The organism is Mycobacterium sp. 1164966.3 (genome assembly GCF_001665395.1).
GTDB lineage: Bacteria > Actinomycetota > Actinomycetes > Mycobacteriales > Mycobacteriaceae > Mycobacterium.
Window position 1 is genome coordinate 115,344 of record NZ_LZSG01000062.1, and the last position, 115,343, is coordinate 230,686.

94 protein-coding genes and 3 pseudogenes (2 of these 97 cut by a window edge) are annotated in these 115,343 nt (G+C 65.7%); 53 read left to right on the plus strand and 44 right to left on the minus strand.

What is annotated here, in order from left to right; all coding sequences use genetic code 11:
- Positions 1-258 carry the 3' end of a DUF3060 domain-containing protein gene (locus tag A9W99_RS21755; protein ID WP_067383070.1) on the plus strand. It extends 354 nt beyond the left edge of the window, so 258 of the gene's 612 nt are visible here — the last part of the coding sequence; its start codon lies beyond the left edge, outside the window; the stop codon is at positions 256-258.
- Between the two features lie 241 nt (positions 259-499).
- Here A9W99_RS21755 and A9W99_RS21760 read toward each other — a convergent pair whose 3' ends face one another.
- Positions 500-1,843 carry a dipeptidase gene (locus tag A9W99_RS21760; RefSeq protein WP_067383072.1) on the minus strand — a complete coding sequence of 448 codons (1,344 nt, stop codon included), beginning with the start codon at positions 1,841-1,843 and terminating at the stop codon, positions 500-502.
- Between the two features lie 26 nt (positions 1,844-1,869).
- On the opposite strand from A9W99_RS21760, the gene macS reads away from it, so the two are divergent.
- A complete protein-coding gene (gene macS, locus A9W99_RS21765) occupies positions 1,870-3,024 on the plus strand; it encodes a MacS family sensor histidine kinase (RefSeq protein ID WP_067383075.1) in 1,155 nt (384 codons plus the stop codon).
- Positions 3,017-3,673 carry a response regulator transcription factor gene (locus A9W99_RS21770; RefSeq protein ID WP_067383078.1) on the plus strand — a complete coding sequence of 219 codons (657 nt, stop codon included), beginning with the start codon at positions 3,017-3,019 and terminating at the stop codon, positions 3,671-3,673. Before macS ends, A9W99_RS21770 begins: the two co-directional genes overlap by 8 nt.
- Positions 3,674-3,742: 69 nt before the next feature.
- Here the strand turns inward: A9W99_RS21770 and A9W99_RS21775 are convergent, their stop codons facing one another.
- The 5 genes from A9W99_RS21775 to A9W99_RS21795 all read right to left on the minus strand — a co-directional run bounded on the left by A9W99_RS21775 (position 3,743) and on the right by A9W99_RS21795 (position 17,116).
- Positions 3,743-5,338, minus strand: a complete 1,596-nt coding sequence (locus A9W99_RS21775) for a cytochrome bc complex cytochrome b subunit (RefSeq protein ID WP_067383705.1) — start codon at positions 5,336-5,338, stop codon at positions 3,743-3,745.
- A 174-nt stretch (positions 5,339-5,512) separates the two neighbouring features.
- A complete protein-coding gene (locus A9W99_RS21780) occupies positions 5,513-5,905 on the minus strand; it encodes a holo-ACP synthase (protein ID WP_067383081.1) in 393 nt (130 codons plus the stop codon).
- 28 nt (positions 5,906-5,933) lie between these two features.
- Positions 5,934-15,164, minus strand: coding sequence for a type I polyketide synthase (locus tag A9W99_RS21785; protein ID WP_067383085.1), 9,231 nt, complete (start codon positions 15,162-15,164; stop codon positions 5,934-5,936).
- A gap of 602 nt (positions 15,165-15,766) precedes the next feature.
- Positions 15,767-16,489 carry a DUF1906 domain-containing protein gene (locus A9W99_RS21790; protein WP_067383088.1) on the minus strand — a complete coding sequence of 241 codons (723 nt, stop codon included), beginning with the start codon at positions 16,487-16,489 and terminating at the stop codon, positions 15,767-15,769.
- Positions 16,490-16,690: 201 nt separating this feature from the next.
- On the minus strand, positions 16,691-17,116 hold the full coding sequence (locus A9W99_RS21795; RefSeq protein WP_067383091.1) for a hypothetical protein: 426 nt from the start codon (positions 17,114-17,116) through the stop codon (positions 16,691-16,693).
- An 86-nt stretch (positions 17,117-17,202) separates the two neighbouring features.
- Between A9W99_RS21795 and A9W99_RS21800 the strand changes: the two genes are divergently transcribed.
- Together A9W99_RS21800 and A9W99_RS21805 are read left to right on the plus strand one after the other, a co-directional pair.
- A complete protein-coding gene (locus A9W99_RS21800) occupies positions 17,203-18,057 on the plus strand; it encodes a helix-turn-helix domain-containing protein (RefSeq protein WP_082930149.1) in 855 nt (284 codons plus the stop codon).
- Between the two features lie 96 nt (positions 18,058-18,153).
- Complete coding sequence (locus tag A9W99_RS21805) at positions 18,154-19,290, plus strand: SRPBCC family protein (protein ID WP_067383094.1); 1,137 nt, start codon at positions 18,154-18,156, stop codon at positions 19,288-19,290.
- A gap of 243 nt (positions 19,291-19,533) precedes the next feature.
- Here A9W99_RS21805 and A9W99_RS21810 read toward each other — a convergent pair whose 3' ends face one another.
- From A9W99_RS21810 to A9W99_RS21835, 6 genes are all read right to left on the minus strand, one after another.
- Positions 19,534-20,898 (minus strand): secreted hydrolase, encoded by a 1,365-nt coding sequence (locus A9W99_RS21810; protein ID WP_067383098.1) that lies wholly within the window; start codon positions 20,896-20,898, stop codon positions 19,534-19,536.
- Entirely contained in the window at positions 20,895-21,359 is a 465-nt protein-coding gene (locus A9W99_RS21815) for a MaoC family dehydratase (RefSeq protein ID WP_067383102.1), read from the minus strand. The genes A9W99_RS21810 and A9W99_RS21815 overlap by 4 nt, the downstream gene beginning before the upstream one ends.
- Entirely contained in the window at positions 21,356-21,829 is a 474-nt protein-coding gene (locus A9W99_RS21820) for a MaoC family dehydratase N-terminal domain-containing protein (RefSeq protein ID WP_067383709.1), read from the minus strand. The genes A9W99_RS21815 and A9W99_RS21820 overlap by 4 nt, the downstream gene beginning before the upstream one ends.
- 77 nt (positions 21,830-21,906) lie before the next feature.
- The gene (locus tag A9W99_RS21825) at positions 21,907-22,332 is read right to left on the minus strand and encodes a nuclear transport factor 2 family protein (protein ID WP_067383106.1); all 426 of its coding nucleotides are present in this window, start codon (positions 22,330-22,332) and stop codon (positions 21,907-21,909) included.
- A gap of 26 nt (positions 22,333-22,358) precedes the next feature.
- Complete coding sequence (locus A9W99_RS21830) at positions 22,359-23,936, minus strand: AMP-binding protein (protein ID WP_067383109.1); 1,578 nt, start codon at positions 23,934-23,936, stop codon at positions 22,359-22,361.
- A 3-nt stretch (positions 23,937-23,939) separates the two neighbouring features.
- Positions 23,940-25,067, minus strand: coding sequence for a Rieske 2Fe-2S domain-containing protein (locus tag A9W99_RS21835; RefSeq protein WP_172828927.1), 1,128 nt, complete (start codon positions 25,065-25,067; stop codon positions 23,940-23,942).
- Positions 25,068-25,146: 79 nt separating this feature from the next.
- On the opposite strand from A9W99_RS21835, the gene A9W99_RS21840 reads away from it, so the two are divergent.
- Positions 25,147-26,445, plus strand: a complete 1,299-nt coding sequence (locus tag A9W99_RS21840; protein WP_253870215.1) for a cytochrome P450 — start codon at positions 25,147-25,149, stop codon at positions 26,443-26,445.
- A 49-nt stretch (positions 26,446-26,494) separates the two neighbouring features.
- Here the strand turns inward: A9W99_RS21840 and A9W99_RS21845 are convergent, their stop codons facing one another.
- Positions 26,495-26,686 carry a ferredoxin gene (locus A9W99_RS21845; RefSeq protein ID WP_067383716.1) on the minus strand — a complete coding sequence of 64 codons (192 nt, stop codon included), beginning with the start codon at positions 26,684-26,686 and terminating at the stop codon, positions 26,495-26,497.
- 174 nt (positions 26,687-26,860) lie between these two features.
- The gene (locus tag A9W99_RS21850) at positions 26,861-29,239 is read right to left on the minus strand and encodes a CaiB/BaiF CoA-transferase family protein (protein WP_067383118.1); all 2,379 of its coding nucleotides are present in this window, start codon (positions 29,237-29,239) and stop codon (positions 26,861-26,863) included.
- 122 nt (positions 29,240-29,361) lie between these two features.
- On the opposite strand from A9W99_RS21850, the gene A9W99_RS21855 reads away from it, so the two are divergent.
- Positions 29,362-30,195, plus strand: a complete 834-nt coding sequence (locus tag A9W99_RS21855; protein ID WP_067383120.1) for a FadR/GntR family transcriptional regulator — start codon at positions 29,362-29,364, stop codon at positions 30,193-30,195.
- 10 nt (positions 30,196-30,205) lie between these two features.
- Positions 30,206-30,910: pseudogene (locus tag A9W99_RS21860) on the plus strand (SDR family oxidoreductase); the annotation flags it as partial.
- A 5-nt stretch (positions 30,911-30,915) separates the two neighbouring features.
- Here the strand turns inward: A9W99_RS21860 and A9W99_RS21865 are convergent.
- The gene (locus A9W99_RS21865) at positions 30,916-31,779 is read right to left on the minus strand and encodes an LLM class flavin-dependent oxidoreductase (protein WP_067383126.1); all 864 of its coding nucleotides are present in this window, start codon (positions 31,777-31,779) and stop codon (positions 30,916-30,918) included.
- 75 nt (positions 31,780-31,854) lie between these two features.
- Between A9W99_RS21865 and A9W99_RS21870 the strand changes: the two genes are divergently transcribed.
- From A9W99_RS21870 to A9W99_RS21890, 5 genes are read left to right on the plus strand one after another with little or no spacing between them, the layout of a single operon-like run.
- On the plus strand, positions 31,855-32,922 hold the full coding sequence (locus A9W99_RS21870) for an acyl-CoA dehydrogenase family protein (RefSeq protein WP_067383129.1): 1,068 nt from the start codon (positions 31,855-31,857) through the stop codon (positions 32,920-32,922).
- Positions 32,919-34,028, plus strand: coding sequence for an acyl-CoA dehydrogenase family protein (locus tag A9W99_RS21875; RefSeq protein ID WP_067383132.1), 1,110 nt, complete (start codon positions 32,919-32,921; stop codon positions 34,026-34,028). Before A9W99_RS21870 ends, A9W99_RS21875 begins: the two co-directional genes overlap by 4 nt.
- 5 nt (positions 34,029-34,033) lie before the next feature.
- Entirely contained in the window at positions 34,034-35,191 is a 1,158-nt protein-coding gene (locus A9W99_RS21880) for an acyl-CoA dehydrogenase family protein (protein WP_067383722.1), read from the plus strand.
- Positions 35,188-36,123, plus strand: coding sequence for an acyl-CoA dehydrogenase family protein (locus A9W99_RS21885; RefSeq protein WP_067383135.1), 936 nt, complete (start codon positions 35,188-35,190; stop codon positions 36,121-36,123). The genes A9W99_RS21880 and A9W99_RS21885 overlap by 4 nt, the downstream gene beginning before the upstream one ends.
- Positions 36,120-37,622: a class I adenylate-forming enzyme family protein gene (locus A9W99_RS21890; RefSeq protein WP_067383138.1), complete on the plus strand. Its 1,503-nt coding sequence runs from the start codon at positions 36,120-36,122 to the stop codon at positions 37,620-37,622. The genes A9W99_RS21885 and A9W99_RS21890 overlap by 4 nt, the downstream gene beginning before the upstream one ends.
- A 104-nt stretch (positions 37,623-37,726) precedes the next feature.
- Here the strand turns inward: A9W99_RS21890 and A9W99_RS21895 are convergent, their stop codons facing one another.
- A complete protein-coding gene (locus tag A9W99_RS21895; protein WP_067383140.1) occupies positions 37,727-39,247 on the minus strand; it encodes an AAA family ATPase in 1,521 nt (506 codons plus the stop codon).
- Complete coding sequence (gene eccA / locus A9W99_RS21900) at positions 39,247-41,082, minus strand: type VII secretion AAA-ATPase EccA (RefSeq protein ID WP_067383142.1); 1,836 nt, start codon at positions 41,080-41,082, stop codon at positions 39,247-39,249. Before eccA ends, A9W99_RS21895 begins: the two co-directional genes overlap by 1 nt.
- A 241-nt stretch (positions 41,083-41,323) precedes the next feature.
- On the opposite strand from eccA, the gene A9W99_RS21905 reads away from it, so the two are divergent.
- The 12 genes from A9W99_RS21905 (at position 41,324) to A9W99_RS21960 (ending at position 49,539) form a co-directional block, all read left to right on the plus strand.
- Positions 41,324-41,662: a hypothetical protein gene (locus A9W99_RS21905; RefSeq protein WP_067383724.1), complete on the plus strand. Its 339-nt coding sequence runs from the start codon at positions 41,324-41,326 to the stop codon at positions 41,660-41,662.
- On the plus strand, positions 41,659-42,045 hold the full coding sequence (locus tag A9W99_RS21910; RefSeq protein WP_067383727.1) for a YbaB/EbfC family nucleoid-associated protein: 387 nt from the start codon (positions 41,659-41,661) through the stop codon (positions 42,043-42,045). Before A9W99_RS21905 ends, A9W99_RS21910 begins: the two co-directional genes overlap by 4 nt.
- 118 nt (positions 42,046-42,163) lie before the next feature.
- Positions 42,164-42,454 (plus strand): hypothetical protein, encoded by a 291-nt coding sequence (locus A9W99_RS21915; protein WP_156623229.1) that lies wholly within the window; start codon positions 42,164-42,166, stop codon positions 42,452-42,454.
- Between the two features lie 11 nt (positions 42,455-42,465).
- Complete coding sequence (locus A9W99_RS21920; protein WP_253870218.1) at positions 42,466-43,854, plus strand: hypothetical protein; 1,389 nt, start codon at positions 42,466-42,468, stop codon at positions 43,852-43,854.
- Between the two features lie 10 nt (positions 43,855-43,864).
- On the plus strand, positions 43,865-44,155 hold the full coding sequence (locus A9W99_RS21925) for a PE family protein (protein WP_067383148.1): 291 nt from the start codon (positions 43,865-43,867) through the stop codon (positions 44,153-44,155).
- A 64-nt stretch (positions 44,156-44,219) separates the two neighbouring features.
- Positions 44,220-45,302 (plus strand): PPE domain-containing protein, encoded by a 1,083-nt coding sequence (locus A9W99_RS21930; RefSeq protein ID WP_067383151.1) that lies wholly within the window; start codon positions 44,220-44,222, stop codon positions 45,300-45,302.
- Positions 45,299-46,117 (plus strand): ESX secretion-associated protein EspG, encoded by an 819-nt coding sequence (locus A9W99_RS21935; RefSeq protein ID WP_067383154.1) that lies wholly within the window; start codon positions 45,299-45,301, stop codon positions 46,115-46,117. The genes A9W99_RS21930 and A9W99_RS21935 overlap by 4 nt, the downstream gene beginning before the upstream one ends.
- A gap of 66 nt (positions 46,118-46,183) precedes the next feature.
- Complete coding sequence (locus A9W99_RS21940; RefSeq protein ID WP_067383157.1) at positions 46,184-46,456, plus strand: WXG100 family type VII secretion target; 273 nt, start codon at positions 46,184-46,186, stop codon at positions 46,454-46,456.
- Positions 46,457-46,475: 19 nt separating this feature from the next.
- Positions 46,476-46,772: a hypothetical protein gene (locus A9W99_RS21945; RefSeq protein ID WP_067383161.1), complete on the plus strand. Its 297-nt coding sequence runs from the start codon at positions 46,476-46,478 to the stop codon at positions 46,770-46,772.
- A 122-nt stretch (positions 46,773-46,894) separates the two neighbouring features.
- Positions 46,895-47,230 (plus strand): hypothetical protein, encoded by a 336-nt coding sequence (locus tag A9W99_RS21950; protein WP_067383164.1) that lies wholly within the window; start codon positions 46,895-46,897, stop codon positions 47,228-47,230.
- A gap of 35 nt (positions 47,231-47,265) precedes the next feature.
- Positions 47,266-48,753 carry a hypothetical protein gene (locus tag A9W99_RS21955; RefSeq protein WP_156623230.1) on the plus strand — a complete coding sequence of 496 codons (1,488 nt, stop codon included), beginning with the start codon at positions 47,266-47,268 and terminating at the stop codon, positions 48,751-48,753.
- A 12-nt stretch (positions 48,754-48,765) separates the two neighbouring features.
- Positions 48,766-49,539, plus strand: coding sequence for a hypothetical protein (locus tag A9W99_RS21960; RefSeq protein ID WP_067383170.1), 774 nt, complete (start codon positions 48,766-48,768; stop codon positions 49,537-49,539).
- Positions 49,540-49,548: 9 nt separating this feature from the next.
- Here the strand turns inward: A9W99_RS21960 and A9W99_RS21965 are convergent, their stop codons facing one another.
- The 8 genes from A9W99_RS21965 to eccCa form a co-directional block, all read right to left on the minus strand.
- A complete protein-coding gene (locus A9W99_RS21965; RefSeq protein WP_156623231.1) occupies positions 49,549-51,087 on the minus strand; it encodes a hypothetical protein in 1,539 nt (512 codons plus the stop codon).
- A 35-nt stretch (positions 51,088-51,122) separates the two neighbouring features.
- Complete coding sequence (locus A9W99_RS21970; protein ID WP_067383176.1) at positions 51,123-51,407, minus strand: hypothetical protein; 285 nt, start codon at positions 51,405-51,407, stop codon at positions 51,123-51,125.
- A gap of 18 nt (positions 51,408-51,425) precedes the next feature.
- Positions 51,426-53,372, minus strand: coding sequence for a serine/threonine-protein kinase (locus tag A9W99_RS27630; protein WP_156623232.1), 1,947 nt, complete (start codon positions 53,370-53,372; stop codon positions 51,426-51,428).
- Between the two features lie 32 nt (positions 53,373-53,404).
- A complete protein-coding gene (locus tag A9W99_RS21980) occupies positions 53,405-54,175 on the minus strand; it encodes a class I SAM-dependent methyltransferase (RefSeq protein WP_067383735.1) in 771 nt (256 codons plus the stop codon).
- A 65-nt stretch (positions 54,176-54,240) separates the two neighbouring features.
- Positions 54,241-57,069 (minus strand): AAA family ATPase, encoded by a 2,829-nt coding sequence (locus tag A9W99_RS21985; protein WP_067383182.1) that lies wholly within the window; start codon positions 57,067-57,069, stop codon positions 54,241-54,243.
- Between the two features lie 137 nt (positions 57,070-57,206).
- A complete protein-coding gene (gene mycP, locus A9W99_RS21990) occupies positions 57,207-58,619 on the minus strand; it encodes a type VII secretion-associated serine protease mycosin (RefSeq protein WP_067383738.1) in 1,413 nt (470 codons plus the stop codon).
- 10 nt (positions 58,620-58,629) lie between these two features.
- Entirely contained in the window at positions 58,630-60,120 is a 1,491-nt protein-coding gene (eccD, locus tag A9W99_RS21995) for a type VII secretion integral membrane protein EccD (protein ID WP_253870221.1), read from the minus strand.
- The gene (gene eccCa, locus A9W99_RS22000; RefSeq protein ID WP_067383188.1) at positions 60,117-64,151 is read right to left on the minus strand and encodes a type VII secretion protein EccCa; all 4,035 of its coding nucleotides are present in this window, start codon (positions 64,149-64,151) and stop codon (positions 60,117-60,119) included. Before eccCa ends, eccD (A9W99_RS21995) begins: the two co-directional genes overlap by 4 nt.
- Before the next feature lie 88 nt (positions 64,152-64,239).
- On the opposite strand from eccCa, the gene eccD (A9W99_RS22005) reads away from it, so the two are divergent.
- Positions 64,240-65,751 carry a type VII secretion integral membrane protein EccD gene (gene eccD / locus A9W99_RS22005; protein ID WP_253870224.1) on the plus strand — a complete coding sequence of 504 codons (1,512 nt, stop codon included), beginning with the start codon at positions 64,240-64,242 and terminating at the stop codon, positions 65,749-65,751.
- Positions 65,752-65,755: 4 nt separating this feature from the next.
- Here the strand turns inward: eccD (A9W99_RS22005) and eccB are convergent, their stop codons facing one another.
- Complete coding sequence (eccB, locus tag A9W99_RS22010) at positions 65,756-67,258, minus strand: type VII secretion protein EccB (RefSeq protein ID WP_067383191.1); 1,503 nt, start codon at positions 67,256-67,258, stop codon at positions 65,756-65,758.
- 109 nt (positions 67,259-67,367) lie between these two features.
- Here eccB and eccE point away from each other — a divergent pair, with 109 nt between their 5' ends.
- From eccE to A9W99_RS22055, 9 genes are all read left to right on the plus strand, one after another.
- Positions 67,368-69,098: a type VII secretion protein EccE gene (gene eccE, locus A9W99_RS22015; protein WP_253870227.1), complete on the plus strand. Its 1,731-nt coding sequence runs from the start codon at positions 67,368-67,370 to the stop codon at positions 69,096-69,098.
- A gap of 16 nt (positions 69,099-69,114) precedes the next feature.
- On the plus strand, positions 69,115-69,897 hold the full coding sequence (locus tag A9W99_RS22020) for a DUF5336 domain-containing protein (RefSeq protein ID WP_067383195.1): 783 nt from the start codon (positions 69,115-69,117) through the stop codon (positions 69,895-69,897).
- Positions 69,898-70,231: 334 nt separating this feature from the next.
- Entirely contained in the window at positions 70,232-70,549 is a 318-nt protein-coding gene (locus A9W99_RS22025; RefSeq protein ID WP_067383198.1) for a WhiB family transcriptional regulator, read from the plus strand.
- Positions 70,550-70,648: 99 nt separating this feature from the next.
- A complete protein-coding gene (locus A9W99_RS22030) occupies positions 70,649-71,131 on the plus strand; it encodes a YbaB/EbfC family nucleoid-associated protein (RefSeq protein WP_067383201.1) in 483 nt (160 codons plus the stop codon).
- 46 nt (positions 71,132-71,177) lie between these two features.
- The gene (locus A9W99_RS22035; RefSeq protein WP_156623233.1) at positions 71,178-71,471 is read left to right on the plus strand and encodes a hypothetical protein; all 294 of its coding nucleotides are present in this window, start codon (positions 71,178-71,180) and stop codon (positions 71,469-71,471) included.
- Between the two features lie 82 nt (positions 71,472-71,553).
- The gene (locus A9W99_RS22040; protein WP_067383207.1) at positions 71,554-76,944 is read left to right on the plus strand and encodes a glycohydrolase toxin TNT-related protein; all 5,391 of its coding nucleotides are present in this window, start codon (positions 71,554-71,556) and stop codon (positions 76,942-76,944) included.
- The gene (locus A9W99_RS22045; RefSeq protein WP_067383210.1) at positions 76,941-77,207 is read left to right on the plus strand and encodes a hypothetical protein; all 267 of its coding nucleotides are present in this window, start codon (positions 76,941-76,943) and stop codon (positions 77,205-77,207) included. Before A9W99_RS22040 ends, A9W99_RS22045 begins: the two co-directional genes overlap by 4 nt.
- 7 nt (positions 77,208-77,214) lie before the next feature.
- Positions 77,215-78,708 (plus strand): hypothetical protein, encoded by a 1,494-nt coding sequence (locus A9W99_RS27445; protein ID WP_067383213.1) that lies wholly within the window; start codon positions 77,215-77,217, stop codon positions 78,706-78,708.
- A complete protein-coding gene (locus A9W99_RS22055) occupies positions 78,705-79,355 on the plus strand; it encodes a hypothetical protein (protein WP_067383216.1) in 651 nt (216 codons plus the stop codon). The genes A9W99_RS27445 and A9W99_RS22055 overlap by 4 nt, the downstream gene beginning before the upstream one ends.
- A gap of 34 nt (positions 79,356-79,389) precedes the next feature.
- Here A9W99_RS22055 and A9W99_RS22060 read toward each other — a convergent pair whose 3' ends face one another.
- Both A9W99_RS22060 and A9W99_RS22065 read right to left on the minus strand, forming a co-directional pair.
- The gene (locus A9W99_RS22060) at positions 79,390-79,875 is read right to left on the minus strand and encodes a hypothetical protein (RefSeq protein WP_067383219.1); all 486 of its coding nucleotides are present in this window, start codon (positions 79,873-79,875) and stop codon (positions 79,390-79,392) included.
- Complete coding sequence (locus A9W99_RS22065; protein WP_067383222.1) at positions 79,875-80,099, minus strand: hypothetical protein; 225 nt, start codon at positions 80,097-80,099, stop codon at positions 79,875-79,877. The genes A9W99_RS22060 and A9W99_RS22065 overlap by 1 nt, the downstream gene beginning before the upstream one ends.
- A gap of 131 nt (positions 80,100-80,230) precedes the next feature.
- Here A9W99_RS22065 and A9W99_RS22070 point away from each other — a divergent pair, with 131 nt between their 5' ends.
- The 4 genes and pseudogenes from A9W99_RS22070 (at position 80,231) to A9W99_RS22085 (ending at position 85,146) form a co-directional block, all read left to right on the plus strand.
- Entirely contained in the window at positions 80,231-81,253 is a 1,023-nt protein-coding gene (locus A9W99_RS22070) for a hotdog fold thioesterase (protein WP_067383225.1), read from the plus strand.
- A 71-nt stretch (positions 81,254-81,324) separates the two neighbouring features.
- Complete coding sequence (locus A9W99_RS22075) at positions 81,325-82,518, plus strand: amidohydrolase family protein (protein WP_067383228.1); 1,194 nt, start codon at positions 81,325-81,327, stop codon at positions 82,516-82,518.
- Between the two features lie 127 nt (positions 82,519-82,645).
- A complete protein-coding gene (locus tag A9W99_RS22080; RefSeq protein WP_067383748.1) occupies positions 82,646-83,038 on the plus strand; it encodes an anti-sigma factor antagonist in 393 nt (130 codons plus the stop codon).
- Between the two features lie 143 nt (positions 83,039-83,181).
- A pseudogene (locus A9W99_RS22085) lies at positions 83,182-85,146 on the plus strand (SpoIIE family protein phosphatase).
- Positions 85,147-85,152: 6 nt separating this feature from the next.
- On the opposite strand, the gene A9W99_RS22090 reads toward A9W99_RS22085, so the two are convergent.
- The 3 genes from A9W99_RS22090 to A9W99_RS22100 all read right to left on the minus strand — a co-directional run bounded on the left by A9W99_RS22090 (position 85,153) and on the right by A9W99_RS22100 (position 88,826).
- Positions 85,153-86,379: an acyl-CoA dehydrogenase family protein gene (locus tag A9W99_RS22090; RefSeq protein WP_067383232.1), complete on the minus strand. Its 1,227-nt coding sequence runs from the start codon at positions 86,377-86,379 to the stop codon at positions 85,153-85,155.
- Positions 86,376-87,518, minus strand: a complete 1,143-nt coding sequence (locus tag A9W99_RS22095; protein WP_067383233.1) for an acyl-CoA dehydrogenase family protein — start codon at positions 87,516-87,518, stop codon at positions 86,376-86,378. Before A9W99_RS22095 ends, A9W99_RS22090 begins: the two co-directional genes overlap by 4 nt.
- 348 nt (positions 87,519-87,866) lie before the next feature.
- On the minus strand, positions 87,867-88,826 hold the full coding sequence (locus A9W99_RS22100; RefSeq protein ID WP_067383236.1) for an alpha/beta hydrolase: 960 nt from the start codon (positions 88,824-88,826) through the stop codon (positions 87,867-87,869).
- A 224-nt stretch (positions 88,827-89,050) separates the two neighbouring features.
- Between A9W99_RS22100 and A9W99_RS22105 the strand changes: the two genes are divergently transcribed.
- Positions 89,051-90,277: a cytochrome P450 gene (locus tag A9W99_RS22105; protein WP_067383239.1), complete on the plus strand. Its 1,227-nt coding sequence runs from the start codon at positions 89,051-89,053 to the stop codon at positions 90,275-90,277.
- Entirely contained in the window at positions 90,274-91,431 is a 1,158-nt protein-coding gene (locus A9W99_RS22110; protein WP_067383241.1) for a Zn-dependent alcohol dehydrogenase, read from the plus strand. The genes A9W99_RS22105 and A9W99_RS22110 overlap by 4 nt, the downstream gene beginning before the upstream one ends.
- A gap of 86 nt (positions 91,432-91,517) precedes the next feature.
- On the opposite strand, the gene A9W99_RS22115 is transcribed toward A9W99_RS22110, so the two are convergent.
- On the minus strand, positions 91,518-92,342 hold the full coding sequence (locus A9W99_RS22115) for an SDR family NAD(P)-dependent oxidoreductase (protein WP_067383244.1): 825 nt from the start codon (positions 92,340-92,342) through the stop codon (positions 91,518-91,520).
- Positions 92,343-92,460: 118 nt separating this feature from the next.
- Here A9W99_RS22115 and A9W99_RS22120 point away from each other — a divergent pair, with 118 nt between their 5' ends.
- Positions 92,461-92,877 carry a nuclear transport factor 2 family protein gene (locus A9W99_RS22120; protein WP_067383247.1) on the plus strand — a complete coding sequence of 139 codons (417 nt, stop codon included), beginning with the start codon at positions 92,461-92,463 and terminating at the stop codon, positions 92,875-92,877.
- A 10-nt stretch (positions 92,878-92,887) separates the two neighbouring features.
- On the opposite strand, the gene A9W99_RS22125 is transcribed toward A9W99_RS22120, so the two are convergent.
- Entirely contained in the window at positions 92,888-94,108 is a 1,221-nt protein-coding gene (locus A9W99_RS22125; protein ID WP_067383750.1) for a cytochrome P450, read from the minus strand.
- 11 nt (positions 94,109-94,119) lie between these two features.
- Positions 94,120-95,142: an LLM class F420-dependent oxidoreductase gene (locus tag A9W99_RS22130; protein WP_067383251.1), complete on the minus strand. Its 1,023-nt coding sequence runs from the start codon at positions 95,140-95,142 to the stop codon at positions 94,120-94,122.
- Positions 95,143-95,540: 398 nt separating this feature from the next.
- On the opposite strand from A9W99_RS22130, the gene A9W99_RS22135 reads away from it, so the two are divergent.
- The gene (locus tag A9W99_RS22135; protein WP_067383254.1) at positions 95,541-97,049 is read left to right on the plus strand and encodes an acyl-CoA carboxylase subunit beta; all 1,509 of its coding nucleotides are present in this window, start codon (positions 95,541-95,543) and stop codon (positions 97,047-97,049) included.
- 24 nt (positions 97,050-97,073) lie between these two features.
- Here A9W99_RS22135 and A9W99_RS22140 read toward each other — a convergent pair.
- From A9W99_RS22140 to A9W99_RS22155, 4 genes and pseudogenes are all read right to left on the minus strand, one after another.
- A pseudogene (locus tag A9W99_RS22140) lies at positions 97,074-97,909 on the minus strand (SDR family oxidoreductase).
- 191 nt (positions 97,910-98,100) lie between these two features.
- The gene (locus A9W99_RS22145; protein ID WP_067383258.1) at positions 98,101-98,964 is read right to left on the minus strand and encodes an SDR family NAD(P)-dependent oxidoreductase; all 864 of its coding nucleotides are present in this window, start codon (positions 98,962-98,964) and stop codon (positions 98,101-98,103) included.
- Between the two features lie 16 nt (positions 98,965-98,980).
- Complete coding sequence (locus A9W99_RS22150) at positions 98,981-99,727, minus strand: SDR family NAD(P)-dependent oxidoreductase (protein ID WP_067383260.1); 747 nt, start codon at positions 99,725-99,727, stop codon at positions 98,981-98,983.
- Between the two features lie 118 nt (positions 99,728-99,845).
- The gene (locus A9W99_RS22155; protein WP_067383264.1) at positions 99,846-100,484 is read right to left on the minus strand and encodes a TetR/AcrR family transcriptional regulator; all 639 of its coding nucleotides are present in this window, start codon (positions 100,482-100,484) and stop codon (positions 99,846-99,848) included.
- A gap of 126 nt (positions 100,485-100,610) precedes the next feature.
- Between A9W99_RS22155 and A9W99_RS22160 the strand changes: the two genes are divergently transcribed.
- Positions 100,611-101,174 carry a nuclear transport factor 2 family protein gene (locus tag A9W99_RS22160; RefSeq protein ID WP_067383267.1) on the plus strand — a complete coding sequence of 188 codons (564 nt, stop codon included), beginning with the start codon at positions 100,611-100,613 and terminating at the stop codon, positions 101,172-101,174.
- Between the two features lie 27 nt (positions 101,175-101,201).
- Here A9W99_RS22160 and A9W99_RS22165 read toward each other — a convergent pair whose 3' ends face one another.
- Positions 101,202-101,972 carry an SDR family NAD(P)-dependent oxidoreductase gene (locus A9W99_RS22165; RefSeq protein WP_067383271.1) on the minus strand — a complete coding sequence of 257 codons (771 nt, stop codon included), beginning with the start codon at positions 101,970-101,972 and terminating at the stop codon, positions 101,202-101,204.
- Positions 101,973-102,054: 82 nt separating this feature from the next.
- Here A9W99_RS22165 and A9W99_RS22170 point away from each other — a divergent pair, with 82 nt between their 5' ends.
- The gene (locus A9W99_RS22170) at positions 102,055-103,251 is read left to right on the plus strand and encodes a cytochrome P450 (RefSeq protein WP_253870233.1); all 1,197 of its coding nucleotides are present in this window, start codon (positions 102,055-102,057) and stop codon (positions 103,249-103,251) included.
- A 105-nt stretch (positions 103,252-103,356) separates the two neighbouring features.
- Here the strand turns inward: A9W99_RS22170 and A9W99_RS22175 are convergent, their stop codons facing one another.
- From A9W99_RS22175 to A9W99_RS22185, 3 genes are read right to left on the minus strand one after another with little or no spacing between them, the layout of a single operon-like run.
- Entirely contained in the window at positions 103,357-104,400 is a 1,044-nt protein-coding gene (locus A9W99_RS22175; protein WP_067383276.1) for a TIGR03857 family LLM class F420-dependent oxidoreductase, read from the minus strand.
- Complete coding sequence (locus A9W99_RS22180) at positions 104,397-104,777, minus strand: nuclear transport factor 2 family protein (RefSeq protein ID WP_067383280.1); 381 nt, start codon at positions 104,775-104,777, stop codon at positions 104,397-104,399. Before A9W99_RS22180 ends, A9W99_RS22175 begins: the two co-directional genes overlap by 4 nt.
- On the minus strand, positions 104,774-105,907 hold the full coding sequence (locus A9W99_RS22185; protein WP_067383283.1) for a PHB depolymerase family esterase: 1,134 nt from the start codon (positions 105,905-105,907) through the stop codon (positions 104,774-104,776). Before A9W99_RS22185 ends, A9W99_RS22180 begins: the two co-directional genes overlap by 4 nt.
- Positions 105,908-106,103: 196 nt before the next feature.
- On the opposite strand from A9W99_RS22185, the gene A9W99_RS22190 reads away from it, so the two are divergent.
- The 7 genes from A9W99_RS22190 (at position 106,104) to A9W99_RS22220 (ending at position 113,777) form a co-directional block, all read left to right on the plus strand.
- The gene (locus tag A9W99_RS22190; RefSeq protein ID WP_067383286.1) at positions 106,104-107,111 is read left to right on the plus strand and encodes a Rieske 2Fe-2S domain-containing protein; all 1,008 of its coding nucleotides are present in this window, start codon (positions 106,104-106,106) and stop codon (positions 107,109-107,111) included.
- A complete protein-coding gene (locus tag A9W99_RS22195) occupies positions 107,108-107,725 on the plus strand; it encodes an isochorismatase family protein (RefSeq protein WP_067383288.1) in 618 nt (205 codons plus the stop codon). The genes A9W99_RS22190 and A9W99_RS22195 overlap by 4 nt, the downstream gene beginning before the upstream one ends.
- On the plus strand, positions 107,722-108,342 hold the full coding sequence (locus tag A9W99_RS22200; protein WP_067383291.1) for a PaaI family thioesterase: 621 nt from the start codon (positions 107,722-107,724) through the stop codon (positions 108,340-108,342). The genes A9W99_RS22195 and A9W99_RS22200 overlap by 4 nt, the downstream gene beginning before the upstream one ends.
- 78 nt (positions 108,343-108,420) lie before the next feature.
- Positions 108,421-110,067 (plus strand): acyl-CoA synthetase, encoded by a 1,647-nt coding sequence (locus A9W99_RS22205; RefSeq protein ID WP_067383301.1) that lies wholly within the window; start codon positions 108,421-108,423, stop codon positions 110,065-110,067.
- A 117-nt stretch (positions 110,068-110,184) separates the two neighbouring features.
- Entirely contained in the window at positions 110,185-111,393 is a 1,209-nt protein-coding gene (locus tag A9W99_RS22210; protein WP_067383304.1) for a cytochrome P450, read from the plus strand.
- A 27-nt stretch (positions 111,394-111,420) separates the two neighbouring features.
- Complete coding sequence (locus tag A9W99_RS22215; RefSeq protein WP_082930156.1) at positions 111,421-112,635, plus strand: CaiB/BaiF CoA-transferase family protein; 1,215 nt, start codon at positions 111,421-111,423, stop codon at positions 112,633-112,635.
- Positions 112,632-113,777 (plus strand): thiolase family protein, encoded by a 1,146-nt coding sequence (locus tag A9W99_RS22220; RefSeq protein WP_067383309.1) that lies wholly within the window; start codon positions 112,632-112,634, stop codon positions 113,775-113,777. The genes A9W99_RS22215 and A9W99_RS22220 overlap by 4 nt, the downstream gene beginning before the upstream one ends.
- Positions 113,778-113,783: 6 nt before the next feature.
- On the opposite strand, the gene A9W99_RS22225 is transcribed toward A9W99_RS22220, so the two are convergent.
- On the minus strand, positions 113,784-114,392 hold the full coding sequence (locus tag A9W99_RS22225) for a TetR/AcrR family transcriptional regulator (protein WP_156623249.1): 609 nt from the start codon (positions 114,390-114,392) through the stop codon (positions 113,784-113,786).
- 84 nt (positions 114,393-114,476) lie between these two features.
- On the opposite strand from A9W99_RS22225, the gene A9W99_RS22230 reads away from it, so the two are divergent.
- A complete protein-coding gene (locus A9W99_RS22230; RefSeq protein WP_067383316.1) occupies positions 114,477-115,319 on the plus strand; it encodes an alpha/beta fold hydrolase in 843 nt (280 codons plus the stop codon).
- Here A9W99_RS22230 and A9W99_RS22235 read toward each other — a convergent pair.
- On the minus strand, positions 115,296-115,343 hold the end of the coding sequence (locus tag A9W99_RS22235; protein ID WP_172828928.1) for an enoyl-CoA hydratase/isomerase family protein. Its footprint extends 807 nt past the window's final position; 48 of the gene's 855 nt are visible here — the last part of the coding sequence; its start codon lies off the right edge, out of view; it ends in the stop codon at positions 115,296-115,298. The genes A9W99_RS22230 and A9W99_RS22235 overlap by 24 nt on opposite strands.

Below are 115,343 nucleotides of genomic sequence, written 5' to 3' on the forward strand. Positions count from 1 at the left end.
ATCAACAGCGGCGCGAAAGACACGATCGACTGCAACAACGGCAACGTGAAGCTCGACGGCGACAACAACACGTACACCATCACCGGCCACTGCCGGCGGCTAGAAGTGTTCGGTAGCGCAAATCATGTCACGGTCGACAGCGCCGACACCATCAGCGTTTTCGGCGACGACAACGTGATGATCTACCACTCCGGTTCGCCGACGATCAACAAGACTGGAAACAACAACACGGTCTCTCAGCGCCCGAACCGTCGTTGAATAGAGCGATCGGTGAGTCGCGCGTCATCATAAGTCCCACGGGTCACAAGAAGTCGGGCTGTGTATTCTTGCCCGGTTAGAAGCGACAACCGTTGCACGCCAAGCAATTTGTCGCTTCGAGGCGGGCAAAGAGGCACATCCTCCCTTGCGGCAAGCGGTGTGACAGGCGGGACGGGCGCTGACTTCGACGGGCGAGAAACGCCTGCCGCACGCTTCTGATGCGGGTAGGTCTCGCCGCGCTTTAGGCAAGGTTGGCCAGGTTTGCCAGCAGTAGTGCCTCGGCGATGGCGGCCCGCTCCAGCACACCCAAGTGCAGGCTCTCGTTGACGCTATGCGCCTGTGTCGCAGGGTCTTCCACGCCGGTGACCAGGATCTTGGCTTGCGGGAAGGCGGCGGCGAATTCGGCGATGAACGGGATCGAACCGCCCATTCCCATATCGATCGGCTCCGCACCCCACGCCTGCCGGAACGCGGCTCGCGCGGCGTCATAGGCCGCGCCGCTGGCCTCGATGGCGTACGGCTGGCCCTTCTCGCCCGGTGTGACGGCGACCTGCGCGCCCCACGGGGCATTGCGCTGTAAATGGTCGGTCAGCGCGTCAAGGTGCGCCTCGGCGTCACCGCCGGGTGCCACCCGCATGCTGATCTTGGCCCGGGCCCGTGGGATCAGCGTGTTCGATGCCGCCGCAACAGATGTGGTGTCGATGCCAATCACCGTGATCGCCGGTTTGGCCCAAAGCCGCTGCGGCACCGTGCCCGATCCGATTTCCGATACCCCGTCCAGTAGGCCGGAATCCTGCCGTAGCCGCTCTGCAGAGAAGTCGGGGTAATTCAGGGCGCTGGTGTCAGTTTCGTGCAAGCCGGCCACCGCGACGTTGCCGTCGTCGTCGTGCAGGCTCGCTAGCAGTCGTACCAGGACACTCAGCGCATCGGGAACCGCCCCGCCCCACAAGCCCGAGTGCAGCCCATGGTCCAGGGTGGCAACCTCGACCACACAGTCGACCAACCCGCGAAGCGAAACCGTCAGCGCGGGAGTGTCGGTGCCCCAGTTGTCCGAGTCGGCGATGACGATGACGTCAGCGGCCAGCTCATTGCGGTGGGCGGCAAGCAATTGGGCCAGTGACGGCGACCCGGATTCTTCTTCCCCTTCGACGAACACCGTGACGCCCACCGGCGGCCGGCCGCCGTGTGCTCGAAAAGCCGCCAAATGCGTTGCGATGCCCGCCTTGTCGTCGGCGCTGCCGCGACCGTACAGTCGTCCGTCGCGTTCGGTCGGCTGGAAAGGCGGCGATGACCACTGAGCCGGATCGCCTTCAGGCTGCACATCGTGATGGGCGTAGAGCAGCACGGTCGGGGCGCCTTCGGGTGCCGGATACTGCGCGATGACCGCCGGGGCACCGCCTGCGCTGACGATGCGGACGTCGTCAAACCCTGCCTGTGACAACAGATCTGAGACGGCTTGCGCGCTGCGGTGCACCTCGTCGCGGCGGGCAGGGTCGGCCCACACCGATTCGATGCGCACCAGGTCTTCGAGATCGCGGCGCACCGACGGCAACACCTCGCGGACGCGCTCAACCAGATCAGTCATGCTTTCGAGGCTACTAAGCTGTCCGTGTGACGACTCAGGGTCCGGACCCGACCACGCCGTTGTGGCGGGCGGCGCAGGTATTCCGGCTGCTGAGTTGCCTTTACGCGCTGGGTTTCCACGTCGCGATCAATTCCGATCTTCGTCACCCGCTGACGGGTTGGCTGCTGTTTTGCGTGCTGATCGGCTGGAGTGGCGCCTGCGCTGTCGCCTACCTGCGTGGTTTCGGTCGCCGGCCGACGTGGGTGATCTCGGAAATCATCGTCGTGGTGTTGCTCATGGGGTCCAACCGGATCGTCGCCTCCCCGCAGTGGGCCGCCGACAACCAGACCTGGCCCACCACGTTGTGGGCCAGCAACCCCACGATCTCCGCCGCCCTACAGTTCGGGCCGGCCGGCGGAATGCTGACCGGCCTGATAGTGATGGCCACGAACTTCGCGGTCAAGAACTACCTCACCCTCAACCTCGGTCACAACGCGACGATCATCATCGAGCTGTCGATCGGGTTGGCGATAGGAATGGCCGCCCGGACCGCGCGCCGCGCCCACGACGAATTGCAGCGAGCCGCTCAGCTCTCAGCCGCACTGGAGGAGCGCGAACGGTTGTCGCGCCAAGTCCATGACGGCGTCATCCAAGTGCTGGCGCTGGTTGCCAAGCGGGGTCACGAGATCGGCGGCGCCACATCCGAATTAGCCGACCTCGCCAGCGAGCAGGAACGCGCCCTGCGACGATGGATAACCTCGACCGCCATCGAGCAAGACGGCGACAGTCAGACCGTCGACCTGCGGGCGCTGCTGCGCCGCAGAGAGAGCGATCGGGTATCGATGGTCTTGCCGGGAACCCCCGTGCCGCTTGCACGGCAGATGGCCGCTGAACTGGATGCCGCGGTGGGCAACGCCCTCGACAACGTGCGACTGCATGCGGGACCCGACGCCCGAGCTTTCGTGCTGCTGGAAGATTTGGGCGATTCGGTCGCAGTGACTATTCGCGACGACGGAGTCGGCATCGCCGCCGGACGACTGAGGGAAGCGGAGGGCCAGGGACGCCTCGGTATCTCGAAATCCATTGTGGGACGGATGATATCGCTGGGCGGCAGCGCAGAGCTTCACACCGGGATGGGCGAAGGCACCGAGTGGGAGCTGCGCCTGCCGCGTCCGGGCGCGGGAAAGGCGGGCCATGAGTGACGACACGGTACCTACTGTGATGGTCGTCGACGACCATCCGATCTGGCGCGACGCGGTGGCTCGCGATCTTGCCGAGGAGGGGTTCAACGTGGTGGCCACCGCCGATGGCGTGGCCGCGGCGAAACGGCGGGCGGCTGTGGTCAAACCCGATGTGGTGCTGATGGACATGCAGCTTGCCGACGGTACCGGGGTGCAGGCGACGACGGAGGTGCTCACGGTTTCGCCGTCGTCGCGGGTGCTGGTGCTGTCCGCCTCGGATGAACGCGACGACGTGCTGGAAGCCGTCAAAGCGGGGGCAACCGGTTATCTGGTCAAGAGTGCCTCGAAGTCTGAGCTCAGCGACGCAGTACGGGCCACCGCCGCGGGGCGCGCCGTGTTCACCCCGAGCCTGGCGGGGCTGGTCCTGGGCGAATACCGGCGCATCGCACAGAGCCCGGACCCGGGGCCGGCGCGCCCGAGCCTCACCGAGCGAGAGACCGAGGTGTTGCGCTATGTCGCAAAAGGGTTGTCCGCCAAGCAGATTGCCGAGAAGCTGTCGCTGAGTCACCGAACTGTTGAGAACCATGTGCAGGCGACGTTTCGGAAGCTACAGGTCGCCAATCGGGTGGAGCTGACCCGCTACGCGATCGAGCACGGCCTCGACGAGTAATGCTGGCGAGCAGACGCAAAATCCCCTATTTCGGCACGAAATTGGGTGATTTTGCGTCTGCTTGCGCCCTCAACTGTCGCGCAGGGCGGTGAGGGCACGACGCTCGGCGGTGTGCTTGGCCTGCGAGAGTGCCGCGTCCTCCGGGGCGGGGTCCGGGAAGAACAAGCCCGAACCGGGTCTCCCGCCGGCACCGAGCTTGTTCATGCGCTTGGGGACGGGTGCGCCCTGGTATTCCAGCGGCAGTGGGTGGCCGTGCTCGTCGACGGGGCCCAGCGGTTGGTGCAATTCGATGTAGGCGCCGTGCGGGAGTCGCTTGATGATGCCGGTCTCCACGCCGTGCTCGAGCACCGCGCGGTCGCTGCGCTGCAGCCCGATGCACCAGCGATAGGCGATGAAGTAGACCAACGGCGGCAAGATCACCATGCCGACGCGCCCGATCCACGTCGTCGCGTTCAGCGAGATGTGGAACTTGAACGCGATGATGTCGTTCATCGCCGCCAGCGTGAGCACCAGGTAGAAGCTGATCGCCATGGCCCCCACTGCTGTGCGCACCGGCACGTCGCGCGGGCGCTGCAGCAGATTGTGATGCGCATAATCGCCGGTGAACCGCTTCTCCAAGAACGGATAAACGATCAGCAGAATAAACACCAGACCCATGATCAGCGCGACGGCGACGGTCGCCGGCACGGTGTGGTGGCCGATGTAAAGCTCCCAAGCCGGCCACAGCCGCTGTAAGCCGTCCGGCCACATCATGTAGAAGTCGGGCTGGGAGCCCGCCGAGACCTGAGATGGCTGGTAGGGGCCCAGGTTCCAGATCGGGTTGATCTGCAGCAGGCCGCCCATCAGGCCCAGCACACCGACGATGGTGGCGGAAAAGGCGCCGGATTTGACCGCGAACACCGGCATCACCCGCACGCCGACGACGTTGTGTTCGGTGCGGCCGGGGCCGGGGAACTGAGTGTGCTTCTGGAACCACACCAACGCCAGATGCAATCCGATCAGTCCAAAAATGATCGCCGGCAACACCAGAACATGCAATGCATAGAGGCGCGGAATCAACGTGGTGCCAGGGAAATCACCGCCGAACAACGCCCAATGCAGCCATGTCCCAATCACGGGCAGGCCCAAGGTGATCGAGGACAGCGCGGCACGCAAACCGATGCCGGAGAGCAGGTCGTCGGGCAACGAGTAGCCGAAGTAGCCCTCGAACATGGCCAGGATCAGCAGCAGTGATCCGACGACCCAGGTGGCCTCGCGGGGTCGCCGGAACGCCCCGGTGAAGAAAACTCGGGCCAGGTGCACCATGATCGCCGCCGCGAACATCAACGCCGCCCAGTGATGGATCTGGCGCACGAACAACCCGCCGCGGACTTCGAAGGAAATGTTCAGCGCCGACTCATAGGCGCGCGACATCTCCACCCCGCGCAACGGGCCGTACACGCCGTGATAGGTGACCTCGGTCATCGACGGGTCGAAGAACAGCGTCAAATACAAACCGGTGATGAGCAACACGATGAAGCTGTACAGCGCGATCTCGCCCAGCAGGAACGACCAGTGGGTCGGGAAGACCTTGTTCAGCTGCCTACGCAGTGCAGCCGACGGGTGATATCGGGTGTCGATCTCCTGCGCCTGCCGGGCTGCGGTATCCGCCAGGTTGAGGCTCATGGCGATCATCCCCTCGAGACCGAATCCGCTCCGATGCGGCCGGCTATCTACTATCCTCTGTAGTACCACAGTGTGTAGTAATACGCCAGCCCCGACGCGAGCAGATGCGCAACCGCGCGAGCAGACGCAAAATCCCCCGAAAGGGGCTTTCGGGGGATTTTGCGTTTGCTCGGCCTAGGGAGTCTCCAAAATGGCTACGGCGGCCGCGGTGTCACCTTCATGCGTCAGCGACACGTGAATGGTGACGTCGGCCAGATGCTTGGCGATCGCCCCGGTCAACCGCACCCGCGGCCGGCCCCACATGTCGGTGACGACTTCGATATCGCGGTGGATGTCCTCCGGCAGCACCGGGCGCTGCGCAAACCGCGACCCGGACCAAGCCTTGATCACCGCTTCCTTCGCGGCCCACCGGGCCGCCAAATGGCGCGCCGCCGAGGAACTCTTGTCCGAGGCGTCGCGGCGCTCACCGGGGGTGAACGTCGCCGAAAACACCGTTCCCGGCTGGTCGACCTGCTCGGCGAAATCGGGAATGGAGACGAGGTCGATCCCCACTCCGACAATGCCCATGGGTCGCCAGGTTAGTGGATGCCCGACCCTATCCAGAGACCTGGTAGGCGTCGTCGTCACCCAGCCGGGCAGCCGAGTTCAGCAGCATCGCGGCTTCCTGCCGCTTCTCCGGCGCGCCGTGATCGAAGCGACGGTCCGGGGGCCGCTCATACATCGGCTCACCGCCGGCGATGGCCGAAGCCAACCGGCGCTGGCCGGCCAACAGCCGGGCCTCCGCACGGCGCTGGTAGTCCGCGCGTTGATCCGCATTCAGCGCGGCGATGAAGGCCTGCGGGTGCACCAGCGCGACCAGGCCGGACACGTGGCCGAACCCGAGACTGGTCAGCATGCCGGCCTTCAGCGGGAACTTCCCGCCAAGCCGCAGCGTGTCACGCACCCACACGAAGTGCCTGGAGCCGGCCAGCTCGTCGTCGACGCAGTCCAGGCTGCGGTTGGGCGGAATCACGCCGTCCCGCAACATCTGGCACAAACCCATCGTCTGGAAGACGGCCGCACCACCCTTGGCGTGTCCGGTCAGGCTCTTCTGCGACACCACGAACAACGGCGCTCCCGCGGATCGGCCCATCGAGTCGGCCAGCCGCTCGTGCAGCTCGGTCTCGTTGGGATCGTTTGCCAGCGTCGACGTGTCGTGCTTGGAGATCACCGCGATGTCATCAGGTCCGACACCGAGTTTGGCCAGTGAGCGGGTCAGCGGAGACTCCTTGCCGCCTCGGCCGGCTCCCAGCGCCCCCAGCCCGGGGGCGGGGATCGAGGTGTGCACCCCGTCGCCGAACGACTGTGCAAATGCCACCACGGCGAGCACCGGCAACCCCATCTTCAGCGCCAGGTCGCCCCGCGCCAGCAGGATGGTGCCGCCGCCTTGGGCTTCCACGAAGCCCAGCCGCCGCCGGTCGTTGGGACGGGAGAACTTCGAGTCGGTGATGCCGCGACCACGCATCATGCCGGTGTCGGCGGTGGCGGCCATGTCACCGAAGCCGATGATGCCTTCCAGCGTCAGGTCGTCGATGCCGCCGGTCACGACCATCTCGGCCTTGCCTAACCGGATCTTGTCGACGCCCTCCTCGATGGAAACCGCGGCCGTCGCGCACGCGGCGACCGGGTGGATCATCGCGCCGTAGCTGCCGATGTAGGACTGAACCACATGCGCGGCAACGATATTCGGCAACACTTCCTGGAAGATGTCGTTCGGCTTGTTACGGCCCAGCAGGTTGCCGTGGTACATCGTCTGCATCGAGGTACCGCCACCCATGCCGGTGCCCATGGTGTTGGCCACCAGACTCGGGTGCACATACCGCATCACCTCGGCCGGGCTGAACCCTGCCGTCAGGAACGCGTCAACGGTCGCAACGATGTTCCAAACGGCGAGCCGGTCAATGGAACTCGCCATGTCCGGGCTGATGCCCCACACCGTGGGGTCGAAACCGGTCGGGACCTGGGCACCGACCAGCCGCGACAGCTTGTTCTTGCGCGGCACCCGAATCTCGGTGCCGGCCTTGCGGATAACCTGCCAGTCGCCGGAGTCGGGAACCGGCCGTATCACGGTGTGCTCCGGATCGAACTCGGCGAAGGCGCGGGCATCGGCCTCCGACGAGACGACGAAGGTGAAGTCCTTTTCGAGGAACACCGAAACCAGCAGCGGGGAACCGTCGTTGGGGTTGATCGCCCCGTCGTCGACGAACTCGCGAATGCCGACTCTTTCGACGACGACGTCGTGATAGCGCTCGACCAGTTCGGCCTCGTCGACGAGTTCACCGGATTGTGTGTCGTACCAACCCGGTTGGGGATCGTCTTCCCACCGGATCAGCCCGGTGGTCCAGGCCAGCTCGAGCACGCCGGCGGCGGAGAGTTCGTTGTCGACCTCCATCTCGAACCGGGTGCGCGACGACCCGTACGGGCCGATTTCGGCGCCACCGACGATCACCACCAGATCCGCCGGGTCGACGTCGAGGTCGTCCCATTCCGGAGCCGGTGCGGGTGCGAATCCCCGCGGCGGCGACGGCAGCGCGGCAATCGTGCCGTCGGCCGGCGCGTTCTCCGCGGCAGATTCCGACGACATGTCCTCGCGCGCCTTGGCGGCCAGTTCGGCCATGTCGATGTCGGCGTCGCCCAAGCCGCCGGTCAGGTCGGCCTTGATCGGCGAGTTGGCAGCGGCGACCTTGGATTCCACGTCGCACAGGGCCAGCAGCATGGCGGCCATTTCGTCGGTGGAGTACGTGGTGACACCGGCCTCTTCGACGGCGGAGACGATGGCGTCGTTCTGGCCCATCAGTCCCGTGCCGCGGGTCCAGCCGATCAGCGCGTGCGCCAGACTTACCCTTGCCGCCCAGGAGGATTCGGCGTGCCAGCGGCTCACCAAGGCGTCCAGTGCCGACTTGGCTTCGCCGTACGCGCCGTCACCGCCGAACATTCCGCGGTTGGGCGAGCCGGGCAGCACTACGTGCAACCGGGACGCGATGTCACGCTCGGCGCCGATCTTCGACAATCCGCCGATCAACCGCTGCACCGCCCACAACAAAACCTTCATCTCCATCTCGGAGCGCGAACCGGCCTCGGAGAGGTCACCGACGACGCGCGGCGCCGCAAACGGGAACAGCAGCGTCGGAGTCTGCGCGTCTTTGACGTGAATGGATTGCGGCCCAAGGCTTTCGGTCTGCTCGTTGCCGACCCACTCGACCAGGGCGTCGATGTCGGAGTAGGAAGCCATGTTGGCCGCCACCACCCACAAGGCCGCGCCGTAACGAGCGTGGTCGCGATACAGCGTGCGGTAGAACGACAAGCGCTCGTCGTCGAGCTTCGAGGTGGTTGCGACCACGGTGGCACCGCCGTCGAGTAGTCGTGCGACAACCGATGCGGCGATCGAACCCTTGGAAGCGCCGGTCACCACAGCGACTTCCTTGCTGTAGGGACCGGGGTCCGGGTTTTCGGCGCCGGCGGCAATCCGGCCGTACAGCGACCCGTGAATCTGCCGCCCCGCGGCCAGCGACTTGCCCTGCCACCAGGTGGCCTGGATGGCGACGACGTGGCCGGCGCCCTCGAACCGTTCGGACAGCCGCACCCAGTCGGCGTCGATGTCGCCCTCGTCGGTCAGCCACAGCTTGACCAGGTCTTCGCGAGCGCTGGCCCACCGGTCGTCGAATACGACAGCCTTCTTGCCGTCGAACACGGGTGCCACCAAACGTGGCCAGTCCGCGCCCAATTCGGCCGTGACGAGGTCGATGAGCTCGGCGTCGGTGGCCGCCGGTGGCGCACTGACCGGGTCGTCCAAACCCAGCTGGCCCAGCACCAGGCGGGCCGCCGAGGCGAGCACTCCGTCGCGGCCGGTGATCTGATCGGTGAACTCCGACAGCGCAGCCGCGTCCACGGTCGCGCCGCCGCCACCACCCGCCGACGGCAACGCCACCGCGATGCCGCGGCGCGCCGCAACCGAAGTCACCGCGGCGTCAATGACTTTGTCGACGGCGGCGGCGTCGGCCAGCGCGCCGTCGTGCAGGTGCCCGAGGCCACCGCCACGAACGCTGGTGCCTTCGCGGGTGCCGAGCGCGACCTCGATAGTGACGTGCTTGGCCCAGCCGTCGCCCAGCTCCCAGGCCTTGCTGACCCGCTCGGCGATGGCGCCGGGCCGCTTGCCCGAGGGTCCCAGCACGGTCCGCAGCTGATCGTTGATCGCGTCGGAAAGCACTGGCCCATAAGGCTTGTAGGTGCGCGCCAGCTTGGTAACCTGCGAGCGCAGCCCGGCCAGGTCGGACTCAGCCGCGCCGTCGATGGCACCCAGGTTCAACTCGGAGCCCAGGTCCACCAAGAGCTGGTTGCGCCGCGACGAGGCACCGTCGGTGATGGACTCGATGGAGTCCAGCTCCTCGATCTGGTCGATGCGCATCTTGGCCGACAGCGCGATGAGCGCCAGTGTCGCGTCGGCCGCATCGAACGAAATGTCCTCGGGCCGAGCGGCGCCCGACGGAGCTGTCGGTGCCGGCGCCGCGACAGCCGCCGCCGGTGCCGCCTCAGCTGCCGATTCGGCGACCGGCTCTTCCCCGTCGAGCTCGTCCATGGGCTCCGGCTCGGGGTCGGTATCGGTGGCGAACAGCACCGTCGCATCGCGCTCGGCGTTGAGCACTTCCACTGTGCTGTGGGCGTATTCGGGAAGTTTGAGGGTGTTGGTCGCCAATCCGGCCACCGTCGGCGCCGACTTCACGCCGATCTCGACGAAGCGCTCTACACCCAGGCCACCGGCGGCCTCCTCGATGAACAGCAGATCCTGCGTCTCGATCCAGCGGACCGGGCTGGCGAACTGCCAGGCCAGCAGCTCGATCAAGACCACCCGCGCCATCTCCGCCGGCCGCTCGCGGCGCCAGGTGTCGTAGTCGGCGAGGATTTCGTCAAGAGGCTCGGCGGGAACGAGATCCCGTATCTCCTGGATGAAGTCGCGATCCAGGGTGAAGGGCCGCGGCACCAGGTTGGGGATGTAGCGCCCGATGATCAGTTCGGGATCTTTGTCGCGCGGCATCACCCGGTCCAGCGAGCGGCGGAATTCGGCCACACCGACCCGCAACACCCGGGAGTGGAACGGCACGTCGATGCCCGGCACCAGGATGAACGAACGCTTGCCACCGGTCAGCTCGCGGCGCCTCTGCACCTCTTCCTCGAGCGCTTCCAATCCGCGGACCGTACCGGCGATCGCGTACTGCGAGCCGCGCAGGTTGAAGTTCACGATCTCCAAGAATTCACCGGTGCGCTCGGCGATTTCGGCAACGAAGGCAGTGACCTCGGCATCGGGCAGGTCGATCTGCGACGGCCGGATCGCGGCCAGCCGGTAGTTGGAGCGGCCCAGTTCGTCGCGCGGCACGATGTCGTGCATCTTCGACCCGCGGTGAAACACGGTCTCCAGCAAGGCTTCCAGCTCGTAGATCCCCGTCACACAGGCCAGCGCGGTGTACTCGCCGACCGAGTGACCGCATGCGATGGCTCCTTCGACGAAGGCGCCCTGCTCGCGCATCTCGGCTACCTGTGCGGCCGCCACCGTCGCCATCGCGACCTGGGTGAACTGCGTCAGGTAGAGCACGCCGTCGGGGTGGTGATAGTGCACACCGCTGGCGATGATGCTGGTCGGGTTGTCACGCACCACGTGCAGCACCGAGAAGCCGAGCGTGTCGCGGGTGAACTTGTCCGCCTTGTCCCATACCTTGCGGGCCGCCTTGGACCGGGCCCGGACCTCCATGCCCATGCCCTTGTGCTGAATGCCCTGACCGGGGAACGCGTAGACCGTCTTGGGAGCGGCAAGGCGTGCCGTCGCCGACATCACCAGGTCCGAGCCGATTCTGGCGGCCACCTCCAAAACCTCTGCGCCCTGGTCGATTCCGACACGATCGACCCGGAAGTCCACGTCGTCGCCCGGGCGGACCATGCCCAGGAAGCGCGCCGTCCAGCCGACCAGCCGGGCCGGTGGGCGGGCTTGTCCGTCGGTGGCGGTCACCGCGTGCTGCGCGGCGGCCGACAGCCACATGCCGTGCACGATCGGCGATTCCAGGCCGGCCAGCAGCGCAGCCGCCCGGTCGGTGTGAATCGGGTTGTGGTCGCCGGAGACAACCGCGAACGGGCGCATGTCGGCCGGCGCGGTAAGCCTGACGTCACGGCGACGACGGCGCGGGGTGTCGGTCGCGTTCTCCGACACCGCCCCGCCGGCCCGGACCGGGTCACTCAGTTCGGCCGAACCGGTGCGGCCCAGGATCGCGAACCGCTCGTCGAGGGTGGCGATCAGGGTGCCGTTGCTATCGGTAACGGTCACCGAGACCGGCACCACGCGACCCATGTCGGTGTCGATGGCGTTGGAAGCTGTTGCGCTGACGGTCAATTGAGCCGGAACGGTGGACAACTGCCCGACCATGTGGGCGGCATGGTCCAGGTGCACCAGGCTCAGCAGGCCCTCCACCACCGGTATCCCGGTGTCGGTGGCGGCCGAACCGATCGCCGCGAAAACCGCCGGCCAGCAATGGCCGACGAGCGCGTCGGGGACCGTGGTGAGGCCAGGAGCCAGCGGCTCGCCGAAGGTGGCGGTGACCCCGGTGTGGTCGGCGACCCGCTCGGGATCCCAATCCACCGTCACGGTGGCCGTCGCGTCGTCGACCGACGGGAGAAATTCCGGACCATCCACACCGGCGGCGATGGCCAGTACCGAGCGCATGGCGGTGCTGGCATCCTCGATGCAAACCACCGGGACGCCGCCGTCAACGGTATTGGCGGGCAACCTGAACGGGATGTCGATCCAGGTGCCTGACACCGGAACGCTGAGCACCACTTCGTCATCCGAGTTGACCTGCAGCCGCGCGCCGGTGGAAGAGTGTGTGGCCCTTGGGTTTCCGGGGTCGTCGTGCACCTGCCACTCGCTCGGCTCGGCGATGCGATGGGCCGGGTTGGTCGCGAGGCGACCGGCCCAGAGCACGTCGGGCGCATCCAGCACGACGGCCAGCGGCCCGCTCACGTCGGGGCGGCCCAGGCGGCGCGATGTGACGTCGTGCGGTTGTCCGTCCGCGGCGAGCACCTCGTCGATGGCGGCCTGCTCGAAGCGGTCGAGCAATTCGCCTACGGGTTCGTCCATCCGGGTGATACCGGCCACCGCCGCGGTGCCGGGAATGATGCATACCTGGTCGGCGTCGTACCGCGCGTCGTGGGCCTGCCACAGCGAGTCACTGCGCCACCAACGGCGGACGTCCTTATCGATGACCGGCACGAAGTTCACCGGCTTACCCAGCGTCTTGCACAGCGTGACGAAGAACGGCACATCGGCCGGGTGCAGCTGCACGGTTTCGGCGTCCGGATAGTGCTGCAGCAGTACGTCAATGGCCTGCTCGGGATTCTCCAGCAGCGCCGCATCGCGGAAGACCGTTTCGATCGGGCCGAAATCCTTTGGATGCAAACGAGCTTCGGCGCGTTGCAGCATCTGCTCGAAGCGGTCACGCCAGGTGTCGGCCAGCCAGGGGCTGCCCGGGGACGCGGTGTCTGCGGTCGAATTGCCCTCGCCGATGGTCAGTTCGACGTAACGCCGCAGCCACTGCAGGTAGGTCATCTGTGCGACATCGCCGAAGTAGGGCTTGGCGGTGTTGGCCATTGCCGCGATGATCTCGTCGCGCCGTTCGGCGACCGCCTCCGCGTCACCGGCGACCTCGTCGAGCAGGCGGCCGCAACGCGACGCGGTGTTGTCGATCTCGTGGATGTCGGCGCCGAGCTGACTACGGCTGGAAGCCATGCCGCCCTGGGCTTTTCCGGCGCTGATCCATTGGTCGGTGCCTTTGGTCTCGACCAGCATCCGCTTGACCGACGGCGACGTGGTGGATTCGAGGGTGGCCATGGCGGCGGTGCCGACGAGGATGCCGTCGATGGGCATCAGCGGGAAGCCGTGCGCCTGTGCCCAGCGTCCGGACAGGTATTCGGCGGCTCGCTCCGGGGTGCCGATGCCGCCGCCGACGCAGACCGTGATGTTGGGCCGCGACCGCAACTCCGAGTAGGTGGCGAGCAGCAGGTCGTCGAGGTCTTCCCAGGAGTGGTGGCCGCCCGCGCGCCCGCCCTCGACGTGCATGATCACCGGCTTGGTGGGCACCTCGGTGGCGATGCGGATGACCGAGCGGATTTGTTCGATGGTGCCGGGCTTGAAGACGACGTGGCTGATGCCGACGTCGTTGAGCTCGTCGATCAGCTCGACGGCTTCCTCCAGGTCCGGGATTCCGGCGCTGATCACCAGGCCGTCGATCGCCGCGCCGGACTGGCGCGCCTTCTGCACCAGACGCTTACCGCCCACCTGCAGCTTCCACAGGTACGGGTCGAGGAACAGCGCGTTGAACTGATAGGTGCGGCCGGCCTCGAGCAGCTCGGACATCTGCTTGATGCGGTCCGCGAAGATTTCCTCGGTGACCTGGCCGCCGCCGGCCAGTTCGGCCCAGTGCCCGGCGTTGGCCGCGGCAGCGACGATCTTGGCGTCGACGGTGGTCGGCGTCATGCCCGCCAGCAGGATCGGCGAGCGACCGGTCAAACGGGTGAACTTGGTCGAGAGCTTGACGCGGCCGTCGGGCAGGCGCACCACGGACGGGGCATAGCTCGACCAGGCGCGAGCCACCTCGGGGGTGGCCCCGACGGTGAAGAGGTTGCGCTGGCCGCCGCGGGTCGCCGCGGGGACGATACCGACACCGATGCCGCGGATCACCGGCGCGGTCAGCCGGGTCAGGATGTCGCCGGGTCCGAGGTCGAGGATCCAGCGCGCGCCCGCGTCATGCACGCGGGTGATCTCGTCGACCCAGTCGACCTTCTTCACCAGAATGGACTCGGCCAATTCCCGGGCGAAGGCGGCCTCCAGACCGACTTTTTCGGCCCAGCGCCCGACGATGTCGATACCGTCGGCCAGCCGCGGGGTGTGGAAGCCCACTTCCACCTGCACCGGATCGAAGACGGGTGCGAAGACGTCGCCACCGCGAATCTTGTTCTTGCGCTCGGCCTCTTCCTTCTCCGAGATATGGCGGCAGTAGAGCTCGAAGCGGGAGAGCTGCTCGGGGGTGCCGGTGATGACGACCGAACGCCGGCCGTTGCGGATGGACAACACCGGCGGCAGCACCGTGCGAACGTCTTGGGCGAACTCGTCGAGCAGCCGCTGGATGCGCGCCGGATCGGCGTTGGTGACCGAGACCATCGGTGGGCGATCGCCGAGGATCGAGATTCCGCGGCGGCGCGCCACCAGCGTTCCCGCTGCGCCCAGCAGTTGAGCCAGGGCCAACAGCTCCACGTCGCGCGCTCCGCCCGCTTTGAGCGCCTCGACGGCGAGTACACCCTGCGAATGGCCGGCCAGGGCGACCGGAGGGGTGGCGATGAGGTCCATGCCCTGGCGAGCAAGGGCGCGGATGGCGGCGATCTGGGTCAGCAGCACGCCGGGCAACGACACCGCGGCCGAGGTCAGGTGCTTGCCGGACGGCACCGATTCTTCGGCCGCGAGCGCGCGTACCCACTGCAGTGGCTCGAAGCCGACCGGACGCACCACGACCAGCTCTTTGGCGACCGGCTCGAGCAGCAGGTCCGCCTCACCGACCAGCGTGGCCAACTCGGATTCGATGCCGGCCGAGGAAACCAGCTCTTCCAGGGTTTCCAGCCAGGCACTGCCCTGGCCACCGAACGCGACAGCGTACGGCTCCCCAGCGGCTAGACGGTCGACCAGAGCATGGGTGCTATGCGGACCGGTCCCATCGCGGTCAGCGGAAACCTGCTCGTGCTCGTGAATCGTCACGCCTACATCTCCCCTGTCACGTCTAAAAGTTTTCTTGAAGTTTTCTTGGCGTCTTGTCGCGGCCCGGTCGGTGCCGGCGGGCTGGCATCGTCGATTCGGCGTTGAATCGGCGCCAAAGATCGGCTGACCGTTTGTGTCGTCGGCGGGCTCGCCGATCGGGTCGGGCGGCGGCACGGCAGACGGCTCCGGCTCACATAAGGGTGTCATAAGAATTTCCGACTCCAGGCCATGGTGATCGGTTACTGGTGAGTTCTACGCGCGGGTAACCGTGTCGTGGGTAACACCCGGCTCGGCGGCGGGCGCGGACGTCGCCGACAAACCTCCTGCATGTAGGTGGTTACGGTCGAGTAGCTACAACTGCGCAGATCAAGGCAGTATTGTTATGTAATCGTTATGTAAAAAATTTCGGCTCGAGAAGGGGCTTTCGGCGCGACCGCCGGCGTCCGCCCGACCTCTGCGGCGGCTGCGGCAACGGGATTTGGGCGAACGAGTGTTTGCTGGAAGCTCCGGGTCACGTTGTGGGTGTGGCCGCCGTGACGAGCCCTGGACCGCCGCAGGAGTCCAGACAGCACCGATTCAGGCCGGGGCTGTGCCGGCCCGCCCTACGCCCACTGCCCGAATTGCGGCTTGAGGATTTCGTTGATGTCAACTCCGACACCGCCGACCGACCGCTTGTCGATCTCGACCTGGTGCAGGTGCGCGGCCGGGTGGGCGTATCCCTTCGGCGAGCCCCAGTTGTGCTGCCAGAAGTAGGAGCCCACGCCGTCATGGACCGCCCACTCGATTGTTTTCGAGTTCGCGTATACACCCGTGCGCTGGTGGCCGATCACCGACTCCCAGGCCCGCAGGTACGGCAACACTTGCCGTCTGTACTGGTCATAGGTCGGGTCGTCGTCTATCGAGGCGTAAATGGGGGCGCTGGCGGGACCCCCGGCGGCAGCGTGCAACTGTATTCCGCGCTGGGCGTGCTGGGTACCGGCGGCGGCACCGCCCAGCCAATCGGAGGTAGTGCCCTTGCCGTACTGATAGCACGAGACGATCTTCAGCCCGCTACCACTCAGATCGCGCGCCTCGGTGGCCTGGATCGGCTTGCCGAGCATCCAGTTGCCGCCGGGCCGCCGATCGGATACGTAGCGAATCGCCCCTACCGCGCCGGCAGCCCTGATCTGTTGGGCGGGGATGACACCGGCCGCGTAGTCCAGCAACGTTCCGAGTGAGCCGGCCGAAGCCGGTGCCGCGCACACCGACGCCCCCGCGAAGCCCAGAGCTAGTAAACCCGGCGTCGCGGCCGCGAGTTTGAGGACGTCACGCCGCGACACCGACACATGCCACAGGGTACGACAGGTACATCAGATGACACACTGATCACAGCAGTCACATCTGCATCACAGTGCTGAAACGAGGCCCTCGCGCCGGCGTTGGCAGTGAAACGTCGGCGTTGATTGTGACGCCTGGGCGTTGAACTGGGCTGCAACCCCGCCCTGCGTTCACCCGCAAAGCCCAGGTTTCACACCCAAAGCCGAGAATCACACCCGTCGCCCGGCCAGTCGGGATTGCAGCTCACCCAATGCGCCGAGCACGGCATAGGGACCGGTCACCGCGATCAGGCTGAGGAGCGCGCGAACCCGGCTGTCAGCGCGGTCGAGCTTCCTCAACTCCATGACCGCGTTGAGATTGTCCAGCGTGTCGACCACCAGACCGATACGTTGCCAGCGCCGGCGGTTGATCTCGTCGCTGCCGAGATAGCCGAGACCTAGGCCCAGGGCACGGGCGCCGAAGATGCGGATCAGGTATCTCGTCTCGGTGAAAAGCATGCTGTCCGGCACGCCGTTCATCCGGGTTTGCGACCGCGGAGATACAAATGCCGCCGCGCCCAGCGCGATTCGGCCGATGGCCGCCGCCGCGAACGCACGACGCAAGATGGTGGGCTGCCGTGGTGATGTTGTGCTCATGAAAGCAGTCTTGGCCCGCCGAGGTAGCTTTGTCGATTACCTACGAGGTAGTGGTTGTGGCTCCCTTATGGGGATAGGTTCAGAACGTGTCTGCGGGTATCGGGGTGCGCGAGTGGCGCACTCGCCGGCGGATGAGCCAGATGGAGCTGGCGCACCAGATCGGCGTCTCGCCTCGCCATCTCAGCTTCGTCGAAACGGGTCGGTCCAACGCCAGTCGGGCGTTGCTCCTGCGCATCGGCGAGTCGCTCGATCTCCCGTTGACCGCACGCAATCGGCTGCTGCTCGCCGGCGGCTACGCACCCGCGTACGGCGAGCACGCGCTGGACGGCGAGAAGATGCGGCCGGTGAAGGCGGCCGTCGACTCGGTGCTGGCCGGCCATTCTCCGTACCCCGCCGTCGTCACCGATGCGTGCTGGAACCTCATCGCGGCAAACGTGGGATGCCTCGTCCTGGTGGAGGGATTGGACGAGGGGGCGGCTGCGGAGCTGCTTTGTCCGCCTATCAACGTGATGCGGTTGTGCCTACATCCGCGAGGAGTGTCTCAGCGCCTGCTCAACTTTGCCGAAGTGCACTCCAGCATCCTGCGCCGGGTGCGCCGAACCGCCAGCGCCACCGCGTCATCCGAAATACAGCGGCTCTACGACGAGCTGTCCGGTTATCCCGTGCCCCGGCCGGCCGAGTCGAGCCAACCCATCGGCGAGCTATACGTACCGTTCCGGATCGTCACCATCGACGGTGCCGAACTGAACTTCGTCAACACCATCGCGACGTTCGGCAGTCCGCTGGACGTCGGTGTGGAGAACCTGGCGATGGAGTCGTTCTTTCCCGCCGACACCACGACCGCGGATTACCTGCGCCAGCTGGACGACAACCGTCTGAGCGCATTGGCCGATCGACACCCGCAGCTGCTCGGCTACATCAGTACGCCGCAACGCGATTGATCGTGGCGAGCGCGTCTTGGCTGCGTTTTGCTAACACTATAAAGTTAATAAAGTTAGAGCCGGCGCTGCTGGAATGGACTGCACGAGGGACTTCCGATGGATCACGACCAACTCATCGACTTGACCCGACGGGCCTTGAAGCTGGCACGCGACAAAACCACCGATCTGGCGCCCGCGCAACATGCCGTCGAAGCGCGCGAGTACACCTCACTCGAGCGGCATGAGCGCGACCGGGCCATGCTGCTGGCAAGCCCGCAACTGGTCGGATACGTCTCGGAGCTGCCTGGCCCGGGCAGCTACTGCACCAAGGCGGTCATGGGCCGGTCCGTCCTGCTGACCAGGACAGCGGACGGAACGGTCAAGGCGTTCGACAATGTCTGTCTGCATCGTCAGTCGCAGGTGGTCACCGGGTGCGGCACAGCGAAGCGGTTCAGCTGCCCCTACCACGCGTGGACCTACGACAACACCGGGCGGCTGGTCGGGCTGCCGGGTCGCGAGGGCTTCCCTGATGTGACGCTGAAGTCCGACGGCCTGACCGAGCTGCCCGCTGTCGAGTTCGCCGGATTCCTTTGGGTGGCACTGGATCCCGGTGCGACGCTGGATATCGCCGCGCACCTGGGCCCGCTGGCCGACGAGCTGGACTCGTGGGGCATCGGACGGTGGTCACCGCTGGGCGAGAAGGTGCTGGACTGCCCCATCAACTGGAAGTTGGCGATTGACACCTTCGCGGAGAACTACCACTTCGCCACCGTGCACCGGCAGACCTTTGCCACCATCGCCCGCAGCAACTGCACCGTCTTCGACTCATTCGGCCCCCATCATCGCTTGATCTTTCCGCTCAACGGCATCCTCGAACTGGACAACGTCCCCGAAGAGCAGTGGGAGCCGTTCAAAAGCATGGTGGTGATCTACGCGCTGTTCCCCAACATTGTGCTGTCGGTGACGATCGCCAACGGCGAGCTGTTCCGGGTCTACCCCGCCGACCGACCCGGTCGGTCGATCACCGTTCACCAGAACTCCACGCCGCTCGACCTGTCCGACGAATCCGTGGCAGCCGGCGCTGCGGCAGTCTTCGAGTACGCGCACTCCACCGTGCGCGATGAGGACTACCGGCTGGTCGAATCGCTGCAGGCCAACCTCGAGTCGGGAGCTCGAGACCGACTGGTGTTCGGCCGGAACGAGCCTGGTCTGCAGCATCGTCACATCACCTGGCAGCAGGCGATTGCGCCGTGACCAAATCGTCGAGATTGGTTGCCAGCAAGGCGATTTGAGACTACGGGACGTCCACAACGTCGCGATAACGGGACGCTATGGAGTCACAGCTGTCACTCGGGCACCCAAAGCGAAGTCATGTTGCGATCTGCAAAACGATATCGCCGGGGACATCGCGTTGCGCATTCACTGAGCGAAGCCCCGACGGGGACGGAAGTGGCTGATGTGACTACTGGCGTCCTCTGGCCGGTCTACGCCGCTGAACTAAGCACCGCCGCCAGGGCCGGTCGCAATCTCGTTTGCGGGAGCCTCCGCCAGCGCGGTGTTGAGATCCTCCAGAATCGTTGCCAGCGCGGCGTTCTGGGGACTCGTCTTGCTCAACAGCGCAGCAGCCTCGTCACGCCGTCCGGCTGCCACCAACGGCACTAGCTGATCCACCAGGGACTGTAGCCCCGGGGCGGGTGGATCGAGATTCATCACGGTCGTGGCCAGCACCTCGACCAACTCCCAATCCCGGTACAGCGCCAGCGAGCGTTCGTTGAACGCGAAGCCGCTCACCGACTCACCCCACATGGTGCCGCGGTATCGATAGGGCCCTTCCATATATTCGATCGGGAGAGCGTGTGCCGGCGCGGCCACCAGGGGCTCTCCGACGATATCCAATTCGAGTGTGGGACAGATGATTCGGTGACGATCCGGCAGATACCGGGCTCGCGCCGGCGGACGCAGCAACGGGCGCACCGAATCCGGCCATTTCACGTAGCTGGTCACCACGACGTCGACGTCTTCGGCACACTGCGGCGGTGCCGTGGGGTCTGGTGAGCTCGTGGTAACACCCGTAAACGGTTGCAGTGCATTGCCATTCGTGCGGTCGAACTGCCGCCAGATGCTCAAATCGATGCCGTTGTCGAAATTGATCGTTCGCCATTCGTGCGACCTGGCCCGCGGTACTCCACCCGCGTACTTGGGAAACCATTGTCGGTCGACGTGACCTGCACTGCCAGAAACCTTTTCGGTCACCTCGCCCCAGCTCAGCGTTCCGGCCATGGCCATTCCGGTCTGGAAGTACGAGTACGTGTCTTCTTGTCCGAAGCAGACGATCTTGCCGTTGTACGTCGATGCGCCGACGGGTGTCGGCGCACGCGTCGGCGTCACGGTCAGATCCAGCCGCATCGACTTGCCGGTCTGGTCTGTTCCCGTCAGGCTGACTTGGTAGGTGTAGGGCATCCATTCGTCGTTGCCGTCTCGGCGGGTGGTCCACGACGCGATGCCCGCACCACTTCGGTATTCGAGCTTGAGATAACCCGTCGCCATGGACAGCTTGGGCACGGCTCCCGGTTTCATGTTGGCCGGCGGCATGTCGTAATCCGTGTAAGTACCGTAGTCGCCGGTGTCCAGATCGAACAGGGCCAACGTGTAGAAATCCGCGACTACCGTTCCGCCCGGCCGGTTCTTGTTGAAGATCGTCAGGAACGCAAACGACCGGCCCGTCTCGGTCGCGTCGAGTTGGCCGGCGATGAACCAGGTATCGGACTCTTGATCGGGGTGTTCGCCTTCGGCGGCGGGAAAGTCCAGCAGCGCGTCGCCTGGCACCAGGCTGAATGGGTAGCTGCGCCAATCGTCAGTCATGCCGGCCCCAGTGGGCGGTCGTGTGCGCCCAGCTGCAAGGTGAGCTCGACCGGGCAGCACAGCGCGCCATGCTGATTGGTGACGGTGATCTGGAGGTCGACCAGGCGGCGCGGCGGGTCTACCGAGGTGTCGAGACGCTTGGCCACCGCCCGGCCGCGGCCGATCATGGTGTCGCCGGCGTAAACCGAACCGGCCAACCGCATCGAGCGGCGCACCACGCGGCTGCCGGGCCCGGCCCAGTCGGTCGCGATGCGGTCGGCGAATCCGGCGAGGTGCATGGTGTTGACGTAAATCGTCGGGTTGCCCTGGCTGCGGGCATAATCGGGATCGAAATGGCCTGGGAAATAGTCCCAAGTCGCTCCGGCGTTCTCGACCACCCGCTGGTAGGTGATCTCTTCGACCACCTCCGGGAGCTGGGCCGGAACCTCGACCTCGTTCCAGTCCAGATCCAGGCTCGTCACGACGATGCTTCCGGAGTGAAGCGGAACAACGTGTTTCGGCACTTGGCCACCACGACGCCGTCCTCGCGGCGGTAGGTCTCCAGCGTCTCGACGAAATGTCCGACTCCCAGCCGAGTCCGCTTCTCCGGTGACACCGACACCAACTCCTCGACGACGGTAAGCACGTCACCCTCGACGATGGGCTCCGTGAACTCCACGTCGTTGGCCGCATTGATGAAAGTGGTACCCGGCAGTGGCACTCGCAGCACCAGGGAGGCCACCGGTGGTCGTCCTTCCGGCTCCCAGGGCGGCGGGATCAGCCACCCCATCAACAGAGCCGGCGGGGCCAGCAAACCACCCCAGGTTTGCCGGGCGTACGCGGCGTCCCAATATGAACGGTTGCCGTCGCGGACCATCGCGGCGAACAGCTGAATCCGCGCGCCGCTGACTGCGGCTCGCGCGGTTCGCGGCTCGCTCGCCGCACCGACCATTCGCAGCGCGTCGTCATAGGTGCCGAAGGCGAGCTGATAGCCGCCTTGATCGCGGGAGTCCTGATCCACGTGCCGCTTCACATGACGAGCGGATGCCGGCTGGGCACCGAATCCCAGGCGAGGGCACGCGAGGTGAAATACCACCCGCCACGCTCGTAGATCAGTTCGTCCCGGAACGTCCCGGTGGCCCGCAACGTGGTGTCGCCATATGCCACCGCGAAAAGCACGGCGACACAACGTTGACTGGCGTGCACACCGTCGACCTTGATTTCGTGGTCGACGGTGATCAGGCGCTGCCCGTCCCCGCCGTCGAAGGCCGAGCGTAGATCGTGGAACACCTCACCGTCGCGGGTGTAGCTGGCACCAGAGTGACGGAATGTGGCGATCCAGCGGTCGCGGTCGCCGTCGGAGTAGGCCCGATTGTGCCGGGCGTCCAGATCCAGGATGGCGCCGCGGCCGGTTGCGGCCTGGAGCAGCTGCTGTTCCTGATAGCTCATGGTCATCTTTGCTCTCCAGACCTCAATTCGACCTACCGGCTGACGATATATCCCTGACTTTCCCGATCCCAGACATCCTGCGTTACACCTCGTTTCCGCAATAGATCTTTACGTATCCGCCCGATGCCATTCTTCGGAAGTTCATCAACGATCTCGACGAATCGCGGCACACAGAAGTAGGGCATTCGGGCGGCGCAGAAGTCAAGCAGCTCTGCGTGATTCAGCCCTGCACCGGGGCGCAGCGTCACGACCAGCAGGATGTCGTCCTCGCCCAACTCGCTGGGTACTCCGACCGCTGCCGCTTCGGCCACCGACGGGTGGCGCGTGACGACGGTTTCCACTTCGACCGAGGAAATGTTCTCGCCGCGCCTGCGCAGCGAGTCTTTGACGCGATCGACATACGTCAGGTTCTGGTCGCCGTCCAGCTTGCCCACGTCGCCGGTACGGAACCACTCGTGGTGCGGATCCACGTGCAACCACGGCGTATCACCGGGACTGACGTATCCCTCGCTCATCACGTGCGGGTATCGGGCCCGACAGGCGATCTCCCCGACGGTTCCGGCGGCCTGTGGGTGGCCGTCCGCGTCGACGATGCGCAGTTCGAAGTTCGGGTTGGGGCGACCAGATGTGCCCGGAACTCCCTCGTCGGCAACACTTTTGACGGCGAGGGGAAATGCCTCGGTCATCCCGTACATCGTGACGATGCGACAGCCGTAGCGCTTTTCGATGTCACGATAGGAGTGCGCGTCGATGGGTGCCGCCGAGATGAACCGCAACGGCAGCTGACCGTCGCGCGGATCGGGGGGCAGGTTCTGCAGCATCGAAACCATTGCTCCCGCACCGGCGAAACCGATGGCGCCGCGGGCACGTACGTCGTCCCATACCGCGGCCGGGTGGAAGGCGCCGGCCAGCACCGTGGTCCCGCCTATGAGCATCGGAGCGAGCACGCTGGGCGCCGCGCTGAGATGGAACAGGGGCATTGCGGTCCACAGCACCTCGCCGGGACCGAATTGCCAAGACTCAGCAACGGTCGCGGCCACCGAGAACAAGTAATGCCACGTAGTGGCAACCGCTTTCGACGGTCCGGTGGTGCCCGACGTGAAGAACAGTGCCCCGACTTCACCGATCTCTCCGACGTGGTCGCGCAGGGGGCGGTCGCTGGCGCGGTCCAGGGTTTGGCTAAGCGAATCGTCTTGCACCAGAACATCGGTCACCGTGTCCAGCCGTTCGGCGACCTCGTCGACGCGGGGGCGCCGATCGGTATCGGTGAGGATCACCTTGGCCTTGGACAATCGCAGGGTGTGCAGCAGGAAGTCACCTTTGTTGGCGGCGTTCACCGCCGCGCTCACGGCGCCGATGCGCGCGGCGCCCAGCCAGAAGTAGATCCATGCCGGGCAGGTGGTGGTGAACAGCGCTACGCTATCGCCTTTGCCGACACCCAGTTCGGTGAGCAGATTCGCCGCCGCACGGGACCGCTGCCGCATCTGTTCGAAGGTCACGTCGGTTCCGTCGATCGACATCATCACGCGGTCGGGATACTGCTCGGCCCGGCGGTCCAGCACAGCAGGCACCGTAAAGCGATCGACGCCGAAATCGGAAGGCTCGAACAACTCTCAGGCCTTGGCGGCCGCCGGGTCGGGCTCGCCCTCGGCGGTATAGCCGAAGTCGTTCGGCGACGGTTGCGTGCCCGGGTAGAAGCGGTGCGCCCAGCGGCGCAGCGCCGCATAGTCATGCGCCTCCTCGGGCGCCAGGTTCGGCTTCTCCAGGTACTTCATGTTCTCCCAAGTGAAGAAGTCCTGTTTGATCACCTCTTGCTGCAGCGCGAGGAACTTCGCGGCGCGGCCGGTCGGCACGTCGCCGGTGTCGCCGGGCTCGCGGATGGAAGCCTGCGTGTAGAAGTAGTCGGTGTAATCCTCGTCGACCGGGGTCTGCCCGGTGACCTGGACGGTGGCTACCAATTCACTCGGGAAGCGAACGACCCCCAGCCCCAGCGAGTAGTTGTCGTAGATGATCTTGGCGTCGACCGGCCCGTTGGGCGTCAACCAGGTCTGCGCCCGGCCGCCGCCGAAATGCGCGTTGACGGTGGCGTGCAGGTGATAACCCGCCACCTCGAACGATGCGGTGGTGGCGGGGTTGGCGGCCTTGTGCACGTACTGGACGTGGTACGGGTCGGCGGCGTTCTCGATGATCATCTGCGCGTGCACCTTGACCCGGTTGAGCATCCGGGTGTGCGGGTGCAGCGGGTAATATTCGTCGGTTTCCAGCTCGGGCAGCACCGGCGGTTGCCAGTACGGCGCCCGGCCGTGACGTTCGTGCCACACCAGGATGAAGCCGTACCACTCGACGGCCGGATAGGTGCGGATGCGAACGTTGTTCTTGCAGCCGATCTTGCTGTACGGGATCAGCGCGTTGGTGCCATCGCCGCGCCATCGCCAGCCGTGCCACGGGCAGACGATGTTCTCGCCCTCGACGGTGCCGCCGACGCCGAGGTTGGCGCCCAGGTGCTGGCAGTAGGCATCGAGCGCATGCACGTTGCCGGACTCCGTGCGAAACAGCACCAGTTCCTCGCCGAAGTAGTGTGCGCGCTTGACGTGCCCTGGGGCCAAGTCGGAGGCGAACGCGACAATGAACCACCCCGTCGGGAAGCGGTACTTCGACAGGGCGATACCGGCGGAACCGAACTCCTGTTCCGACGGGTCTTCAGTTGATTCGGAAGCCGAGTCCGACATCGTATGCGTCACGAACACTCCGTTTCCGACACGGCCAAGCGCAGCTTGGCCCGCGGTTCGACGACTAGATCTATTTTTACTATCTTAAGCATTGAACGTCAACGCGGGCCTCTCCTTGCCGGGGTCCGAACCCGGAGCGAGGTTCGCCATGCCGAGTGTCACTGTAGACCTTTCCGATTTTACGTTGTGGCGCAACGGTTTTCCGGATGAGTTGTTCGCCGAACTACGCCGCACCAAGCCGCTTTTCCGGCATGATCTCACCCCCGGAGTCGCCGAGACCGTCGAACGTGAGTTCTGGGTGACGACCAAGCACCGGCACGCGGTGCGCCTGCACCGGGATGCCGAATCGTTCACGGCGGTGGACGGCCCACTCATCCAACCGGTCGGCATGTTCTCGTCGTACCCGACGATCATCAACATGGACCCGCCGGGACTGAACAAGCGTCGCAAGCTCATCTCCCACGCCTTCAACCCGCGGGCAATCGCCAAGCTAGAAGCCGGAATTCGGGCGCGAGCGGCGCGCATGATCGATGATCTGCTCGCCAATGGCGGTGGCGACTGGATCGAGGACGTCGCCGACGCGCTGCCGATGACCGTCATCGGCGACATTATCGGCATACCGGAATCCGACCGGCCCCGAATCTTCGATTGCCTGGACCAAATCCTGAAGGCCAACTCGCCGGGGGCGCGACCGAGCTGGCAGGACTACACCGACCTCTACACCACCATCTTCGGGTACGCGATGGAACTCACCGCGGAAAAGCGGCGCAATCCGGCCGACGACATCTGGAGCACCCTGGCCTCCGCAGTCATCACGGGCGAAGACGGTGAGGAGTTCAGGCTGCCCGCCAACGAGCTTGAGTTCTTCTTCTTCGTGCTGGCTTTTGCCGGTAGCGACACCACCAAGAATGCGCTGGCCATCGGGCTGCAGGCGTTTGTCGCGAATCCCGGGCAGATCGACCGGTATCGGCAGCAGGAAGCGCTGCGCTCCAGCGCTGCCGAGGAAGTGCTGCGCTGGGCCTCACCGGTGGCGTACTGGACGCGTACCGCGAAGGTCGACATCGAGATGGACGGCGTGCATATCCCGGCCGGTGCCCGAGTGGTGTCGATGCTGCGTTCGGCCAATCGCGACGAGGAGGTCTTCGAGTCGCCGTTCACCTTCGACATCGGCCGGCAGCCGAACCCCCACGTGGCATTCGGGGGCGGCGGTCCTCACCATTGCCTGGGCGCCATGCTGGCGCGGGCCGAACTGCGCGCGGTGTTCGACGAGCTGCTGTTGCGTTGCGATGACATCGAGGTGGGGCCGGCCAAGGTGGCCTACCCGAATCTGACCACCAATATGTCGATTTACGACGAGATGGCGATATCGCTTACCGCGCGCCGAGTCTGATTGCCCTACTCCTCACTCGCGCCGTCGCGGCGCTCGCCGTCGTAGGGCGTCAATCGCGTAGTTTCAGCGCGGCCTTGGGGCACTGCTCTACTGCGGCGCGCACGTCGATCTCCCGGTCTGCCGGCACCTCGCCCTCGGCGATCTGCACCACGTCCTCGTCGCCAAGTTCGAAGATGTCCGGGGCGATAGATTCGCAGAACCCGTTGGCCTCACACAGATCCCGGTCGACAATCACTCGCATGAGCTGCCCCATGCCGTTTTGCAAGTCGCTAACATGCCCAAAGTCTAGGCTTGGCGCCGCTGGTTTTGCGTGTGCGGGTAACTAGGCAGAACGCTTCCACCGAGATTGACGCTGGCGTGAAGAAGTGCGAGTGGCCGGCACGCTGCCGTCGATCTCGAGGCGAGAAAGCTATTGTCAGGCGCCCTTGGGGCGAGTCCCGATCACCTCATCGGCGGCCAGGCGCGCCAACTCTTCCCCACTCAGCCCGCACCGATCGCACAGCACCTCGTCATTGTGCTCGCCAAGCCGCGGCGGCGGCCGGTGCAGCCACCTGTCCTGGCCGGCCAGCCGGGCAAATGGCGGACAAGGGTATAGACCGGGCCCGGTGCTCGGATGGACGAGCTGCTCGAAGAATCCTCTGTCGCGCAGTTGTGGATTCTCGGTCACCAACGACGGAGAAACCACCGGGGCGACGGGAACGCCTACGGCGGCCAGTCGCTGCACCGTCGACTCCAGCGGCTGCCCGGCGAACCAGTCGCGCAGCCGCTCATCGATCTCGTCGGCCCGCTCATGACGCGCGACCACGGTGGACAGACCTGCATCACACCAGGACGGCCGGCCCATCAACTCGACCAGCGCGCGCCATTGTTGGTCGTCTTGCACGGTGATCGCGATCCAGTCATCGTCCGGGCCGGCACACCGGTAGATGTTCTGAATGGCCTGGCCGTGACCACGGTTGCCGCGCCGGGTCAGCGTCACACCGAAGACTTCATGCTCGATCGGCTGGATCGCGGTGACGTTGAGCACCGTCTCGATCATCGGCAACTCGACTTGCTGGCCGGTGCCGGTGCGGTCGGCGAACTGGAGCGCGGCCAGCACCGCGAACGCGGCGTGCACCCCGGCCAGTGGATCGCACGCTCCGCGCGGCGTCACCGGCGGATTCTCCGGCAATCCCGTCACCCAGGCCAGTCCGGCCAGCTGTTCCATGGTGGGGGCGAATCCAACCCGCTCACGCCATGGACCGTCCAGCCCGAACGCCGGCATCCGGGCGACGACGAGTTTGGGGTTCTGCTGCAGCAGCACGTCGGCGGTGAGCGCGAAGTTGTCCATCACCCGCGGCGAGAAGTTCTCGATCATCACGTCGGCACCGGCGACCAGCGCCTTGAACAAACGGCGCCCGTCGTCGGAGTTCAAATCCAGTGTGACGGAACGCTTGTTGGTGTTCATCGCATGGAACACCCAGCCGTACTCCCACCAATCGTCGACGTCTTTGCGCATGCCACCCGAGTAGCGGATCCCGTCCGGTCGCTGGATGGACTCCACCTTGACGACGTCGGCACCGAAAGCCGCCAGCACGTGGGTGGCGGCCGGACCGGCCCAGAAAGCGGTCAGATCTACGATGCGAACACCGCGCAGCGGCAGTCCAGGCGCAGCGGGGTTGTCGTGTTCTCTTTTGCGCCAAGGGGATTCGTCGTTGTCGGCGCCGGCTGATGCGGTATCGCCTACCGGTGCGGGCGCGCTGCGCGACATCAGCCATGGCGGCCGGGGCTGGTGGAAGCCGGCGGGGTTGCGGACGAAGACCCCGCGCTGCGTCACGTAGTCCATGTCGCGGATTGTGGAGCCGTTGCCCAGGGCCGCGATGGGCAACCGGAACAGCTGACCGAGCTCGACGATCTCCTCGACGGTCCGTTCGGCCATCCAGGGGCCGATCTGTTCGCGGATGAAATCGCGATAGGCCCACCGGCCGATCTGGAATTGCAACTGTTCGATCTCCGTGAACTGCGGGCACTCGACCATCGCGGCGAAGTCGAGCCACTGCTGACCGGTGACCATGGTGATCCCGACGTAGCCGTCTTTGGCCGGTTCGATCGACGGCACTTCCAGAGTGCGGCGGATCGGCGGAACTTTAAGCAGCTGTGAATGCAGCCATTCGCTGCTCTGCATCCAAGTGATCGCCTCAAGCATGGACAGGTCGAGATGCTCACCTGGACCGCCTTGCTCGACGCGGCGGAGCACCGCCAGCGTGCCGAACGCGGCGAACACCCCACCCATGTACTCCCCCAGATCGCCGCCGATCGCGATGGGCGGCCCGGCGGGATCACCCCGAAATCCGGGCGAGCCGGCCCAGGCTTGCAGGGTGAACTCGCTGGCGGCGCGGTCGACGTACGGACCCGTCCAGCCGAAGTCCGAGATGGTGACGACGACGGCACGCGGGCAGTCGGCCAGTAGTCGCTGCGGATCGACTCCGAGCGCCGCCGCCCGCGACGGGCCCGCGGTGACCACGACGACGTCCGCCGCGGAGAGTTCGGCGCGCAACCGATCCGAATCCGCGGGACAGGTCACGCTGCGCTTGCCCGCGTTCAGGTAGCTGAACAACGGCGAGTCGCCCGGCGGCGGCACCGGTGATCCGGTCGCCGACCAGCGACGCAGCGAATCTCCTTGCGGCGGTTCGATTTTACGTACTTCGGCGCCCGCGTCGGCCAACAGTTTCCCGCAGTAGCCACCGGCGATCCGGTCACTGATCTCGAGCACACGCAATTCGTCAAGCGGCGGATTGCCGGAACCGCGACTCACCCGGCTATTTATATCATTACTGCTAAGATAGCTAAGCCAGTCGAGTACGCAGTGGCGATCGCAAGCGCGGCGAAGCCGGGCGCAGCGGGTCGCCACGCAACAATCGAGCTTATGAGGATCGGATGACCGCTCTGGGAATTGGCCCTGATGCCCGTCGCCGGTTGTCGGCGCCGCGGATCGCTGAGATCGTAGCCGACGAGCTGCGTCGTCAGATCATCGACGGCGAACTCGCCGACGGAGACCTGCTGCCCCGGCAGGAGGTGCTGGTCGAGCAGTTCAACGTCAGCCTCGTTTCGTTGCGGGAAGCGTTGCGGATCTTAGAGACCGAGGGCTTGGTCTCGGTTCGGCGGGGCAACCGCGGCGGTGCCGTCGTGCATGCACCCGCGAAAACCAGCGCGGCGTACATGCTCGGTTTGCTGTTGCAGAGCGAGTCGGTTGCCGTCGCCGACCTGGGCGCGGCGTTGCAGGAACTCGAACCCGCGTGCGCGGCGCTGGCCGCCCAACGGCCGGACCGCGCGGACACCTTGGTGCCCGAACTCAAAGAGATCAACGACTCCATGGCCGAGAACCTCGAAGACGGTCGGCACTTCACCGAGATCGGCCGTAAATTCCACGATCTCGTCGTCCGCGGCTGCGGAAACCACACCATCATCGCGGTGGTGGGCAGCCTGGAGACACTGTGGACCAGCCACGAACAGCAGTGGGCCGACGAGAGTTCAGCGCGCGGCACGTACCCGTCGCTGGCCAAGCGCCGCGCGGTGCTCAACACCCACATCAAGCTGGCGGAGACGATTGCGGAGGGTGACGTCGACCGGGCCCGCCGGATCGCGGGCCGCCATCTGGCCGACACCCAGACCTATGTGCTGTCCGGCCGGCCTGACCAACGCATCTATGCGCTGTCGCCGCAGGCTCTTTCGCGTTCGGGGTCCCGCCCGCGGGATGTCCGGCGGCCGTAGCCACCTGACCATGCGTACCGCATTGGTGACCGGCGGCAGCGGCGGCATTGGAAAAGCGTGCGGCCGCAAGCTATGTCAGCTCGGCTACGACGTGGTGCTGGTGGCGCGCCGGGAGGACCCGTTGCGCACAACCGCCGAAGAGCTCGGTGCCCGCCATATCGTGGCCGACGCGTCGGATCCGGCTGACTTTTCGGCTGCGATAAGTGCCTTGGAGACAATCGATCTCGTCGTTCACGCGGCGGGCGTGCTGGGCGGAACCTACGCCCGTAAGCAGACGTTCGAGCAGTGGCGCACGATCATGGCGGCCAATCTGGATTCCTGCTTCGTAGTGACCTCCGCCGTGTTGCCGCGGATGCGACCTGGCTCGCGACTGGTGTTCATCTCGTCGTCCGCGGCGCACGAACCGATGATGGCGCGCACCGCCTACTCCGCGACCAAGGCGGGCATGAACGCCTTCGCCCGCGCATTGGCGCTCGAGGTCGACCGGGACGGCATCAGCGTCCACATCGTGACCCCCGGGCCGGTGGAAACCGAAATGCTGCAGGACGTTCCCTTCGAGATGTACGCGATCCAGGTGTCCGACGTCGCCGAGGCGGTCGCCTGGCTGGATACCGTCGACGCGTCGGTCGAGCTGCCGGAGATCAGGCTGAACGCCGTGCGGCGGGGTCCATTCGCACGTCCCCCGATCGTGCCCACCGAAGCCCGCCGGCGGGCGGCAGCTCAAGCCCCCGCGGAACGCGGAAATCCTTTGATGACCGATTCGCCGAATTCGGCAAGCGAATCCGGCGCCGCGAAGTCGGCGAACCACACATAGAACCGCTCGACCCGCTGGGCGGCCAGGCCGCTGAAGTGCGCGATCAGCTCGTCGGCGGTGCCGCATACCAGCCCCGGCCCCAGCTGTCCGAACCGGCGGGTGCTCACCTCGCGGACGGCGTGCGGATCGCTGCCGGCGCGGATGAAGCCCACTGCCTGTTGAACCGAGATCCGGGCCGGTTCGGCGGCCTTGGAGAGACGCGCCAGCCGGTCGAGGTGGTTCGCCTGCAGGTTCCACCAATCCGCGTATTTGCGAACCAGTTCCATCATCCGGCGGCCGCTGCCGCCCAGGACCAGCGGTATCGGATGCGTGGGCCGGGGAAATTGACCGCTGGACGAGCCGTCGCCGTCCGTCCAGTATTGCCTGATCAATTCCAGGTTGCGGTCCAGTTGGTGGACGCGGGCAAGCGGATCCTGTTGCCCGACAGCGAATCTGGTGAACTCGGCGGGCCAGGATCCCGCTCCCAGGCCCAGCTCGAATCTGCCATCGGAGGCCTCCGACAGGGTGACGGCCTGCTTGGCGAGCACCGCCGGATGGCGGAACGCGTCACAGAGCACCAGATGCCCGATCTTCAGCCGGTCCGTCTTGGCCGCCACCCACGTCGCGATACCCATTGCCTCCCAGATGTTTTCATCCGGCCGTCCGGGCGCCTCGAGGTGATCGATGAAGGCCAGCCCGTCGAAACCGCTGGCTTCCGCCACGCGCGCCCGCAGCACGAACTCGGCCACCGGCAACCGTACCTGCGGCAGGAAGAGATACCACTCGACCATGTCTTCACCCGTGTTTGTCGGCGTCCGATTGCGCCCGAGTCGCTAGTTTACTATTTTTATTATGTTAGGGGTCTTATGGATGTCGCACTGACTTCGGAGCAGCTTGCGCTGCGCGACACCGTACGCGACATCCTGCGTACCGAGTGTCCGACGAGCGTCGCCCGCCAGGCGATCAGCGACCCGGAACGCTGGCGCGCGCTGTGGAAGACGGTCGTCCACCTGGGCTGGACGGAACTGGCAGCGCCGGACAGCAGTGGCGAGTTCGGACCCGTGGAGCTGGCAGTGGTGCTCGAGGAATGCGGAGCTGCGATCGCGCCCATACCTCTGCTGAGCAGCCTGGGCATGGCCGCGGGGGTATTGCGGACCGGTGGCGGTGCCTTCGACGACGTTCTCGCCGAGATTGCGAGCGGGGCGGTCGCCACCCTGGCTGTGCACGCCCCCGGGTATCGGCTGCCGGGGGCGCCGATGACGCTGCACCACAACCGCCTCACCGGCCGTGCGGTCGCCGTCCCCAACCTGCAGCGCGCCGAGCTGATCGTTACGCTGGCCGACTCCGATGACGGGCCGGTGGCGGCGGTGGTCCGCTGCGGTGACGGGGTGACCATCCAGGCGGGTGAGTCCACCGACCCCACGCAGCCACTTGCCGACGTCGAGATCGATGCCACACCGGCGGCCACGGCGGCGGTCGCAGACGTCGAATCGGCGCTGGCGGCACCGCTGGTCGCCGCTGCCGCCGACTTGCTTGGCGTAGCAAGTGCGGCGTTGCACCGGTCCGGCGAACACGCGAAGTCGCGCCGTCAGTTCGGTAAGCCGATCGGTTCGTTCCAGGGCATCAAACATGCGCTGGCAGACAACTACGTCAGCGTCGAGCGCGCCCGCAGCCTCACGTACGCAGCCGCAGGCCGTCTCGGGTCCGGGGGGACCGGCGCCTGGACCGCCGCGGCCCTGGCGAAGGCCGCCGCCGGCGACGCCGCGGTCGGCTGTGCGCGAACCGCGGTCCAGGTACACGGCGCGCTGGGCCAGACCTGGGAGCACGACATCCATCTGTTCGTCCGCCACGCCTGGCAGGGCGCGGCGATGCTGGGCGACAGCCGCGCGCTGTACCACGCCGTCGGCCGGCGCTTCGCTGGAGGCGCGGCATGACGTCAGCGGTAGTGGAGGAATTCGTCACCTGGCTTACCGAATTTCTGCCGAACGACTATTACCGGCAATACCCCAGATACAAATGGGATCTCGGGCTCCGCCGCGACTATCAGCGGGCCGCCTTCGAAGCCGGCTGGATCCAGCCCACCTGGCCGCGCGAGCACGGCGGCCGATCGCTGGGCTTGCGCGACGCCATGGAAATCCGGCTGGCGGCGGCCACGCGGTCAGCGCCCAAGCTACCCAATATCGCCGGCCCCAACGTCGCTGCGCCGGGCATCCGCCAATTCGGCACCCCCGAGCAGATCGACCGCCTGCTGGTCCCGCTGCTGCGCGGTGACGAATGGTGGGCGCTGGGCATGTCGGAGCCGGAAGCCGGATCCGACTTCGCCGGCCTGCGCACCCGCGCCGAACGGCACGGTGACGTGTTCCTGGTCAACGGCCACAAGATCTGGACCACACAGGCCCACCTGTCGCGGTGGTGCACCCTCTACGCCCGCACCGACCCCAACGCGCCGAAACACCGTGGCATCTCTTGTCTGATCCTCGACTTGCAGTCACCCGGGGTGCGCATCGAACCGATCCGGATGGCGTCGATCTCCGACGAGACGTTCTGCGAGGTGTTTCTCGACGACGTCGAGGTGCCGGTGGACAACCTGTTGGGCCCGTGCAACGGCGGCTGGCAGGTCGCGTTGGCGTCGCTACAGCACGAGCGCCGGATGATCTGGATCATGAACTGGGTCGAGATCGAGCGGGGCCTGGACTCGATCCGCGGCGCTTGCGACGCGGATCGAGGCGTCGACATCTTCGCCGAACTGGGTTCGCTGCTCGCCGACGCGGAAGCGCTGCGGGCTACCGGATACCGCGCCCTGGGCAATGAACTCGCCGGCCGGCCCAGCCCGGAAGCCGACATTTTGAAGCTTCTCGGATCTGTTACCTTGCAACGTGTTTGGGAGCTGAGCGCGGTAGCGGGCGGACCCCGATCGGCCGCTGACCCCGACTTGCTCTTCGAACGCCAGGATGCGCTGGCCGCGACCATCTACGGCGGGACCTCCGAAGTCCAACGCAACATCATCGCCGAGCGGCTGCTCGGGCTGCCGAAGGGGTGACGACGATGGATTACGAACTTGGCGACGACGCAGCCGATCTGCGAAAGCATCTGCGGCAGTTGATCGCCGACCACATCCCGGCCGACTTCCTGGGTGCCTGCACCGACGATCCGGACGACCTGGCCACCACCGAATCGTTTTGCAAGCTGCTGGCGGCCGAAGGACTGCTTGCCCTGGCCTGGCCGAAAGAGCATGGCGGCGGCGGCGGTTCGATCTGGCAGCAGACCGTGCTGCGCGAGGAGATGTGGGCCAACTACGAACCACGCGGACCGCAGTACATGGGCATCAACTGGGTGGGCCCGGCAATCATGCGTTACGGAACCGCTGAGCAGAAGGCCAAGCACCTGTCCGGCATCGCGTCCGGCGAAGTGATCTGGTGCCAAGGATTTTCCGAACCCGAAGCCGGAACTGATCTGGCGTCGTTGCGCACCCGCGCCGTCCCGGACGGGCCCGACGGAACGGGTTGGCGTATCACCGGCCAAAAGGTGTGGACGTCGTACGCCCGGATGGCCTCGTGGTGTGTGCTGGCCGCATGTACCCATCCGGATGCGCCGAAGTCGAAGCGGCTCAGCCTGTTTCTGATTCCGATGGATCGCCCCGGGTTCACCGTCCGGGGTATCCCGTCGATGCTGGGCCCGCACCACCTCAACGAGATGTTCCTGGATGGCGTGCAGGCATTCCCCGGCGATGTGCTGGGCGAGCCGGGCGACGGCTGGCGGGTGATGCGCGAGGCGCTGGCCTTCGAACGGGTCGGCATCGCACGCTACGCGCGATGCGAGTCGCTACTGCACCGGATGCAGGAGCTACTCGGTGCTGACTGGGACAAGCTGCCGGAAACCATTCGCGCCCGCTGGGTTCGGGCGCTGGTCGACCTGCGGGTAGCCAGGCTGATGGCCTATCGGGCGGTGTCGCTGCAGGACGACCCGGCGGCGGGGGCGGCGGCCAGTGCCGCCCGCATCGCCACCACCATCTGCGATCAGCAGGTCGCCGAGTTGCTGTTCGACGCGCTGGGGCCCACCGCGCTGGACAGCGGGGCCTCGGCCGCGCTGCACGGCGCGGTCGACGACCACTGGCGCTACGCGCAGGCGGCGACCGTGGCGTCGGGAACCATCGAGGTGCAGCGCATGCTGGTGGCGCGCGACGTGTTGGGAGAGCACCGGTGAAAACCGAACTGCCGCAAGATATCGCCGACTTCGACGCGGTCGCCGCCAAGCGGCTGGCGCGGTTGGGCGGCCCGCAAGCCGCGCTGCGTGCCGAGACCGATAACGGTGTTCGGCTCGCCGCACGCGAGGCCCTGAGCGAGCTGGGCGCGTTCGAACTCGACGTGCGGTCGGGGTCGGACGACCTGCTGGCCGCGGCCGTGCTGTGCCGTGCCGCCGGCGCGACCGCGCTGCCCTATCCGCTTGTCGAGGAGCTGTTGAGCGTTGACGGCGCTCGACTGGCTTTGGTGAATCCCGAGGCGCCACGCATCGATCACGGCGATCTGCCAGGTGACTGGGTGGCCGCCGACCTCGACGGCAACCGGTATCACCCGCAGCCGGGGTCGAGGACCACCGCCAAACTCGGGCCGTTCCTGGTGCCGGCGACCTTGAGCGGCCCCGTCGGCAGCGTGCCCGTCGCCGACGTTAACCTTCATCTGGTGCTGGGGTCATGGCGGATGTTGGGAGCGGTGCAGCGATCGCTGGACATCGCGACCGAACACGTGCGGGCGAGAGTTCAGTTCGGTAAGCCGCTGGCGGATTTCCAGGCCGTCAGGTTCGCAGTGGCGGATGCTTCCGTGGCGGTGCGCGGGCTTTACGAACTCGCCAAATACACCGTCAGCCGACCGGATTCGACGGCGGAGCAAGTTCGTACGGCCGACGCTCTGGTGCTTCGCCTCAAGGCGGCCGACACCGCGCGGCAGGTCCTGCGCACCGCTCATCAATTGCTGGGTGCGCTCGGATTCTGCGACGAGTCCGACGTCAGCGTGCTCGACCGGCACACCCAACCGCTGATCCGGTTGCCGCTGAGCGCCGAGGCACTCAGCATGCGCCTGATACCCGACGTCCGCGACGGGTATCTGGAGACGCTGTTCAGTGGGCCGGTAGCGGTATGAGCACTCACTCGGTAGCGGCCTCGGTGACGTCCAATCCGCTAGAAGACGGCATCCCCTTCGGCGCCAAACTGCAGGAGCTCGCCGAGCAGCAGGGCGACAAGCCGGCGGTCACCGTCGTCGCGCTGAATGGCCACGCCCAGGAGCTGACGTTCGGCGAACTCGACGCCCGCGCCAATCAGTGGGGACGAGCGTTGGCCGCCCGCGGCGCCGAAACGGGTTCGCTTGTCGCCATTGCGATCCCGAACTCGGTGCACCTGGTGCTGGCGACCCTGGGGTGCTGGAAGATCGGCGCGGTGCCGATTCCCATGCACTGGGACCTGCCGCAGTGGGAACGCGACCGGGTGCGCGCGGTTATCGATCCCGCCGTGATGGTCGACGACCAGAGCCGATGGGAACTGGATGCGCTGGCGGCCGCGGAGCCCGAAACCGCTTTGCCCACAGCCATTTCCCCGACCGCCAATGGGATTTGCAGCAGCGGTTCCACTGGCGTCCCCAAAGTGATTCTCAACCTGGCGCCGTCATTGTGGATACCGCAGCAGGGCGAGCCCTTCCTGTCGAACTGGACGCCGGTGCCCAAGCCGCAGACGATCATGGTGCCCGCGCCGATGTATCACACCAACGGCTTCGCCACCTTCCTCATGCTGTTGGGTGGCGACCACCTCGTGATACTCGAAAAGTTCGACGCCGCACTGTTTGTGGACACGATCGAGCGCTACCGGATCACCAACTTCACGGCCACGCCGACGATGCTGGCACGCGTGGCCGCCCTGCCCGACATCCGGCGACGCGACCTGTCCAGCATCGTCTTCATCCTGCAGGGCGCGGCCGTGATGCCGCCGTCGTTGCTGCGCACCTGGTTCGAGCTGCTCAGTCCCGAACAGATCGTGACAGCCTACGGCATGACCGAGAATCTCGGGCTCACCGCACTGCGCGGCGACGAGTGGCTGACCCATCCGGGCAGCGTCGGTCGCGGCTTCCGGGACACCGAAGTCCGGATCCTGGACGCCGACAAGAACCCGCTGGGCCCTGGCCAGGACGGCGACGTGTACCTGCGCGCGCCAATGAGCGCCGGATACCGCTATCTGGGTGGGGCGCCGCCGCTGCCGTCGACCGAGGACGGGTTCCGTTCCGCCGGCGACATCGGCCACCTGGACGAAGACGGCTTCCTCTACATCACCGACCGACGAGCCGACATGATCATCACCGGTGGCGCGAATGTCTTTCCGGCAGAAGTGGAATCCGCGTTGTCCGGGCATCCCGATATCGCCGACGTCGTCGTCATCGGGCTCTCCGATCCACGGTGGGGCCGGCGGGTCCACGCGGTGGTGCAGGCTGTCGGCTCTTTGGGCTCGCTGACCGAGCAACAGGTGATCGAGTACGCCAAGGGCCGGCTCGCGCCGTATAAAGTTCCGAAGACGGTCGAATTCGTCGACAAGATTCCGCGTACCGCCGCGACCAAGGTCAATCGCTCGGCGATGATCGCAGCGCGGGAAGGCTGAGTCTCAGCTGTCCCGCCGCGGCGACCATTAGTGGAGTTCGAAATCTAGTATCACCCGCGATATCGAATTCGTGAGTCGTGTATGCCTCTGCTGAATTCGGAGATTTAGCCGCGCGAGGTACGTTCTGCACGTTTGGTATTCGCGAATCCGTCCGCGATCGACGCGGCCAGCTCCAGGAATGCCTGGCGGGTTCGGCCGGCCATCAGATCCAACACGATCTCCGACCCCTGGGCCAGATGGTCGTCGAACGGGATGACGTGAACCGCGCGGATGCGGCTCATGAACTGCGCGGCCAGCCTGTCGAGATCCACCGACGATTTCCCGGGTCGGGAGGCGCTGATCACGACGGTCGCGTTGGGCACCAGATGCCCGCGTCCGTGATGTTCCAGCCAGTCCAGCGTCGCCAGCGCGCTGCGGGCCGCATCGATGGCGGGCGAGGCAACCAGGACGATGGCGTCGGCCTCGTCCAGCACGCTTTCCATCGCCGAGTGCACCAGCCCGGTGCCGCAATCGGTGAGGATCAGGTTGTAGAACCGCTGCAGCAGCCGGATCACCACCCGGTAGTCGGCGTCGGAGAACGCCTCCGAGGTCGCCGGATCGCGCTCAGAGGCCAGAATCTCCAGCCGGCTCGTGCTCTGCGAGGTGTGCCTGCGGATGTCGGAGTAACGAAAGATGTTGTCGTCCAACAGCAGATCCCGCACGGTGGACCGGCTTTGATCGGGCCCCCGCTGAGCCAAGGTGCCGAAGTCGGGGTTGGCGTCGACCGCGATGACACGATCGCCGCGCACAGCCGCGAAAGTCGAGCCCAAACCGACGGTCGTGGTGGTCTTGCCGACGCCGCCCTTCATCGACAACACGGCGATGCTGTAGTCGCCGCGCACCGGCTGCGTTACCCGCGCCACCAAACGCTGGCGGGTGTTTTCCTCTTCGGATTCCCTCGGGTTGATGCCGGTGAAACGGTGTACGACTTTGCGCCAACCGCTCTGTGGGAGCGGCCGGGCGCGGCGCACCAGGCCGAGGTCGGTATGCGACGGCATGCGCGGGTCTTGGCCGCCGGGTTGCCGAGGTGGAGTGCTCGGCCTGGCAGTCGTGAACGGTGTGGCGACCGGCGGGGAGGCGTGCGGTTGCAACCTGGGGTCCGGCCGTGGCGGAGGCGGCGCCGGCCGCGCCGGCGGCGGAGGCGGCGCCGGCCGCGCCGGCGGTGGAGGCGGCGGCGGTTCCGGCCGCACCGGCGGCTGCGGCGGCAACTGCACGACGGCCGTGCCTTCATACATCGGCCCCGCAGACACGGGCGCCGGCTCGTCGGCAACCGGGGCGTCGGGCGCCGGATCTGCGTCGCGCGGCGGTAGAGGTTGCGGGACCTCCATGACGCGCGTGGCCTCGGACATCGGGCCCTGAGTCACCGGCTCGGACGCCGCGGCGTCGGCAACCGGAGCGTCGTCGGCACCCGGAGCGTCGTCGGCAACCGGCGTCACCTCGTCGACCGGTGCCACCTCGTCGGCGACGGATTCCTGGTCCTCCTGCGCAAGCTTGGCCTGAATCTGCGCCACCGGGATCGGGATGGTGTCCGCTTCGGTGCTCGGCTTGAAAGCAGATGCGGTCTTGGGGGCGTCGGAAGGGCTCACTATCGGGTTCTCGAGGTCAGCTGGCGGGTGGACATGCCGAGCACGTTTTCCAGTGCGGCGCGCATGTCGCCGATTTCGATGCGCATCAACTCGGTTTCGTCGAGGTCCTCGACGCTGATGTCCTGTCGTTCGCTCAGCCGATACTCCCGCTCCTCTTCGGCCGTCTCGATCACGTTGCGGACAAACCGTCCGTTGCCGACCAGGTCGATATCGCGGCGCAACTGACCGGAGTCGTCGACCGACTCGCTGTCGTACAGGAGCTGACAAGCAGCCACCAGTTCGTCGTACGCCTCCTCGGACAGCTCGGAGTCCCGCGTCTTGGCGATCAGCCGGCCGATGTCGCCCAGTTCCGTCGGGCTATACGAGGCGAATCGGATCCGTTTGGTGAACCGGGAAGCCATGCCTTCGTTGGCCGCCAGGAAGCGGTCAATTTCGGCGTCGTACCCGGCGATGATCACCACCAGCCGCTCCCGGTCGTTCTCCATCCGGGCCAGCAGGGTGTCAACCGCCTCACGGCCGAACGCGTCGCCACCGGCCAGGCCGGACTGGATCAGCGTGTAGGCCTCGTCGATGAACAACACTCCGTCCATGGCCGAGTCGATCAGAGCCGACGTCTTGATCGCCGTGCTACCCAGGTGTTCCCCCACGAAATCACTGCGCTTGGCCTCGATCACCGCAGGTGTCTTCAAGAGGCCCAGACCGCAATAGACCTGGGCGACGACGCGGGCGATGGTGGTCTTTCCGGTTCCGGGCGGGCCGGTGAAGGCCAGGTGCAGGCTGCGTGCGGCCGCGTTGAGCCCCTTGCCTTCGCGGACCCTGGCCAGTCGGGCGGCTGACCTCAGCTTCGCCACCTGCAGCTTCACGTCGCTCAAACCGATCTGACGGTCCAGCTCCGCCTGGGCCGCACGCAGGTACTCATTGCTGCGTTCGTTCATGCCCTCGGCCTCGATGTCACGCGCGCTGCGGGCAGTGCTGGGATCCCACCTGTCGGTGCGGGAATCGATGTCTTCCTTGGTGCTGATGATGAGGCGGTATTTCGGATCGTGCAGCGCCGCCGCATTGGCTTCGAATCCGGGCTCTTCGCTGTAGATCCGCTCGAAGATGACCCGCGCCTCGGGTTCCTTGCCCATCTCGCGCAGCGTCAGGCCTTTGCAGAATTCCGCGGCCCGGCTCGCGGCCGGGATCGGACCGTCGATCGCCTGGTCGAGCCGGCGGATACCCTCGCCGAACAATCCCATCTGCGCGCACGCCGAGCCCACCATCAGGTGCGCGCCGGCCGCTATGTACTCGTCACTGAAAGACGCCGAATTGGCAAGGGCGGCAAGTACATCCGGCCAGCGCTGGGTGGTGAAGTGCAGCACCGCCCGGACGTACGCGCAGATCTCCGTCGACTCGGCGTCGCCGTCGGGCATCGACCGGCGCATGGTGTCCAGCTCGTCGAGCACCCGCTCGGCCTCGTCGTAGTCCTTGCCTGCGATCACGCTGGCCACGTATGCCAACCAGACCTCGGTGAGGGTGCTCAGCGTGTAGTCCAGGTACAGCCCGGTCTGGAATCGGCCGGAAAGCGCGTGCCGCGGCAGCCCGAGCCGACGTTGCTCGCGGTTGAGGTTCTCCTTGCTGGTCCGCCACAGGTTGTAGATCACCTCGCTGCTGACATCCCCGGCAGCGGCGCGTCCCAGCCAGGCGTCACTCATCTGCGGGTCGTGCTCGGTGGCGCGTTTGAATGCCAGTGCGGCGTACTGCACGTCGCGGTCGGTCTCCAGCCCGTCGATGGGGATTCCCAGGGACAGCACACCGGCATCGAAGACCCGCTGCGCGTCCCTGGTGCCACTCATCTACTCGCTGTCCTTACCTGCTCATGCCCTCACCGGTGCTGCCGGCGACAGTCGGTCCGCACACATGAAACGGCCGCCGGGTGCGGCCGACGGACGTCGCAGTCGTCCCGCGTAGCGGCACTAACGTCCTTTTCCCACGTCTCAGCGGTAGAAAGTATTGTACCGATCTGACGAGTTTCATTGCGTCGCCAAATCCGGGCCGGAATGCCGGCTGGATCGGCGACGCGCGGAGGTGACGCGGGTGCCAGGACAACAGCAAAAGCTTCCCGTCCGGTCCCGGACCGGGACCATCGCCGTCGTCACCACCGAGCGTGGATTGCCGACGGCGCTCAAGATCGACCGCAGTGAACTCGGCAGGCCGCCGCAGGAGTTGGCCGGCGAGATCCTGGCGCTGTGTCAGTTGTCCGCGCTGCGTGCCCAGGTGGCCTATCGCCGTGAACTGGTGGAGAAGGGCTACACCGCGTCGGTGATCCGCGAGCTCGGCCTGCCCACCGAGGATGACCTGGCCCGCGCCGAGCAGGAGCTGTTCGGCGAAGACGAGGACGACGAGCCTCCGGCGACGTGGATGAGGTCGGTATGACCAGCCTCGCGCAGTCCGTGATCGCCCGGGCCCTCAAGCAACGCGACCTGCTGCAGTCGATGACCGAGCAGTCGAAAACCATCACGGCCAGGGTGACCAGCCGCGATCGCGCGGTCAGCGCCGAGGTCGACGGGCTAGGCCAGCTGACCGGTTTGTGGCTGGGACCGCCCGCAACCCGCCTCGATCCCGACGCCCTGGCCACACTGATCGTCGATACGGCGCAGGCCGCGGCCCGGGTGGCGGCAGAACGCTACAGCTTCTTGTTGAAGGAGTTCACCGAACGCATGGCGGAGCTGCAGAAGGCTCCGCTGGTCCGCTCGGACGGCACGATCGTCGAGCCGGAGTATCGCCGCGAGTGCGCCGAAGAACGCGCCCGCGGATGAATCGCGGCGGTTGCGGAAGTCTGGTTAAACTCGTGCAGTTTATTGCTGGGGGGCGCGCTTACGGTTGAACCACCAGCACTAGCTGCGGGTCAGTGGAAAACCTGGGGGAAGAGCAACAATGACTTTCGCAATGCAGCCCGAGTTCATGCACGCGTTCAACGGCGCCCAAACGGGCGCGCACGCCCTGATCACCGGCTCATACAGTGGGCTCACCAGCGGCCAGCTGGCCGGGTGGTCGATGACCTATGGGCCACTCGCGGTGACGAACATGATCCCGACTTTGTATGAGACGGCCGCCAGCAACTTCACGAGCGCGATGGAAACCGCGGTCAAGCACTTGGAACTCGGAGTGGCGTCCACGGTCGTGGAAGGCGCCCACGAGGCAGTCGACACCATCACCGAAGTCTAGGACCTCGCGCGATGGGCTCCCTGGAATCCGCTCCGGACGCAGGGCTACCCGGTCATGCCGGGACGACACCTCCGGATTTCGATCATCTGCCGGTCGTCAACCAGCTGGAAAACAACCTGCAAGCCTGGCTGAACCGTCCGGTGCAGGACATCCTCGACCAGTTCAACCTCGGCCAGCTTCCCACCGGCGGCCCCGACTATTCCGGGCTTTCGGGCGAGGGCATACCCGCGAACCTAACCGGCGCACCGGGTGCGGGCGGTATGGGCACCAACTTCACCGGCGGGCTGCTCAGGCCCATCACCGACATGCTCGGCACGCTGGGGCCCGGCATTTTCCAGGGCCTGAACCCGACCCAAATGTTCGGCGGCGTATCGCAGGCTTTCCAAAGTGCAGCCGGTGGGCTTCAGCAAGCGCTGAGCCAGATGGCCGGCGGCATGGGTGGCCAGGGCTGGGCGGGTGCCGGCGCAGGCGCCGCCGCCGCGAGGACCGGCGAGACCCTGGCCAATGGCGCCGCCGTCGCCGGGCAGGGCACCGCGCTGGCGGGTCACTACACCGCAGCGGCCGCGAACGTCGAGCAGGGTCACGCCCGATTGATCGAGATCCTCACGCAGTGTCAGCACGAGCTCGAGGCCCTTTCCGCCGGGCTGCCCTGGACCGCGCCCAACATGGTCGAGTCGGCGTCCCGGGCCACCGCCCTGGCCACCGAATGCATCACCGAACTGGAGAGCACGCTGACCACCCAGGCCGCGGCGACCAGCGCCACCGGCGCCCCGCTCGCGATCGCCCAGGGACCCGAGATGGCAATGGGGATGGTCGGCCCGATGCTGTCGGTGGGGATGAGCATGATCGGGCCCGCGCTATCCATGGGCGCAATGCCGCTGACCATGGGCGTCCAGGCAGGCACTCAGGCCCTGCAGGCCGGCCTGCAAGCCGGCACCGGCCTGATCTCCAGCGTCGGCCAAGCGCCAGGCACGGGCGCCACGTCACCGGCTGCGGCGCTTGGTCATCCGGCCCGGATGGTGAGTGCGACACATCCCACCGGCGGCGGACACGCCGGCGGTGGCGGTGGGCCGGTCGCGACCACCCCGGCCCGGACGACGCCGTCCTCGCCGATGGTGCAAAACGAGAACAACGCCGCCACCTTGGGACGATCGGTCGTCGCACGGCCGGCCGTTGGCGGTGCCGGGATGAGCGGCGCGGGCATGATGGCTCCCGGCGCCGGCTACGGCGCTCACGGCGGGAAAGCGGGTGCGAGCGGAAGCCATACGTCCGCATCGTTCCTGCACACGACGGACCAGGGCGGCGAGATCGTCGGAGACCTCGGCAACGCCAGCCCACCGGTCATCGGCGAAACCGCTTCCGATCCCGACGACAGCCCCGATATCAAACTTCAGATTTAGGAGTCCTCACATGACCGACAACAACCGCCTGTCAATCCGTCCCGACGAGGTCACCGAGGTCACCCGGCAACTCGACGAACTCGCCAACCGCATGCAGCGCGTGGTGCAGACCGAGACGTCCAACCTCGCCGCCATCGCGTCAGGTCGCGACGAAGTCTCCCAACGCGTCGCCCACACCCTCAACGAGGTGCTCGGCTCGTTCACCAAGGCCTCCGACCAGGGTTCCAACGAGATGCATGAGGTATCCGCAACGCTGCGCTCGCACGCGGGGCGGATCGCCGAAGCGGACCTCGCGGACTGACCAGCCCGTCGCTCCTGGCGACCGGGGCATCGAAGAACAAGACATCGAAAGGGGGGGCCAAGGCATGGGATTCACCAATGTCGTGTGGGAATCGCGCAGCACTGAACAGCTGGCGCGCGACCTGACCGAAGGCCCCGGACCCTCCTCGGTCGGTGAAGCCGGCGCGGCGTGGATTCGCGTCGCGAACGAGTTCGCAAAGATCTCGGCCGACTACGACCGAATCATCGAAAGCATCCGGAGCTCGTGGGAGAGCAACGCTTCTGAAGCTGTCGTCCGCAAACTCGAAACATTCGGAAAGTGGCTACAGGCCGCTAGTTTGAGTGCCGCAGCAAATGGACGGCGGGCCGAGGAAGCCGCCGTCGCCAATACCGTCGCCATCCTGTCGATGCCGAGCGTCGCGGAAGCCGTCGAAGCCAAGGCGGCCCAGGACATGATGGCGTCCCTGTCGGCCTACAACGGTGCCGTCCTGCAGGGCAGCTTCGCCGAGTTCGACGAGGCGGCCTCGGCCCAACAGGCCGACGCCGCGGCGGTGATGAGCCGCTACGAGGACGCCGTCACCGAACTGGCCCAACCCTGGGACCAGCCACTGCCCCCGCAGGTCGTCAACGGCGCCGCCCTCAAAGCCGAGAAGGACGGGAAGTCCGGCGGCGGTTCGCACGGCGGCGGGGGCGGCGCCGGCGGCGCGGCGCCCCGACAGTTGTCGCCCATGATGGCCACGCCCGTCAAGGGCAGCGCCGACGCGAAACCGCTGAAGAAGACCAGCTTTTCGAGCAATGGGTCCGGCAACGGCGGGATGGGCCGCGGGGGCGCGGGCTACGCGCCGATGGCCGGGCACCGGCGTGACGAGGGCGGCCGGTCGTACGAGTCGTTCCGGGAGGCGGAACTGCTGGAAGGCGGCGGCGAACCGGGCGCGAGCCTGTCGGACGGCGACCACTCCTGGTTGCCGGCGGCCCAGCAAAGCGATGCGCCATTCACCGTCTCCCACGTCAGCTGGGGTCCCAACACCGCGATCTTCGATCAGCTCGCCGCGCCCGAACCACAGCCCGTGGAGGGCTTCGCCGAGGAGCCGGAGCGGACGTTGCAGCAGGTCTCCGATCGATGGGTCTCCCCAGCGGTCATCGGCGCCGATCAGGAGCTGGCCATATGACGACCGCCATGCTCCCCGGTTTCACCCTGTCCGACGACGAGCTACAGGTCATCGGGTCGCGGATAGGTGTCCAGGGCTTTCCGACCGTCCTGGGCGTGCGGCCCCGGCACGAAACCGTCGACGCACTCGACGCGGCATTCGACGCGGCAACCCGCAGTCTCGTTGCGCGAGGCCTGATCACTGACGGGGCGATCGAGCCGGATTTGTTGCCGATTCTGCGGGCACTGCGCCGGCCAGAGCGGGAGCTGGCGGTGCGTCTCGTCACGCCCGACGGCATCGCGCGGATATGTGTCGTCCGGTGCGGCGGATGCGGCGTGGTGGCGCGACGTGTCGGCAACCAGATCGTGCTGCGGGCAGCGGACGGTTCCTTGGACCTCGGGTGGGCCGCCCAAGCGCTGGTCGGTGAGTTGCCCCGGGCCGAGGCAGCGCAGATATCTCCGGCCGGCGCACCGACGGAAATGGTGAGCCGGAATCTGATCGGCACCCACGACCCGGCTCAGCTGGCCGATCGCGTGCGGGCCCTGGGAGCCGAACCGCGGGCCGCGATGGTGCTGGGTTCGGCGCTCGCGTCGCGGGTGGCGTTCGCCGAAATCGTCTACTACGCCCTGTGCAGCGATCAGGACCGCATCTCGCGCCGGCCGGCCGCGGTAGGGGTGTTCTACACCAAACGGGGCCGCATTGTCGGGGCGCCAACTGCCTCACCGAGCGGACAACTGTGGACCACCCTGAAGCCCGGTTCCGACCACGCGATCGGGCAGGCAATCAATCAACTTGTCGAATTGTCGCCGGACCGGTGGGAGGCGACATTGGCATAGCACGGTATCCGACAGAAATAAGACCACCGTGTCCGGCAAGCACGGACACACGACAAAGGAGAAACAATGGCAGCAGGGCAATTTGAACTCACTGAAGATGCCGATCCTCATGTCAAGAACATCAACGATCATCTGCAGACCACAGATCGGCTGCTCGCCAAGATGGAAGACGAAGTCGACCAAATGGTGCAGTTGAATTGGCACGGTCAGCAAGCGCAGTCATTCCACGCCCGGATGGCCGAGCACCTCGACCACATGCGCCAGATCCAAGCGCAGACCGATCGCCTCGCGCAAAGCTCCATGCAATTCATTCAGGCCCACCGGAACGTCGACGGCTAGAAAGTCAGGTACAAAACTCATGACCTACGGCATCAAATACAATTTCGAAGCCAACTACAGCACGCTGGATGCGATCAGGAGCATCACTGCGGACGCCGAACAGATGCGGACCGAGATCGACGGCCTTTTCAACGCCCTGACGTCGGGTCCCTACACCGGGCACGCGCCCGAAGAGATCAACGGCCTTCGGGTCAGGTTCTCGCAAGAGATGGACGAGATCATCCAGGATCTGCATGCCACCCAGGTTCGGGCCGTCGACCAGAACCAGCTGGTGCAGGACCTCGATAACAGCCAGGCAGCAAACATCCTCGGTTGATGTCGATCGACCAGGCTGAGGCCCGGGCTCGCCAGAGTCGGTGAGTCCGGGCTCTTCAGTCTCGCGACGTCGGCGAATACGCCCCGAAGTTCGAGCACGAGAAATGACCTGCAAGGAACGATATGACGAACGATGCGCTCGACCAGATCACGAGCTACATGCGGCAACACCAGGCGAACCCGGAGAATCTCCAGTTTTCCGAGGGGAAGCAAGCAGAGTATGTCGGACAGATCAATAGCCTCGCGGTAGTTTTGCGCGACAGCCTGGCGAAGATTCACGGCGTGGACGGGTGGCCAGTCGGACTTTTCACATCCGCGATTCAGACCAAGGCGAATCTGAGCGCCGATATCAAGGACGTCGAGGGCCTCATCAACGGCTACCTCGGGTTCCTTTCCGCTTTTGCGGACGCGGTGCAGGCCGCCGGCCACCATATTCAGGCGGCGGACCAGCCCCGTTAACGACTTCCGACGAGTCAGGACTAAAGGAGGGGCCGTTGTCACCCGACCCACCTCAACCGGGCGACCCGGGCTACGTCGACATCGCAGGACTGGTACTACCCCCGGCGCCGCCCGCCGCTGGGCCGTTTCCGGCGACCCCGCCGGGCTCCGTGCCATTCGAGCCGCCCCCACTTTTCGCGCCGCAGCCCGGAGGTCCGCCTCTTCCATTTCCGTTCAACCAGGGAAACGGTTTCGGAGGCACCCGGCTGCCCGAGCTGGACCACCCGCAATCGTTGAATGGCACGGAGTTGCGAACTCAAAAGCGCCAACCCGTGTCCGGCGAATGGGTCAATTCTTATGCGACGGCCCTGGCCGCGATGAAACCCGCCGCCGAAAATCTAGACGGACACGCACACGATTGGGACGACATACACAACAGCATCGCCAATGCCCGGCAGGAATTCTTCAACTGGCTTGACCAAAGTCTGAAATCGGACGCCCCCGACAACTGGCGGGGCGCAACCGCCACGGCGATCGTGAACAAGGCGAAGGAATCCCTCGGCAAGCTCGACGAACTCGCCCTTGCCGCACACTCCATGGGCATCATGATGGAGGCTTTCGGCCACACCATCACCGCAACCCGAAGCATGATCCTCGCGCAAGAAAAGACATACAACGAGCACGTGTTGAATCGCGCAGAAGGCGATACTCCCGGAACTCAAAAAGATACAGAGAACCTGCTCAACCTTTACGCACAAGATGTGATCAGGACGCTTTACAATCCGTCGATCGAAAGCATCAATCAAAAGCATCCCGACATCGGCACGTCGCATCCGACGGTAGGAGTTCCGGGCGCGGGGCCACCTGGCCTCGGCGTCCCCCGCGGTGCGGGCGGACCCGGGGGGCCTGGCGGGATGAAAAACGGCGGCTTGGGCGCTCCGGAAATACCCTCCCCCAACGGGCTGGCGGGTCCGGGTGACCCCGATGCGGGAGCGAACGGCCGAGGTATGCCGTCGATGCCCGCGGTTTCACCGCAGGGCGCCGGCGACGCCGCCAACGGCGCCGGCAACACGGCCGGTCAGGGTGCCAACGCCGCCAACCAGGCGCTGAACCAAGCATCGAAGGGCGGGCAGCAGCATCCGGCGGGACTACCCGGAGGTATGGCGACGCCGATCGCCAACCGCCTCAATCGGGTGGCCAAGGCCGGGGGCTCGGGCGGCGCTCGAGGCGGCGGCGGAGCAGCAACGCGCGGGCCGTCGCTGGGCAAGCCGGCTGCCCAGTTGACACCGGTGACCAAAACCGCGGCCGCCGCGGCGGTGCCGGCGTCCCGCGCGGGCATCAGCGGAGGCAGTGGAGCCCCTGTCGCGGGTGCACCCGCCGCAGGCCATCAGGGCGGCAAAGCCGGCAGGGAGCACCGGGCCGGCAAGGCGCTGCGTCACACCAAGCATGGCCAGGACGTCATCGGCGAAGCCGACGCCGTCGTCCCGGTCGTAGGCGGCGGACCACAAGAGACCGCCGCGGCCAACCCGGGATCTCCCGCTTAGTCTGCGACAACCGTGAACCGCGTGGTCGGCCTGAGCCGGGTCGGAAATATCGAGCTGTTGGATTTGAAGATCATCAGCGAGTATTACGGCCGGGCCTTCATGCCGTACCCATTTATGCAGATGCGGACTGACCCATTCGCGAACTATGACGAGTACGACGCTTATGCAAGATCGGTCCCCGATCGCTACAACCACGGGGACTTACGCGTATTCAAGAAGTGGTTCTCATCCTACCTAGATGCTGATCTGCGGGTTGAATGTAGCATGCAATATGCCGACTCGAATTCAGCGGGTCTGCGAATGGTCGCCCACCGGTTGGACCAATCGGGCTTTCTGGCGATACAAAAACCCGACGACGTGGTCGAGGTGTTGACTCTGTCACCCTATGACTTGGGAGCGGCAATTGCGGGGACAGTCGAGTTGAGCGGGCCGGGCAAGCATCCGGCGATCGTGATTCCTGAATACCGGCAACGACACAGCGCCCAGCCCACCGACGAACTTGTCAGCGTCCGGAAATCGCCGGCCGCACCGGCCGAGGTCAGCGTGCGTAGCGCCGACGTGACGGTGCTCGCCAGGGTGCAAAGCGACTGGCAACCGGCGCGGGACTGGGGTTTCAACCGGAGCAAGAACGCCGTCGTGTGGGTGCGCCTGAACGACGACGGCGAATACCTTTACGTTCCGGACTTCAGCTGCGCAAAGCCTATGGCCGCAAGGGAATTGAGCGACCGGATCGATCAGCTCATTGCCGAAGATGTGCAGGTGTTGCGGGAGCTCCGGGGCCGATGACACCAGGACTCAGTCCGGCGGTCGCAGCGACACGATGTCGCCGTTGGCGGTACCACCGCCCAGCAGCCCGTTGCCGACCTTCCAGATGACCATGTGGTCAGGGGCTTCGCGTTCCGATGGAATCTCCCACAGGGTCTGGCAGGTCGACGAGTCGATGGCGACGTATCTGGTGAGGTCGTGGTAGACGATGACGTTGCCGTCGGAGGCGACATAGCTGACGCCGAGCTGCATCTTGCAATTGGGTCCCGGGTTACCCGTGAGCAGATCCCATTGCTGCCAGCTTTCGTCCGCGCCTGTCAGGCCGGTTTTGACGTACAGTTTGGTGCCGATGGTTCTGAATTCGGAAGACATCGATTGGCTCGGTATTCGGGCCAAAAGTTTGCCCGCAGCCGTAAATACCAAAAACGCGGGGTTCGACGTCGGATTGGCCACGAAGATCGGCAGCGCCGAATTACTCATCGGGGAGGCGAAGCCTACTTCCTGGCGCGCCACCTCTTTCCCCAGCGTGTCGTAGAATACGACGCCCTGGGACGCACCTTGCTGGTAGTTATAGGCAAAGCCGCCGTTGTACACCGCGGCCTTGTCAATGGTCATGCCTGCCGGCGGATTCGGGGTTAAATCCTTGCCGTCCACCGCCGAGAACACGCGATACATCGGACCGGTCCGGTCGGAGCCTCGCGACTGCAGCGCAAGAGTCATCGGCGGGATGTCGTCGATCTGCAGGTGATTCGGGGTGACAGCCAGTCCGGCGCCGGGCAGAAACCACGTCAGCTCCGCATGCGATCCGACACCGTAGATGCCTTTGTCCCTGATCGCGGCGACCACCCGGGTCTGGCCCTGGTGGTTGCCGACTTCCGCGATCGCCGGCTCGTGGCCGGCGTGGCCTTGCGGATACAGCTGGGTCGGGCCGGTGAAGGTCACCGCGCCGCGAGCGAGATCGATCACCCATGCCAATTGCGGCCGGTCTTTGTAGAATCCGCCGGTGACGCATACCGCGACCGACGGCCCATTGCCGTAGCAGTCGGACTGGCCTCCGTAGAAGCCGGTCATCGCCACCGGCGCGAAAAGCCTGCCGCCGGTGCGGGTGTCCAGCCCGTATACCCAGCCCATCGGACGCGAACAGGCGTCGTCATCGCAGTGCGTGGTCACGAAATAGGCCTTCTCGCCGCTGGTGGCGAACAAGCTTCCCGTGGCCACGCGGGGCGGCAGGCCGATCTCGCGGGCGTTGACGTGCCATCCGGGTACCGGCCGTCGGCTGAGCGGGAAGGGCACCAACAACTCCTTCGGGGTGCCCGTCGGCAGTGCCGCGGGATGGGCGGTGTCAGCGTCGTGCGCCCTGCCGCCGCGATGCTCCGACCACGGCCGGGTCCAGACCGCGACCACGACACCAGCAGTCAAGGTGAGCACTGCGACGACGGACGCCGCGATCCGCCATCGTCGACGACGGCGAGGAGGCGCCGGGACGCTGTGCGGCGCTCCTCCGGCGGGTTGTTCGCCGGCCGACTCCACCCAGCGGAACCCGTCCGGGGGCAACTGCGAACTCGTCACGCGCGCTCCTCACCTGCTCTCAGTCGACCGCCGTTTCACGGCACCGGCGCGGCGCCGATATCGCACACCCGCAATTCACCGTTGAGGACCCGGAGGGTGAACATCACGCCCGTGTGCAGGAAGTGCGTGTTCAGCGTCCAGACCGGGCGGTTACACGCGAACGCTCCGGTGGCCGCCACCACCGGCTGCGATGACGGCTCGAACTCGCCGTGTAGCTGCTGCCAGCTCGGCGGCGCCTCGGTCAACAGCAGCGTGACCGCGTCCTCGAAAAGGTCCCGATCACCGACCTGACCCCCGTCGCCGTCCGCCGTGAGGCCCAAGATTAAAGCAGGCCACGCTCAGCGGGCCGGCTCGATCACCGACACGGTGTTGTTGCTGTTTGCGGTGTACGCGGTGTGGGTGATCGAGTCGACAGCCACCGCCCACAACCGGGCGCCGACGTTGATGGTGGCGGTGACGGCGCGATTGGCGGTGTCGATGACGGACACGGTGCCGTCGGTGCTGTTGGTGGTGTAGGCGGTGTGAGCGGTGGGATCCACCGCTATCCCCCACGGGTTGGTGCCGACTTTGATGGTGGCGGTGACGGTGCGATTGGTGGTGTCGATCACCGACACGGTGTTGTCGCCGTAGTTGGCGGTGTACGCGGCGTGTGCGGTGGGGTCGACGACGACGCCGAGCGGGCCGTTTCCGACAGTGATCGTGGTGTTGGTGAGCGTGTGGTTGGCGGTGTCGATGACCGACACGGTGCCGTCGCTGTTGTTGGTGATGTACGCGGTGTGCGTGAGTGGATCTACGGCCACCCACTCCGGGTGTTTGCCGACTTGGACCGTGGCCGTGACGGCGCGGCTGACGGTGTCGATGACCGACACCGTGTTGTCCCAATTGTTGGCTGCGTAGGCGGTGTGGGTGGCGGGGTCCACCGCTATCCCCCACGGGTTGGTGCCGACTTTGATGGTGGCGGCGAGCGTGCGGCTGCTGGCGTCGACGACCGACACCGTGTCGTCGCGGTTGTCCGCGGTGTAGACGGTGTGCGTGGTCGGGTCCACGGCCACCCCGAGCGGACCTCTGTTCACCGGGATGGTGGCGGTGACGCCGCGGCCGGTGGTGTCGATGACCGACACCGTGTTGTCGCCATAGTTCGCGGTGTAGGCGGTGTGGGTGGCGGGATCGACCGTCACGCCCTCGGGGTGTTTGCCGACCGGAATGGTCGCGGTGACGAGGGCGAGGACGGTGCTAGGCGGTGAGTTCGCCGACTTGTGCGGCCGGTGACTGATCCAGTAGGGAATCGCGGCGGCGACCAGCACGACGACGGCGATCGTGGCGAGCACCGCGATCCGGCGGGCGCGCCTAGACCGCGCCGGGATAACGGCGTCCGAACCGCCGGCACGCACCGCAGTCGTCCCCGAGGGTGTGTCGCTGCGATGTTCCGACGGATTCAGTACGCGATCGGCGGCGGTCGCCAGTTCGCCCGCACTCGGGTAGCGGTCGTCGGGGTCTTTGGCCATACCTTTGGCGACGACCTCGTCGAATCCGGCAGGAATGCTCGCTCGATCCTGGCTGGGCCGCGGAATCGGAGATACCAAGTGCGCCGCGATCAGGGCAGCGACGTCGCCGATCGGATAGGGAGAGACGCCGGTCAGGCACTCGTAGAGCACGCAAGCCAACGCGTAGATGTCGGCGCGGTGGTCGACGTCCCCGCCGGCGAGTCGCTCCGGGGCCATGTAGGCGAAGGTGCCGATCGTGTTGCCGGCGGTGGTGAGTTTGGCGTCGCTGGCGGCATTGGCCAGCCCGAAGTCCACTAGGCACGCGAAGTCACCGGGAGCGAGAAGTACGTTGGCGGGTTTGACGTCGCGATGAATGATCTGCTCGGCGTGCGCCGCATCCAGGGCCGAAGCGATCTGAGCGACGATCGAGACGGCCCGCGCCGGACCCAGTGCCCCGTTGTCGTCCAGCACCGCGCGCAAGTCGGAGCCCGGGATCAACCGCATGTCGATGTAGAGCTGGCCGTTGATTTCGCCGTAGTCGTGGATCGGGACTACGTGCGGCTCGTTGAGCCGGCCTGCGGTGCTGGCTTCGCGGAACAGCCGCGCGCGGAAAACCGGGTTGCCCGAGTACGACGGCGGCAACAGCTTCAGCGCAACGGTCCGGTTCTTCTTGGTGTCGACGGCCGCATACACTTCGCCGAACCCGCCGCGACCCAGCAATCGGGTGAGCACGTAGTGGCCGAATCGCGATTCGCTGGGCCACTCCGCTGTGGTGCGGCCGGCCGGCGGTTCGTCTACCAACACCACCCCCTAGCGGTCACGATCCGTCGGCGTCAGCGCGGCTTGTGGGCCTCTATCAGTACCCGTGAGGTGTGGGTGACGAATGCCCCGTCGGCTTCGATCTGCTGGTGCAGTTTTAGCAGCTTATCCCGGTAGTTTTCGACCGCGAACCCGGGAACGACCCAGTCCAGCTTGCGCAGGAAATAGATGACGGCGCCGATGTCGAAGAATTCCAGCCGGATCTGCTCGTATCGTAGGTCGACCACATCGAGCCCGGCCGCACCCACTTCGGCCCTGACCTTATCGGGGTCAAGCTGTCCACGAATCCGGCGTTCGGGTTGCCGTTCCGAAAAGTACTCGATCAGCGTGCGCAGGTAGATCACGCCGACATGCTGGGCGAAGTACGTGCCGCCCGGTTTGAGTACCCGGGCGATCTCGTCCCACCACACCGCCGAAGGATGCCGGCTGCACACCAGGTCGAAGGCGGCGTCGGCGAACGGCAGCGGCGGCTCGTCGCCCGTGGTGGCGACCACCACGACGCCCAGTGGATGCAACAGCTGGGTGGCCAGCGCGATGTTGGGTGGCCACGGCTCGGTGGCAGCCATCGTCGCGGGAAAGACCGGGCCGGCCCCCGCCAGCACCTCACCCCCGCCGGTGTAGATGTCCAGCGCCGAGGCCACCTCCGGCAGGCGGGCACGCAGCAGTCGTTGGTATCCCCACGACGGGCGCTGCTCGGTGGCTCTGCCGTCCAGCCAGGAGAAGTCCCAGCCGGCTACAGAGACCGAGGCGGCCTCTGCGACCAGCTCCTCGAAGGTGCGCTTCACGTCGCACATCATCGCATCCAGATGCCCGCCCTCTAGAACGTCGCGCGAGTGTGAATCCTGCGACGCTAGGCCTGTTCTCGCGCGGGTCGCAGTCGTCCGAAGTTTTCGGCCACCGCCCCGGCCAGTTCGAGATATGCCTGTCTGGTCGCCGGCCTGAGCCGGGCGAAGTCGACGTCGGCCCCCTCGGCGAGATGGGGATCGAACGGGATCAGATGAATGGCGCGGCAACGCGGCTGGAAATGCTCGTACACCTTGTCCAGTTTCAACGCTGCCGAACCTGGACGCGACGCGCTGAGCACCACGTGAGCTTCCCGGACCAGTCCCGAATGTCCGTGTTGCATAAGCCAATCCAACGTTGCCGACGCACTTCGAGCGGCGTCGATGGCGGGCGAGCTCACCAGCACGATGGTGTGGGCCAGGTCCAGGATTGCCGACATCGCCGAATGCATGATCCCGGTGCCGCAATCGGTCAGGATCACGTTGTAGAAGTACCGCAATATCTCAACGGTGCGCCGGTAGTCGTCCGCGCCGAACACCTCTGCAACAGCCGGATCCTGTTCGCTGGCAAGCACTTCCAGCCGGCTGGCCGCCATCAGGGTGTGGTTCCGCACGTCGGCGTACCGGTGGATGTTCGGATCGGACAGCAGATCGCGCACCGTCGACGTGGTCGACGTGTCTCCGACTCGCTCGGCCAGGGTGCCGCGGTCGGGGTTGGCGTCAACGGCGATCACCCGGTCGTGGCGCACCATCGCCAGTGCCGACCCCAATCCGAAAGTGGTGGTGGTCTTGCCTACTCCACCTTTGATCGACAACACCGCGATGCGGAAGTCTCCGGCGATCGGCTGGCGGATCTCGGCAAGCAGATGCTCCTGCGTGCGTTCCTTGCGAGACGCTCCCGGATTGACGTGCCCGCCGGTCGCGTTGTGCACCAAACGGCGCCAACCTGACGGCGGCGCAAAGCGATACGGGTTGGTTATCTCGGCTTCGTCTATCGAAGGCGGCACCCGAAAAGGCTGGTAACTCGGGGGTGGCACTCCGACCGGCGGCCGGGGTGGTCCCGGCGATTCAGGACGCGGCGCTGGTGGCGGTTGGCCGGTGGCCGGGGCGTGAGACGCCGGCGGTGGCTTCTTGGCCCGCTGACCGGGCGGCGGTCCGGGCCACCACGGCGGTGGTGGAAACGGGCCCGGAAGCGGCGGTGGCGGCCACGGCGGTAGGGCACCCGGAGGTGGTCCCGGACGGAATTTGGCCGGCGGCGCCTGGGGAGGCTGGGGATGCGGTGTGCGGTGTCGGCTGGACGCCGCAGGCGGCTCAGCTGCCGGTGCGGGCGGCTGCGCGTGGGGCACCCCCAGATCCTCGTCGGGAACCCTTTCGAATACTGCCGAGATCATCGAACCAGCCATCTGCCACGGCGGTGGGGCCGGACGGCGCGCGGCGGGCCCCTTTGACCGTTCCTCGGCGGCAGGCGCCGTGTTCGGGTCGTCCTGTGCTGGTGATGGCGCCTCTGCCGGGACGACGGGACCGGCGGGTTCCTGCTCGTTCGGCTGTTCAGCCGGCGAGTCCGTCTCGGCCACGTCATGCAGCGGGGCCTCTACGCCGGGCTCCTCCGCTGGCGGCCATTGCGTTTCGGTGGCATCGTCCGCGGATTCGTCCAACGCTTCCGGTTCAGCCGGCGTTTCGGGCTCCGACGTCGCGTCTTGCGATGAATCCACCTGGGCCTCAGCATCACTCGAAAACTCCGCGGACAACCATTCCGGGGCCGCGGCGTCCGATTCGTCGCCGAGTGTGGAGTCGACCACCGATTCGTCGGGTGCGGCCGAGGCGTGTGCCCGCCTGGCCGCGATCTGCTCGAGCAGCGCCGCGGCTCGCAACTCGATGTCATCGAGTTCCCCGGGTACGGATGCACCGGTTGCCGCCTCGTCGGATGCCGACGATTCGGCGAATGTGTCAGGCTCCGGCGAAAGGTCGGAAATCGGCTCCGGCGGTACCGGCTCAGGGTCGGGCACCACCTCAACACGCGGTTCGGGTTGAAACTCCGGAACCGGCTCTGCTGAAACCGACTCAGGCTCTAGCGCCGCCTCAGCAAACGACGAATCATCCGCCCACGCCGTCGACTGCGCCGGCGGCTCGAATTCTGTTGCAGCCTCGGGTGTATTCGGCAAGTCGCTTCCCGCGGACCACGGCTCGGCATGTCGTGGCTCCCCATCATCGACCGACGGTGCCGTCGCATCGGGAGAGTCCGCGACGGGAGGAGCGACGTCTTCTTGGTCGGCCGGCAACGGTGGTTGGGCACTGGTGGGCACCGACGTCCCCTCTGCCTCCGGAGGGATCGCCTTTTCAGTGGGCTGAGCCTGCTCGACCGCCAGCTCACGCGGTGGCGGCGCAAAGGGCGCTGGTTCATCGGCCGATGCAGCGGCGCGCATCTCGGGCGGGGAGGGCTGGTCCGGGTGAGGTCGGGGGCGGTCATATCTCACCGCAACCCGCCTGGGCCGAAACTCCGGCGCATCCTCGGGTTCGGCTCGGGACTCCCGCGCGTCCGTCGGCTGGCGCCGCGACACCGGGATGCGTTCCCGCCTCGGTGGGAACTCCGCCGAGGCGTCAAAGGGCCCCGTGACCAGAATCTCGTCGCGCTTGGCTGCCGGATCGGGAATGGCGGGGTCGGCTACCGCGCGTTGCTGTCGCGTTTCACGCTGGCTCGGCGAGCGCCCCGACCGCACCGAGTCATGGCCGTTGACGTCCACCTTTGCCTCGTCGGCGCGATGTTTGCCGGCATCCTCTTTGTCTTGCCGTTTCCCCCGGCCGAGGTAAACGCGCCGTCCCTTCTTCTCGTCGGGCAACCAGGGCGGACGCGCCAACGAACCGCGCTCGTCCTCGGCGGGTGTGTGCTTGGCCAACATCCCCCCTCTCGACCGGTTCCGGGTCGTGCGCCGTATCCAATCGTACGTAGCGCAAAATGCTTAATTTTCAGTTCGAGACTTCCACGCATTGCCGCTGCTCAGGAGGTCGATTCTGCTCGGGATCGACCGGCGTGCGGCTACTGTTCCGGCTGGTCAGCCCCGGAATCGGCGGCTCGTGCCGCGCGGCGCCTGCTGGCCACCGAGAGCGCCCAGGCGACCCCCGCCAGCGCCAAGGTTGCCAGTGTGACCGACATCACGATGATGCGAGCGCGCTGGCTACCGGGATCGACACGAGGGCGTCCGGCGATCGGCGTCGCCGCATCGGGGTTGGGGTTTGGCGCTGGAAGGCGATAGGTCAACGCCGCCACCGCGTCGACCACGCCGTATCCGGTGGCCTCGTTAGGCCCGGCGCCCGGCGTGTGGGCGGTGTGCTTGATCAGATCGATCACCTGACCGGCGTTCAGCTCGGGAAACCGGGACCGGATCAGGGCCACCACTCCGGACACGAACGGCGCCGCGAAGCTCGTGCCGTTGATCACCGCCAGCCCTTGTGTGCTCATGATGGCGTTGATCAGGCCGGGTCCGCGCGAGTCCAGCGAGACGATCCGTTCACCGGGTGCCGCCACCCCCAGCCAGGGCCCGCGCAGGCTGAAATCGGCAGGCTCCCCGGACGTAGTCAGTGCGCCGACCGTCAACACGTAGTCGTTGAACCAGGCCGGACTGGCGACGGTCCGCACCGAATCCCACCCGCTCTGCAACGGCAGGTTCGGGTCCGCCATGGCGTTTTGGGTTTTGCAGAAGTCTTGGCTGTTGACATTTCCCGCGGCGGCCACCACCACCACGTTGTGTTCGTAGGCGTAGCGAACCGCGCGACCGAGTTGCACATCGTCGAGCCCGGCGCCGACCGGGCTGCAAGCCACTTCCGAGAGGTTGATCACGGTGGCGCCCAGGTTGACCGCGCGCGTGATCGCATACGCCAGAGTCAGGGTGTTGCCGTATCCCTTCGACACCGCGTTCGGATCGTTGGCCTGCCCGGAGCCCCCCTCCGTCACGCCGTAGACCGTGCTGTTCTGCCGGATCGACAGGATCGTCGCTTCCGGGGCCACCCCGGCGAAGCTGTCGGCGGGACTGGGCGAACCCGCGATGATTCCCGCAACCACGGTTCCGTGTGAGTCGCAATCCTGCAGGCCGTCGGTGTTGGACACGTAGTCGCCGCCGCCCTCCAGCGCCGGCAACCGCGGGTGCCGATTCACCCCGGTGTCGATGACGGCGACCTTCTGTCCGGCCCCGCGGGAAAACCGCCACGCGTTCACGTAGCCGAGCATCGCTTCCGCGCTCGTCTGCAAGGTGAAATCGGTCTGCGGCAACACTCCGGTCGGGATCCCGCAGATCGCTTTGAGATCCGTGGGCTCGATCGGGCCGAGCGCCCCGTTGGGTGGTGGACCCGGTTCCACCACCGGGGGCCGAATCGCCCACGCCGCCGCGGGATTGGCCGCCGCCGCCAACATCGACGCGGCCAGCGCTGCGGCGATCCGTCGGCTGATCGTCATCGGGCTCACGTCAGAACCCCAGCCACTGGTAGACGCCCATTACCCACAGCGCCAACGGAACAAGGGATCCGACGGCCGCGTACTCCGCATAGGCAAGCAACGAAGCCAGCCGACGCGGCAGCCCACCGCCGGCCCCGGTCAAGCCGGCCAACGCGGCACCAACCGCGACGGCCAGCAGCACGCCGAGCCCCATGACCGGCATCGGCGTGATCCCGCCCTGGGCCAGCACGCAACCGACAGCGACAATCGCGACGGCGGGCACCGCCAACGCTGCGCGCTCGAACCAGGTTTCGACCGTTCTGCTGCGCAGAGCCAGCACCGCCGCGCACGCCAACGCGAACACAAACGCGGGCCAGTGCAGGACGGCGTTGCCCAGCAGCAGCGTCACGTTCACCGCTACACCGGCAGCCAAACCGGTCAGCAACGCCGCCCGCGTTACCGTCGCCGACTTCGCCTTGGCCCAGACGGCCTCCGCGGTCGGCATCGCCGTGCCCGAATCGCCGTCGCGGTCCTTGGTCGACGCGGGCGGCTGGAACGGGTTCTCGAAGTCCCAGTCCTCACGATTGGTTCCCACAGTGACCGTCGGTGTCTCGAATCGGCCCAGCCGCACCGTAAGCCGCGGCACCGTGAGGCAGATCAGTATCGCGGCCACCGCCGATGTCACGAACACGATGTCGGCTCGTCCATGTAGCGCACGGCCGAGCATTGCGATGCCGGTCAGACCGAATGCCAGCGCGCCGGCCAGATAGGCCCAGTGCCCGGTCCCGATCATCCGGTCGTAGACGGCGCACAACACCACCACCGCCGCGCAGGCGGCCGCCAGGCCGTAGTCGCCGTAACGGGCCAGCAGGGCCCACGCGATGCCAGCCGTGATCGGGATCGCCGCCCACCCCAGCGCCGCGGCCACGTCGTCAAGCCCGTAGGAACGGTGCGCCAACGCGGCGCCGCCGGTCAGCGTCAGCACCACGGCCACGGCCAGTGCGACGATCACGTAGTGGTCGGCGTGGTCGGCCAGGGAGCCCCGGCCGAGCAGACAATAGACAAGGGCCAGGCCGGCGAGGTGGACACCGGCGAAGGCCATCCAGCGCGCCGAGGCCGCGTTCCAGGCGGCGTAAGCCGCCTTGTTCAGCCGGCCGACGGCGTCGACCACATCGTCGTAGAGGATGGGTGGCGACAGTGCCCGCCGCGACGACAGCCGCAGCAATTCGCCACTGAGCACCCCGGCTTCGCGCAAAGTTTGGTCGGGTCGTACGGGGGTGCCGTTGTCGAATCTGCTGAGCACCCAGAAGGTCCGGCGCTCGTCCTTCGACGCCGCTTCACCGTCGCGTTCGCTGTCCCGGGAACGGACGAGCCGCGCCAGCTCCGGAACGAAGCCGGACACCGGAACATCCAGTGGCAGTGGGATGTCCAGCTGCGTGCGTCCCCCGAAGACCGACACCCGGATGTGGTCGGGAGCGGCCGACGCCACTCGGATTCGCCTGAGCTCACTGACCCCGGTCACAGGTCGGGCATCCTGGACAGCTGGATCACTCCGCTCTTCATGGTGCGCGACACCAGCATTCCCCGCCCCGGCGGCATCTCGGTGGGCTTATAGCCGAACAGCGCGCCTTCGTCTTTCGTGCCGCTCATCACCAAACCGTGGCAGGACAAATCCTTGAGGCGTCCGATGAACTGGTCCATCATGGCGCGCGCCGCGCCGCCGATGCGGCGGGTCACCACCACCCGCAGACCGATATCGCGTGCCTGGGGCAGATATTCGACCAACGGACTCAGCGGGCTGTTCATCGAGCCGCTCACGATGAGGTCGTAGTCGTCAATCATGACGTAGATGTCCGGGCCCGACCACCACGATCGGTCTTTGAGCTGCTGCTGGGTGATGTCGCTGGGCGGCAGCCGATCCTTCAGCGTTGCCGCGAGCGCGGTCATCAGCTCCGCGCAGGACTGCGACGCCGTGGCGTATCCGCCCAGATAGTCGTTGGCCACCACGCCGAGCATCGAGCGACGGAAATCGACCAGGACGATCTTGCACTGTTCGGGCGTGGCGTTCTCCATCAGCCCGGTGGCGATGTTGCGCAGCAGACCGGTCTTGCCGCACTCCGCGTCGCCGAACGCCACCAGATGTGCCTGCGTGTCGAAATCCAGTACCACGGGCCTTAATTCGGCCTCGTTGATGCCGATGGCGACGCATGACTTGCCCAGCATCCCGGCCGATTGCGCCGCCCGGACCACGGCGGCGCGATCCACCTTGTGCGGAAGCATCCGGACGCGCGGTGCTTGCCGGTTGCCGTAGTGGGCGCGCATCGCAGTGACCGCTGCTGCCACACCCCCGGGCAGATCCTCGACGCCCGAACTGGAATCGAGCCGCGGCAGCGCGATCAGGATGTGCAGCCGCTCGTGACTCATACCCCGGCCGGGGCGGCCGACGGGGATCAATTCGTTGAACCTGCGGCCGACGTCGCTGTCCAGCGCATCGCCCAATTTCAATTCGATGCGGGTACCGAGCATGTCCTTGACGGCCGCGCGCATCTCCATCCAGCGCGACGCCGAGATCACCAGGTGTATTCCGTATGAAAGTCCCTGCACAGCAAGCGAATTCAGGGTAGGCTCGAGCATTTCGAAGTCGCTTCTGACCGATGCCCAGCCGTCGATAACCAAGAACAAATCGCCGAACTTGTCCTGGCTCAACGGATCTTGCGCGGCAACCTCGGGCGGCAGGGTTGCCAGCTGCGCCTTGCGGGCCCGGAAGTCGCGCATCGATTCGATGCCGAGATCGCGGAACCGCACCTCTCGGGCGCGCAGCACCCCCGACACCTCGGCCACCGTGCGGCGGATCGCGTCGGCGTCCATCCGGCCGGCGACGCCGCCGACGTGCGGCAAATTCGCCATACTGGATAGCGTGCCGCCGCCGAAGTCCAGGCAGAAGAACTGCACCTGTTCCGGGGTATGGGTGGCAGCCGCCGACATGATCAGCGTGCGCAGCGTCGTCGACTTGCCCGACTGTGGGCCGCCGACCACAGCGACGTTGCCCTGGGCACCGGACAGGTCGATCATCAGCACGTCGCGGCGCTGATCATAGGGCCGGTCCACGACACCCATGGGCATCCACAACCGCCCGTCGAGGTTCTCGCCCGCCGACCAGTTGGCGTCCGGCAGCAGCTGATTGATCGCGGGACTCTCGTCCAGGGGCGGCAACCACACCTCGTGGGCCGGCCGGCCGTGGCCTCGCAGCCGCGAGACGACGACGTCGAGCAATGTCGTCTTCGTCGGAGATGACGGCATACCGGAATCCGGTACGCGCCCTTCTGGTTCCGGGGCGGCCGGCACGGCGTCTTTTTTGACCGGCGTGGCCGTGAACAATTTGGGCGCCAGCGCGCCCAGCTGCCTGCCCCGGCCGCTGTGTGCGGCACGGCGCGGCGGGATATATTCTCCCGAGACGTAGCACGTGTTGAACCGAACCGGTTCGGACGCATCGCATTTCAAGAAAGCCGAGCCGGGGACACTGGGCAGGTGGTAGGCGTCCGGCACGCCCAGGACGCTGCGTGACTCGCCCGCGGAGAAGGTCTTGAGCCCGATTCGGTAGGACAGGTGCGAGTCCAGCCCGCGCAACTTGCCTTCCTCAAGCCGTTGCGAAGCCAGCAGCAGGTGCACGTGCAATGACCGGCCCAACCGCCCGATCATCACGAACAACTCGGCGAAATCCGGCTTCTGCGAAAGCAGTTCGGAGAACTCGTCGACGATGATGAACAGCGCCGGTAGGGGGTCCAACTCCGCGCCGTTCGCCCGGGCGCGTTCGTACTCGTTGACGTTCGGGAAGTTGCCGGCCGCACGCAGCAGCTCCTGACGCCGGTTCAGCTCACCGGCAAGCGCGTCGCGCATACGGTCGACCAGGATGAGCTCGTCTTCCAGATTGGTGATGATCGCCGCGATGTGCGGCACCCCCTCCAGCCCGAGAAACGTTGCGCCGCCCTTGAAGTCGACCAGCACCAGGTTCAGCACGTCGGGCGAATGCGAGGTGACCATCGACAACACCAGCGTGCGTAGGAACTCCGACTTTCCCGAACCGGTAGCGCCGATGCACAATCCGTGCGGACCCATCCCGGACTCGGCGGACTCCTTGATGTCCAGTTCCAGCGGCTGGCCGTTGGGCGTGTACCCGATCGGCACCCGCAGCCGTTCGCGCGGCGAGCGTTTGCGCCACACCTGCTCGGGAACGATCTCGGCGGCGTCGGGAATCTTCAACAGCGCCATCAGCCCCGGGTCGGTGGCCCGTGAGTCGGCCTCCAGGCTGACGATGTGTGCGGCGCTGGCCAGCCGGTAGCGGCCGATGCGGCGGGCTGTCGCCTCGGCCTCCGCGACGGTGATCGTGTCGGGGGTGGCGAACCGCTCTACCCCGACCGCGGTACGAGCCCCGACATGCTCACCCTCCGAGTCGTCTTCGACCACCAACTGCAGCCCCCGCCGGTTCGCCGCCGCATCCGCGCCGTTCAGGTCCAGCAGGGTGACGCTGTCCAATCCGGCGTCGGTGACCAGTCGTTCGGTGCCGCTGATGTACCCGTCGTCGATAACCACCACCAGCTGTTTGAGGCCCTTGACCGGCTCCGCGTTGCGGCTGAACCGGCCCCGCTCCCCCAGGTCGGTCGCCAGCGACCGCTCCAGCAGCTCCAGGCTCGGAAAGAGCAGCCGCAGCGAGCCCATGCCGTCGCGGGCCGTAGCGTGCTGGGCTTGCGGCAGCCACTTGACCCAGCGCCAGTTCTCGCCGTCCGGGTTGGCGGTCACCACCGCCACCTGCACATGGTCGGGGCCGTGAAAAGCGCACAGCTCCAACACCATTGACCGCACCAACTGCCGCGCCAACTTTCGGTCGCCCTCGAACGTGATGGCGGGAAATGCCCGCAGCGACACCGCGGTGGGCAGTGCGTGCACCACGGAATGGGTCTTGACGAAACGGCGCAGCGCCACCGTCGACACGGGTTCGAGGTCCTCGGGCGGGCCGGTTTCCGGGGCCAGCAGGCGGGTGGCCAGTCGGTGTGTCCCGATGCCCACCCGGACGTGACAGAAGTCGTTGTCGGTGGGTCGGCGTTCCCACATCCGGCGGCTGCCCACGACGTCGGCCAGCGCCCGCGGATCGGGGTGGCTCCACTCCAGTGCCGTGCGCTGCCCCTCGCCGGTCATGTCGGCGTCGTCGCGCAGGTTGGCCAGGTAGCTGAAGTAGTCCTTGCGCTCTTCGTTGAGCTCGGCGGCCGCCTTGCCGGACCGCGCGCCGCCGCCCATGAACATGCCGGCCATCGACATGACCATCATCATCGGGAAGATCAGGAACATCGGGTTCTTCGTCAGGTCGCGGCCCCCGACGGTCACCATCAGCGCGATCATGCCGATGACGGCAACGATCAGCACGAAAGGCAGCAGCTTCATCAGGAGGTTGCCCGGAATCACCCGCGGCACCTCCGGCGGAGCCTGCAGGTTGACTTCGCCACCCGGCATCCGTGGTGGCGACACCCGCAGTCGGCGCACAAAACCCTGCGTACTCAACAGGTCATTCCCCGAAACTCGAAAGCAAATTTAAAGACGTCCCTAGGTATTGTCACCAACCGATGACCCAAAATTCCCCAGGAGGACGATGGCGATGACTCTACCGCCGTCGCTGTCCGAGCTTGACGCGGAATCCGAGGTCGAGCCCACGCTCAGCCGAGTCACATTGGTGGTCGGCGACCTGCGGCTGGACTTCGGATTGCCGGCGAATACCAGCATTGCCGCCTTCATCGACGACGTCATCGACATCGCCAACGAACACCTGGCGGCACATCCCGGGCCCGACCCGGGACCAGAAGGACTGGTCTTCGACACCACCGAGGGCAAATGGACCCTGGCCCGGCTCGGTGACGACCCGATCGACCCCAGCCGATCGCTGAACGAGGCCAACGTCTACGACGGTGAGCTGCTGGCCATCCGCGAGATCGACCAGCCGGCCCGGCCGATGCTGTTCGACGACGTGGAAGACCCCGTCGAGGACGCCGGGCAAACCGGAAGTCCGATCATCAGCTGGCTGGATCGAGATGCCCGGCTGCTCACCTGCTTCGGGGTGGGGCTGGCCGCCACTGTCACCGCCGCGTTTCTGTTGCCGCGACACACTGCCCAGATATACATTCCCGCCGCCGCCCTCGGAGTCGGCGTCTTGGCGGTGCTCGTCGCGTGCGTGATCGCCCATCGTTCGGCGGGTGCCTGGCGCTCGGAGTGGCTGGCCTCGGTGGGAATTCCGCTGGTGTTCAGCGGCTCCCTGTACGTCGTGCCCGACGCCTTCGGTGCGAAGTCGCTGCCCATGGCCTTCGGTCTGACCGGGCTGGCGTCGCTGCTGGTGTTGCTGATCACCGGCCGCGGCAGGGCCCTGCACACCGCGGTGATCTCCCTGGCAGTAATCGGCGGCGCCGCGGCAGTGGTTGGCCTGCTGTGGAATCCGCCGCCCCGGGCCACCGGGGCGGTGCTGGCAACCGTGTCGGTGATCGTCGTCTACCTGTCACCCCGGGTGACGATCCTGCTGGCCAAGCTGCCGGTGCCGCGGGTGCCGACGGCCGGCGAGCCGCTTGACGACATCGAAACCCAGGGCGGAACCACCGTCGAAGGCGTCAATGCCGTCGGCAAGCAGGTGATCCCGACCGAGGAAGGCATGATCGTGCGGGTTCGCCGGGCCAGCCAATACCTGACCGGCATTTTGACGGCCACCGCAATCACCGCCACCGTCGGCTGTTACCTGGCGGTCGACGTCAGTGGCCGGTTCTATTGGCAGGGCACGGTTTTCGCGATTGCGGTGGCTACGGTCCTGTGCCTGCGCGGGCGCACCCACCACGATCTGGTGCAGAGCGCCACGCTGATCGGCGCCGGGTTGGCGATCGCTTTGCTGTCGATCGTCAAAATGGCGGTGGGCCTTGACAACTGGGAATTATCCGCGGCACTGGCCCTGGTGGTGCTGATCGTGCTGGTCGTCGCGTGCGGGATCGTCGCGCCGAGGTTGGAGTTCTCCCCCGTGATGCGTCGGCAGGTCGAAATCCTGGAATACATCGCCATCGTGCTGGTTTTCCCGCTGTGCTGCTGGATTGTGCGGCTGTATGCGATGTTTCGGGAACTGCGGATCTGAGCGCTTACGACTTGGGTTGCTCGACCGTTGATCCGCGCGGGTCGGCGCCCATCCCGTCATGCGCGATCAGTGCGGCCTCCTGGGACAGCTCCGGCCCGGCCGGCAACAACGACACCACCGGCCACGGCGCCAGTTGCGGGACATCGCCCTCGACGCGGGGATCGTGCACGCCGGTGACTCCCAACGCGGCGGCGGTCGGCGGATCCTTGATGTGGTAGCGCACCCCGGCGTCGGACACGTAGAACAGTTGTCCCATGGCCCGGCTGTCCGCATTACCCCCGGTGGCCTGGACGTATTCGCCGGTGCCGGGCTTGAGGTACACCGAGTCGACGCCCGGCCCATTGCCGTCGGCGGTTGCCAGACCCACCGGCTGCGCGCCGTCCGGAATGGGCAGACGATGACCGACCAGCAACCGGACAGTGGCCTGCGCAGCGCTGTTCGCCCGCTCCCACGCCATGCACACCACCCGGTCCGGCTCGGTGTTCACGACTTGCGGCGACACGCTGGGGTAGTGGTCGACCGGCAGCGTGTGGACTATCGGGATTTGGCTGACCAGTGCCGGCGGCACTTCCCTGGCCCCTTGTGACGCAATCTCATTCGGATTGCTGTAGCGGATTATGTCGGCAGCCGCCGAGGAGACCGGTTGCAGCCCGTTGGGCAGCACCACATAGAGCTGCTCACCCCGCGAGTCGACGGTCTTGACGATCGAGCCCACGAAGAGCGGACTGCCCGGAATGGCGCTCCCGGCGTTGGGAATCATCACCGACCTGATCGGGGGGACCAGCGGAAACGCGTTGAGCAGCGACCCCGAGATCGGACGTATCTGCGCATTCCGCAGATGCAAGGCGTTGATGACGGCCGACTCGTGGGGGTCGATCTGGGCGCGCACGCCGTCGAAGATCAGGTAGACCGCGTCGCCCGATATCACCAGCAGCATCTGCGCCGGCGACGCCCTGCGGATGTCGTCGCCCAGCGTGAGGTCGCCCGCGATGACCGTGGTCTGCACACTGGCCACACCGGTGCTCTTGGTCACGTCCGGGGTCGCGATGGTGTCGCACACCGTCCACGCCGACATGCGCATGTCGGCACCGCCGCGAATGCTGTTGGGAGCCCCGACAATTCCCACCATCGGGCCGCGAGGCAGCTGGTTGAGCCATTTGTCGCTGACCGGTTTCGGGGTATCGGGTTTCCCGGTGATCAGCCGGGCAGACGCCAAATTGAGAACCGGGTGCAATCGATCGCCGATGCGCACGTAGAGGCCGCCGTTCGAGGTGCTGAGCAGTATTTGCGCATTGCCAATGCTGGGCGACGGCTTGAAAAACGCGAGCACGCCGCACGCGCCGGTGACGAGTACCGCGATCACCAGGCCCACGAGCAGCGACCGGATCTGGCCGCGCATCGGGTCGTGAATCATCCGCGAGTCGGCGCGAATCAGCGCGTGTTCCAACCGCCGCGTCAAGAACCGATAGCCGTTTACTTGCGCGCGCGTGGTGATTTGCGCGGGCATAACCACTCCCATCAGCGTCGGTCCAGCACCGAGCCTCGGTAGCGTATAACAAGGCCAAGCGCTAAAGCCGCGCGAGTTTTCGCCCTGCGCCGTGGATAAGATTCCCTCTGTGCCGCGCCGCCCGACGACGCCCCCGAGCCGGGGCACGCCATCGGAAGCGAACGGACTTCGCTCGACGATCGACATCGGTGCGCAGCGCCTGCTGCCGCTGGCCGATCTGCTTGTGCTGCAACTGCTGGTCGCCGTGGGAACGCTGATCGCGCCGCTCCTCGGATTTCCCGGCTGGCAGGGCAGCGTGGCCGGACTCGCCGTGGCGTTGATCTTGGTGGTTCGGTTCCGCGGCACCACGCTGCCGCGGTTGATCGCGCTGCGCACCGGTTTCTGGCGACAGCGCCGGATAAGAGGTAGGCGCGCCAAAAAGCAGACTCCGGCCGAACCCTTCGACGTGCCCATGGCCGAAGGCACTCTGATCGGTTTCCGTTGGGACGGAAGCACTTTGATGTCACTGCTGCAAATCGAGGAGAACCCGCAGGCGATGACGATCATGGAGCCCGGGATGACGGTTTCCGGCGAAACCGTGCCCGTGCAGGCTCTGGTCGACTGTCTGCAGCAATTCGACATCACCCTGGATTCGATCGACGTGATCAGTCAGGGCGCCCGGTCGCAGGGTCACAGCCAGGTGGCCGCCGTCTACGACGCCGTCCTGGGTCCACTGCCGGCGATCGCCCAGCGCAACGTGTGGATCGCCATCCGCTTCGACCCGTCACGATGCGCGGCCGCGGTGCGCCGGCGCGGCGGCGGCCGCAATGGAATCCTGCGCGCGGCCGCCACAGCAACGCGCCGGGTGGCCAACCGGCTGACCGAGGGTGGCCTGCGCATCCGGGTGTTGACGGCCAGTGAGATCGGCCAGGCCACGAACCAGCTGGCCGACGGGGTGGATCTGGCCACGGTCGAGGAGACTTGGCGCACCTGCCGGGAGGGTCGGTTCCGGCTGCGCAGCTTCGCCATCAGGCCACGGATGCTCACCACCGGGGGACTCGGCCTGCTGTGGACCATCCCCAGCTACTCCACCACGATGTGCCTGTCGCTGCGCCGCGATCGTCCGCGCGGCCCGGTCCAGATCCGCGGGCTGGCCCGCTTCGACGCCCACGGCCGGGCCCGCATCGACCTGCGTGGCCTGACCCATCTGCGTGGCTACCAGTACTCGGCGCTGGCAGCGACCCTGCCAGTGCCTCCTCCGCCGCGGCAGGTCGAAAAGTGGGCGTACTCAAGCGATTCCACAACGCGAGATGGAGTCCGGGATTTCGAGCAGCTGTACATCCCGGCCTCCGGGTGCGGGCAGGTGATCGGCGCCGACGACCACGGTCGGGCGGTGGCGCTGTCGCTGTTCGGACCGCAGATCCGCCGGGTGGAGATTGCCGGCACGCTGCATCTGGCTCAACAGGTGGTGCTGCGGTCGTTGGCGCTGGGGGCACACGTCCTCGTCCACAGCCGGCGACCGGCGAAGTGGCGCACCATGGTCGACGAGGTCGACGATCACGACCTGCTGTGGGTCACCGACTTCAACCGCGGTTCCATGCAGGCGGGGTCCGATCGCAATTACTCGGTGGAGATGTTCGACGGGGTGGCCGAGCAATCGGTGCGGGTCGGGGTGACCGCGATCGTGGTAGTCCCGCCCGACTCTGCCGTAACAGCCAACGCCGACGTCGCGCTGGAATTGCTCGACATCGACACCGACTCCGTCAAAGTCAGTACCCGGGCCGGCTCGTCGGTTGTGACCATGGTCGCCACCGACGAGGAGATGCGCTACCTCAAAGCGTCGTTGGCCGACGAAGACTGAAATCTAAGGAGTAATCATGGCTAATCCGTTCGGCAACCCGTCGTCGGGCGGCTACTACTCAGCGGAGCAACCGGGCTACTCGCAGTGGGCCACTGAGCCAGAATCCGGTCCGCGACTGTCGCATCGCCACTGGACGTTGGCCGTCGCACTGTTGGGCCTGTGCTCCTACCTGGTCAGCTACGGGACGATGCCCAACGTCGGGGGCATCGACTGGGATGTCCGGTTTGCCGTGCTCGCGGCGCTGGTTGCGGGATTCGGGTTGGTTCCCGGGCAGACTCCCGCCGCGAAGGTCGTCGCCGCGCTGGCCGCGATCGGCTTCCTTGATGCGCTGTCGAGGCTGATCGGCCTTCCCGACGGGACCGAGGCCGGGTGGGCACTGTGGGTTCTCGTCGTGCTCAACGCCTTGCAAACGGCTGCCGGACTCGGCGCACTGCTGACACAGCCGAGCACACCCGACGGACTACAAGCCTGGTACGCCGCTTACGCCGAGCAGTATGCGCAGTCCGCCGCGCAGTACTGGGGCCAATATGCACAGGAGTCCGAACCGGACAGCGGGTATCAAACGAGTGCCGCGCAGGCGGTGCAGTCCGTCTCGGCGCCCGAACGGGACACGGCGCATCAGGAAGCTAGCTATACCGATTTTGTCGGCGGCCATGCCGCAGAGCAGGCCGGCGGTCAAGTGTCCGGACAGCAGAACGCCCCGGCCTCGCCGGGCTTGCCCAGCGTCGGCCACTCCTCGACGCCGGCCCAGGGGCAGCAGGTAGCGGCCGAACCCGAGTACCGGACGTCGTCGCAGTAGCGCCGGCGCATAAGCACACCAGTCACATCGGTCCCTACGATGCTTTTTGGTACTGGAGTGACAGATGTTGATCACTGCGGCGCTACGTCTTTTCCGTGCCGCAGTGCTCACCCGTAGCGGCCCGTCCCAAGCGCGAACCCCCTTCGCTTATCCGCTGAAAGCTCTCGCGGCCAGCCCTATCCGATGCCTGGCGTGCTCGCAGCCGCTGCAACGCACAACCTGCCAAATTCCAGCGTTCTCGTAGCAGCTATGCTTTATTCGTAGCGCTTGTGTTAGATTCTTGATTATGTCGTCGCATCGACGGCGCGCACGCGCAAGAACTGGGAGGGAAGCAATGACCGCAGCGATAATCCCGTTGTCCGTACCGCTGGACGAATACGTCCCGGCCTGCACCGCCAACCCGGAGCGATGGACGACCACCGAACCCGACGAGGACGCCAGGGCGGCATGCCTGGCATGTCCGCGCCGCTGGCTTTGCGCCAGCGAGGCGTACCAGGTGCCGGGCGTGGAGGGGCTGTGGGCCGGGGTGGTGATCCCCGAGTCGGGTCGATCGCGCGAGTTCGCGCTACGTCGCTTGCGTTCGCTGGCCGAGCGCGGCGGTTACCAGGTTCGGCCGCGGCGCCGTGGCCGACCCCGCGGCTCCCGGAACTGAGCCCGCACGGGGCCAAAACTTGTGCACATTTGTCCGCCGGCGGCACCGTAAACTGTCCGCACGGTTACGGCGGTCGCTAGGAAATCGCTGTGGGGTGCAATGGGGGAATTCGTGGACGGTGCCGACAGCCGCGTGGATCGGCTGCTGTCCGATCTGCAGCGATTCCAGGGCGCAGCAGCCAGATCCGCACAACGTCTGGCACTCGAGACCGCGGATGCATGGTCGGACGACGGTTTGGTCCGGGTCTGGGTGAACGCCCAGGGCGTGGTCGTGCAAGTCGAGTTCGACGACACTCTGTTGTCAGAGATGACCAGCGCCGACGCGGGCGCCGCCGTCGTGCAAGCCGCACAGTCCGCCGCAGCGAAGATGCGCGCCAAGACCGACGCGTTTCAGGCCGGGCTATGGCAGCAAGTCGCTCGATTCGGCGTGCAGCCCGTCGACGAGTTCAACGGGATGCGTCCCGAGGTTCCGTTATCGGCGCCCGGCTCGCGGGACCGGCGCGCGATCAGCGAGACCTTGGCCGCCGAGGCCGATCGCAAGGACGCGCAAGATTGGCGGCTGACGATTCGCGACAATGACTGATTGTTTCCGGCGGCACTGGCCGTTGGACGGGATGAGGGAGAAGGGCATGGCAGGACAATTCGGATACGACGACGGAGTAGCTCGCGCCGGCATCAGCCAGTTCGACGAGCTCGGAAGCTCCATCGGTTCGTTGCTGAACAATTTGACTGCGGAGCTGTCGGGTGACTCACCCTGGTCCCACGACAAGATCGGTTCCAGTTTCGCCGAAAAGTTCGAACCGGATCGTCAGCAGGTGATCGCCCACGCGAGTGATTTGACGAAGGCGGTACAAAGCGTGGCCCCGAAGCTTACCGAAGCGGCCAACAGCATCGTCGCCCAGGATGGCGGCGTCGCCGGCTGACCACACGACGATCACGATGACCCGCCGGCGGGCGCGCGCCCGAGAACTGCCGCCGGCGGAACATATGCGGGACGCGTGATAGATGGGCATTCAACTTCCCGGCTGGTTGCGATGGGTGGGCGACCTCATCGGTGAACCTTTTCCCGACGGCGACGAGACCGCATGCCGGCGGCAAGCCGGTCGATGGCGGCATTACGCGGATCAGCTGGAAGGGCTCAAAGATGAGTTGAACACCGCCACCCACACCACGCTTGGCGGATTCGCTGCCGGCGAGCTTCACAATGCGGTGGACGAGCGTCTCAAACCCTTCACCCCGGCGATCGACCAGGTTGCGGGGCAGCTACGCCAGTTGGCTGAGGCGGTCGACAAGGTGGCGACCGAGATCGAGTTTGCGAAGGAGATGTTCATCGCGAACTTGGTTGCGCTGGCGGCAACTGTCGGCGCGCTGATCGCCACCTCCTGGATCAACTGGACAGCTCCGGCGGAGATCGCGGCCGCTGTGGCAGCGGCCGAAGCGGCGATTTCGTCGATCATCCGCGCCGCGGTCGCCAAGGTGGCTTCGGAGGCCATAGCCCGAGTGATCACCGAACTGGTGGTGCGTGCGCTCGAGGGCGCCGCGGTCAACGCCGTCATGTCCGGTGCTCTCAATGCGGGCATTCAGGGCCAACAGATGTTGCAGGGCAATCGCCACGACTTCGATTCCACGTCGTTCTGGAGCGATGTGGAGTCCGGCGCGATTTCGGGCGCCGTCATGGGTCCGGTCGTCAAAGGGGCACACGACTTCGACGCAGGTTCGGCGCTGGGCAACCGTGCGAAGAACTTCGGCGCGTCGTTCGTCGGCAACGCGGGGGGCGCATTGGCCGCCCAGCAGGCACTGACCGGGCACATGAATCTGGCCGATGCCGCGGGTGCCGGCGCCGTGTTCGGCGCCGTGGACGGGATGCGCAGCCCGGGGGCACACACCACCGGCACGCCGGAGTCGACCGCCTTGACGGGCGACCGGTCCGGGTCGCCGTCGGTGGACCCGCTGCCCGTGCCCGAGCATCCGCGGACGCCCCCGGCCGAATCGGCTGCGGCCCACTCCCCCGAAATCGCCGGTCCGTCGCCCGGCAATGTGGATGTGCCCCTCAACTTGGGGTCACCCGGATACGACGGGCGGCCGACGGCTCCGGCCGGTTTCGCCGGCACCGACGCGGCCATCGCACCCCACACCGCACCCGTTACCGGCGCTCATCCGGGCGTTGCGGATGCCGGACCGCCGACTGCGGCACCACCGAGCAGCCATGCCGCTCCTGCCTCCAACCCAGCGGGATCTCCGCCCGCACCCACCCACTCCCCGTCGCCAGGCACTCCGGCGCCACCGACCGCGCGGGCCGGTGTATCGGAAGCCCCCTCCGCACAGCATGCCGGCGCGCCGGCCGCTCGGACCTCCGAACCCGTTGCACACGCAGGGTCACCGGCCAAAGGCAGGCTTGACGCGGTACGCGCGCCGGCAGGAGTCGAACCCGCGACACATCCGGTGCATGACGCCGAAACCCCGCCACGAGACGGGCGGCTGCCGCAAGACCACCCGGCTGCACACGCGACGGCGACGCCTGACGTCGCACCCGCTCCAGATGCCCGACCGGCCCGCGACGGGCAGCCGCGCGGCGATGCCGTATCGCCCGCGCGAGACGGAGCACCGCCGCGAGAAGCTCAGCCGTCCCGTGACGGGGCCGGGCGCGACGAACGACATTCCGGCATCGAGCGGGTGGATGCCCCCGATTCCACCGACAGGCCGCATCCCACCGACCATGGCAGCCGGCTCACCGAGGACTGGCATGCCGAGCCGGCCAGGCGCGCGGAATCCGAACACTCCGACGGCGATGCCGGGCAGCCGGATCCCCGACATCACGCCGACGCGGCCGCACCGCACGATGCCGCAGCGGCGCCGTCCGTCGTCGCCTCCCCAGGCTTGTCCGACGCAGGCCACAGCACGGCCCGGCCGGCGTCGACAGACACTACCCGGATTGGCGGGCCGGATCGCCATGGCGGACAACATGATCCGCATCGGGACCCATCGTCGCGACGACCCGATTCCGATGGATACGGCGACGACTCGCCGCCGCCAGGACCCGGTCCCGTCGACCCGACGGGCTTCGACAATCCGGCCAACCACCGCATCTACGGCCCGAAAGAGCTTGCGCCGGTTGAGGATCCGGCACACCAAACGGCTGTTCGGGAATCCTTGCTGGAAAAGGAAGGAAGCTACGCGCATTGGGCTGACCCACGCAGCCATCCCTACGGCGGCCTCATCAACGACGGTGGCCCGGCGGTAGCCGGCCGCGCCAACAATTGCCTGGATTCCTCGCTTGCGGCGCTGGCGTCGTTCTACGGTGAGCCGACGGTGTCGGCACCGCGATACGAGGCCAACCGACTCGGCGAGGCCAGTGGTCTGGCCAGGGCCAAGGCCTGGCTCGGGGACGGCCTGCACCGATACCCGGGCCTGGCGATACCCGAGCAGTTCGAAGCGCTGCATCAACGGATCAGCAGGATGGGTCCGGGATCGTCGGCCCTGGTGGTCAACGGCTGGCAGAAGTTCGACAGCAGCGGCAAACCGTTGTTCAGGCCGGACGGGACGCCCGAATTGAATGGCGCGCATGCGACCGTCGTCGTGTACCCGCGCGACGCCGCGGGTCCGGTGTGGTGGGATCCGCAGCACAATCGGACGTCGGATCATCCACCCCCGCGATTGGTCGACAAGTCCGCCTATCTGCACTTCACGCCCATCGCGCCCGATCATTTCGGCCCGATCACTCCGCAGCAAGGAGGCCAACATGGCGGAACTGGACACACCCGACCAGGCACTGGCGTATCTGGCGAGGATCGACCCGGACACCTCCTACGAGGTCCTGCGGTTCGAGATGGGATGGATCTGCTCGCCGATCCTGACGCCCGAGCAGGCCGCGGGCAGCGAGGCGGTGGGTTCGACCAAGCTGGTCATCGATTCACAGACGGGGGTCGTGACGGAATTCCCGAGCTGGTCGACGGACATGGTGGCGGAGGACTACATCGAGGCGAAACGGACCGGCCGCCCACCACCGGCCCGTCAGATTTACCCGTACCGCTGGACAATCACCCTCCGGCGCATTCGGGAGGGCCCAGAGATCATCACCTACCAGATGAAAGCGGTGTCGCTGAGCGACCCGCCGGAACCCACCCGGGACCACCCGCTGACCATCGACAAGCGGACCCTGCTCAACGACCCGCCGGACACACTGTCGAGCATGGCGAGGGCCCACGCGATTCAGGTCATGGAACAGAATCACGGGACTTGGCCCGAGGAGACGGTGACGGAGTTCTGAACGACGGCCACCGCGCATCCGATCCCGCGCCAGACGGACCGGAACAGTCTGCGGGACACCACGAGATCGACCCGGCTGAACGCGGCCGTGCGGTCGCCTCCCAGCCCGACGCCGAGCGTTCCCGCGGAATGGCGAACGAGGCGTTGTGGAAACGGATTCCGCCGGTCAGTCCGGACGAGGTGCGACATCACCTGGCCGACAATCGCTTTGGGGAGCAACGGGCCAGGGACAACGTCGCGTGGTGGCGCGAGCTCAGCGGCGAGGAACAGCGCGCGCTGATCGACGCCTATCCCTACGAAATAGGCAACGCCGAAGGCGTTCCCGCGTGGGCGCGTAACGAAGCCAACCAGCACCAGCTCTCCCAGCGACTCGACGAGCTGCAGTCCCGCAAAGACGCGGGCGAACACCTGACCCGTGCGGAACGCAAAGAACTGAGGCGCTACGCCGACCTTCGGCGGGCACTCGACAACGCGAAGACTGAGGCCGCGCGACTCGGCGGTGAGGTGCACATCCTGGCCTTCGACCCAAAGGTGTTCCACGGAGACGGCCGGATGGTCGTCAGCGTCGGCTACGACCCGCATCGCGCCGACTCGGTGTCATGGCATGTACCGGGGGTCACCACCACCATCGACAAGCTGGGCGGCAACCTCGGCAATGCACTGAACCATCTGCAGTCGGTGGCGATGGAGAACCCGGACCTCAAGGCCGCATCGATCGCCTGGATCGGCTACGACGCGCCCAGCGGCAAAGGAATATTCCGGATGGCGTTTCACGGGCTGGCGAGCGAGGGCGGGGCCATCCTGCACGGCGACATCGCCGCGTTCAACGCGGCCGCTCACGGCGAACACTTCACCCATAACCACATCTTTGGTCACTCCTATGGTTCGACGACCACCAGCTACGCAGGTCGCAACGGTCAGCTGGCCGGCCACGTGCACAGCATCACGCTGGCCGGTTCGCCCGGCGCGGCGCTGCAACACCATGCTTCCGACTTCGGCATCGGCGAGCACGTCTTCGTCGCTTCGTCGTCGCGGGACATCGTGACCGCACTCGGCGCTCGTTCGCCCGGTTCGTTGGGCCGGTTCTTCGGCGTCGGCCTGGGAGTCGATCCAGCCATGGCACCTTTCGGCGCGCATCGGGTCACCGCCGAGTTCCCACGCCATATGGACCTGCTGAATACTTTCGGCACCCACACCGCCTACTACGAATTCGATCCGGCGCTCGGGGTGCGCACGGAGTCGCTGGCCAACTTCGGCCGCATCGCGGCCGGCCATTTCGATGAAGTACACATCGAGGCACACCGGACCGAACGGCCATGGTGGCAGCCGGGGCTACACACCGACGAGCCGGCCCAGGGCCGTCCGCTGCGCCTGGATGAGACGAACGGCCAGTATTCCGTCGACCGCCGAATCTGGGATGCCCGTTGGCATTCCGGCCACCCCGACACGCTCCCACCTCCGCACGAGGAAGCGCCTCGGGCCGACGACGGAACCCAATCGGACGCTCCCGCCGTCGTCGCGCCGTCGCGCGATTACGATGTCAACGGCCGCACGATACCGACCGACCAGCTCAGCCACCCTCAAGCCGGACTGCTCGATCAAAGCCTGCTGGACAGCGCAGCAGCCAACCCCCATCGGGTCAGCGACGCGCTGGCCCCGGGCGCACCCCGTACGCACCCGGAAGTGCAGAACATGCTCCCCCACAGCTACCACCCGAACGGGGGTCTCACCCAGGCCGAGTGGAACCGTGAATACTGGCCCACCGGCCAGCGCGACGCGCACGGAAACCCCGAACTGGTATGGCCCGATCCTCAGACGCATCCCCAGGGCTTCAGCTCTCCCGAGGATCGCACGCCCAGTGTGCTCAACCCAGGCCAGCTTTTCGATCGCTTCGGACCCGGGTTCGGCGTCTTCGGTTCGCCGGTAGGCACATTGTTTCCCGAACGCGCCTTGCCACCGCACAGCCTCGACGCCGGCTACCACCGGTACGAGGTGATGCGACCCATCCCGATATGGGAGGGCCGGATCGCGCCCGCGATGGGTCAGCCGGGCGGTGGCATCCAGTACTACTTCACCCGCCCAATCGTCGACCTGGTGAATGCCGGCTACCTCAAGGAGATCCCGCTATGAATTTGGCCGAATTGGCCCGCGTCCTCGAGTTGATAGGCATTGCGCCCCAAGTGCTCGCTCTGGGCGGCCATGCCGATTACTCGTGGTGCGTCGAGCAAGCCGCCGATGGCAGCTGGGAGGTCTACTGGCTGGAGCGCGGCAACAAAAACAGTCTCGTTCGGCTGAACACCGAGACCGACGCCTGCCATCAGTTGCTCGGCCGGCTCGCCTACAGCCAACTGCTCGCGGGTGCGATTCGCCCCGCATCGGCGCCGACGTCATGAGGTCCGAATGACAGCAGGTCCGCTCAGCGCCACTCAGGCTGTCGTCGCGGTGACCGAGTACATCCTCGAGGCGGGAATGGATTATCCGACAACGGGATTGGCGGCCGACCGGTTCGAGGCCGGTTGGTCGGTGTATTCGCCGGTGCACGGCGGCACGAGTGTGTTTCTGGTCGGCGACAGCGGACGTATCGAGCAGGTGTCGTCGTCGACGCCACCGGAGGTGGCCCGGGAACACTTCGCCGAGCAGGAACGCGCGCTGGCTCAACGGGCAGCCGGCGGAGACTCCCGAAAATTCATGTTCGAACTCGCCGACGCGTTCGCCGACGCCTCGAATGGCGGCCCACGCGTCGCCACCGGCTTCACGATCGTCGACGACGGAGACCCATTGGATCCGCAAAAGGCGTTGCGCGACGAGGAAATTGGCGCCCGAGTGTCGGCGATGCTCGACCAGATCGCGCAGGAACTCGCAGCGCTGGGGCCGCCGGGTTGGCAGGAGTTCAGGGCGGTCTTCGCGTTGACGGTTCGCGCCGGCAGCGCGGACTGCGCGTTCGCCACCGGTGACGGGTGGCAGCCGGTCACCGTGCCCCGGTCGGTGGTGGACCTGGTGCGCGCGCAACGCGAGGTGAGCGCGCAGGTGTCGGCGGGACCCTGGTGGCGACTGCTACTGATCGTCACCAGCGAGGGTCAACTGCGCGTGGACTACGACTACGGCGAGCAGCCCTTCCCCGACCACCAACTGCAACCACCGCAGAATTATCGAGACGACATCGCTGCCTACCCCCGGCCGCGGTTGCCGGTCTGGATGGCCGGCTACCTGGCCGGTCCCACCGCCCAGGGCCGCACTCCGGCACAGGCGTCCATGGCCGCCTCGGCCGGTCAGGCCGGCGGACGCCGGCCCACCGAGACCGACGACATCGAACCCCTCCCCGACACCTGGGCCCGCTGGGCGGTGCTGGCCGCGACCTACACGGGGGCTCGGTCACACTGGGGGCCCCGGATCGCACCCGGCCTAGCCTCATACGAATCCGATGCCCGCAGCGGATCAAGCCTCTATGTCCTGCCCGGCGACCGGGCGGTGCTCTCCGGTGGGCGCTGGAACTCCCCACTGCTAGTAGCGGCCTACCAGCGACACGAACCGCTGCCCGACCTGTACTGCGGCGCGCCGGCCTGGGTCAACGATTCGGTGCTCAACAGCCGCAACCAGAACGGGCTGCTCAGCTTCTGTTACTGGTGGAGTGACGGAAGGTGGTGGCGTGGCGCCGCCGACACCTTCGACGAACTCGATGACCCACTGCCGGCCATCTGGACACCCCAGGAGACGGTCGACGCCATGGGCGCAGTCGTGGGCCCCGGCCTGGAAAGCGCATGTCACCGGCTACTGGCCGCAGCCGCCGACCACACCGTCACCCCGGACGACGTCGCCGCGGTATTCACCCACTTCGCCAATCCCGACCTCGACGCCGCACTCAACCAACTCGGCCTGGCCGGCCTGATCCGATGAGCTCGAGCCTCGACACCGCGTTGACCATCGCCGGGTTCGTCCTGTGCGCCGGGGTGGTGGCTTTGTGTGTTCCGGGGGGGCTGGCCATGTCGGGCATTTCCGCGGCGGACGAATCGCAGGATCGGCCCCCGCGCAGCCTCCGGGAGAACGCGGTGAGCGTGGCAGCTGTCGTGGTTCCGCCCGCTTTGTTCGCCGGAATCTGTGTGGCCGCAGTGACATTGGCTTGGCTGGCCTCTGGACTGACGTTCTACTACCCGCTGCTCGCCCTGGGCGTCGGCGTCGCCGCGTGGTACGGCGCCATCGTCGGCCTCGCCGCATGGCGCAACAACGTGAAACGTGCCGTGCTGGACGCCTACTCCAAGGAAGAACCACCGAGGCCCACCGCCGAAGACGCGATCGCCGCGGTACGCGACTACATCCGCGACAAGAAAATCACCTACTCCACAACGGATTTGGTGGCCGAACGGTTTCCGCTCGGCTGGTCGGTGTATGCGCCGCCGGCGATGGCGGTGTTCTTGGTCGGCGACAGTGGCCGCATCGAGCAGACGTCGTCCTCGACACCCCTGGCCAGCGCGCAGCGGCGCTTCACCGCCCAAGAGAGCCTGATGGAGCCATTTCGCGGGCGATGGCGGCGCCGTCCGCGCTGAATGAGCGCCTAGCTTGCCGGTTGGCGGCCGTGGGCTACCGCTCGCCAGGACTGCGTTCGACAAGCGGAATATCCTGGCGGCCAGACTGATTGAGCACCCACCGCATCCTGTCGATGTCGAACTTGCCGCGTGGCACCACCGTCCGAAGCGGTAAGTCGGTCAGTACCTGCCCATCCTTTACCGGCATAGGGTTCAGCTTGGCTCCTGGCCGCAGCGCGGTCCCGATCTCGACGGTTCCGGGCCTGCTACCGGCGGTGAACACCACTTGGGATACAAGGTCCCAGTGCGCCAACGTCTTTCGGAACATCAGGCCGTTGCAATCACCCATGAACAGCGTCGACGTCGACAGGTGAAACAGCAATGCGCCCACCACCGCGGCCATGATGACGCCTTTGGCTGCGCGGCCCGAAATCACCTGCGCGGCACCAAGCCCCCAGATCACCAGGGCAGCGCACCCCAGCAGCGCCAGCAATCGCAGACCCGACAGAATGGCGGTGATCCGGTATCGCACCCGCGGCATCACCGCACGGCAACCCGCGAACCCGGCGACTGCCGTACGACGCCGATCACCGAGGCGACCCACGCCGGTGTTGCGGTCACGTCGGCGACCGCAAACGATATCCCTACCGCGGCGGTGATCCCGCCGAGGCCCGTCAGCATGAACAGCCAAAAAGCCCGCGACGCGGCAGACTGCCGATTCGCGACGGGCTGCGCCCTGCTGAGCGGTTGCAGTGGGTACGACACCCGTCCTCCTTTGGTTGGCGACACCGACCATATCGGCGCCACTCACGGACGCTCTGCCAGCCGTCCTGTCCGGTTTCCCGTCGCAGCGCGGTAACCTCATTCTCAACGGGCGACCAGGACGGGAGAAACTCATGACCGGTCCCAACGATGACGCTGACGTGACTCGAGGCGATCGCTTCATCAAGACGGCAGTCGCGATACTGGGCGAAACCGGCCGTACCGATTTCACCGTGCAAGAGGTCGTCGCCCGCTCCAAGACCTCGTTGCGCGCCTTTTACCAGCATTTCAGCAGCAAGGACGAATTGCTGTTGGCGCTGTTCGACAGGACCATCGCGCATTCGGTACAGATCTGGCGCGACGAGACCACCGGACTGGACAGCACGTCGGCGCTGAAGCTGGTGATCGACCGCGTCAGTCAACAGCCGGAGTCGAGCACCCAGGACAGTCTGAACCGGGCCCTGAGCCTCTACAACCAGCACCTGGCCGAGACTCGTCCGCGCGAATACGCCCGGGTGCTCTCACCCTTGCATCAGCTCATCCGCGACGTCGTGGGACAGGGCATTACCGAAGGAGTGTTCAACCCGGGGCTCGATGTCGGGTCGGCGGCCGCGATCGTGATGCAGACCATCGTGGGCGCACAGCGATTGCATTGGCTGGGAACCGAATTGAACGGAACTCCGATAGACGCCGGCCAGCTCTACGACTTCTGCAGCAGGGCGCTCGGCATCCGCGACACCGAAGAGGAGACGCCCGCGCCGTCGCTTGCTGAGCTGTTCGCGCAGATCGGGATGCGGCCGGGCTACCACGACGGCGAGTTCGCGATGACGATGCCGGTCAGCCCGAAGGTGACCAACACCTCGGGCGCGCTGCAGGGCGGATTGATCGCCACCCTGGTGGACGTGGCGGGCGGCCAGTTCGGGCTGGACCATCTGCAGCAGGGAACCACCATGACGACGGCCGATCTGTTCGTCCGCTACCTGCGACCCATCCGGCAGGGCTTGGCCCGCGCGGTGCCCCGGATGCTGCGGTCCGGCCGGCGGGCGATGGTCATGCAGGTCGACATCTACGGCGACACCGACGACGAGCTCGCGGCGACCGCGACGGTGAATTTCGCCGTCATCAACGGGACGACGCCGACGGTAGGCCTGCAATAGTCCCGGTACACCCTGTTGCGCAGCAGTGGTAACGTCATTACCAACCCCAGAGAACTGCCAAGGAGATCGCCATGCCGTCTCGCGAGCTTCCCTTCCCGGTGTTCGACGCCGACAACCACATGTACGAGCCGCAGGAAGCACTCACTAAGTTCCTGCCGGACAAGCGCAAGAACGTGATCGACTACGTGCAGGTCCGCGGCCGGACCAAGATCGTGGTCCGCGGCCACATCAGCGAATACATTCCCAACCCGACGTTCGAGGTGGTAGCCCGTCCGGGTGCGCAGGAGGAGTACTTCCGCAACGGAGCTCAAGGCAAGTCCTACCGCGAAATCCTCGGTGAGCCGATGAAGGCAATTCCCGCTTTCCGTGAGCCCGGTCCCCGGCTCGAGGTGATGGACGAGCTCGGCATCGACTACGCGCTGATGTTTCCCACGCTGGCCAGCCTGGTCGAAGAGCGAATGAAGGACGACCCGGAGATGACCCACGACGTCATCCACGCGCTCAACCAATGGATGTACGAGACTTGGTCGTTCAATTACCAGGAGCGCATCTTCGCCACCCCGGTCATCACCCTGCCGATCGTCGAGCGCGCTCTCGAAGAACTCGAATGGTGCCTCGAGCGCGGTGCCCGCACGGTGCTGGTCCGCCCGGCCCCGGTGCCCGGCTACCGGGGCAGCCGGTCATTCGGCCTCGAGGAGTTCGACCCGTTCTGGCACGCCTGCATCAAGGCCGAGCTCCCGGTCTCGATGCACGCATCGGACAGCGGCTACTCCGAGTTCGCGAACGTGTGGGAGCCCGGCGACGAGTTCCTGCCGTTCAAGCCGACCGCCTTCCGCAGCCTGACCATGGGGCATCGGCCGATCATGGACGCGATGGGTGCGCTGGTGTGCCACGGCGCGCTGTCGCGCAATCCGGAGCTGCGAATCCTCTCCATCGAAAACGGCGCGGACTGGGTGCCCGACCTGTTCAAGGGCCTCAAGGGCGTCTACAAGAAGATGCCCAATTCATTCAGCGAGAACCCCATCGAGGCCTTTAAGCGCTGCATCTACATCACCCCGTTCTGGGAGGACCGGTTCAGCGAGATCGTGAAGATGGTGGGCACCGACCGGGTGCTGTTCGGATCCGACTGGCCACACCCGGAGGGCCTGAAGGACCCCATCTCGTTCGTCGACGAGCTGACCGAATTCGAGCAGGACGACGTCGCCAAGATCATGGGCGGCAACCTGATGAAGCTGATGAAGGTTTCCCAACCGGCCTCGGCTTAGTTTGGCGTTGGCGCTGCGCTCAGCCGCGCACCGTCGAAACCTGGACTCCACCCGGCCGCTCTTGCTATACAAGAGCACCATGAGCCTGGCGTCAGGAGATCATTCCCGACCAGGCATTGCTCAGGTGATGCTGAGTACCCGGCTGATCCGCGAGCTGGGCGATCCGCACAGCACGTTGCGCGCCACCGCGCAGCGAAGCGGACCGGTCATGATCGTCCGGGCGGGCGGCGAGATCGACGCCGCTAACGAGCACACCTGGCTGCAGCTGCTCGGCGAAGTGTCGGCGATTACCACCCCACCAGGCCCGTTTGTCGTCGACGTCAACGACGTCGAGTTCATGGGCTGCTGCGCGTTGGAGGTATTGGCCGACGAAGCGCAGCGCTGCCAGCGCCGCGGCATCGCGCTGCGTTTGGTAAGCGGCAACCCCGGGGTCGCCCGGGTCGTCGAGGCATGTGGGCTCGACGAAGTGCTGCCCATCCACCCAACTACCGACGCCGCGCTGGCGGAGGCATTCGCCTAAGGCGGGCCGCGGACACGCGGGTGTGCCCGAAAAATCAATGCACGAAACGGCTGACATGCATTGATAATTTGGGTAACCGACACTTTGCCAACTGGTCATCGCGCCGGATCTTCGCCCTGGCGAGGCTGTCGTAGGAAGGGTGAATGACGGCCGAGAAGGATTGGGACAAAGCGGTCGGGAAGGCCGAGGACGTGCGGCGCGTCTTCGAAAGCATCCCGGCAATGGTGGTCGGCCTGCAGGGACCGGAGCATCGTTTCATCGCGGCCAATGCGGCTTACCGCACGTTGGCTCCGAAGTCCGATTCAATTGGGTTGCCGGCCAGCGAGGTTCATCCCGAACTCGAAAGCCAGCAGATCTACGAAATGTTCAACCGCGTGTACCAGACCGGTGAACCTCAATCGGGTGCCGAATGGCGCCTGCAGCTCGACTTCGACGGGTCAGGCGTTGAGGAACGGTTCTTCGACTTTCTGGTCACGCCGCGCCGCCGCGAAGACGGATCGATCGAGGGTGTGCAACTGGTTTTCGACGACGTGACCCGTCGGGTGCGGGCGCGGCTGGCCACCGAGGCCCGGATGTAGGAGTTGTCCGAGCGGTACCGCCACGTCCGCGATTCGGCCACCGTGATGCAGCAGGCCTTGCTGGCTCCCTCAGTGCCCGTCATCCCCGGTGTCGACATAGCTGCCGAGTACCTGGTGGCGGCGGAGGACACCGCCGCCGGTGGGGACTGGTTCGATGCGCTGCCGCTCGGAGATCGGCTGGCGCTCATCGTCGGTGACGTCGTCGGTCATGGCGTCGAAGCCGCCGCGGTGATGTCGCAGTTGCGCACTGCCGTGCGGATGCAAATCTCAGCCGGTCACACCATCGCCGAAACCCTCGCGGCGGTGGACCGCTTCCACGACGAGGTGCCCGGATCGAAATCGGCCACCATCTGCATCGGCTCGCTCGACTTGGCCACCGGTGAGTTTCAGTACTGCACCGCCGGACATCCGCCGCCGTTGGTGGTGACCGCCGACGGGCGGTCCCGGTACGTGGAGCCAACCGGCGCAGGGCCGCTCGGCAGCGGTGCCGGATTCGCGCTGCGCACCGAGGTGCTCGACATCGGCGACTCGATCCTCCTCTACACCGACGGCCTGATCGAACGCCCCGGCCGGCCGATGCAGGCGAGCACGGCGGAATTCGCCGAGCTGACCGCGAACATCGCCGGCGGCGGCAAGGGCTTCATCATGGATACCGACCTGCGCCCCGTCGACCGCCTGTGCGCAGAGACACTGGAGTTGCTGCTCCGGTCGACCGGCTACAGCGACGACGTCACAATGCTTGCCGCGCAACGACGTACGCCGCCCCCGCCGCTGCACCTGACGCTTGACGCGACGATCCACGCCGCGCGCACCGTCCGCGCCCGGCTTCGGGAATGGCTGGGTGACCTCGGTGCCGATGCCTGCGACATCTCCGACGTCGTGCACGCCGTTTCCGAATTCGTCGAGAACGCAGTCGAACATGCCTATGCCACAGAGGTTCCCGACGGCGTGGTCGTCGAGGCGACGTTGGGCGGTGACAGCAACCTGCGCGTCTCGGTGATCGACCACGGCCGCTGGAAGGACCACCGCGAAGGCGGGCAGGGCCGCGGGCGTGGACTCGCGATGGCCGAAGCACTGGTGTCGCACGCCCACGTCACACATGACGACGACGGCACCACCGCCACCCTCACGCACTGCCTTTCGCGGCCGGCCAATTTCGTCACCGACCCGATGGTCAGCCGGGCAACCTACCAGCGCGCTATCGACCGCGAATTCGCCTCCGTTGTCGGTGCCGCCGGGCACATCATCGTCAGCGGCGACGTCGATTCCATCACCGCGTCCACCCTGGACCGCCAGATTGCCGTCGAAAGCCGTTCGGGGATAGCACCTTTGACGATCGACCTGAGCGCAGTCACCCATCTCGGGTCGGCGGGTGTCAGCGCACTGGCCGCAGCCCGTGACCGGGCGCGGCGGCAGGGCGGTGACTGTGTGCTGGTCGCACCGCCGGGCAGCACCGCGCACCACGTCTTGACACTGGTCCAAATACCGGTTGTCAGCGGCGGATCCGAGGGCGTCTTCGTCGACGAGTAATCCGTGTCAACGACCGTGCCGCACCTGATTGAACGGCACCCCACGGTCGGCGACGTATTCCCGCGGAAAATTCAGCACCCGCTCTCCGATGACATTGCGGGCCATCTCGGTGGTGCCGCCGCCGATCGCGACCGACTGCCGGGACAGGTAACGGAACCCGGTCCGCAGACCTTCGGCTGGTTCACCGACGACACCCGCAGCACCGGCGATCGACAACGCAGTGTCGATCTCCAGGCTCACCGTTTCGGCGTGGAAGAGCCTGATGAGCGTTCCGCCCGCCGGCGGCAAGATCCCGTCCCGCACACTGCGATAGACGTGATCGTTCAGCTGCTCCGCTACCGCACGGTGTACCAATGCCCGGCCGGCGCGCTCCTGCACCCGATCGCTGTGCGCCTGACCGGTCGTGCGGGCAAGCTCGGCGTAGTCGACCGGTGTGGTGTGGCCGCCCTCGCTGCCACTGCCGCTTGCGAACTCGGAGCCCTGACCAACCGCGCGGCGTTCGTGATACAGCTGCCGCGACGCCACCGCCCAGCCCTTGTTCACCTCACCGACCACGGCGTCGTCGCCGACATCCACCCCGTCGAGGAACTCCTCGCAGAACTCGGTGGACCCGTTGACCTGCGTGATGCGCCGCAACGTGATAGCCGGATGGCCGATCGGCACCAGGAACATGGTCAGGCCGTCGTGCTTGGGTACATCCCAGTTCGTGCGCGCCAGGCATAGCCCGTAGTCGGCCGCGAATGCGCTGGTGCTCCACGTCTTTGCGCCGTTGAGCACCCAACGGTCGCCCTGCCGTTCGGCGCGGGTGATCACCCCGGCCAGATCCGATCCGCCGCTTGGTTCCGAGAGCAGCTGCACCAGTATCTCGTCGCCGCGCAGGGCGGCGGCGATGTGCTGCGTCTTCTGCTCCTCGCTGGCGGTGTCAAGCAGGGTGGCGCAACAGATCGTGAACGTCGGAGTGTTGAGGATCAGTGGCATCTCGTAATACAGCGATTCCTCGTCGAACGCCCGCTGGTATTCGTAGTCCAGCCCCAGGCCGCCGTACTCGCGAGGAAAGCAGATACCCGCGAAACCACCTGCGTGAAGCCGCTTTTGCAGTTCTCTGGCCCGTTGCCAGCTGCGTTCGTCGTCACGTGGCGCGGCCGGCGGCGATTTCGGGTCGATGCGCGGCATGTTGTCAGCCAGCCAGGCCCGGGCCCGGGCGGCGAACTCGGCAACCGATTCGGTTGTCATCGATCCGACTTCTGCCCCGCGTGCCAGGCGTACACCCAGCGGTTGTGTTCCTCCGGCGTGCCAAACATGGCGCGGTACAAGGTAACTCGTCTCAGGTATAGATGCAGGTCGTGTTCCCAGGTGACGCCGATGCCGCCGTGCATCTGCACACAACCCTGCACGATCGGGCCGGCCATCTCCCCGACGTAGGACTTGGCGATGCTGACCGACAAGTCCGCCGTGGGTGAGCCGGCGGCGACGTCGGCGACTGCCGCCGAGGTCGTCGCCCGGCAGGCTTCCAGCCACATCTTCATGTCGGCGAAGCCGTGTTTGAGCGCTTGATACGACGCCAGCGGGCGGCCGAAGGTGTATCGGTCCAGCGCCCATTGGACGGTGAAGTCGAACACCGTTTGCACAATGCCGACGACCTCCGCGCATTGCAGCAGTTGGGCGATCCGGCTCTGCCGCTCGATCAGCGCGGCGGTTTCGGCGGCCGTGCCGACGGCGGCGGACGGCTGCACCAGCACACCGTCGAAGTCCACTCGCGCATATTGCTTGACCAAATCGATCGACTGCTGAGGTGTGATGCGGATGCCCGGCGCGTCCGTCGGGACCAGGAATTGGCGAACCCCGTCACCGCAACGCGCCGTCACCAGCAGCACGGCACTCTGGGCGGCGGCCTCGACGCGGTCCTTGGCTCCGTCGATGCGGTAGCCGTCGCCGGTCTGCGTGGCCGTCACCGAAGGATCGTGCGGTGCCCAGCCGCGGCCGGGTTCCGAAACCGCCCATGACGCCACCGTTTCACCGGACATCAGCGATTCGACGATGGCCGCGTGCTCCTGCCGCTCGCCGCAGGTGACCAATCCTGCCAGCACGGTGCTTACCGGATACAAGGGGCCCGGCGCCACCGTCTTGCCGAGCTGTTCGGCGACGTTGGCCAGATCGGCAATGCCGTTGCCCGAAACGCTGCCGCCGCCGAGTTCCTCGGGCACCAACAGACCGGCCCACCCGAGCTCAGCGGCTCGCCGCCACCATGCCGGGTCGAAGGAGACACCCGCGGAATGCAGCTCCCGGACATAGCGCAGCGGCGCTTCCTTTTGCAGAAACGCTTGAGTGGTCGAGGTGAAAAGAGCTGTTTCCGGCGAGTCGACTGCGCTCATGATGCCGGCACGTGATGGGAAAGGTGAGGGTGGCTGATCATCCGCCTAATCGGTCCTGGTAGAGGTTCGCGGGCGACTCTGATGGTAGCAATGGGCAATACAGTAAGAGCTACCGGAGTTCAGTCGATAATGACGTTGACGCGCGGCCAATGCCAAGGACGGTCGCGTTGCCGCTACTCACCCGACTCGTCAGACCTGCCAATCGGGTAGCCGGAAATCAGTGTGAACTGACGGCTTTCAGCGCGAGTGTAGGGCGGGGAATCAGCCCCAAATTGCGCCGAGGCCGCACACGCAAAGCCCAGGATTCACACGCCAAGCTTGACTTACCGTTCGCGCCGGATCGCCGGTCTACATGGCGAATGCCCGGCGCAGACTCTGCGCGTGCAAGGCCCGGTTCTCCTGAGAGACAATCCAATCCGGTACCGCCGAGTCGAAGCCGTTGAATGTCGCTGCGACAACGTGTAACTCGGTGTGGACGTAGGCATGCAATAGCCGATTCGCGTAGTCGATGGCCTCGTCGCGACACGGATCGATCTCCGAGCAGCTGACATAGGTCGGCGGCAGCCCCTCCAGGTTCATCCGGTGCGCGGGCACATGATGACCGCTCGCCGTGGCATGCCCGAGGTAGTGGCCCCAGGCCCGGCTCACCGCCGGGCCGTTGAGACCCGGGGTGCGCTGGAACTCGCGCCGCGAGGGCGTCGCGTCCGAGTCGAGCATCGGCTGGTGCAGAATCTGCATCAGGATCGGAGGGCCTTCGTTGTCGAACATGCGCTGCGCCAGGCACGCGACCAGCGCGGCGCCCGCATCACGACCCATCACCGCGATCCGGGGGGTGTCCGCTTTCAAGTCCGCACTGTTCTGGACGACATAACGCAGCGCGGCCTCGACGTCGTCGAGGGCGGCGGGGCATGGGTTTTCCGGCGCGAGCCGGTAGTCCACCGACACCAGCAGACATCCGGCCGCCCGGGCCAGCTCCACGCACTCGGCATGATCGGTGTCCAGGTTGCCGGTGACGAACCCGCCGCCGTGGGCATACAGGACCAAGGGTGCGGCTGACGCGGTGACGGCGCGATAGATCCGCAGGTTCAGCTGCGCTTCATCCGGGCCGGCAATTGAGCGCGTCTCGACCGCGACGCCGGTGGTGTCGACCGCGGCGGCCCGGTCAGCTGCCGCCCGATTGGCTTTCTCGCGCTCGGCGGGCAACGTCTCGGTGCGGAATTCGGCCACGCCCAACCCGGCCGCAGTATCGCGCAGGGCCGGATCGAGGCGGCTAAGGCCTTGCGGCCGTGTACGATTCGTTTGCGTCATATCCTCTTGTCTTCCGGATCGTTCATCGGGACAGCCGGGAAACCCCCTTCAAAATAGTCCTGGCTCTCAAGGTCGTGAAAGATGCGATCCAGCCGGCGCCGATCAGGGCGGACGCCCAGCCCGGATACTGTGCCCGTTACGGTAACCGTCTCAGGTTGATTGGGCTTCGTTGCTATCTATACTATGATAGCGACATTCCACGGTTGCTCAGGAGGGAGCGCTGGATGACGCTCAGCACCGACCCCGGCGGCGCGCCCGTCACTCTCGACACCACCGGCGAAACCAGTCCGTATCCCTTCTTCGAATACATGCGGCAGACCGACCCGGTGTGGCACGGCGGTCTCTCCGACCAGGAACAGATGCCGGAGGAGCTCAGGCCGTCCGACGAATGGACGCTGTTCGGCTACGACGAGGTGTTTCACGCTTTCCGTGACGACCAGACGTTCACGTCGGCGAAATATGACCAGACCATCGGACTGGTGATGGGTCACACCATCCTGGCGATGGGCGGCAAGGAGCACCACGATCACCGCAATCTGGTGGCCAAGGCGTTCCGGGCCACCGCGCTCGAACGGTGGGAACCGTCGGTCATCGGGCCGGTCTGCGATCAGCTGGTCGACGAGATCAAAGACCGCGGCGAGGCGGACCTGGTCAAGGCGGTCACGTTCGAGTTCCCGACCCGGATCATCTCCACGCTGCTCGGGCTGCCCCCGGAAGATCTCGACATGTTCCGGCGGCTTTCCCTTGACCTCATCTCCATCCCGACCGACATCATGGCGGGGCTGACCGCAGCGAACGAGTTGCACGGTTACTTCCTCAACCAGGTCGAACAGCGGCGCCGCAAGCTCACTGACGACATCATCGGCGACCTGGTCGCCGCCGAGATCGACGGCGAGAAGCTGACCGACGAAGCCATCATCGCGTTCTTGCGGCTGCTGTTGCCTGCGGGGCTGGAAACCACCTACCGCTCGTCCGGCAACCTGCTGTACCTACTGCTGACCCATCCCGAGCAACTCGAACTGGTCTACCGAGACCGGTCGTTGATACCGATGGCGATCGAAGAGGGCCTGCGTTTCGAGACCCCGCTCACCATGGTCATGCGGACCACCACTCGGGAAGTCGAATTAGGCGGCAAGACAATCCCATCCGATGCGCAGATCGACATGTGCATGGGTTCGGCCAACCGCGACCAAAGCCGCTGGACCGACCCCAACACGTTCGACATCCGCCGCCCGCGGCAAGCCCACATCGCCTTCGCCGGCGGCATCCACATGTGCCTGGGCATGCACCTGGCCCGGCTGGAAACCCGGGTGATGCTGAACAGCCTGTTCGACCGGGTCAAGGATCTGACTTTCGTCGACGACGACGGAACCGGAGTGGAGTCCAGGATCGTCGGGCTCACCTTCCGCTCGCCCAACAAGCTTCCCGTCACGTTCAGCCCGGCGGCATGAGAAGCCGCGCGGCGATCCTGCACGACGTCGGCGGCCCGTGGTCGGTCGAGGAGTTCGAACTCGACGCGCCGCGTGCGGGCGAGGTGCTGGTCCAACTCGCAGCCGCCGGCCTGTGCCACTCCGACGACCACATTCTCAAGGGCGACATGTCGGCGCCCAACGAGGTGCTGCGGTCCCTTGGGCTACCCACCATGTTCCCGATGGTCGGCGGACACGAGGGGTCGGGCATCGTGCGTGAAGTCGGGGACGGTGTAAGCGATTTCGCGGTCGGCGACCATGTGGTGATGACGTTCGTCGCCGTGTGCGGGCAGTGCCGATGGTGCGCCACCGGCATGGAGTACCTCTGCGACCAGGGCATGGGAACCATGGTTCCGGGCATGCCCACCGATGGCACCTTTCGCCATCACACCGCGGACGGCCGGCCGCTGGGCCATCTGGCCAAAGTCGGGGCGTTCGCTGAATACACTGTGGTGTCAGCGAATTCGCTGGTGAAGATTCAGCCAGAGCTACCGCTGGTGCCCAGTGCGTTGCTGTCCTGCGCCATTCCCACCGGATACGGTTCGGCCGCGAATCGGGCCGGCGTGCGCGGCGGCGACGTAGTGGTCGTCATCGGTGCCGGCGGAATCGGGACGGGGGCAATCCAGGGTGCCCGAATCAACGGCGCCGCGCAGATCATCGCCGTCGATCCGGTGGAGTTCAAACAGAAATCGGCACGGCTCTTCGGTGCGACGCACAGCGCGGCATCCATTGCCGAGGCCCTCGACCTGGTGCGCGGCCTCACCTACGGAGTGATGGCCGACGCAGTCGTGGTGTCACCGTCGCTGATCACCGCCGACGATGTCCGCGACGCGCTGCAGCTGACCCGCAAGGGCGGCACCTGTGTGCTGACCGGCATGACGTCGCAACTGACCCGGTCGGTCAATATCGACCTGCAGGACTTCATCCTGATGAACAAGACGTTGGCCGGCACCATCTTTGGCTCGTGCAACGCCAAGGCCGACATCTCCCGACTGGCCAGGCTCTATGAGTCCGGACAACTCCAGCTCGACGAGATGATCACCCGGCGCTACCGCCTCGACGACATCAACGACGCCTACGCCGATCTGCTCAACGGCGAAATCGTGCGGGGCATCGTCGATTACGGAATCGGCTGACCACGCGTCGCGCGCCGAGCGTGCTTCCAGGGCGGAAAAATCGCCAGATTCGCGCCCTCAGAACACGTTCGGCGCACCCGCACCAGTCAGGTAACGATTTTGTCCAGCGTGCTCTCCCACAACTGGGCGGTCAGCCTGGAATTCTTGGCCAGACGGTTGGCCCTGGCGATCTTGTGCCGCGAATAGTATTCGCCGGGTGTCCAATCCACGCCGGGCTTGCTTGACGCCAGCCAGACCAGCTGCTCGGCACCTTCGTCAGAGCTCGCGGTAAACCGGTCCACGGGTGTGTATTTCCTCATGAACGCGAGGAATCGCGACCCCGACGCCGGGCCGAAGTTGGAATCGACATAACCAGGATGAACCGTCGCAGCCGCGATCCTGTCACCGTAGCGCCGATGCAATTCCTTGGTGAACAAGACGACAGCCAGCTTCGACAGTGCATACGCGGTGCTGGGCCGGCGCCGTGCTGTGTTCTCCAGAGCGTCGACGCCGCCCCGGAAGACCACGAGGTGCGACGAGCTGGTCGTGTTGACGACGGTGGCGCGGGATTCGAGCAGCAGATCCATCAGCTGGGTGGTGAGCAGAAACGGCGCCAGATAGTTGACCTGATATGTGTGTTCGTAACCGTCAGGTGTCAGGTGGATCTTGGTGCCCATACCGCCCGCGTTGTTGAGCAACACATCGATTCGCGGATACTGCGAATTGAGCTTTTGCGCCAGAGCCCGAACCTGCGACAGGTCGGCAAAATCGACCACGAAATGATCGGCGTCCAGTTCCGCGGCCACCGCGGCCGTCTTACTTTCCGACCGGCCGATCACGACGACGTTGTCGCCACGCTGATGTAACCGCCGAGCGGCCGCGGCGCCGATACCGTCACTGGCGCCGGTGATGACAATCGTCTTAGCGGTCATAGCACTGCAGTCCTCCCTCGGGGAGTCTATGGCCTCCGCCACACCGCTCCACGGTATGGGTGCAGGGCGTGCGCTTATGCTCCGATGACGACATGGGCACGCCGCGAAAGGAGCCAGCATGACGAACGCTCAACACAAGCAGATCGCAAAAGATCTGCTGCGCGCGGCAGAGCACGGTGATGCCGCGAAGGTGGAAGCGATGATCAGCGAAGACTTCACCTTCAAGTCGATGCGCCGCGCCACGATCAACCTCCCCACGGGCGAGCCCATGCCGACCGATTTCGACAGAGAGGCATTTCTCAGCTTTGTGGGCAACATCCCAGGCTTCACCAAAGACGGCTTTCACTTCAGTTATGAGCTCGCCGTGAGCGAGGGCGACTACGTCGTGCTCTTCGGCGAGTCGGACGCTACGGCGCTGAGCGGGACGAAGTATGCCAACGTCTATTCCTGGCTGTTCCGGTTCGCTGACGGGAAAGTGACGCATTGGCGAGAGTACTGCGACACCCATCTGATTGCTACTGCACTTTTCGGATAGACAGCCGTTTTCACGCGAACGTGTAGCGCACCGGCAGGTGTTTGAGGCCGCCCACGAACGTCGTCGCAACGAACTGCGGGTCGCCCGTCAGCTCGATGGATTTCAGCCGGGGAAGCAGCTCGGAAAAGAAGCTGTGCACTTCCATGCGGGCCAGCGCGGCGCCCATGCAGAAGTGCACACCGTAGCCGAATGCCAGATGTTTGTTGGGATCGCGCCCGACGTCGAAGCGGAACGGATCCTCGAAGACGTCTTCGTCACGGTTGGCCGAAACATACGACAGCAGCACGGATTGGCCTGCGGCGATGGGTATTCCGCGCACGACGGTGTCCTCGGCTGCGGTGCGCATGAACTGCTTCACCGGGGTGACCCAGCGGATCATCTCCTCGGTAGCCTGCGGCATGAGGCCTGGATCGTCACGCAGACGGGCGAGCTGGTCCGGATTCTCGATCAATGCGTGTAGCCCGCCCGAGATGGTCGCGCTGGTGGTGTCGTGACCGGCGGTGGCCACGATGAGGTAGTAGGACACGGTCTCGATATCGGACAACGGCTCACCGTCGATGCGGGCGTTGGCTATCGCCGACGCAAGGTCCTCGGTCGGGTGCTCGCGGCGCGATGCGGTCACGTCGTTGAAATACTGGAACACGTCAAGCAACACGGGCAGCTGGTCTTGCACGGTGGTTCCGCGTTTGAACTCGGTGTCGTCGCTGCCGAACAACTCTTGGGTAAGCTTGAGCATCCGCGGAAAGTCGTCCTCGGGCAGACCCAGCAGCGACATGATCACGTAGAGTGGGTAATTCACCGCGACCTGTTGAACGAAATCGCATTCGGGGCCGGCGGTCGCCATCTTGTCCACGTAGATCTTTGCCAGCTCGTCGACGCGAACCTTCAACGCCCGCATCGCCTTCGGGCGAAACCAGTCCGCGCCGATTGCGCGCACCACCCGGTGCTGGGGATCGTCGAGGTGGATCAGCGTGCGCACGCCCAACGCGGCCGCCTGCTTGTCCCCCTCGATGGTGGTGAGGACGGGACGCGGCCAGTTCGTGAACAGCATGTTGTCGCGTTCGATATCCATGATGTCGGATTGCTTGGTGATCGCCCAGAACGGCCGGTAGTTCGGCACGTCGACCCACGACACCGGAGCGTTGGCGCGCAGGTGGGTCAGCGCCGCATGCAACCGCGTTTCGTCGGTGTAGGTCAATGGGTCCGCCAACAACTTGGCGGCTTCGTCCACCGTCGGTGCGCTCACTGGCGAAACTCCTTCACTACAGCGGCAATACAGTCCTGCGACGTGCCGTAGAAGATCGGCTGCACCCGGTCGGCCGCGCCCGCGCACCGGCTGCGTAGCGCGGTGGCGACCGAGTCGGCCGGGCCGACCACGGCGAATGCGGCCAGCACGTCATCGTCGATGAGTGCGCCCATGGCGTCCCACTCACCTTGCAGCGAGAGCCGGTGCAATTCATCTTGCAGGCCACCCCAGCCGTGCAACTCGAGCACCCGGCGGTAAGCAGGTGTCGATCCGTAGAAAGCGATCTGCTTGCGGGTGGCGGCGATGGCGCTAGCCAACTCGGCGTCGTTTTCCCCGGTCGCCACCATCACCTCGGCCGACACCTCGAAGTCGTTGCGAGCGCGGCCGGAACGCGCCAGGCCGCGTTCCAGCGCGGGCAGCGTCACCTCATCGAGGTACCGCTTCGAGATCATCGGGTGACCGAGGTGTCCGTCGGCGACTTCGCCGCACATCTCGGTCATCGCCGTACCGACGGCGGCGATGAAGACCTTCGGGGCGGGATATGGTTGCGGCTCTGGGGTGAACATCGGCGTCATGATCTTGTGGGTATAGAACTCGCCCTCGAACCTCAGCTTGGTACCGTCCCGCCACGCGGACCAGATCGCCTGCAGCGCAGCGACGAATTCGCGCATCCGCCGTGCCGGATGGCTCCACGGCATACTGAATCGCTTCTCGATATGCGGCTGAATTTGGGTTCCCAGACCGAGGATGAACCGCCCCTGGGAGTACGTCTGCAGATCCCAGCCGATGTTGGCGACGATCATCGGGTTGCGCGCGAATGCCACCGCGATGTTGGTGCCCAATTCGAGCCGCGAAGTGTGCTCGGCGGCCAGCAGTAACGGCAGAAACGGGTCGTGACTGGTTTCGGCGGTCCAGCCCCCGTCGTAGCCGTGTTCTTCCAGGGCTTTGGCCGCTTCGGTGACCCGGGCCAGTGTGTTGGGGATGTTCCCGTCGATCTTGAGGCCGGACATGGTGCTCATCTGGGGGCGCGCCTGCGCAGCACTACGCACCCATGCACCATGGGGTAAAAGTTACAGTAAGCGATTCGGTAGGGTCAACGTCCGCGCTCGTGTCGTTTGTGTGCGGCCGGTGGTTCGCCGACCGCGCGTAAACGCTACAGTAAGCAATTCAGTATGTAACGACGCCCCCGTGCGAGTGAGGACGGAAGCAGTGACATCTCTGATGGCTGAAGCCAGCAGCTTCATGGCCTTCACTCAGCTCAGATTCTTTTCTGCGGTGCGTCTCCCGACGCTGCACGAAGGACCAGTCCAATCCCAAAGGGAACGCTAGCAGTGAGCAACGACAAACTCCGTCACAGAGCGCCAATTGCCCCGGTTCCCCCAACGGCTCTAGCCGCCGGTCCCTTTGGGACGCTCTGATGGCCAAATTCCCGGATTGGGAGGAGACGCTCTCAGACCTCGCCCTCCGCCGTGAGCACGCGCGGGGCATGGGCGGCCCCGAACGGCTCGACAAGCATCGCGGCAAGGGAAAACTCGACGCTCGCGCGCGCATCGAACGACTCCTCGATCCGGGCACCTTCCGCGAACTGGGCACGCTTGTCGGCGGCGAGATTGCGGCCGACGCGATCGTCACCGGATCCGGCCGTATCAACGGGGTTCCGGTGATGGTGGGCGCCGAGGACTTCACCACGCTGGCCGGCAGCATCGGGCCGGGCGGCAACTCCAAGCGCTACCGCCTCGCGGAGCTCGCGGTCCGTGACCGGGTGCCGCTGATCATGCTGCTCGACGGTGCCGGGTTTCGCCCGACCGGCGGGCATTACGGGCGCACGCCCACTGATCTGCTCGCCCAGACGCAGTGCTCGGGCCGCGTTCCCACGGTCGCCGCGGTGCTCGGACCGTCGGCTGGACACGGCGCCCTGGTGGCGCCGGTGTGCGACTTCCGAATCATGAGCAGCCACGGCGCCATCTTCACCGCCGGGCCGCCCGTGGTGAAAGAGTCCACCGGCGAGGAGATCTCGAAAGAGGATCTCGGCGGACCGGATGTCTCACTCCCCAGCGGGGTGATCCACAATTTCGCCGAGGACGACGAAGCCGTGCTCGACGACATTCGGCGCTATCTGTCGTATTTCCCGCCCAGCGCCTGGTCGTACCCGCCGGAGCGCTCCCCTTCGGCACCAGGGGATGCGACGACCGGCCCGCGGCCGACGCCGGAGTTGCTGGAGATCGTCTCGCGTGACAACCGGCGGGTCTACGACATGCGCCGGGTGCTCGATGTGGTGTTCGACGATCCGGACTGGTTCGAGGTGCAGCCGCGGTTCGGCAGGGCGATCATCTGCGCGCTCGCACATCTCGGCGGGCACCCGGTCGCGGTGGTGGCTAATCAACCGCAGGTGCTGGCCGGGTCCATCGACGCCGACGCCGCCGACAAGGCTGCGCATTTCATCATGGTGGCCGACTCGTTCCACCTTCCGATCGTCTTCCTGGCCGACAACCCTGGGATGCTGCCCGGCAGCCGCTCCGAACGCGAAGGCGTATTGCGCAGCGGCGCAAGGATGTTCGCCGCGCAGACGGCCTCGACGACGATCAAGCTGCATTTGACGCTGCGTAAGGCGTACGGCTTCGGCTCGATGGTCATGTCGTTGCTCGGATTCGACCACCAGTCAGCAACATTCGCGTATCCGGGTGCCACCATGGGAGCCATGAGCGCCGCGGCGCTTACCCGCGCGTCGCACGCGGGCGAAGACCTTTCCGCCAAGCTGCGCAACGCCGAGCTGCAGGCGTCGTTTCGGTCGGCCGAGCATTTGGGTTTCGACGAGCTCATCGACCCTCGCGAAACCCGGGACGCGCTGCTCGCGTCCCTGGAGCGGGGCCTGTCCAGCCGGCAAGCAGTCGCCGAACCGGTGACCCGCACCGTCATCATTCCCTGACGTTTCTCTGCCGAGTAGCGCCTTTCAGTACACGTAGTCCTCGCCGCTTGCGCGTATCGTGACGTCGCTGATGTTGATCCCCCAGGGCTGGTCGATCACGTGCACCACCGCGTTTGCCAAGTCGTCCGGCGTGATAAGCCAGTACTGCATAGAGTCGATGTCCGTCTGCTCGGGTCGAAGAGCATTGTTCTGCAAGTTGCCGACGTTCTCGAAAAACTGCCCGGCCTTCTGCCCGACAATGCCGATGGCCGCCATTTCGTTGACGACGCCGCTGGCGAGATTGGTCCCGAGCACCCCGGTCGGCTTGATCGTGGTCACCTTGATCTTGCCCTGGGCCTCGATCCGCAACGAATCGGAGAGCACATCGACCGCCGCCTTCGTCGCGCTGTAGACGCCCGAGCCTTCGGTCCCGGCGTTGCCGTAGATGGACGAGATGTTGACGACTTGGCCGCGGCCCTGCTGGATCATGGTGTCGTAGACGGCCGAGATGCCGTTCACGACCCCTTTGATATTGATATCGATCGCCTTGTGCCATTTCTCCCAGGCACGTTCGTGGTCGGCGAAGAACGCCAGCGGCATGACGCCTGCGTTGTTCACGATCACGTCGATTGCGCCGTAAGTGTCAACGGCATGTTGGGCGGCCGCCTTGAGCTGGGCCATGTCCGTGACGTCTGCGGCATGGGCGCTGCCTGCCAACCCGGCGGCGCGCATGCCCTCGAAGACCTCGTTGAGGCTGTCGGCGTTGACGTCCACGCCGACCACCTTCGCCCCACCGGCAGCGCACTTCTCCGAGATCAGTTGCCGAAGCCGCTGGCTGCGCCGGTCACGATAATGACCTTGCCGGTCAAGTACTGCGACATAACCGCTCCTGTCTTCGCCTTCACACCACTATGTCGAGAAACCTTGCGCCATAGCGGATATCGCCGCTGATAGTCACGTCCCTGGTCCGCCACTCGGCCCGTCCGGTTGAATGGCGAGCAGACGCAAAAGTACCCTGTTTCGTGGCGAAATGGGTGCTTTTGCGTCTGCTCGCCAAGCTCGGCCGCACCTGTCATCGCATGACGTAGGCGAACTGGGAATGGGGATACACGCCATGAAGGTCACGGTATGACGGCGGTTGTCGCAACCCTTCATCTTTGATCCCATACTTGACGGCCAGCTCGGCAGCGATGAGCGTCTGACCGCTCAAGCCATCGAGGTTCGGGTCGTCGTAGAGGCGCGAAATGACATGGCCGGTGAACTCCGGAGTCTCGGCAGTGTCGAAAATGTGGCCCAGTTTCTCCGGATTCCGTGCCACGATGTCGCGCACGCGCTGAGTTAACAATGACCCCATCCATATCGAAACCGCAGCGATGCCAGTGCCTTTGAAGTCAATCGCCATGTCCGCCGCCATCTTGTCGGTGCCTGCTTTCGGAACACCGTATGCCGGTCCAAACGCGTAGTGCACCGCTCCCGACGATGACGTGAAGACGACCAACCCTCTGCGCTGCGGCAACATCAACGGCACCGCGAACGTTGTGGCAACGTAGCTGCTGCGCAGGCCCACAGTAAGGGTGTCGATCACGTTTAGGGGTTCCTCCCAAAACTTCGTTCGGCCCATCATCTCGTTGCGGATGATTGCCGCGTTGTTGACCAGCACGTCAATCTTTCCGTACTCGCTGCCGATGCGCTCAAAGAGATCCCTCACCTGGTCGTCGTCGGCATGATCGACCCTTACCGCAATGCCCCTGCCACCCAGTGCATCGACCTGATCGGCCGTCTCATAGATCGTGCCGGGAAGTTGGGATTCACCCGCCTTCTCGGTGCGGCCGGTGACATAGACCGTGTAGCCGTGGGCGCCGAGCGCCCGTGCTATGCCTGCGCCCGCTCCTCGACTGGCGCCGGTGACCACGGCGACCCTGCTCGTATTCGGCATCAATGGCCTACTTCCTCTACAGAACTGCTCCGCCATTCACTCCGATGACCTGTCCGGTGACATAACCCGATGACTCCGAGCACAAAAAAGCGCACAACGCGGCGACGTCCTCGCCCGTGCCGATTCGTCCTGCTGGAATGGCCTTCGCCAGTACTTCCGCCGACGGCAGCTTCTTGGCGGATTGCTGCTCCCGCAGCATCGGAGAGTCGATGACGAACGGCGGAATGGTGTTGATGGTGATTCCCCGCGATGCGTACTCTTGTGCCACCGCCTTGGTGAGCGCGATAACGCCACCTTTAGAGGCGGAGTAATGGCCCTGGCCGACCGCTCCTTTCTGACCGGCCGCTGACGAGATAGTCACGATCCGGCCCCATTTCGCCGACGTCATGTCCGGCAACGCTGCCTGTAGGCACAGAAACGTACCCGTCAAGTTCACCGCGAGGTAGCGATTCCACTCCTCGAGCGTGATCCGATGGAAGGGTGTGAAGCTCGCGATCGCAGCGCTCGTCACCAGAATCTCGGTCGGGCCCAACGTATCTCGTACTACTTTGAACGCCCTGGCAACGGCGTCCGGATCGGAAACGTCGACCTGTACACCCAGCGCGTCGCGGCCGTCGACGCGTAGCTGGCCGACTACTTTGTCCGCCGCTTCGCCATTGCAGTCCAAGACGGCAACTCGACGCCCATCTTGAGCAAGATGGGCCGCGATTGCTTGCCCCACGCCGGATCCACCGCCGGTGACCACCGCTACCCGACTCGTCATACTCACGGATACCCTTCCTGCTATACGGCCGTACTGCATCGTCCCTGTACGACTGTACAGCAAAGTTGAGCTCAGCGGTAACCGCTCGGGCGCCGAGAGCCGGCCCGACCGGAGGAAGTCATCGCGCTGACCGACGCGGCTGCGGCCGCTGCCTCCGCGTGCCGCGTGTGGAGCGCGTCTCAAAGGAGCCCAGATGCTTTTCGATGGCTTTGATCACTTCGCCGTGCGCGGCATCGACGCCGACGCCCTCCTCGAGATTGAGGAATTTCGGTATACCCGTCACGAGAAGCGCGACTGCGCTCAGTGACAAACCGTTCAGGCGTGCGCCCTTGCCGAATTTTCTTGCAAGCGCGTCAACTTCGATCGCACGTATTTGATCGGTGACATCGGCGATGGCGGACTGAATCGACTTCCGGTGGTTACCCAAAGCCAGGAACTCGGTCATGAGGGCGCCGGTCGCCTCGTCCCAGCTGAAGTCCCACAACGCATGCAACGGATCGTCGGAACGGGCTTCGAGTGCCTTGGCCAACACCGCGAGGTTCCGTTGCGAGTACCGCTGGATGGAGGCTAGGAAGATGTCGTCAAGCGACGGGAAGTAATACTGCACCAAACTCGGTGTAACCCCGGCTTTGGCCGCCAACGCCCGATAGCTCACGCTGGGATAGCCCTCCTCCAGCATCATCTTCTCGACGCAATCGAGAAGCACATCGCGTGTAAGGGATGTTTCTGCGCCAACGCGTCTGGGTGCTGATGCCATGGTCCCCTCACTGGTCCGGTTGAAACCATTCTCACATTCGCCATATGCTGTACACACGTATAGTGTCATACTTGTGCGTCGTTGCCTTGTTTCGCCAGACGTGGCGCACCGATGATCAGGAGCCTCATGACCGCCGACACCGACCTCACTCTGCTGCGCCGCGACGTCCAATACCTACTCGATCGGACGGCAATCCTCGACTGCATTGCGCGCCACGCGCGGGGCTGCGACCGCCATGACGTGGACCTCATCAGGTCGGCCTACCACAATGACGGTATAGACGAGCATGGCTTTGCCGTCAACTCGGGGCCAGATTATGGGAAGTGGGCCAACAAGACTCACGCCCAGACTTCCCGCGTGCATACCCACAACATCACGACGCACTGCTGCGAAATCGAGGGCGACACAGCCCATGCCGAGAGTTATGCCATCGTCGTGCTCATCGGGTCCGACGAGAGCACCGCGCAGTTCATTACCGGACGCTACTTGGATCGGCTGGAACGGCGAGATGGTCAGTGGCGCATCGTGGTCCGTCGCTCGACCGTCGAGGGCATGTTCCTAGCCGATGCCGGTGTGTTGCAGTCCAGCTATTTCAAGGAGCAGGGTTACGTCGTCGGTACTCGTGACCGGCACGACTTGTCCTACGTACGACCATTGACAATTGATGCGGCGGCCCCGAACCGCTGGTAGATGGCGACACGATGTGACGGCCGGTCGTCAGACGCCCGCCGGGCCAGGAGCGCCGTGCATATACAGTGTCTGTCCGGAACAAAAGCTCGAAGCATCGGAGGCGAAAAATAGTACCCCGTAGCCAATTTCGTCGGGCTCACCAAGGCGTCCCACGCCGTTGGTCATGGCGACCGCCTCAGGGTCGACGCCATGGCGGGCAGCATCGTCCATCAGAGTGGCGGCTCGTACAGCTCCTACAGCGATCGCATTGACGCGGATGCCCCTGCGTCCCCACGCGGCCGCCATCGACCCGGTCAGGTTGTTGACCGCGGCCTTGGCCGCGGCATAGGGCGCGGCCTGCGGCATCGCCAGCAGGCTCGCTCCAGACGAGATGTTGACGATGGCACCCCTGCCCTGCTCAAGCATCGGCTTCACCGCTGCACGCGAGAGATGCCAGACGGCACCGAAATTCAGGGCCAGTGTGCGCTCAAAGTCATCGTCGGCCCACTTCGATATCGACTTTGTTTCCGCACCGCCTGCGCAGTTCACAAGAATGTCAATCCGGCCGAACTCCTGCAGCGTTGCGTCGATGAGCTTCTGGCACTCCTTAGCACAGGTGACGTCTGTGGATACCGCTAGCGCCCGTCGTCCGAGCGCGTGGGCCTCCTCCGCAGTGGATTCAAGAGGGTCGGGACGTCGACCCCCGAGCACCACATCGGCTCCGTACTCGGCAAGCACCAATGCTGAGCCTCGACCAATCCCAGTGCCACCACCCGTGATCACAGCCACTCGCCCTTCGAGAGAGAACCGATCGCTCACTGACTATTCCTCCGTTCACGGCACGCCTGTACGATCGTACAGCAAATGCTGTATGGTCGTACGTAACGCACGAGGAGGGACGTTGAGGCAGGATCTGTATTACGACCCCTGGGATGTGAAAATTGATCTCGACCCCTACCCGGTCTACCGACGACTACGCGACGAGGCCCCCCTCTACTACAACGAACGCCATGACTTCTGGGCAGTGAGCCGGTACGCGGACGTCCAGACCGCCCTCAAAGATCCAAACAGACTGAGCTCTGCTAAGGGCGACATCCTGGAGGTGGTAAAGACCGATCCGGCGATGCCGCCGGGAGTATTCATCAATGAAGACCCGCCAGTACACACGATTCATCGCGCATTGGTGTCGCGGGCCTTCATGCCGAAGAAGATGCGGGCATTAGAAAAGAAGGTGCGCGCCCTTTGCATAGCCTGCCTCGATTCCCTGGCCGATGCAGATAGCTTCGACTTCGTACTGGACTTGGGCCGCGAACTACCGATGCGCACCATCGGCATGCTCGCCGGAATCCCGGACGCCGATCAACCTTCGGTGCGCACCCGGGCGCACCGCGTCCTGCAAAACGAGCCAGGTAAACCTCTGCCGGTGGATAAGAACCACTACTTCGACGGTGACATGTTCGCCGACTACGTTGCTTGGCGCGAGGAGAATCCGTCTGACGACCTGATCACCGAACTGCTCAACGTCGAATTCGAGGACGAAACCGGCACAAGGCGCCACCTGACCAAACAGGAACTGTTGATCTTCTTGGCCGTCATCGCAGGCGCAGGAGTCGAAACCACGGGCCGACTATTCGGCTGGATGGGTAAGGTCTTGGCCGAGCACCCCGATCAGCGCAAGGAACTCGTCGACGATCACTCCCTCATTCCGGTTGCGATCGAAGAGCTTCTCCGATTCGAACCGCCCGGGCCACATGTCGCTCGATACGTCGCAGCCGAAGATGTCCAGTTCCAGGGTCAGACCCTACCGGCCGGCGGCGCATTGCTCGTCATGCTGGCCTCAGCCAATCGGGACGAACGCCATTTCCAGGAGCCCGATCGGTTTGACATTCGTCGCAAACCTGGCGGACATCTGACCTTCGGTCGCGGAGCCCACTTCTGCATCGGCGCTCCGCTGGCCCGACTAGAGGGTCGGGTGGCGCTCGAAGAGATCCTCAAGCGATTCCCGGAGTGGCAGGTAGATCTCAACGGTGCCCGGCGGTCACGCACATCCACCGTGCGCGGGTGGGACAGCATGCCCGCGAAAGTCGGCTCACAGTAACGAGGCTCGCGAGCAGACTGCACATCAAGTCCGAACCGCCCGCGAGGGTGCGTGGTTGTACACGACACGCCGTGGTGGCGCTGCATTTTGCGCACGCTCGCGGCGTCAGTCGGCGCCACGGTACGCCGCGACGATCGGCTCGAGTTCATCCGGTGTCGCGCCATGCATGATCACCGCGTCGGCGCCGTAGTCGAACTCGCGCCGGATGCGTTCGACGCACTGCTGAGCCGATCCGGTCGCCGACGGCTCGAGCCACTCGTCGGGAATCAGGGTCGCGATGTGCTCGATCTGCTCAGGCGTGGCCTTGTGATCGATCCCACCGGGGATCGACGTCACCACTGGGTCTTCCCGGAACCGTTGCAGGACAGTGGGATCCCAACTATTGGTGTGCACCATCAAATCGCCGTACCCCTGCAGATAGGTGGCCAGCCGCGCGACGGTCTTCTTCAGTCGCAACTGCTCCGGAAGATGATCGCCGACGGTAGCGAAGCAGGACCACACCCGCACGCTGTCCGGATCGCGGCCGGCCTTCTCCGCGGCCGACTTGACGGTTTCCACGCAGCGCCGCAAGGTATCCGGCGTGAAGTAGGTGTGCAGGATCACGTCGTCGAACACCCGGCCGCCGAGTGCCAGCGTGTTCGGCCCGAAGGCCACCAGCGCCAACCGAATATCTTCGTCGAAATCCCGATCTAGAAACAAGACCGGGTATTTACCCATCGGGCCGTCGTGATTGAAGATCACCTCGCCGTGCCAGAGACGGCGCATGACCTGGGCCCAATCCTCCATCTGCGCGGTCGTTACCGCCGGTATGCCGAATGCCCCGTAAACCGCTGCGATGCCCCGGCCGATGCCCAACGTGAACCGGCCGCCGGAGAGCCGGTGCATCGTGGTCGCCCACGATCCGATGATCAATGGATGGCGGGTGTTGTGATTGGTTGCGGCAGTGGCGATTTGCATGCGGCTGGTGACCGCGCAGGCGGCGCCGACAAGGGAGGATGCTTCCTTGACATTCCACCGTTCGGAGATGAACGCGGTGCCGAAGCCCAGCTCCTCACCACGACGAGCCTCGTCCATCAACGTCGCGGGGCCTTCCCCGCCGGCGCCGGCCAGCAGGTAGTAGCCCAGCTCGTCGAGTGTGCGATCGCTCAATTCCAAACTCCTTGCTTGTAGCCGCAATTCCAGACCTCGGTGATCTTGCCCTCCACCACCCGGAACACCTCGATGCTGGCGACATTGGTCTTCGTGCCGTCGCTGGCGGTCATGGTCGAGTCATAGACGATCGCGACGTGCTCGCCGTCGTCACCGTCGATCACGATGTTCAGGTCGAAGCGAAGCGAGTCGAAGAGGTCCCACACGTCCGCCACCCGTTGGACCGCCTGGGCATGGGTCAACGTGTGCGCCTCGCCGACCTCGTGGCGGATGACGGTGTCGGCGAACAACTCCCGGGCCAGATCCAGATTGCGTTCATTCCACACCACCAGGTTGTACAGTTCGACCACTTCGCGCGCTGTCCACGTCGCTGTCATGACACCTTTACCTCCTCAGCGACCCGACGCAGAAACCGCTCGGTGACCTTCAGCACGCGCCGGGAGAACACGTGACCGACATGGCCTCCGTCATACCAGTACAGCTCGCCGCCGATGCGCTCGTGCAGCGCGATCGCCGGTTCGCGCATCGCCATCCGGTCATGCCAGGCCCCGACGATCAGTCGACGACTTGGCGGCGGCGCCGGATCCACCTGAAGCGGATCGATCACCGAAGTCAGCTTCGAGACCGCGGCCGACTCGAGCAGCTCCCGGTACCCATCGCGAGACGCCCCCCAGCGGCCCAGGTGTCGCGCGATCATCGCATTGAGCCCGAGGATTGGCGTATACAGGGCAACGGCGTCGACCTCGCGCTCCAAGTGCGACACCAGCGCGGCCACCGGCGTGCCCATCGAAATACCGGCTACCACAACGGCAGTCGCCTGCGGTCGTACCCATCGCACGACGGCGCGCACCTCGGACACCGCCCGCATCATGCCCGCGACATTGCCCAGCGGATCCATATCCGGATAGCGCGGCCACTGGCCGCGCCGGCTGCCGTGGCCCGGCTGGATGGGCAGCGCGACGTTGAATCCCAGACCGTGATGGAGGCGTCCGATTCGACTGAGCAGCAGGTCTTCTGGACCGCCCTGACCGGCACCGTGCACCCATACCAGCCATGGTCGCGGGCCGTCGAGGTGCCGGCACAGGTGTACCACCGCCCGCGCCGGTCCACCAAGGCGTTCGGCTTCCAGCGTCTGGGGCAGTGCCGGGTCATGCTCGAAAGTCATCCGTTCGTACGCCAGACCGCCCACGCGCCGCCGTCGCACCGAGCGCACCCGCAACGGCGCCGGATCACGATGTGCGCCGTCGATGCCCAGCGCCGCCAACTCGTCGGCCGCCCCCGTGCACTCATGTAGCGGCCGCAACGCGACAGGGCGCCCGCCCAGCACCGAAAAGCCGCTCAGGACAAGCTCATCCAGCATTACTTCGCCGAACTGGCGCACTCCGCGTGGGGACGCCGCGACCCATCCGGTTGATTCGTTGAGACCGGCCAGCGTGCGCGGCACCACTCGGGTCATCTCGCGGCCCAGATCACGCGCGATGCCCGGACCTCTGGTTATCCACGACATTCCTGCTCTCCTATGCCAACGTGAATCCGGTGTAGCCCACCCTCTCCGACGGTTCGGACCGGTGCGTCTCCCGCCGCCCGGCTGCCGGCAGCCGCACGTGTTCCCCGGTCATCAAGCTCCTTGCGGTAAGGTGGACGTCCAGCTGAAATCTATACTGTAACGGATTTAGTATCAGCCTGACGATGGAGGCGGAGCTGTGAAAGTCCCGTTCACCTGGAAGGTCACCGGGTGGTTCATGGTCGGGTGGTCGCCCGAGTTTCCGGTCGGCGAGGTGCGGCCGCTGCGGTACTTCGGCGAAGATCTGGTCGCCTACCGGGACGACTCCGGTGAACTGCACGTACTGGAAGCACACTGCAAACACCTCGGCGCGCACATCGGCCAGGGCGGCAGGGTCGTCGGCGACTGCGTCCAGTGCCCCTTCCACGGGTGGCGATGGGGCCCCGACGGCACCAACCGATACATTCCCTACCAACCGGACCGGCCCAACCGCGCGCTGACCCTGCGGGTGTTCCCGGTCCGAGAGCAATACGACTGCGTATTCGTCTGGCATCATCCCGACGGCAAGGAACCGCAGTGGCAGATGCCGGACATCTTCCGCAAATTCCCGCAGTTCGAGACCGACCCGGCGGCGTACTACCGGGCATATCCGGAATTCTCCCGGCGAGCGGAGCGCGAGCCGGTGCATCCACAGATCGTCGCGGAGAACGCTCCCGACAGCGCACATTTCGAGTACGTTCACCACGCCACCGTGACGCCCAGAGTGCTGGACTGGAAGATCGTCGACCACGAATGGCAATTCGTCGCGGGGTGGCCCGACGCGCATAGCGACGACCCCGACGATCTCGCGTTGCGATTCCACAGCCATTTATTCGGTCTCGGCGGAGCGATCAGCGTCTTCGAAGGCGCGCAGAATCATCGGCTGATTTTCACGTGCACACCGGTCGACGATGAGTGCTCGGACCTGTTTTATTCGATCTGGTGGCCGCGAACCCCCGGCGACACCGCCGCGGTGCCCGACGGCAAGCTACGCGAACTGATCGAACAGCAATTTCTGTCCACCGTCTTCGACGATCTGCAAATCTGGCGTTACCAGAAGTACGTGGAGCGTCCGCCGCTGTCCAAGGTCGACGCGAAAGGCTATATGGCGCTGCGTAAGTGGGCGACGCAGTTCTACGATGTGCCGCCCGCGGCCGCCACATCATGAGCGCGCGACTTGCCGAACTCGCGGCACCCGAACACACCGCCGTCGTCACCCAGGAATGCCAGGGCGCGGTCATCGGCCCGAATGCCGGGCTGGCGCTGCTGGCCGAGGAAGCCCGCCGCGTCGCCCTGCCCAACATCGTGCGGCTACTGCCGGCGGCGCGGGCGGCAGGGGTGCATATCGTGCACTGCTTGGTGCAGCGCCGGCCCGACGGGCTCGGATCGAACCACAACGCCAAAATTTTCGCGATCGGAGACGGCGTCGATATCGCGCCGGGCACGCCCGGAGCTGATCTACTGCCCGAATTGGGGCCTGCACCAACCGATCTGGTCCTGAGGAGATGGCACGGAATCGGGCCGATGGGCGGTACCGATTTGGATGCGGTGCTGCGGAACCTAGGAGTGTCCACCGTTGTCGTGGTGGGTGTCTCGCTCAACATCGCGATCCCCAATGTCGTGATGGACGCGGTCAACGCCGCGTATCGCGTGATCGTGCCGCGTGATGTCGTCGCAGGCGTACCGGCCGAGTACGGTGCTGCGGTGGTCGCAAATTCGCTGTCGCTGCTGGCCACGATCACCACAACCGACGATCTGCTCCAGGCTTGGAAGGCGTTATGACCGACACAGCACCGGAAACGCGTGGTGGGTTTCCGCAGATCAGGCCGGTCGACGAAGCTCCTGCCGAGCTGGGCCGGTTCGTCGCCGCCATGCGCCGCCTGCAGGATCTGACCGTCTCCACCAACCCGGACAGTTCGGTGTGGGCCACGGCGGCCCGGCAGGTCGAGAATGCCTGCGCGTTGCTGGACGGCCATCAGGTCCCGGAAACGCATGCGCCGGCCGGCCGTGTGCTCGAGCTGCCCGGGCTGGCCCATCCCCTACTGCCGCCGTGGACCCTCACCCAAGCCGGTCCCGACGGCGTGAGGATGCAGGGCCAGTTCACCCGTTCTCACGTGGGCGGCAACCAGGCCGTGCACGGCGGCATGATCCCGCTGTTCTACGACTGGCTGTTCGGCATGGTCGTCTCCAGCGCGGATTGCCCGCCGACCCGCACCGGGTTCCTGCACGTCGACTATCGCAGCATCACACCGATCGATGAGCCGCTGACCGCCCAGGGGCGCATCACCGAGGTCGACGGCAGGAAGATCTTCATCGGCGCGAACATGACCTCGGCCGACGGAACCTTGCTCACCGAAGCCCACGGCCTGATGGTCCGCCTACTACCCCACCAACCGTAATGTGACGAGCAGACGCAAAATCGCACCATGTGACCCTCACGAGTGCAATTCTGTGTTTGCTCGACAGAAAGGGATCCTGTGCCTGACAGCGAATTCACGGTGCCCGCCGTCGCCGCGGCCGTCGCGGCCGCGATACCGGAGCGGGACCTGGTCATCCAGGGTGAGCGACGATTCAGTTACGCGCAGATCCTCGAGCGGTCCAACCGTCTTGCCTCATACCTGCACTCGCGTGGCCTGGGCTGCCACCAGGAACGTTCTGCTCTGGCCGGCCACGAGGCGGGCCAGGATCTGATCGGCCTTTACGCCTACAACGGAAACGAATTCGTGGAGGCTTTGCTCGGCAGTTTCCAAGCCCGGGTGGCGCCATTCAACGTCAACTACCGCTACGTCAAGAATGAATTGCACTATCTGCTGGCCGATTCGGGGGCAACCGCCCTGATCTATCACGCGGCATTCGCGCCGCGCGTAGCCGAAGTCCTGCCGGATCTTCCGCAGCTTCGCGTCCTGCTACAGATTGCGGACGACTCCGGTCACGACTTGATCTATGGCGCGGTGGATTACGAGAGTGCCCTGGCGGCCAGTTCCCCGACGCCCCCGCCGGTGCAGCATTCCCCCGACGACTTGTACGTCCTCTACACGGGTGGCACGACCGGCATGCCGAAGGGCGTGTTGTGGCGCCAGCACGACATCTTCATGACGTCGTTCGGCGGGCGAAATCTCATGACCGGCGAGCCGTTCGGCTCCGTCGACGAGATCGTGGCGGCATTGGCTGTGGCCCCGGGTACCAAGCTGATGATCCTGCCGCCGCTGATCCATGGCGCGGCGCAATGGAGTGTGATGATGGCTCTGACGACCGGGCAGTCAGTCGTCTTTCCTTCCGTCGTAGACCATTTGGACGCTGACGACGTCGTCCGCACCATCGAGCACGAGCGGGTGTCAGTCGTGACGGTGGTAGGTGACGCGATTGCCCGGCCGTTGATAACCGCGATCGAGAAGGGGATTGCCGACGTGTCGTCGCTGGCCGTGGTGGCGAACGGCGGTGCCTTGCTGACTCCGTACGTCAAGCAGCGCTTGATCGAAACCTTGCCGAACGCTGTCGTCGTCGACGGGGTCGGGTCGTCGGAGACCGGGGCGCAGATGCACCACATGTCCATGTCGGGCGCGGTGTCCACCGGCACCTTCAACGCCGGCCCGGACACCTTCGTGGCCGCCGAGGATTTGTCGTCGATTTTGCCGCCGGGTCACGACGGCATCGGCTGGCTGGCGCAACGCGGCTACGTTCCGCTCGGTTACAAGGGCGATGCCGCCAAAACGGCTAAGACATTTCCGACGATCGACGGGGTGCGGTACGCGATTCCCGGAGACCGGGCGCGCCACCTCACCGGGGGCCACATCGAGTTACTCGGCCGTGATTCGGTGACCATCAATTCTGGCGGGGAAAAGATCTTCGCCGAGGAGGTCGAAACGGCAATCGCGTCGCATCCCGCGGTGGCCGACGTCGTGGTCGCGGGGCGGCCCAGCGAGCGTTGGGGACAGGAAGTCGTCGCCGTCGTCGCACTGGTCGATAGCGCGCGGGCCGAACCCGACGAGCTGGTGGCGCACGCGGCAAAGTCGTTGGCGCGCTACAAACTTCCAAAAGCGATCGTCTACCGCACGGTGATCGAGCGCAGCCCGTCGGGCAAGGCCGACTACCGGTGGGCACGCGAGCAGGCGATCAGCGGCTGAGCCGACGTGGCGCGCACTCGTCGGCCATCCCATTGATATTGTTTACTGTAATAATTACAGTACGAACTTACGCAGCAACGTTCCCGTGCCGATTGCCGGACAAGCTTGGAGATCTGAGTGACGAGTCAAGTCGATGACGCCACCGGCGCTGCCGAGCTATCCGTCGATCTGCGTGACCCATACCCGTTCTTCGCCCACAAACGACGCCAGGGCGGCGTGTTCGCGGGCACCGTCATGGACTACTCCAAGACGCCGGAGAACTTCCGGCCGAAATGCGAGTTCTCTGCGATGTCCTTCGATGCGGTCAACACCGTGTTCCGCAACAACCACGTGTTCACGTCAAAGCTGTACGACAAGACGATCGGGTTGTTCATGGGGCCGACCATTCTGGCAATGGAGGGCACGGAGCATCGCGAACACCGCAACCTGGTATCTGCGGCGTTCAAGTCCAAGGCGCTGGCCCGTTGGGAACCGACGATCGTGCGCCCCACCTGCAACGCCTTGATCGACGAGTTCGTCGACTCCGGCCGCGCCGACCTGGTCCGGGATTTCACCTTCGAGTTCCCCACCCGGATCATCGCGCAGCTGCTGGGCCTGCCTGCCGACGACCTGCCGATGTTCCGCAAGCGCGCCGTCGAGGTGATCAGCTACCACGTCAACTACGAACGCGCCTTCGAGGCGTCGGCGGCGCTCAAGGACTACTTCCTCGAACAGATCGAGAAGCGCAAATCCCAGCCCACCGAGGACATCATCGGCGATCTGGTCACCGCGGAGATCGACGGCGAAAAGCTCAGCGACGAGGCCATCTATTCCTTCCTGCGGTTGCTGCTGCCCGCCGGCCTGGAAACCACCTACCGGTCCTCGGGCAACCTGTTGTTTCTGCTGCTGAGCCATCCCGACCAGTTCGCGGCCCTGCAATCCGACCGTGGGCTGATCGGCCAGGTAATCGAAGAGGGGCTGCGCTTCGAGACTCCGCTGACCACCGTGCAGCGTTACACCACCGAAGACACTGAGCTGGAAGGGGTTTCGATTCCGGCACGCGCCATGATCAGTGTGTGCATCGGCTCGGCGAACCGCGACGAGCGGCGCTGGGAACGTCCAGAGGAATTCGACATCTTCCGTAAGCACATGCCGCACATCTCTTTCGCCGCCGGTGAACACACTTGTCTGGGTCTTCACCTGGCGCGGCTGGAAACCCGCGTCGCGCTGGAATGCCTGCTGGATCGGTTGACCGGTATCGAGCTGATCACCGATGACGACCCGCACATCCACGGTCAGCCATTCCGCTCCCCGACCGCCATTCCGGTGAAGTTCGAGGCGGCATAACGTGGTGCGGTCGCAATGATCAAGGTAATGGCCGGTTTTCGGGTTCTGGAAGTTGCGCAGTTCACGTTCGTGCCGGCTGCGGGAGCCATCCTGGCCGATTGGGGCGCGGACGTCATCAAGGTCGAGCACCCGCGGCGCGGTGACACCCAACGAGGCTTCTTGAACATGGGTGGCATTCAAGTCAATCCGGAACGGCACCCGCTCATGGAGCACCCCAACCGGGGCAAGCGCAGTGTTGGGATCGACGTCTCCACGCCGGGCGGCCAGGAAGTCCTGTACGAACTGGCCAAGACCTCCGACGTGTTTCTCACCAACTACCTGCCCGAGCAGCGCCAGAAGAACAAGTTCGACGTCGAACACATCCGCGCGGTTAATCCGGACATCGTCTACGCCCGAGGTACGGCTTACGGCGACAAGGGCATCGAGCGCGACATGGGAGGCTACGACGGCACGGCGTTCTGGACCCGCAGCGGCATCGGCTACGCGCTGACGCCTGAGGAGCTGGGCGGCGCGCTGACACAAGGCATTCCCGCCTTCGGCGATTCCATCGGCGGGATGAACATCGCCGGCGGCATCTCGGCCGCGCTGTTGCATCGGGAGCGCACCGGCGAAGCCCTCGAGGTCGACGTGTCGCTGCTGAGTACCGCCTGGTGGGCGGCGGGGGCAAGCGTGACGCAGGGCATGGAGAGCGGAGAGGTAATGCGGGTCGGGATGCCGGGATCGGCTGAGCCGTCGGTCAATCCGTTCATGGGTAACTACCAAACCTCCGATGGCGGCACCATCAACCTGTGCATCATCAGCCCGACCGGCTGCATCCGCGACACCTTCGAGCATCTCGGCATACCCGAGGTTGCTGACGATCCGCGCTTCGCCGAGGTGCTGCCGTTGCTGCGGAACGCGGATGCGGCAGCAGAGCTGATCGCCAAGGCATTCGCCGGCAAGCCCTTTGACTACTGGCGGCAACACCTGAAGACGATGAAAGGCCAGTGGGCGCCTTTTCAAAGCCTGCTCGACCTCGCCGACGACGAACAGGCCCTAGCCAACGACATGATCGCCGAAGTCGAGCTCACCACCGGTGGCGAGCCGTTTCGCGTCGTGCGCGGCCCCGTCCAGTTCAACCATGAGCCGCTGGAGACCACCCGAGCGCCGCAGGCGTCTGAGCACACCGAAATCGTTCTGATGGAGCTCGGCATGGATTGGGACCGCATAGCCGAACTGAAAGAGTCGGGAGCCATAGCGTGAATGACGTTGCGATCATTGGTGTGGGTCTGCATCCGTTCGGCCGCTTCGAGGGGAAGTCCGCGATGGAAATGGCCGCCGATGCCATCCAGCTCGCCCTGTCGGACGCCGGCCTGGAATGGAAGGACATCCAGTTCGCGGTGGGCGGCAGTTGGACGGTGGCGAACCCGGACGCGATCGTCGGCATGGTGGGGCTCACCGGTATCCCTTTCACCGATGTGTTCAACGCCTGCGCGACGGCGGCCAGCGCGACGAAGTTGTGCGCCGACGGTATTCGGCTGGGAGACTACGACATTGGCATCGCGATCGGCATGGACAAACACCCGCGCGGAGCTTTCACGGAGGACCCGGCGCTGGTCGGGATGCCGAGCTGGTATGCCGAGAACGGGCAATACCTCACCACCAAGTTCTTCGGCATGAAGGCCAACCGCTACCTGCACGACCACGGCATCTCCGTCGGCACGCTCGCCAAGGTCGCGGCGAAGAACTTTCGCAACGGAGCCCTGAACCCCAAAGCATTTCGCCGCAAGCCGATGTCCGAAGAAGCGATCCTGGCTTCGCCGGTGCTGAACTACCCGCTGACCCAGTACATGTTCTGCGCTCCCGACGAAGGCGCCGCCGCAGCCATCATGTGCCGAGCCGACATCGCGCACCGCTTCACGGCCAAACCCGTCTATGTTCGCGCGGTCGAGGTTCGCAGTCGCCGGTATGGCGCGTACGAGGTCAACACCACCTACGCACCGGTCGAGGAGGACGTCTCGCCGACCGTCTATGCCGCCAAGGCTGCGTTCGAAAAGGCTGGTCTGGCGCCGGAAGACGTCGGCGTCATCCAGCTTCAGGACACCGACGCCGGCGCAGAGCTGATCCACATGGCCGAAGCCGGATTCTGCGCCGACGGGGAGCAGGAGAAGTTATTGGCCGACGGGGCGACGGAGATCACCGGAACGTTGCCGGTCAACACTGACGGCGGGCTGATCGCCAACGGCGAGCCGATCGGGGCGTCCGGGCTGCGACAGGTGCATGAGCTGGTGCGCCAGTTGCGTGGTGAGGCCGGTGACCGCCAGGTCCCGGGAAATCCGCGAGCCGGGTTCGCGCAGGTTTACGGCGCACCCGGTACCGCCGCCGCGACGATCCTGACGACCTAACGAGCGCTACTCACGGGCGCCCAGAGCGGAGATGAACCGATCCATCACCGCGCCGGCTTCCTGGCGCGCCCGGTCGCGATCTTCTGCCCGCGCGATGTAAAGGGTCGCCTCGCGCATAGCTCCCAGCATCGTCAAGGCAGTCGCCTCGACCGGTTGGGGCGGGATACGCCCGGTGTCGATAGCGCTGCCGAGAAGCTCTCGCACCAGTCCGACGTTGTACCGGTTCCCAATCTCGTTCCACCGGGTCCATCCGAGCACCCCGGGGGCGTCGACGAGGACAATCCGCTGAATTTCGGTATCGGCGCATGCGTCCAGCCAGAATCCCGCACCCAGCCGCATGATCTCGACGGGGTCCGTCTGATTCGCGGAGGCTATGGCGTCACCCATCCGTGCTGCCACCTCTCCCTCGACTTGCTCAAACACTGCCGCGAAGAGCTCGGTCTTGTCGGAGAAATGGTGGTACAGCGCGCCGCGGGTCACGCCTGCATCGCGCACGATCGTTTCGAGGGCGACGTTGGTGAAGCCGTGCTCGGCGAACAACGCGCGGGCCGCGGCGATCAGCGATTCACGTGTTTCTGCCGCCCGTTCCGCCTGCGTCCGACGCGGGCCACCCATCTGCTTGCCTTTCATACATACGGTATGTATGTTCATACCGTATGTAGGTAATCTTTTCGCTCACCTTAACCCAGGAGTGCTCAGATGCCCATCCTCGACTTGCCGCAGGGACGGATTCATTACCGGTTCGCCGGACCGGACGACAGCGCGACGCCGCCCGTGGTGTTCGTGCACGGCCTGTTGGTCAGTAGCGAATTATGGACGCCGACGGCAGACGCCCTTGCTGCCCGCGGTGTGCGTTCGTATGCGCTGGACCTGCCGCTTGGGTGTCACCCCATCGCACTGCGACGCGAGGCCGATCTGCGCCCTGCCGGCGTCGCAGGTCTGATCGTCGCGTTCATCGAGGAGCTGGGGTTGACCGATGTCGTCCTGGTCGGCAACGACACCGGAACTGCGTTGTGCCAGTTCGTTGTAGACATCGATGACAGTCGGATCGGACAACTCGTGTTGACAAACGGCGACGCCTTCGATCAATTCCCGCCCCGCTCACTGCGCCCGGTTTTCAATGTCGGACGCCACCCAGCTGGCATCTATGCGCTGATGACGATCATGCGGCCTGCCTGGCTACGGCAACGCATTCAGGGCCAAACCGTATCCAAGCCTTTGGATTCCGAGTTGACCCGGCGTTGGATCACACCGGCGCTGGCCGACCGCGGCGTTCGGCGCGACACCGCCAAGTTCTTGCGCGGTGTCGATGCTTCAGAGCTGCTCGACATATCCGCGCGGCTTAAGCGCTTCCCGAAACCCGTGCTGTTGCTCTGGGGTGATGAGGACCGGCTCTTCCCAATCGAACTCGCGCACCGACTGCAGAACACCTTTCCCGATGCCCGGCTGATCGAAATTCCCGGCGGACGCACATTTTTCCCGCTCGACGAGCCGCAACGAGTGGCCGACGCAATCCAGTCAGCCTGGCAACGGCAGCGCTGAGGCCGTGCCATTCGCAACAGCGTC

Coding starts and splice junctions, on each gene's coding strand:
- A9W99_RS21760 (WP_067383072.1), bottom strand. CDS start 1,843: ATGACTGATCTGGTTGAGCGCGTCCGCGAGGTGTTGCCGTCGGTGCGC.
- A9W99_RS21770 (WP_067383078.1), top strand. CDS start 3,017: ATGAGTGACGACACGGTACCTACTGTGATGGTCGTCGACGACCATCCG.
- A9W99_RS21775 (WP_067383705.1), bottom strand. CDS start 5,338: ATGAGCCTCAACCTGGCGGATACCGCAGCCCGGCAGGCGCAGGAGATC.
- A9W99_RS21780 (WP_067383081.1), bottom strand. CDS start 5,905: ATGGGCATTGTCGGAGTGGGGATCGACCTCGTCTCCATTCCCGATTTC.
- A9W99_RS21795 (WP_067383091.1), bottom strand. CDS start 17,116: ATGAGCACAACATCACCACGGCAGCCCACCATCTTGCGTCGTGCGTTC.
- A9W99_RS21805 (WP_067383094.1), top strand. CDS start 18,154: ATGGATCACGACCAACTCATCGACTTGACCCGACGGGCCTTGAAGCTG.
- A9W99_RS21810 (WP_067383098.1), bottom strand. CDS start 20,898: ATGACTGACGATTGGCGCAGCTACCCATTCAGCCTGGTGCCAGGCGAC.
- A9W99_RS21820 (WP_067383709.1), bottom strand. CDS start 21,829: ATGGTCGGTGCGGCGAGCGAGCCGCGAACCGCGCGAGCCGCAGTCAGC.
- A9W99_RS21825 (WP_067383106.1), bottom strand. CDS start 22,332: ATGACCATGAGCTATCAGGAACAGCAGCTGCTCCAGGCCGCAACCGGC.
- A9W99_RS21845 (WP_067383716.1), bottom strand. CDS start 26,686: ATGCGAGTGATTGTCGACCGGGATCTGTGTGAGGCCAACGGGTTCTGC.
- A9W99_RS21855 (WP_067383120.1), top strand. CDS start 29,362: ATGACCGCTCTGGGAATTGGCCCTGATGCCCGTCGCCGGTTGTCGGCG.
- A9W99_RS21865 (WP_067383126.1), bottom strand. CDS start 31,779: ATGGTCGAGTGGTATCTCTTCCTGCCGCAGGTACGGTTGCCGGTGGCC.
- A9W99_RS21870 (WP_067383129.1), top strand. CDS start 31,855: ATGGATGTCGCACTGACTTCGGAGCAGCTTGCGCTGCGCGACACCGTA.
- A9W99_RS21875 (WP_067383132.1), top strand. CDS start 32,919: ATGACGTCAGCGGTAGTGGAGGAATTCGTCACCTGGCTTACCGAATTT.
- A9W99_RS21880 (WP_067383722.1), top strand. CDS start 34,034: ATGGATTACGAACTTGGCGACGACGCAGCCGATCTGCGAAAGCATCTG.
- A9W99_RS21890 (WP_067383138.1), top strand. CDS start 36,120: ATGAGCACTCACTCGGTAGCGGCCTCGGTGACGTCCAATCCGCTAGAA.
- eccA (WP_067383142.1), bottom strand. CDS start 41,082: ATGAGTGGCACCAGGGACGCGCAGCGGGTCTTCGATGCCGGTGTGCTG.
- A9W99_RS21910 (WP_067383727.1), top strand. CDS start 41,659: ATGACCAGCCTCGCGCAGTCCGTGATCGCCCGGGCCCTCAAGCAACGC.
- A9W99_RS21915 (WP_156623229.1), top strand. CDS start 42,164: ATGACTTTCGCAATGCAGCCCGAGTTCATGCACGCGTTCAACGGCGCC.
- A9W99_RS21920 (WP_253870218.1), top strand. CDS start 42,466: ATGGGCTCCCTGGAATCCGCTCCGGACGCAGGGCTACCCGGTCATGCC.
- A9W99_RS21925 (WP_067383148.1), top strand. CDS start 43,865: ATGACCGACAACAACCGCCTGTCAATCCGTCCCGACGAGGTCACCGAG.
- A9W99_RS21930 (WP_067383151.1), top strand. CDS start 44,220: ATGGGATTCACCAATGTCGTGTGGGAATCGCGCAGCACTGAACAGCTG.
- A9W99_RS21935 (WP_067383154.1), top strand. CDS start 45,299: ATGACGACCGCCATGCTCCCCGGTTTCACCCTGTCCGACGACGAGCTA.
- A9W99_RS21940 (WP_067383157.1), top strand. CDS start 46,184: ATGGCAGCAGGGCAATTTGAACTCACTGAAGATGCCGATCCTCATGTC.
- A9W99_RS21945 (WP_067383161.1), top strand. CDS start 46,476: ATGACCTACGGCATCAAATACAATTTCGAAGCCAACTACAGCACGCTG.
- A9W99_RS21950 (WP_067383164.1), top strand. CDS start 46,895: ATGACGAACGATGCGCTCGACCAGATCACGAGCTACATGCGGCAACAC.
- A9W99_RS21985 (WP_067383182.1), bottom strand. CDS start 57,069: ATGTTGGCCAAGCACACACCCGCCGAGGACGAGCGCGGTTCGTTGGCG.
- mycP (WP_067383738.1), bottom strand. CDS start 58,619: ATGACGATCAGCCGACGGATCGCCGCAGCGCTGGCCGCGTCGATGTTG.
- eccD (WP_253870224.1), top strand. CDS start 64,240: ATGGCGATGACTCTACCGCCGTCGCTGTCCGAGCTTGACGCGGAATCC.
- eccB (WP_067383191.1), bottom strand. CDS start 67,258: ATGCCCGCGCAAATCACCACGCGCGCGCAAGTAAACGGCTATCGGTTC.
- A9W99_RS22020 (WP_067383195.1), top strand. CDS start 69,115: ATGGCTAATCCGTTCGGCAACCCGTCGTCGGGCGGCTACTACTCAGCG.
- A9W99_RS22025 (WP_067383198.1), top strand. CDS start 70,232: ATGACCGCAGCGATAATCCCGTTGTCCGTACCGCTGGACGAATACGTC.
- A9W99_RS22030 (WP_067383201.1), top strand. CDS start 70,649: ATGGGGGAATTCGTGGACGGTGCCGACAGCCGCGTGGATCGGCTGCTG.
- A9W99_RS22035 (WP_156623233.1), top strand. CDS start 71,178: ATGGCAGGACAATTCGGATACGACGACGGAGTAGCTCGCGCCGGCATC.
- A9W99_RS22040 (WP_067383207.1), top strand. CDS start 71,554: ATGGGCATTCAACTTCCCGGCTGGTTGCGATGGGTGGGCGACCTCATC.
- A9W99_RS22045 (WP_067383210.1), top strand. CDS start 76,941: ATGAATTTGGCCGAATTGGCCCGCGTCCTCGAGTTGATAGGCATTGCG.
- A9W99_RS27445 (WP_067383213.1), top strand. CDS start 77,215: ATGACAGCAGGTCCGCTCAGCGCCACTCAGGCTGTCGTCGCGGTGACC.
- A9W99_RS22055 (WP_067383216.1), top strand. CDS start 78,705: ATGAGCTCGAGCCTCGACACCGCGTTGACCATCGCCGGGTTCGTCCTG.
- A9W99_RS22060 (WP_067383219.1), bottom strand. CDS start 79,875: ATGCCGCGGGTGCGATACCGGATCACCGCCATTCTGTCGGGTCTGCGA.
- A9W99_RS22070 (WP_067383225.1), top strand. CDS start 80,231: ATGACCGGTCCCAACGATGACGCTGACGTGACTCGAGGCGATCGCTTC.
- A9W99_RS22075 (WP_067383228.1), top strand. CDS start 81,325: ATGCCGTCTCGCGAGCTTCCCTTCCCGGTGTTCGACGCCGACAACCAC.
- A9W99_RS22080 (WP_067383748.1), top strand. CDS start 82,646: ATGCTGAGTACCCGGCTGATCCGCGAGCTGGGCGATCCGCACAGCACG.
- A9W99_RS22090 (WP_067383232.1), bottom strand. CDS start 86,379: ATGACAACCGAATCGGTTGCCGAGTTCGCCGCCCGGGCCCGGGCCTGG.
- A9W99_RS22095 (WP_067383233.1), bottom strand. CDS start 87,518: ATGAGCGCAGTCGACTCGCCGGAAACAGCTCTTTTCACCTCGACCACT.
- A9W99_RS22100 (WP_067383236.1), bottom strand. CDS start 88,826: ATGACGCAAACGAATCGTACACGGCCGCAAGGCCTTAGCCGCCTCGAT.
- A9W99_RS22105 (WP_067383239.1), top strand. CDS start 89,051: ATGACGCTCAGCACCGACCCCGGCGGCGCGCCCGTCACTCTCGACACC.
- A9W99_RS22110 (WP_067383241.1), top strand. CDS start 90,274: ATGAGAAGCCGCGCGGCGATCCTGCACGACGTCGGCGGCCCGTGGTCG.
- A9W99_RS22115 (WP_067383244.1), bottom strand. CDS start 92,342: ATGACCGCTAAGACGATTGTCATCACCGGCGCCAGTGACGGTATCGGC.
- A9W99_RS22120 (WP_067383247.1), top strand. CDS start 92,461: ATGACGAACGCTCAACACAAGCAGATCGCAAAAGATCTGCTGCGCGCG.
- A9W99_RS22130 (WP_067383251.1), bottom strand. CDS start 95,142: ATGAGCACCATGTCCGGCCTCAAGATCGACGGGAACATCCCCAACACA.
- A9W99_RS22135 (WP_067383254.1), top strand. CDS start 95,541: ATGGCCAAATTCCCGGATTGGGAGGAGACGCTCTCAGACCTCGCCCTC.
- A9W99_RS22145 (WP_067383258.1), bottom strand. CDS start 98,964: ATGCCGAATACGAGCAGGGTCGCCGTGGTCACCGGCGCCAGTCGAGGA.
- A9W99_RS22150 (WP_067383260.1), bottom strand. CDS start 99,727: ATGACGAGTCGGGTAGCGGTGGTCACCGGCGGTGGATCCGGCGTGGGG.
- A9W99_RS22155 (WP_067383264.1), bottom strand. CDS start 100,484: ATGGCATCAGCACCCAGACGCGTTGGCGCAGAAACATCCCTTACACGC.
- A9W99_RS22160 (WP_067383267.1), top strand. CDS start 100,611: ATGACCGCCGACACCGACCTCACTCTGCTGCGCCGCGACGTCCAATAC.
- A9W99_RS22180 (WP_067383280.1), bottom strand. CDS start 104,777: ATGACAGCGACGTGGACAGCGCGCGAAGTGGTCGAACTGTACAACCTG.
- A9W99_RS22185 (WP_067383283.1), bottom strand. CDS start 105,907: ATGTCGTGGATAACCAGAGGTCCGGGCATCGCGCGTGATCTGGGCCGC.
- A9W99_RS22195 (WP_067383288.1), top strand. CDS start 107,108: ATGAGCGCGCGACTTGCCGAACTCGCGGCACCCGAACACACCGCCGTC.
- A9W99_RS22200 (WP_067383291.1), top strand. CDS start 107,722: ATGACCGACACAGCACCGGAAACGCGTGGTGGGTTTCCGCAGATCAGG.
- A9W99_RS22215 (WP_082930156.1), top strand. CDS start 111,421: ATGGCCGGTTTTCGGGTTCTGGAAGTTGCGCAGTTCACGTTCGTGCCG.
- A9W99_RS22225 (WP_156623249.1), bottom strand. CDS start 114,392: ATGGGTGGCCCGCGTCGGACGCAGGCGGAACGGGCGGCAGAAACACGT.
- A9W99_RS22230 (WP_067383316.1), top strand. CDS start 114,477: ATGCCCATCCTCGACTTGCCGCAGGGACGGATTCATTACCGGTTCGCC.